This is a genomic window from Segatella sinensis, assembly GCF_040095255.1.
In the GTDB taxonomy this organism is placed as follows: domain Bacteria; phylum Bacteroidota; class Bacteroidia; order Bacteroidales; family Bacteroidaceae; genus Prevotella; species Prevotella sinensis.
The window spans coordinates 1-84,094 of sequence record NZ_JBBNGE010000012.1 but is presented as its reverse complement, the minus strand read 5'-3'; the positions used below and the strand labels follow the sequence as shown (position 1 = coordinate 84,094).

Sequence of the window (84,094 nt, the reverse complement as noted above, 5' to 3'; positions counted from 1 at the left end):
TATTAATGATTAGTGATTAGTTATTAATGATTAGTGATTAGTTATTAATGATTAGTGATTAGTTATTAATGATTAGTGATTAGTTATTAATGATTAGTTAGTCAGCATAGTTAGTTTTTATTTAACGAGAAATCCAAGCCGGAGAATCATCTCTAGCTTGGATTTCTTCTGTTTTATCATCGAATGTTTGTCTTAATCTCAGTCTTAATCTTAATCATCATCCCTGTCATTATCATCATCATCCCAATCTCTATCGTGCTTCCACTTCTTGTCGTGCTTGTGATGCTTGTCGTGCTTGTGATGCTTGCCCGGCTTTCCTGGTCCGTGAGTTTCATGGGTTCCGCCTGGCCATCCTGGTCTTCCGTAGCTGCACTCAGGGCGAGGGCGGCGCTTGTCGTGTCCCCAGTTATGCTTAGGATACTTGGTGTAAATATGGTGAACATACACATGATTCTCCCAGCCGATAGGGCGATAGAAATAGTAGGAGTTCTTGAATCTCTTCCATTGTCTGGCGGTCATCATGCGCTTGAGCTGCTTGTTGCGGTAATGCCAGCCGTAGGCATCAATGTCGCGATAGCTTCGGATGCCATTGAGATAATTGAGATTGATGTTCAGGATGCTGTTGCGCTGGGCGCTGCTCAATCCCAGTTCCACCACCATCTTATCTGTGATAAAACGGGCTTCTGCCTGAATATTTGTCAGTCTCTGAGCATTCATAGATGTAATCATCATCCATACTGCTACCAATGTCATAATCATTCTTTTCATAACGATTTTCTCTTTAAAGGGTTATTACTGCATTTCTTTTTGTTTTCTTGATAGAAGAGGCTACTTGGTGCCGCTATCAACTTTTTGATGGTGCAAAGATAGGGAGAATAGCTGAAAACAACAAGGGGAAAACCATAATCTGATGTATGATTTTCCCTAAAAGCATCGGGGAGATTCCTGTAATAAGATTGTAGTATCTTTTATCTGCTAATTCAAATCCTTGTAACCTCATTGACACATAATATCCCTACCTTTGCACCCGAAATTTAACAGATACAACCCTGGAAGGGGAAAGGTATCATCAATATTTAATAATGTATTATAGTCAGATAAAGAAAAATGGAAAAGAAAGTATCGGGTAAGCATAGCAGCATGAATGGCTTTGCTATGATGAAAGGTAGAGTAGCTACTGTAGTTTTGGCTTCGGCTTTATTGTTGGGTGGAGGCTTGACGGCACAGGCTCAAAACGCAGCATTAACCACCTGCTCTCTGAGTGCAGCAACCGCCATTCCGCAGAATCCAAACTGGAAGGCGAATGCTGCCGAATGGCAGAAACTGAAGGGCGAAATCACCCTCTACATGACCAATGACATGGGCCGCAACGGCTACTACGACCAGAAGCCTATCGCCGAACTGATGGGCGAGATGGCGGGCACGGTAGATCCTGAATGCGTACTTGCCGTGGGCGACATCCACCATTTCAATGGCGTGGCTTCCACCCAGGATCCTCTGTGGCTTACCAATTACGAATGGGTTTATTCTCATCCCGACCTGATGCTCAACTGGTTCCCGGTTTGTGGAAACCATGAGTATCGTGGTAATACTCAGGTTTTTATGGACTACGGCAAGGTGAGCCGCCGCTGGATGATGCCTGCCAAATATTACACCAAGGTGTTCGATCACAAGGGAACCACCGTGCGCGTCATCTTCCTCGACACCACGCCCCTCATCGATTCTTACCGCAAGAATCCGGAAATCTATCCTGATGCCTGCAAGCAGGATGCAGAGGCTCAGCTCTCCTGGCTCGATGAAACCCTGAAGAATGCCAAGGAAGACTGGGTCATCGTGGTTGGTCATCATCCTATCTACGCCTACACCACGAAGAAGGAGAATGAGCGACTCGACATGCAGAAGCGCCTTCTTCCTATCCTCCATAAATATAATAATGTGGCGATTTATGCCTGCGGTCACATCCACAACTTCCAGCATATCCAGAAGAAGGGCGACAACATCGACTACGTAGTCAATTCCTCTTCATCTCTGGCTCGTCCTGTGAAGCCTATCGATGGCACCGTGTTCTGTAGTCCAGCCGATGGTTTCTCTGTATTTACAGCAGATAAGAAGCAGCTCAGAATGTCAATGATAGATAAGGATGGAAAAATCATCTACACGATTTCAAAGGCAAAAAAGTAAAAAGGTAAAAAAGTAAAAAAAGCTTTAACTCCTTTGCACCCCCGTTCCCAGCTATTCCATCGCTGGTCTCCAAGCTTTTATATTAAAGGTAAAAGGAGCTTTTTTGCGAAAAGAAACGAATGAAGATTTCAATAGCGATATAGATGAAAAGATTTTTACTGAGTGCGGCGCTTCTTGCCGCTGCGACTACCGCCATCCAGGCACACACGCTGGATGGTATAGTCAAGGATAACAAAACGGGCGAGCCCCTCATCGGAACCGTAATCCGGGTAAAGGAGCTGCCCAACGTGAGTACTACCACCGGACTTGATGGTACTTTCACCCTGCATGAATTGCCTGATAAAGGCAAGGTGACCATCATCGTTTCCTACATGTCGTACAAGACCAGGGAGATGGTGGTGGATGTGGCTAAAGACTTCTCCAAAGATGGAAAAGAGGGAAAGGATGGACAGTTGACCATCGCCATGGAAGAAGACCTGAAGCAGTTGGGCGAAGTGGTGGTTACCGGTCATCGTGAATACCGTAGCGACCGCAGCGCCATAGAATCCGTGAAGAATGCCGGCAACGTGCTCAACGTGATGAGCCAGCAGAGCATCCAGCTTTCGCCTGACGTCAACGTGGCGAGCGTTCTGCAGCGAGTATCGGGTGTAACCATGGAGCGTGATGCATCGGGCGAGGCTTCCTACGCCATCCTCCGAGGCATGGACAAGCGCTATAACTACACCCTGGTGAACGGCGTGAAGATTCCTAGTCCGGACGATAAAAACCGTTACATCCCATTGAATATCTTCCCTTCAGATCTGATGGACCGCCTCGTGGTTTCCAAGTCTCTTACTGCTGATATGGAAGGCGATGCAGCCGGCGGCGTGGTGGACATGGTGATGAAGGATGCCCCATCCCGTTTCCAGATTCAGGCGAATGCAGCCATCGGAGCAAGTGATTATTTCTGGAAGGATGGCAGAGATTATCTTACCAGCAACCGCTCTGATTATACAAAGAAATCTCCTTACGAGGCTTTCGGAAAAGACTATAAGGCACAGATGAGCGATTTCAAGAACGGTCCTGTTCTGTTGAAGAGCCATTCCATGCCATCTCCTAATTTTATAGGAGGCTTGAGCATCGGCAACCGCTTCTGGAACGACCGCCTGGGCGTGATGCTTGCCGGAAGCGTGCAGAATGTTTTCCGTGGCACCGAGCGCACCTACAATTCCGTAAAGATGGCATCGGGCGAGCAGGCCATGTACATTTCCAATTTGCAGCATCGCTACTACAGCATCCACGACCTTACTGCGGGAGCTCATGCCAAGATAGATTTAACCCTGCCTGGCCACAAGCTGGAATGGTACAACATGTATGTGTACACCAATTCCAAGGGCATCAGATACAATAACAGCGTCAATACCGAATACATCGGAGCCGACAGCTACACGCAGGACGATGAAGTGCGCTCTCTTTCAACCACCCAGAGCATCTTCGCCACCAACCTGAAGGGTACGCATCATCTTGCCAAGGATTTTACCATAGACTGGTCGGGCGTATTCTCCCAGGCTAAGGAGGAAGATCCGGACAGAACTTACGTCACCCTGACGAATACCGTGAGCAGAAAAGCCGAGAATGGCGGCGATGCCGTTTCAGGTTCCATCTGGGAAGGCGACAAGAACATCACCAAGACCCTGCCTAAGAGTGCCGAACGCCGATTCCAGCACAACAAGGATACCGACTGGGCGGGTTACATCAACCTCTCTTACGATACCCATTTCGCCAACTCTGTGGAGGCTCTCTGGAAGGCGGGCGCACAGTATCGCAGAAAGGAGCGCAGCAACAGATATTATTCTTACATATTCAATCCTGCCGACATCTCGCAGCGATTGGATGGCAACGGAATAGATCAGTTTGCTCACATCGATTGGGTTTGCAAGACTCCTTATTCTCAGGCTTCGCAACTCAACTACGATTCCAAGGAGCACATCGGCGGAGCCTATGCCATGGTAACCCTGAAGAGCGAGGTGGGCGAACTGAATGCCGGTTTCCGTGCCGAGCACACCAACCAGATTTACACCATGCTCCAGCACTTCCGCAACATGGGACAGGTGGGCGAGCAGAGCTACTGGGATTATCTGCCATCGGCATCCATCAAGTGGACGCCAACCAAGAAGATGAACGTGCGTCTCTCTTACTATCGCTCCATCAACCGTCCGGGCTTCTACGAGATAGTGCCTTATCAGATTCAGGGCGAGGAGTATCAGGAAAAGGGTAATCCAAACCTGAAGCGTGCCCGCATCGACAACATCGACCTGCGCTGGGAGTGGTTCCCAAGCAAGACCGAACAGATTCTTGCCGGCGTATTCTATAAGTATCTGAAAGACCCTATAGAGCAGGTGTTCGTAACATCGGATGGCAAGATTGGCGCCGGAACCGATGCCTATTACATGCCTGACAACCTGGGTAATGCCAAGAACATGGGCTTCGAAATCGACGTGATCAAGTACATCCGCCACTTCGGAGTAAAGGCGAATTATACTTACACTCATTCTGAAATCACCACCTCGAAGCGTGAGTACCAGGAGGGTAGTGCCGAGTATAAGACGGGCGTAACCCAGACCCGTCCGCTGGTTAACCAGGCTCCTCATACCGCCAACATCTCCTTATTATATAAGGATACGGAGCATGGCTGGAATGCGCAGCTTGCCTCTTCCTTCACGGGCACCAGGCTCGCCCTGGTTTCTCCCTTCAAGGATGCCGACCAGTGGGACAAGGCGATGTTCGGTCTCGACCTGAGTGCCGAGAAGCAATTCAAGAACGGCATCTCCATCTTCTTCAAGGCAAACAATCTGCTCGATGCCAAGCGCGAGAGATACTTGAAGACCGTGAACAAGAGCAACCTGGAGTATGAGGGCCAGAAGAGCGATAAGACCATCGTAGGCACTTATCAGTATGGCAGAACCTTCCTGCTGGGAGTAAGATACAAATTATAAAAGGTAAAAAGAAAAAAAGGTAAAAAATGAAAAAGATAAATACTTTAGCTTGCATGCTTATGATGGCAGCAGCTGCAATGTTCTCCACATCTTGCGAGAACGATAATATCAATCCATACGATTACGTGAATAATGGCGGTAATGGAAGTGATGGTAATGAGAACCAGGGTTCTAAGGATGTCATCACAACGAAGGTGGCAGAATATCCCGTAGGTTCTGTGGTTTGGACCAAGGATACCACCCTGAGCGAGAGTGTAGAGATTCCTGTAGGAGCATCGCTCTATATTGAGCCGGGCGTAACCGTCACCTGCAAATCTGAGGTTCAGGTGCCGGTAGAAATCGTGGTATTGGGCAATCTCTATTGTATGGGAACCGCCGAAAAACCAATAGTCTTTACTTCTGATACCAGGAAGCCTGCTGATTGGGGCGGCATCATCTGCGGATATAATTCTGAGGAGGTAGTGCTCAATCACGTGGATGTGGCCTATGCCGGTGGTACTCCTACCGAGAGTTCAGCTTCTTTCCAGAACAAGCTTTTCAAGACCACCATCGATGGCGGTGTGCCAGCCTTCCACTTCTGTAATGTAAACGGCAAGTTTGTGATGACCAACAGTTTCTTCCATGACAACTACAACGACCAGACTTACTTTACCGGTGGTAACGGCGTGATTATCAACAATATCTTTGCCGATAGCGGAAATGCAGCCGATGGTGGCGAGGCCATCAACGTAAAGGCAGGTTGCAAGCTCGATGTAGCCAACAACATCATCTACAACGCCTGCACCAACGCCTTCAAACTTTCGAATGCCGGCAATAGCGAGGTAATCCCTCTCTCTGAGATGACCGTCTATAACAACACCATCATCAACTGCGGCTGGCGCCGTTCCAAAAACAAGAAGGGTGGTTCTGTCTGGGTAGAGAAGGCAGCGAAGCCAGTCTTCGTGAACAACCTCATCTACGATTCCCGTTTCGGACTGAAGCAGCCAAAGAAGGATGGTGCTGATATGGAGCACAGTCGTCTTACCCCAAACTACTACTTTGCATCTACAGAGACAGGCGTAGCGCAGATGGCGAAGGATGCAGAGCTCGGCATCTGGTTTGATACCGATATCAAGAGTAGCGTGGCAGGTCAGCTCAACCCACTCTTCAAGAGTTTCAAGCAGAGCGAGAAGATGAATATCAATTGCGAAATTGATGATGTAGCCCAGGGTGCTCCATTGGCATTCGACAAGAGCTGGAATTTCGAGTATCAGGCAGGCAGTCCTGCCCTCTCAGGAGGTGTAACCGATTTTGCCCGCCTCTTCCCACAAGGTCTGCCATTCTTCGGCATGAAGCAGGTGAATTTCCTGGATAAGAATAACGACCAGAACTATTACTTTGCCGCCCCATTGCCAAGCGCAAGATTCGGAGCATGGTTGTAATATCAGTCTGTTTTTATATCAGATATCCATACTTCTTGAGCGCTTCCTCTACCTTGCTTTTATAGATCGTCTCCACCAAGAGGATGAAGCCCTCAGCCTTCAGCGTGTACTTGCGGATGGTAGGGTCGGTGAGGATGATGTGCTGCAACTCCTTGTCGTCGGTTGGAATCTGCAGCAGGGAATACTTCTTCTTTGGTGCCTTCATCGGCTTGCATCGCTTCTTGATGTCATTGAAGAACTTTGCCCAGTTGTCGGGCAAGTCCTGGGAAGAGATGTATTCCTTGAAGAAGTCAATCTTGCTGTTGATGTCCTGTAGCTTCTCACAACCATTCAGAAAACTCTCGTAGCTCACCTTGTACATTTTCTTGGAGATGGCTGTCGCCATGTTGCCTAGGAGCGACTCGTACGGATTGTTGTCCACCAGCGACTTGATGATGAGGCGTTCTGTGTCCAGTTCGAAGTAATGGATATCTGCCTCCTTGGTGCGCACATATTTCCTCTTGATGCCCAGGGCATAGAGCCCCAGGTTGGTGAGTCGTACATAAGCCAAGGTGTCATAATAAGAGGTGGCTCCCTCGTCGGGCTTTTCCTTGTAGGCTATCTCCACGAAACCGAATGCAGCCATCATGAAGAGTGCCGCCTTGAGGTAAGGGTAGGTCAACTCTTGGATGGTGTCATCGCAAAAGAGTTCTTTGCCATCATATTCATTACAGAAATTGGCCTTGAGGAGGTCTGAGTAGTAAAGCAGCAAAAATTGACTCTCTGTGTTTTTGGGACTCACTCGGCAATGGAACAAAAGTTTGTCTATCGGCAACCAGCCTTCTTTGTGGAATTCCTTCAATACCGACTGAAGAACGTTTATCTGATACCCACAACTGCAATAGTCGAACATATTTTTTCTGAATCCTGTGATGTGTGGCAAAAGGACAGGCATCAGGTACTCTTGCATTTCATCCAGGTTCTTGAAGAGATCCTTCAATAGGTCTTGTTTCTCCGTCAAGTCGTTGTTGTACAAGTCCATGCAATAGATGGTGTAGAAATTGAGCACAAACGAAGCGCAGATGTTGGAGAAATATTTGTTGCCATCCGTGAAAAATTCAGGGAGATTGAGAAGCTTGGATTTCTTCTTCAGTTCGCTGGCTGGCAGCTTGTTTCGTCCCAGGTTCAGCTGTCCGCTGTCGAAGAGTGAAGACATGATAGGTACGACGGTGAAAATCGTATTCTCACCGCTATAGGTCTTGTATGCTTCCGCATCAGGCAACTCCTCGCATTTCTCGATATTCATCAACTCTGGGAAGAGAATAGGCAATGTCTTTACATAATAAGACTTGTCTGCCAATTCAAGGTAATAATTAGAGCGCCCGTATGTGTTCTTGTTAGGAATTGGCGCTTTTGCCTCTTTGGTGCCATACCAGTTGCCAAGTTTCTGGTTGATCTTAGGAGCGTCCCAGAAATGCCTGCTCTCTGTGATGCTAGGTTCGCCGAGAATCTTGGTTGCGTCAGTATGTAGGATGTAATGGTTGGCGGCAGTCTGCTTGAAGAGTTTTTTTACAGGTTCCGACCATTCGTCGTAATATAGGGAGAAGTTGTTGGTATGCTTCATGATAGCAAGAAACGCTGCATAATCCTTCTTCAGTTTCTTCTTGTTGGATAACATAAGCGTGATAGGGGCTGGCTCGTATTTCTTGCCGTCCTTGTCCAGTGCCACCAATTTGTACTTCTTAAAGGTTTCACGCACGCCGTAAGCTGCTTCCTGTAGTTTACTAAAACCATATCCGTGCATGAGGGTACTTATTATTTGTTCATTCTCCGTCCCTTCCGGAACGTATATGGTTTTCTCTGGTCGCTTGTCGTTTATGTCCCAGAGTGTTGTTTCTGTTGCCATGTCTTGTTTCTATTATGAAATGATGTTTTTATCCCAGAATGAAGTTGATGTCATCTTCCGACAGATGCTTGGAAGATGAACTGTCGGCACCTATCAAGCCCTCGAAGAGCTCGGCCTTCTGTTGTTGCAGGAGTTGTATCTTCTCCTCGATGGTTTGCTGGGTGATGAGCGAGTAGCTGAGTACCTTTGCCTTCTGTCCGAAACGGTGCAGACGGTTGATGGCTTGTTCCTCGGCAGCCTTGTTCCACCATGGCTCGAAGATGAACACGGTGTCGGCGGCTGTCAGGTTCAAACCCACGCCACCCGTCTTCAGCGTCATCAGCATCACTCGGCATTGTGGGTCGTTCTGGAATCGCTCCACGATGCTCTTGCGGTCTCTCGTTGAACCTGTCATGCAGGCATAGTCCACACCGTTTTGGTCCAGTCGCTCGCTGAGTTCTTCGATACCTGCTATGAAATTGAAGAATACCATCACCTTGTGTCCGTTGGCCACGGCTTCGAGGAGGGTGTCGGTCAGCAGGTCGAGCTTAGGCGACTTGATGTGTCCGTCGCTGAGGCTCTCTGGGATGGAGGCGATGCGGCGAAGTTCGTTGAGTGCCTGGAACATTACAAACTGCGACTTCTGAATGCCCTCGGCGGCTATCGTCTGGCGCACCTGGTTGTAGTAGTACTGTCTTCTTCGCTCGTAGAAGTCGTGCTGCTCTGGACTCATCTCCACGAAGAGGGTCTGCTCGATGCGGTCGGGCAGGTCTTTGAGTACGTCCTTTTTCAGTCGGCGAAGCATGAACGGGAATATCTTCTTGCGGAGGCTCAATAGGGTGTCCTTGTCGTTGTCGCGCTGGATAGGACCCGTGTAACGGCTGTTGAAATCGTCCAAACTGCCAAACATCGTTGGGTTGAGGAAACGGAAGAGCGAGTATAGCTCCGTCAGATTGTTCTCCACCGGCGTACCACTCAATGCCAGTCTGTGTTCGGCATGGAGTACGAGGGTGGCTTGGGTGGTCTGCGTGGTAGTGTTCTTGATGTTTTGGCTCTCATCGAGAATCACATAGTGGAACTTCTGCTTGGAGTAGGTCTCGATGTCGTTGCGCACGATGGCGTAGGTGGTCAGTATCACCTGGTGCTTCATCGCCTCCTTGATGTCTCGGTCGCCTGCATAATAGGTATAGACAGAGAGTTGTGGGGCGAACTTCTTCAACTCGTTCTGCCAGTTGAAGAGCAGGCTGCGAGGCATTACGATGAGCGTAGGTTTCTTCACCTTCGGATAGATGAGGGTGAGGACACCGATGGTCTGCACGGTCTTGCCGAGACCCATGTCGTCGGCGAGACAGCCTCCCAGGTTGTTGTCGTAGAGATATTTTATCCATTTGATTCCCTCTGCCTGGTATGGGCGCAACTGGGCGTTCAGTTTTGGTGCCTTCAGGGTTTCCTCGGCAAGGTGGTTGAAGCCCTCGTACACTTCACGGTGATGCTTGAACGCCTCACCCTCCAAAGGCTCGTTGATGAGGTCTTCTATCTCAGGCAGGTCGAAGAACGACACCTTGACCTTTCCATCCTTGTCCTTTTTCTTGAAGATACGTTCCAGACGTCGCATGTATCCGTCCTCGATGATGGCACGGTTGCCGTCCGACAGCTGGATGTATTTCTTCTTGTTGTATTGCGAGAGGATTTGCTGGAGCGAGAACTGTTCGCCTTCGAGCGTGATGCTGGCGTCGCCCTCCAGGAAGTCGATGCCTGATGAGAGGCTGATGTTCAGCTTAGGCGTCATTGGCTTCACCTTGTACTCACGCAGTTTCTCGGCACCGATGAGCTGGTAGGTTCTCAGCAGGGATGGGAGCGATTGGAGCAGGAACGGACCTGCCGTTTCCTCGGGGATGATGAAGAGATGGTCCTCCACATACACGTCCTTCTGTGCCGCCTTGCTAGGGGCGTATTGTATGATTTCCTTTCTGAGGTTGTTGGTGATTTCGTCTATTGGCAGATGGGCGAGTCGCTTTACCACAATCTTTTGGTCGAGCGAGAGTGATGCAACCATGCTCAGGTCGAACTGCTGCACGAAATCGAGCGGCAATCCCTTGTATGATTCTACGAGTCGAAGGAACAGGGTCTTGTCGGCATCTATCTTCTCAAACGAAAGAGAAGGGGTAGGTACGATGTCGGTGTCGGAGAATTCCACGGTGTAATACTCGTAAGTCACCTGCACGCTTTCGATGAAGGAGAAGAATACGGAGAGGTATTCTTCCAGCATATCTTCGGTGAAACGGGTGGTAAAATAGCTGAGTTGCTGATAGTTGTCGCCGATAGGGGCGATGGTATAAATGACATTGTCTGACAAGACGAAACTGTCTGACAGAAGACTGAAATACAACTTGTTGGCTTCGTATTTCTTGGCTCCGTCATATTCTTCAGCATCCGAAGAATCCTTGGCGGCAATGATAAAATGCGGTTCGATGTTGCGGCCGAATTTCTTTAACACCAGTTGGAGCACAGAGGTGTCTGGGTGAACGGATATGGCGTGACCCTTCTCATCGATGAGGTTCTTGCAACGGATGAGCTGGTAGAGCAAGTGAGGGTTCTGGCTGAGGCTCACGTCGGTAGCCTCGCTCTCGTCCCAGGAGATTTGGAAAGCCATCTCCTCCTTGATGCTGTCGATGCTGCGCAGGAGTTGAGCCGTATCGCCCGAATAGTAATGATAGTCAGCCTCCACCGGCTTCAGTTTTTTATCTACCGGGATGATGAAAGTATCGTTTTCCCCAGTTCTTATCATGAAGAAAATCTCCTTGCCCGTCATCGTCTTGCCGCTTTTGGCAATGGTGATGGGTTGGAGCTTCTTGAATTGTGTCAGAAAATCGCTCATCTTATTTTTCTGTTTTGATTAAATTATTGTGTCAAAATCTTTATTTGCCTACAAAAATACAATAAATATTCGGAATATGCAAGCTTTTATTTGTGAGAAGTAAAATATTTGCTCGAAAAAGTGAAAAATATGAGGGAAAGTTTTGTTATGATAGGATAAAGTTTTCCTAATATCGAGAAAAATTGAGGGGATTGCAAATCCCCCAGCTTTAAAATAAAGTGTTAATCTTATGCTAGCCATGGATATTCTGCAATTAGTTCTTTTTCAAATTCTTCTGCATCAATATATTGTCCATTCTCATACTCTTCCTCAATAGCTTCAATCCTAGCCACGGCTTCTTCTTCATTGGCCGGATGCCAGCCCACTGGAATCTTATTCCAGTCAATATCTTCTTCTGCACATTCATCCTCGGGAAGTGCCATGGCGGCATTTCCGTGATAGGCTGGTGCAGACTCTGCTACGAAAGCTGCATCTTTCTGCTCTTCTGGCAATGTATATCTTTTCTCTTTCATAAGCTTGCGTATTTAATCTGCTGCAAATATACGTTTTTTATCTTAATGACGCAAGAAAAAATGGAAAAACTTCAAATTTTAACAAAAATATAACGCATAATTTGTTGGGTATTCATAAAAAAATGGTAATTTTGCAACCAGCAATTGAATACAAAATCAATATTAAAAATAAAGAACTATGATTAGATTAAATGTGTTTTTTGAGAAGAAGGAGGAGGTAAAGGTTGAGGAAATCAACGCTTTGTGTAAGGAACTGGTAGAGAAGTCCTTGAAGGACCATGGCAATATTGCCTATGACTATTTCACCAGTGGAACTCGTAATGGGGTGATGATGATCTGCGAGACATGGGAGAACGAGGAAGTTCTGAAAGCTCACATGGCTTCTGAACATTTCACTACATTGGTTCCAAAGATTGAAGCTCTTACCAAGAACGGCTTGAAACTGGAGCAGTTCACTTTCTAAATCTTTTCAGACATCAGCCAGTGATGATACATTTTCTTCTTCATCACCGGCTGATGTTCTTTGTTCGTGAAAAGGGAAGTCGCCGGCTGACTTCTCTTTTCATCAACTGAATGATTTCTTATTTAACTTCTGTGAGCTTACCCGTCTGGGAATCGATGATGTAACCATGCAGATTGACATCTTTTGGTACAAGAGGGTGAGTACGGATGGTATTAATCGTATTTCTTACAGAATCCTCGGTGTCGTGGAAGCCCTCCAGCCAATGGTCTAGGTTGATGCCGCAAAGTCCGATGGTGTCGATGACATCCTGATGGATGCCGCGCTTGAGCATCAATTCCTTCATCTGCTGTCCGTTCATGTGGCAGGCACCGCAGTTGGAGTGGGCGATGACCATGATTTCCTCTACACCCAGTTCGTAAATGGCAACCAGGAGGCTGCGCATGGCGGAGTCGAATGGACTGATAACCAGTCCACCTGCATTCTTGATGAGCTTGGCATCTCCATTCTTCAATCCCAAGGCTGCTGGCAGAAGCTCTGTCAGGCGGGTATCCATACAGGAAAGGATGGCAAGCTTCTTGTCTGGGTATTTGCTCGTAAGATACTTCTCGTAGCCCTTATTGGCTACAAATTCCTCGTTGTACTTGATAATTTCCTCTATAATCATAGTAGTGCAAATGAAATGTGAAACGAATTTTTCCTATTTCTCAGGGGTAGGCTTGAGATAAGTCATGAATTTCTCCGGCTGATAGTTGAGAATCAGTTCTTCCGGGAACTCTGCTTTCTCTACCAGTGGCATGATGTTGCTGTAGTCGGCAATCATGGTAGAGAAGTGGGCATCACTTCCGAAGATAACTGGTGTCTCGTATTTCTTGGCAAGTTCCAGCAGTTCCAGGTTATTGGGAGCTGCCACCGTCTTGTGGCGGATGGGAGCCATGGAGTGATTGTTGATTTCGAGCAAGGTATGCGTCTCCTTGGAAACCTTCATCAGAGCCTCGAAGTCCAGTTCTGCCGTTCCATCTCCAGGATGGGAGATAATCTGCACGAATGGATTGCGCATGGCATTGATGACACCCTGCGTGTTCTCTTCCTTGGTTCCTCCCTGCCAGCAAAGGCTATGAATGCCAGCGATTCGAATATCAAGCATGCGCCAGTAATCCTCATCGAGGTCAATATCGCCTTGGGTATTGAGGATGTTGAGTTCTGCTCCCAGCATCAGCTTGATTCCATAGAGCTGACGGGGAACGCAATGCAGGTTTCTAAAATAGATGGGATCACAGGTGCCCGGGATATGTGGTCCGTGCTCTGTGATTCCCAGTATTTCCAACCCCTTTTCTTTTGCAGCCATGGTCATTTCCTGCAAACTGCTGTAGGCATGACCGGATGCTATTGTATGTGTATGAACGTCTAATAATGTTTTCATACTGCAAAGGTACGGATAAAGTTTGAAAAAGCAAAGATTCTTCGGGCTTTTTCTCTTTTTCGGGTTGTTTTGGGTAGCTGGATAGCAAAAACGGCTGCCAGTTTATAAGAAACTGACAGCCGTAATGATAATAGGTTTTATTTCGCAAATCCTTTCTTTTTCTTCATCCTCTTCCCCACGAAGTTCCAGGAAGGCATCTTCTTCAGGGTACTTCTCACGGGCTGTACATCCCAGAGCAGGAAGATGATCAGCACGGCAATGCCGATGAGACAGGTGATGCCATAGAGATTCCGGATGCTGAGCATCAGAAGATTGGTGGCATCGTAGGGCAAGCCGCGCGACATGTTGTCTGCCATCTGATAACGGAGCCCGAAACTGTATAGGCCTGAGCACATCGCCGACATCGGACCGTTGCGGATGATGCCTGCCATCGTCAATCCCATGAAGAAATGCTGGAACGGCATCAGTTCTTCCAGATACACGGTGAGCATGCAGAAGAAGATGGCGTTGCCGAAGCTTCTGAGAAAACAGGGCAGATAGAGTGCCTCGATGTTGAGACCCGGATTGATGAGGAAATACATCATCACAGGATAACATACCATCGTTGCTACACCTATCGTGAGCAGACGGGTGTATTTCTGACAGAGCACCTTGCACCAGAAAAGGCAAAAAAGGCAACCGGCAAGGGCACCCACCCATTCCACGAAGTTGAGCACATTGGTTGTGATGGCACCGAAATGCAGCACGCCACCCGTAAAGGCGGTTTGCAGCACTTTAGGCGTACTGCCCATGAACTCTACGAAGGCGAAGAGGATGAGCAGTGGGACGAGTCGCTTATACTTCCACGCCGCCGGCTCGATGTAAGGGTGACGGATGTGGAGCATTCGCTGGATGCAGAAATATCCGGTAAATATAAAGAGCAGTACATCCATCTGCATGATCTTCGAATCGAGCCAGTTGTAGTGCTCGCCATAGGTGAAGAAGAAGATGAACTCCAGCATCCATGCCGACCACAGGATGCAGCCCAGATAGTCGATACTGATGAAGGGCAGGGGTTTCATGAAGCGGAAGTCGTGGGTGGTGACATACACGATGAATGCCACCAGAAGCAGGGCTCCCGTCATCGCCCAGTTGATGATGCGCCAATCCTGATAGATGTAAATCAGGTGTTCGGTGACCCAGGGCGAGAGGAACATGTTTCCCAGCACGATGCAGTAGAGCAGGGGGAAGAAGATGGTGAAATCGCGCTTGGAGGTCATCCACAACTGGATGGTGCTCATACATTCGAAGGTTCCGCAGAGCTTGAAGAAGCCTGCGATGTAAGCGAGAATGCACATCAAGGGTACCGAGTCGGTCCACATGATGAGGAAATTGCAGGTTGCCACTACCAGTGCCGCATTCAGCAGGAGCTGGCGGTTGGTAAAGTGGAACTTCATCTTGAAGAGGAAGGGGAATGGCATCGCCACGCCCACCACGTTGAACATGATGATCATGAGCACGTCTTCTCTCATCAAACTGTATTCGCCCATTACCTGGCTCATGGCTCCTCCATAGATTCCGCCCGACATCAGGAAGATGAAGGCGAAGAGGAGATAAATCCATGGCTGTAACCGGCGAGGAATATATCCATTGAACGATGGAACCTGGAAGGGGCCCTGAAGCATTGGAGGTCCTGGCATTTTCTATAATTTATAGTTTATAATTTATAGTTTATAGAACATTCTATTTAATGTGAACCTTGGTTTCTACATTCAGTCCGGCACGGAGCAGGGCTATCTGTTTCGGGTCATTGTCCTTGGTAAGGGCGATGCGAACAGGCACACGCTGCTCTACCTTTACGAAGTTGCCGGTGGCATTATCCACAGGAATCATGGAATAGGCATTGCCGGCTGCGGCAGAAAGGGCTTCTACCTTGCCATGGAATACTACACCCGGGATGGCATCGGCGGTGAAATCTACTGTCTTGCCCACGGTGATGCCGTCCATCTGAGTCTCACGATAGTTGGCTACCACCCAAACATCATTGTCATCCACGATGCGGGCGAGCATCTGACCAGGCTGTACCAGCTGTCCCTCGTGAATATCCTTTCTTCCCATCACGCCATCGCAGGTTGCCACGATTACGGTATAGGAAAGGTTGAGGCGAGCCAGGTTGAGCTGTGCCTCTGCCACGCTCTCTCCGGCACGTGAACCGCCGAGCTGCTGGGTCTGTACATTGCGAACCGATGCGGCACTAGCCTTGCGGCTGCTTGCCTGCTCATAACGCGCCTTGGCTCCCAGATAGCGGGCATAGGCATTGTCGTATTGCTGACGGGTTACCGCATCCTTCTTCATCAGGGCTGCAAAGCGGTCGAAGTCCTGCTTGGCATTCATCATATCCACACGAGCCTCCTCGATGCCGGCAGCCGCTGTCTGCACATTGGTATTGGTGGTGCCCATGCTGGCGGTTACTACCGAAGAACTTGACTTGGAGCCACGCAAGCCGGCTTCTGCCTGAGCCACATGCAGACGGAACTCTGCATCCTCGATGATAACAAGGGTATCGCCCTTCTTTACGTGCTGATAGTCGTTGAAACGAATCTCCTTGATGAATCCCGGTACACGGGTATTGATAGGGGTGATATGGCGGTTTACCTGTGCATCATCTGTGTAAGCCACATCGCTGCCATGATAGAAATGGCTGAAGCACCAGCCGATAGCTCCCAGGAAAAGGAGGATAATCACTACATTATATATTCTCTTGATAATCTTCTTGCTCATAATTTTGCTAGTTTATTTTATAGTTTTTGAAGAGCAAATGAATTGGCTTTCCCTTCGGACGCCGAACGTTGTTTCTTCACTCTTCGTTCTTCACTTTCTAAATCTCTCCTGCCACGTACTTCATGCGATAGTAGGCATAGACGATGTTGATGCGGGCATCCACCTCGCTGAGCTCGGCATTGAGCTTGAGATTGGAGGCATCCACCATGTCTGTAACCAGAGCGAGCTGGCTGAGATAGCGGGCATTCATCACGTCGTAGTTCTGTTGTGCCAGTTCCACGCTCTTTCGCTGCGTTTCCAGTTCTACATAGGTTTGCTGATACTGCAAGTAGGCAGCCTGCACATTATTGTTGAGCTGCTCTGCCTGAACGGCATGTGCCTCTTTAGCCTGTCGGGTCTCTACGGCTGCCTGCTTGATGCGTTTGTTGCTCTTGAAGAGAGAGCTGAGGCTGTATTTCACGCCTACGCCCACATACCAGACGTTGAGGTTCTTTTCAACAGGTGGCAATTCGAAGAGGATAGGTCCGTCGAAGTTGTCAGCGGCAACGAAAGCTACCTTTGGCAGAAGATCGCTCTTGGCTATCTTCTCTTTCTGTTCAGCGATGCGGATGGCGTTGTTGCTCTGCTCCAGGAGTGGAGAATTCAGGGTGCCTGCCGTCTGCCAGTAAGCCTCACCCTCCTTGCCGTAGGTCTTGTCGGCGATAGTAGCATCGGGGATAATCTGAATCTCCTGGCTTGTCTGGTTCATCTGGCTTCCTTCTTTCTTCAGGTATCCCAGGTTCATTCCTAGGATATTGCAAAGCTGATGGTTCAGGATGCTCCGGTTGTTTCGGAGCGCCGTCAGACCGAGTTTGAGACTTTCCATCTGGAGTTCGTATCGGGTGATGTCATTCTTCAGCGCCATTCCGTGCGTCTGTTTCTCCTTGATGTCATCGATGAGCTGGCGGGTCAACTCGATGTTCTTTTCATACACCTTGATGCGGTTGTCTATCTTATAGAGGTCGAGATATTGCCCCAGGGCGATGAAGCGGATCTGCTGTCGGGTGAGTTTCACGCCTACTTCTGCCTGCTGCTTTCCGAGTTCGGCGAGTTTGATACCTGCGTTGATGGCTCCACCGGCGTAAACCACCTGCTGTGCCTGGAAGGCGAAGTTGTTGCCGAAATGTGGGGATTTCAGTCCATGAACGTTGCTGAAGTTACGGTCGGTAATCAGCGCATTGCCGATGTAGCTGAATGAGAGGGAAGCATCGAGGTCGGGCAGTTTCTTGCTTTTGGCCGCTTCGATGCCGAGATGGGCTGCTTCTACTCCAGATAATGAAGTGCGGAGGCTTTTGCTGTTATCCTCAACCTTCTGGAAGAGCTGGCTGATGGTCATGTTTTCTTTCTTGCTGACGGGCAAGGAAGCAGCCGCTCCTACGGTGGTTTGTGATTGAGCCGAAGCCCAATGGGTTCCTCCTGCAAGCAGAAGGCTTACAAATAAGATGTTCTTAATCATTGATCATTACTTTTTGAATTTCGGGTGCAAAGGTACGGAGTTTTGAGCGAACAATCGCTTTAAATATTTCGCAGCGGATGGACGATTTGGGAATAATAGTTCTTTTATATCACATATTTTGTGTAATTTTGCAACAGAAATAGGAATAAAGAGATATAATAACTCTATATATAATAAGGTGTAGATGGAATTATCAGAATTAAGCAGTCAGCAGGAAGCAAGTCTTTTCCTCTCTGGTTTGGAGGAATGGCAGGAGGGTCCGCAAGTTTTGACTTACGGAGCAATATTGATTTGCCGAAAAGGAAAGGCGAGGCTGAATGTGAATTATAAGGATTGGGAACTTTATGAGGGGGCGGTGATTACGCTGTTCCCGAATGATGTAGTAGAATTGAAGGTTGACGGGGATTGCAAATCCCCTGAAACTGAAAACGGAGATTGCAAATCCCCTCAAACTGCGAACAATTTCCAAGCCGAAATCCTGAAATATAATCCTTCCTTGCTTCGTGAAGCAAGCTTGCAGCTGGAGCAGACGGTGTATTCTTCCTTGCGGAAAGACCGCTGCCGGCAGGATACCCCCGTAGTAACAAACATCATCAATGGGATGTTCTCCTTATTGAAGGTATATTTCGACCAGTCGGAGTGTACCTGCATCTCGCAGTTGGTATTGTGCCAGTTGAAGGCATTCTTCATCGGTTTTCATGAGTATCTTCAGCGCAATCCGCAATACCGGCCAGATGAAGTAAAATCGTATCGCGTAAGGGAACTGTTCAATCGGTTTATGATGCTGCTGGAGAGGGATTACAAGATATCAAGGGATGTGAACTATTATGCTGCCCAGATGAATATCTCTTCGAAATATCTGACCAACATCGTGAACCAGGTGACGGGGCATACCCCCAAGACCATCATCGGTCAATACGTGATTCTGCAGCTCAAGCTGCATCTTAAGCGAAGCACGCAAAGCATCAAGGAGATGGCCTGGGAGTTTCATTTCGCCGACGTCAGTTTCTTCTGCCGATATTTCAAGAAGCATACAGGTCTGACACCACAGCAGATAAGGTCGTAATCACAAACTGCAGTTTTGCTCTGATTTCAGCTTCTTCAATCTTGCCGATGTGTTCTGGGGAGAGAGCCTTGAGTTCTTCGAGGCATCCCATCTGCATCATGGAGGCGATAGGGAGGAGCTTATGTGCCGTCTTTCCTATGCGGTCGGTAGATAAGGATTCCTCTTCTACTGCCTCTTTCAGATTCTCAAGGTGTGCGGCAAGTTCCTGCTTCACGGTATCGAGAATCTCTTTTGCCGCTTCTTCGTCGCCTCCGGCAAAAGCGAGGAGCGAATCAAGCTGAGGCTTGGATTGGGACTCTATTCCTAGGATATCGGATAGCTTCTCTATGCTGAATGGCTTGAACAGGCAATCGTCGAAGCCGGCTTTCAGAAGCTGTTCCAGGATGCTTGTATCGTGAGCTGTCATCGCTACCACCATCATATTGGTATGGTTGATGTGGGCAATCATATCCATGCCGTTCATCTCCGGCATTTCGATATCCATCAGCATCAGGGCAGGCTGTTCGTTATGTAGTGTGGTGAGGGCATCCATCACATGGTTGCAGGCGAATACCTGCCAGGTGTCGCCTATGATGCGGCGCAACATCTCCTGGAGAAGCTGGAGCTGCAGCTTGTCATCATCCAGAATCAGAATCTTGTGGTTGGCAAATTCCGGCTTCTTCTTTATATCAGTAACCTGATGGCTGCCAGAATTCTGTCCTTCTTTATCTTGAGCAGAATCGAGAGAAGAATCATGCTTGACTTCTGATGGAGCCATTTCCTGAGACTCCTCCATTGGTGCTGGCTCGATAGGGATGGTGACGATGAAGGTAGAACCTTTGCCCAGAGTAGAGTGGAGGATGATTTCTCCACCAAGCAGCGAAACCAGTTCCTGGGTGATGGACAATCCCAAACCGGTACCCTCGATGCCCTGGGCGCTCTTCAATCTCGTAAACGCCTGGAACACCTTCTGTTTCTCCTCATCGGTCATTCCCTTTCCCGTATCTTTTACGCTCAGGGTAAGCGTAGGCTTGCCCAGAATTTCTGAAACCTGTGCCTGGATGGTAACGTTGCCCCGGTCGGTATATTTGATGGCGTTGCTTACCAGATTATCCAATATCTGACGAATGCGGAAGGCATCAGCACGGAAGAATTTCTTCTTCATTGGAGAGTCCGAAGTTCCCATTCCCTTTATTTTGCATTCGAACGAAATCGCCAGTCCTTTCTCTTCTGCTCTCAATTTCATTCCCTCTACCGATTCTGCTACCAGTTGTGCCGGTGAGAAAGAGGTAGGCTGAACCTTCATCAGTCCGTTCTCCAACTGATGATAATCGAGCAGCGAGGCAACGAGATGTGAAAGATGAGCGGCAGAGTTCTTGATGTTCTGGAGGCATTCGATGCCCTGAGGATTGCTGACGTAATCTTTCATCAGATCGATGAAGCCCGAGATAGAGGCAGCTGGCGCCTTGATATCGTGGGTGATGGTGAGGAGCAGGCGCTCGCGCTGGTTCATGATACGCTGGATTTCCTCATTGGCAGCCTCCAGGTTTTCCCTGTAGATACGCTCCTTTCTGGCATCGCGCCAGATAAACCAGATCATGATGACGATGGCAAAGAAGGCTACGATGGCGAGCAGTTCCATCTGCCACAACAGATGCTTTCTTGCTTCCATCGCCTTCTCGATGGCTTCCTGCATGTTGTCTTTTTCACGCTGGTGTACATCGCTCAGATGTTTGGCGGAGCGCAGGGCGAGTTTGGCACTCACCATCTTCAGCTCTTCCATCTCCCTATTGATGCTCTGCTTGTGGTCTTGCGTTTCTACTTTCTCCTTCTTGTCTATCTGTTCTAGGATGTTTGCCACGTTTTCCGCCACGTTTACTGGGGTGGTAACTGAATCGATGACAGCCCGGTTGCTGTCCTGTTTTACGCTCAAGGTTTCGGCGTGCTCCTTCTTGAAGGCATCGGCGAGTCGGCGGAAGAATCCCCTTCGGGTCTTCAATACCTCTACCGTAGTCTTCTTCGCCTCGTGGGTTTGAGGTGCCTTGGAGTGAACCAGTATGGAATCCTTTCCCGTATTCAGATTCTTCACCTTATTCTGCAGATAGTTTTGGGTAGGTCTTCCTGCCATGACATCAGACAGTTGTTTCAGGTTTCTCTGCTCCTCTTTGAGCAGGGAAGAGATGGTACTATCGGCGACACCCCTTTTCTGGATATACTCGCGCGAAGCTTCATTGATGGCATTGATGCTCTTGGTGTTGCTATACACCAGACTGATTGCCAGAATCATGATAATGGCAATGGCGCTATATCCGAGGGCTACCTTGAGAGGAATATTGTTCTTGTGCATGAGAAATCGTTTAAAATGATGAGCAGACTGATATCTTGCTCAATAGATATTTGTTTGCAAAGTTAATGCAAAAAAATGATATTAGAAAACAAAAGGGCTAAAAACAAGTCAGGAGACCAATGAATTCTATCATTAGTCTCCTGCCTGATTGAAAGCGACGCGTAATTACTAGTGTTATTCTATCTTTTCCTCAGTTAATTACTATTTTTTAAAGGTGATATTACTCTGCTACAGTAGAATCTGTTGCTGTAGAGTCTGCTGGAGTCTCTGCTGGAGTTTCAGCTGGTGTCTCTGCAGGAGTCTCTTTCTCTACTGTTGTGTCTGCTGGAGCAGCTGGTTCTGCTGGGGCTACTGTGTCAACTGGAGCTACTGATGAAACACTTGCCATCTTGTTGCTGGCGAATACGTTGCTAACTGATACCATTACCATGGCAGCGATAGCTGCGAAAACTAACTTTTTCATAATCTTTTGTTTTTTATTGTGAATATTATATTTATTACTTTCTTTGTGAACAGCCTTGCTTGCGTTACCGCTCATTGGCGTGTTCACTTTCTAATATCACAATCTGCGTGCCAAAAAACAAAAGAGTTATCTAATAGTTTGATTATCAGTAGTAAATGCTTTTTTGTGCCAGAATTCTATATTGTGGAAACTGTGGAATTAGTGTGGAATTATTCCCCAAAAAAATGGGGAATGGTCATCAGATTCCCCATTTTCCCATATCATCAAAAGCCGTACTTCTTTCTATCAGATACCATATTTCTTCATCTTATTGTAGAGTGTCTTTCTATCTACGGCGAGCAATTGTGCAGCCTTGCTCTTGTTGCCGCCTGCTGCTTTCAGCGCAGCTTCTATTCTCTGCAGTTCCGTTTCCTCATCGTGCAGGGCGGTAGGAGCTTGTGGCTGGATATGCGCCATACTCTGTTCCAGTTCTGTTACTCCGATGTATCTTTCGGTGGCGAGCAGAGTAGCTCGTTTCATCACATTATTCAATTCTCGCAGGTTGCCCGGCCAGTTGTAGGCGGCAATTCGCTCCTTGGCTTTGCCGTCGAGTCCTTCCACATTTCTGTTCAGCTCCTTGTTGGCGTGCTTGATAAAGAGGTCGGCAAAGAGGAAGAGGTCGGCACCACGGTCTTTTAGCTCCGGCATGTAGATGGTAAACTCATTGATGCGGTGGTAGAGGTCTTCACGGAAGTTGCCTTCTGCCACGCGTTGAGCCAGATTCTCATTGGTAGCGCATACCAGTCGGATATCGATATCTATTTCCTTGTTGCTTCCCACCGGACGGATTTTTCTTTCCTGGAGGGCACGGAGCAGCTGCACCTGTACTTCATAGTTCAGGTTTCCCATCTCATCGAGGAAGAGAGTTCCTCCGTTGGCAATCTCGAAAGCACCCTTCTTGTCCTGGTCTGCTCCCGTAAACGAACCCTTCACATGACCGAAGAATTCTGATGCCGCCACTTCTTTAGGGATGGCACCGCAGTCGAGTGCGAAGAAAGGTTTGTTGGCTCTTGTGCTGAGTTCATGGATTCTTCTAGCCACATATTCCTTACCTGTACCGCTGGCACCCAGGATGAGTACCGACATAGGGGTAGGGGCCACCAGCGAAACGAAACTGTAGAGCTTGCGTGAAGCCTCGCTTTCACCTTCCAGGTATTTGGGTACATCCCCATTGGCAGATGATGCCTGGTTTCCTGCCTGCTTGCCAGGTGCTGCGTCTGTAGGAGTAGAATTTGTGTCTGTGGAACGCTGACTATCTGCTGAGGTTGCATTCGAATCCTGTTTTTTCGGAGTCTTGATTGCTTCCTTGATCTTATCCAGAAGGATTTCCGGATGGAAAGGTTTTGCCACATAATCGGTAGCGCCTGATTTCATAGCGAGCACCACATTCTGAATTTCTGCATAGCTGGTCATCACGATGAAAGGCACCTGCACGCCATGCTTTCTCATCCATTGCAGCAGGAAGATGCCGTCGTGATCGGGAAGGCGGAGATCTGATAATACCAGATCGAATCCTCTTTCTGCCTCCTCGCAAACCTGTATGGCGACCTTGACCGAAGTAGCTTTCTCCACCTCGAATCCCTTCTTTCTGAGCCATGTCTGAATCATGGTTCCAAATGCGATGTCGTCTTCAACTATTAGAATCTTTTCCATGTCTTTGCGATCTTACTGTCTTGTTGTATCTTTCTTACTTGTATCTTTGTCTTCTAAAAAGATAGTGTTGTTTCAGAGTGCAAAGTTAGCACTAATATTTGGAATCAGCAAGGAAAAAGGGCTTAATTGTTTTAATGAATCGAAAAAATTAGGAAGTAATCACATAAAAATGGAAACTAGTTGAGCTTTTTAACACTTCATCTATCTCTGAATTCAGGAAAAATATGTATTTTTGCATATTAAAACGAATCTATATAATATTTACGTACTAACAATAGTAGTTATGAAGAAACAAATACTTACATTGGCCATGCTGTCCGCTCTGGTGCTCTCAGCTCACGCCCAACAGCCAGCCAATCAGCTGTTGCCTTATCAGAACCCTAACCTTTCTGCCGAGGCAAGAGCCAATGACTTGCTTTCACGCCTGACCCTGGAGGAGAAGACGAAGCTGATGATGGATGCTTCGCCTGCCATCTCCCGACTGGGTATCCCTCAGTTTCAATGGTGGAACGAGGCTCTGCATGGTGTGGCACGCAACGGATATGCCACGGTTTTCCCTATCACCATGCACATGGCTTCTTCCTGGGATGATGCCTTGCTCTATCAGGTCTTTACTGCCGTAAGCGATGAGGCGAGAGCCAAGGCGCAGGTGGCGAAGAAGTCGGGTAATGTAAAGAGATATCAGAGTCTGAGCTTCTGGACTCCGAATGTCAATATCTTCCGTGATCCTAGATGGGGACGCGGACAGGAGACTTATGGAGAAGATCCTTATCTCACCACACGTATGGGACTTGCCGTGGTGAATGGTCTACAGGGACAGTCGTTTGACGGCAAACCGCTGGCGGCTCCTGGCGTTCCGGCTTCTGATCAGTCTAAGGCTCCCCAGTATGTCAAGACGCTGGCTTGTGCCAAGCATTTCGCCGTGCATAGCGGTCCGGAGTGGAATCGCCACGTCTTCAATCTGGAGAATCTGCCAGCCCGGGATTTGTGGGAGACTTATCTCCCTGCCTTCAAGTCGCTGGTACAGGATGGACATGTGGCTGAGGTGATGTGTGCCTATCAGCGTATAGATGGTGCTCCTTGCTGCTCCAATGCCAAGTTTGAGCGCCAGATTCTCAGAGAAGAATGGGGATTCAAGGGATTGATTACTTCCGATTGTGGAGCAGTCAACGATTTCTATATGCCGGGCTATCACGGTACGGCAAAGACTGCTACCGAAGCAACCGCCCAGGCTGTGAATGCCGGTACCGACCTGGAATGCGGCAGTGCCTATCGTACTATTCCGAAAGCTGTGAAGGCGGGAATGATCAATGAAGATAAGGTAAACCAGAGCCTGAAGCGCCTGCTGGTGGCTCGTTTCAAGCTCGGCGATTTCGATAAGGACGAAACGGTGGCATGGACTCAGATTCCAGAGAACGTCATCGCCTGCAAGGCTCATAAGGATCTGGCTGAGAAGATAGCTGAAGAAGGCATCGTACTTCTTCAGAACAGAAACCAGCTGCTGCCTTTGAACCGCAATCAGAAGATTGTGGTGATGGGACCTAATGCCAATGATTCCATCATGCTGCGAGGCAACTATTCGGGTTATCCTACCAGTTCTACTACTATCCTCCAGGGCATCCGCAACTATATGAAGGGGGCTGAGGTGAAGTATGTTCCGGCTTGTACCTTGACAAGAAACGAGGTGCAGGAAAGCCGTTTCAACCTCTTCCGTGAGGGAATGAAGGCCACCTACTGGAACAATCAGGAACAGAAGGGTGAGCCGGTGGCTACGGATGTGATGAAGACTGCCATCAATCTGAGCAATGGTGGTAACACCGTGTTTGCGCCGGGTGTGAATCTTACTCATTTCTCAGCCCGCTATGAGGGAGTGTTGACTCCTGACAGGGATGAGGATCTTACCATCAATATGGGTATTGATGACGGTTGCCGCCTGATAGTGGATGGCGATACCATCGTGAATATGCGGGAGTGCTGGGGCCGCGTGGCGCCTATCATCAAACCGCTCTCTCTGAAAGTAGGCAAGCCGGTTAAGATTCAGATAGATTATACCCAGAGGGAAGATGTGGCTGTGATGCAGTTTGATATCCTGAAGACTTCGAAGCCTACCAGCGAGCAGATCCTGGCAGAGGTGGGCGATGCGGATGCCGTGGTATTCGTAGGCGGTATCTCTCCAAATCTGGAGGGAGAACAGCTTGAGATTGAGGAACCGGGATTCAAGGGCGGCGACAGAACCGACCTGGAGTTGCCGAAGGCTCAGCGCCAGGTCATTGCCATGCTGCATCAGGCAGGCAAGCGTGTCGTCTTTGTCAACTGTTCTGGATGTGCCATCGCCATGGTTCCTGAGACGGAAAATGCCGAGGCAATCCTTCAGGCATGGTATCCTGGTGAACGGGGTGGTGAAGCTGTAGCCAAGGTTCTCTTTGGAGAGGTGAATCCATCGGGCAAGCTTCCGGTTACCTTCTATAAGAGTGTGAACGATCTTCCTGATTTCCTCGATTATACGATGAAGAATCGTACCTATCGTTATTTCAAGGGTGAGCCTTTGTTCCCATTCGGTTACGGTTTGAGTTATACCTCTTTCGAGTATGGCAAACCTACCCTGATGCAGGTGAAGAGCAGGAAGCGTGACGGCAAGGCTGCTGATTACAAACTGATGTTCTCCTTGCAGAATACGGGCAAGCGAGAGGGTACCGAAGTAGCGCAGGTTTATATCAAGCGCATGGATGACGTGGATGGACCTATCAAGAGTCTCAAGGCATTCAAGCGTGTGTCTTTGAAGGCTGGCGAGCGCCAGATGGTAAGCATCGATCTTCCTCGCAAGAGTTTCGAGGGTTGGGATGCCCAGACCAACACCATCCGCGTGGTTCCTGGCACTTATCAGGTATTTGTTGGCGGCTCCAGCGCTGATGCAGCCAAGACTAAGATTGAAGTGAAGGTCAAGTAAGTCTCTTTTCATAGAGCTTATCTTGGAATACTCAAAAAAGGCGATAGGTGCACTAACTCTTGAATCAATAAGATTTAGTACACCTATCGCCTTTTTTCTCGAATCAACCAAGAAAAAATCAATTTTTCTTTTGTATATTAAATGACTTTTTGCATTAATTTGTTAACAAAACTAAGTCATAGTTTTCTTTCCTGCAACTCATAGATTTCTTCCCTGCAACTCATAGATTTCTTCCCTGCAACTCATAGATTTTGGCATCATAGCCCATTGTTTTTAAGCAAAAATGGGCTAAAAAAATAACACGGACAAATTCAATTTGTCCGTGTTTTAAAAATGAAGCTTAATTCATCCCTACCACATTCGTAGTAATGCTTCTGTCCTCTTTTCATATTTTACCTCGCCTTGGCAAGATATTGCTCTAGTACAGGGCAATAATATGCCAAGGCGAGGCAAGAAACGATGCGTCCTCTCGTATTGGTGGAATTGGCGTATCAGGCTTTCTTCTGATGCGTCGTATAGAATCCTAATCTCTTTTTTACTCTTCACCTTTCACCTTTTCGCCTGAAACCCCGATAAACACTGGGGTTTCGGGAGGTGAAGAGTGCTTACTCACTCTTCACCACTCTTCACCCGCCGGAAATCTTCTGATGGATGCTGTAGAAACGGAAAAAATAAATAAGGTGAAGAGGGGGTGAAGAGTCTGCCTGACTTTTCACCCTACTAAAGCTTCTGTATATCAGAAGATTATAATGGATTGGTGAAGGGTGAAGAGTGTCTTGCAATTTTTGTGCTGAATTTCTCTATTGTACCTAGGAAATGGAGGGGGTGGAGTTTTATGGAAGCAATGGGAGAATATCAGCAGTAAGGGCAATGATGTCTTCGGCTTTCACGAAGTCAGTATTGTGTTTTCTGATGATTTCTTCTATTTCTTTCTGATTGTTTGGAAACAGTTTGAGCAAAGACTTCTTGTTGCTGAAATGACTCAGCTTGTCATTCTTCAGCAGAAAATATTTGTTGTTGTTTCTGGTTTTGTAAACATCCTGTTGGGTATCTGGTTTATTGGCAGAATACTCTTGTCCTTCCATCAGGGAGAGATTGACAGACTGCGAACGGGCTTGCGATACTGTTCCATAGGCTCCTTTATAACCCACATTCACTTTGTCAAGATTCCAGTCAATCAGAAGCTTTCCCTGAGGATAACTGATTACCTGATAGAATTTGTTCTTGATTCTGCAAAAGAGATCTTGGGCAATCTTTATGCTATCTACCGACTGGACATTCATCAGAATCATGTTCTCTCCGTTTTGCTGATACATCACGCAGTGCTTGCCTGCATCATAATTCAGCGGAACTCTTACTTCCTGATTCCCGTTCATATAGATTGTTCCCTTCTGATACTCTGGATAAAGCAGTACCGTCTTGTTTTGCGCATAACTTGCAAGACTCAAGAAAGAAAGGAACAATAAGAAAAATCTTGTTTTCATTTGAATTAAGAATTTGAATAAAACAAAGTATGGGAACACTGATGTGTTCCCATACCCTATGTATTTAAATATTATTTTGCACTTCCTGCGCCCCATGCTGGAGCACCCTGGTCTTGCCACAGACGTTCTGTTGCAAGAACCTCATTGTAGAGACCTGAAGTAGTGATGGTCAAGCCCTGTGCCTTGTAAGCCTCAGTCTTGATACCCTTCATGATATCAGTCTCGCTGATATTACCAGTAGGGAAGCGACGAGGAATCTTGTTGGCAGGAACCTCAGAATAGCTCTTGCGTGGCAGAATTGTTGAGTTATAACTTGGATAACCAGAACGACGTGCTGTTACGAAAACCTCATTTGGATAGAGAGTGAAGTTCAGCATCTCCTGAATGTAGATCTTCTCCAATTTTTCTGCAGCTGTACCTGTGAAGGCATATTTGTCGCTTTGCATCATATTGTTAATCTCACCATCCTGCAAGTCGATAGGCTTCTCGTTCTCCTTGTCGTAACCGAAGCAGCCTGTAACGGTGCTGTAGTAAGCTACCTGGTTGTCCTTTGCCAATGTATTGTAGGTGTTGCAAGAGAGAGCAAGAGCATTGTCATAATACTTCTTAGCCTTTGCCTCGTCATTGTTGAGCATAGCAAACTCAGCCAAGTACAAGTTGGTCTCTGCTGCACTCATATACAAACCATACCAAGGACGATCCTTTGTGGTGAATGTATAGGTATCATCTGGCAATGTTGCAGCCTCAACCTGAGATGCTGAAGAATAACTACGACCAATGATCATCATATTGTTAAGAGTTGAGTACACTGTATAGCCCTGTGGATTCTTGCCTTCCTTGTTGTGGAGGTACAACTCCTTGTCTGCGTTAGCATACTGTGAAGGGAAATACCATTTGTATTTACCTGTCGCATCGAGCTGTGCGTTCCAGTCCTCGGTCAAACCATAGTAGCGTACCCATGGCTCACCCATACCCTTCCACTTGACAAACTTCTTTTTGCCGTCTGCACCAGTGGTGAATTCTACGTTCTTTTCAATAAAGTCAGGAATCTCCAAACCTGCATCATAGTAGCCCTGGATAATCTTGGAGTTCCATTGGTTCTTGGTGTAGAAGAAACGTACACGTGGGTCCTTGTTGTCAACCATGAAGTTGATGACCGACTGAGAACCGACGCAACCTGTGAATCCATTGTTCCAGTGATAGATGCGGTCGTTGATATAGCCGTCATCACCAGTCAACTTGTTGACACCCTTATTGAAAAGGATATCATCACTATTGGTGTTCATGTAGCCACAAGAAGCACTTTCTACAGCAGCAGCAATCTGCTTAGCCTTGGTTGGATTCTGTGCCAAAAGGCGAACTGCAATTTTAAGCTTCAGGGAATTGGCAAATTTTGCCCACTTTGCCTTGTCACCACCGCAAACTACGTCTTGCTCAGACTTGATGATTACATCGTCAGAAGTGAAAGCTGAAATGCACTCATCCAATTGTGTAAGCCAGAGATCATACAGGCTTTCTACACTGTCATATCCAGGGGTAAGAGTGCCGCCGTAGGCAGCTTTACATGCCTCTTTGTAAGGAATATCACCATACAGGTCGGTTCCGAAAAGACCCAGATAAATGCTCATGATTTGAGCACCCTTCACGTAGCCAATTTGCTGCTTCTTCTGGTTATCGTCTAAAGACTCGTACTGATTCTCCATAGCGCGGAGAACACGCAGTACGTTTTGATACTGCCAAGACTGGTCACCATCCAATGTTAAGGTCAGAATGCCTTCACCAGCTCCGCTGGCAGACATACCCATTCCTGCCCACTGGTATTTCATAGGAGCATTGTAGAAGTACTCCAGATATGGTTGTGGATCGAATTTATTCACAGCCTCTGCAAACAAATAAGAGATTTCTCCCTTTGTTACGGCAGATGGATTGGTATTTGTTTCAGCGAAATCATCTCGGCAGCTGGTAGCGGTGAAAGTCAGACCAACTGCGAGTGCCGCCATTATTAACTTATTTGATTTCATAATCTTCAATTTTTATAAAATTAGAATGTTGCGCTGATTGTAAATGTATAGCTTGCTGTGTATGGGCTGACAGAACGGATCATGAACTGACCAGACTGTGTACCACGCATAGACTCTGGGTTGAAGTTGTTTGGTAATGAATTCAACAAGTAACCCAAGTTACGACCAGTCAAAACGAAGCTGAGGTTAGAAGCACCAATCTTGTTGGCGATGCTCTGAGGCATACGATAGCTCAGGGAAACCTCACGCAATGCGATGTAATTCAGCTCATGGAACCAGTCATTGTTCTTCCATACGGATGCACGACCCCATGAATTGTTCCAATAGTTCCATGAAGAAGCGTGCTGTGGATCTACAATTCCTCTCTTAACCAAGTCGGCATACAGCTCACCACCTTCAGCAATGGTATATTCACCTGTTGGAGTATTGATGGTTACACCGCCTGGCATGATTGCTTCAGGAATGATACCGTCATCATACTGCTTGCCATCCCAGATTGATTTATAGGTGATACCACCATGCTCGGCATCTGTTCCATTCAGTGAAGACTTTAAGTAACCGTAAGCGGTACCATAGTGAGAACCATAGATGGCAACCATACCACCGAAGCGCATATCAAGAGAAGCACTCAAAGACCAGTTCTTGTACTTCAAGGTTGTATTGACAGAACCCAGGAAGTCTGGCTGGATGCTACCTACCTCTTTCTCTACGCCTGAGCGTGAGTAGTAAACGGAATGGCGTCCGTTGTAAGAAGCTGTCTCCAGGATAGGAAGACCGGTTTTCTCGTCATAGTTAGGAGTTGCGTCTGACATCAGCAGACCGTACTCACCACCCACCTTGGCAACAGAACCAATACGGAAGTTACCGTATGAAGGCATACCTACCAGGCTGATGTAGTTAGCTACGTTCTCGTGCAAAGACACAATCTTAGACTTGTTCTTGGTGTAAGTGAAGTTCAAATCCCACTCCCAATCCTTGGTCTGGATAGGTGTTGTATTCAATGCAAGCTCCACACCCTGGTTCTGGATGTTACCAGCGTTAACTACCTGGTTGCTCAAACCTGAGATGCTAGGAACCGAGATAGACATAATCTGGTTCTTGGTATTCTCACGATAATAAGTAGCATCAATACCAATGCGGTTGTTCAGGAAACGCCAGTCGATACCAAATTCCCATGAGTTCTTACGCTCAGGCTTCAAGTTAGGATCGTAAGAGGTATCAGGTACCTGCAAGCCATAAGTCTTGTCAATACCATAGATGTTGTATGCAGAGTTGATTCTGTAAGCATCTGTGTCATTACCTACCTGAGCCCATGATGCACGGATCTTGGCAAATGAAATCCAAGATGGCAACTTGCCACGGAATGTCTCGTGAATCAACCATGATCCGGAAACTGATGGATAGAAGTAAGAGAAGTTACCATGCTTATCTGTATATACCAGAGATGAAGACCAGTCGTTACGGCCTGTTACATCCAGATATACCTGATCCTTCCAACTCAACGCCAACTGACCTGCAATAGACATGATGGTCTTTTCGCCAGAGATGGTGGCAGAAGCTTCAGGAGTCTCCTTAGAGTTTCCGATGAAATACTGTCCAGGAACAATCAAGCCACCCTTGGTTTTCATGCTGCTCTCCTGCTGGAAGTTGTGGTAGTACTCTCCACGTATGAAACCGCTGATGTTGAAGTCGCTCACAGCCTTGTTCCATGAGAAGTTTGCATTCAGGTTAGTCTGCTCCTTGGTATATTGTCCAAGTACGTACTCACCACCTTCGTTGGCGTAACCAGAACCCAGCTCCTTGCTTTCGCTGCGCTTGTAGTAGTAGTTGTAGTTACCTTCGGCAGAGAACTTCAGCCAATTGGTCAAGTCGGCAGTAACCTTCACGTTAGGGCGTACAGAAGTTTCTTTCTGAGAATATTCATTCTCATAGATGCTCCACCATACACTACGTCCAGGTGCATTACCATATTCATCATTATATGCTGTGCTTGCCAAGCCTCCATGAGAACCCTTATAGCGTGATCTCCAATAGCGGGTATCATACATACGGCTGAATGTACCATCAATGAAGCACTCACCGAAGTTGGTCATGCCACCCTGCTTAGGATTAGAGTTGGCAAAAGTGATGCCTGCCTCAAGTTCTACCTTGTTTGTAATCTTGTGAGATGCCTTAGCCATCAAAGACAAACGGGAGAATGAGTTGTTTGGTGTAGTACCATTGGCATACTTGTAAGACATAGATGTATAGAAAGATGTCTTGTCGTTGGCACCAGATACGGCAATATTGGTATTGGTGTTGAAGGCATCATCGTATGCATCTGTAAAGTTGTTCTTATATGGTGAATAGTTCACGGTAGAATAGTCGTAGAACTCGATAGGCTGACCATCGAATTTAGGACCCCAAGACACACCGCCACCCCATGCTACAGAGCGCTTGCCGTCTGCGTTCAGGTAGAATGAGTCGGTATCCTGCATATTGCCAGAAGACTTATAGTTTGCATATCCTGACATATAACCATCACCACGAACATTCTGGAAGTCTGGACCACCATATACGTGATCGATACCGAATGTCTGAGAGAAGTTAATGCCGAGACCCTTCTTGCCCTTACCACTCTTAGTAGTGATAACGACCGCACCATTCAAACCGCGGGAACCATAAAGAGCTGTAGCGGCAGCACCCTTCAAAACTGATACACTCTCGAAATCGTCTGGGTTCAAGTTCTTCAATTCATTACCCCAGTCAGTATCGTTCTGGCTCCAGTCTGCATCACCATTCTTAACGCCGTTGTCAAGGATAACACCGTCAACAACATAGATAGGCTGGTTGTTGGAGCTCAAGGTAGAAGCACCACGAATCAGGATCTTGGCAGAACCGAAGAGTCCACCATCAGAACCCGAGATATCCACACCGGCAACCTTACCCTGCAAAGCTGATACAGGGTTTACCAAGTTCTTATCAAGATTTTCTCCTTTCAATTCAGTAACTGCATAACCAAGCGCCTTTGTTTCGCGCTTCATACCCAAAGCGGTTACTACGACCTCGTTGAGGCTTTTCGCATCGTCTTTCAAGGTTACATTGAGTGGCTTTCCGTTGAAGACAACTTCCTGGGTCTCATATCCAACGTAAGAGATACGGAGTACCGCACCCTTCTTGACACCCTTGAGTTCAAAGTTACCATCCAGGTCGGTAACAGTACCTGTAGTCGTTCCCTTCACGAGAATAGAAGCACCAATGACAGTTTCGCCAGTAGCATCCTTGACGATACCTGTACATGTCTCGTCTTGCTGTACGTTCTGTACGCTGTTCACGGCAGGAATACCTGCGTAAGCAGCACCAGCAGAACCAACCATCAAGGCGAATGCCAGATTCATTGTTTTGTTAGTTTTTGCCATAATACAAACTTTTAATGTAATGAATAACTATTTATATTTAATTGTTCTTGCTTGAAATGTTTAATTGTACTCACTTACAATCTGATTTTCTTTTATTTATTATCTAGGTTGGTAAGTTCTTTTAAATTTTTTTGGCAAAGTTATATAAAATATATTAAATAGAATACAAAAAACAGAGAAAATATTTCGACTTTAATGGTATTTAACCAAAAAATAAGCTGTGAACGATAACAAACGGCCACAGCTTGTTAATTTTAACCAAAAAGTTTGCCAATGCTGCGCAACTTTGTGCGATATCCATAGATGGCAATCACCACGAAACAGATGAATGGAAGAATGAACGATGCATTGGTAGATGGCATTCCGAATACGGTATGCATATCGATGATGGATGCCTGCAAAGGTGGTAAGACACTACCGCCCAGAATTGCCATGATGAGACCGGCTGCACCAAACTTGGCATCATCGCCAAGACCCCTCAGGGCTATACCATAGATGGTAGGGAACATCAATGACATGCAGGCACTGACTGCTACCAGGCAGTAGAGACCCCAGATGTTGTGAAGGGCAATGACGCCGGCTGTGAAGCAGCCACCTGCTATCGCCAATATCATCAGTAACTGTCCTGCATTGAAGAAGCGAAGAATGAAGGTGCAGATGAAGCGGGAACAGCAGAACAGTACCATCGCAATGATGTTGAACTTCTGCGAGGTTACCTCGGCATCAATCTCTGCCATTCCTTCCTGCATCAGGATGCGGGTACCATACTGGATGATGAAGGTCCAGCACATAATCTGTGCGCCCACATAGAAGAACTGGGTGAATACGCCTTCACGATAGTGAGGCATGCGGAAGATGCGGCGAAGGGTAGGCATGAAGTTGATCTTGTTGTCTTTCTCGCTGTTCTTCGGCATCTTGGTAAACAGGATGACGAAGAAGATGGTGAGGATGACCAGACCGATAATCAGGTATGGATTGATCAGTACCGAAAGGTCGTATTCCTTGATTGCCTCAAATTCGCTAGCTGAGAGATTGGCGCGCCCAGTCGTATCAAGCGGGTTGAGTTTTGCCTGGATAAAGTTCATCGCCACATACATACCGAGCAGCGAACCCATCGGGTTGAACGATTGCGCCAGGTTGAGTCGGCGTGTTGCCGTCTCCTCCGTTCCCATCGACAGAATGTAAGGGTTGCTCGATGTCTCCAGGAAGGAGAGTCCGCAGGTCAGGATGAAGTAGGCGAGGAGAAATGGATAATATTCGCCCATCATTTTTGCCGGATAGAAGAGGAATGCACCGAAGGCATAGAGTCCTAATCCCAGCAGTACGCCTGCCTTGTAGGAGAAGCGGCGGATGAAGATGGCGGCAGGGAAAGCCATGGCGAAGTAACCGCCGTAGAAGGCTACCTGTACCAGTGCACCATCCGTAGATGACATTCGGAAGATTTTGGAGAATGCCTTCACCATCGGATTGGTGATATCATTGGCAAATCCCCACAGTGCAAAGCACGATGTGATTAATATGAAAGGTACGAGGTAGCTCACCCCGTCTTTCATCAGGATTGATTCTTTCTTTTTTTGTTCCATATTTCAGGTTAATATTGTCTGCGTTTATGTTTGTAGGTAAATATTCGGATGGATCAGATGCTTTGTCTTACCACGGCTCTCAGCTCGTCGATATCCTTGATTTCTCCCTTGGCAAGTGCCTGGGTCAGGATGTTGCCCATACCCGTAGCCTCTATAGGACCCGCAATGACTGGAACGCCCAATGCTTCGGAGGTGAGACGGTTGAGTAACTTGTTCTGTGAACCGCCGCCGATGATGTGCATGCACTTGATTGGCTGTGGTAACATCTCGTTGAGGTGAGCAGTAGCCTCGGCATACTTGGCTGCCAGCGACTGGAGTACGCAGCGCACGATTTCTGCCTTGCTCTGAGGAACCTGCAACTGATGGGTGGCGCAGTAGTCGATGATAGCCTGCTGCATGGATGCCGGATTCTGGAACGCAGCGTCGTCCACAGGGATGATGGCATTGATATGAGCTTCTTCTGCCAGAGGAAGGATGATGTCGAACTGCTGTTCCTCGCCATTCTCCTTCCATTCTGCCATCAGTCTCTGCATGATCCAGAGACCTGTGATGTTCTGCAGGAAGGTGATGCGGCCGCCGATGCCACCCTCGTTGGTAAACTCTGCCTTTCGGGCTTCCTCGGTAAGGATTGGCTTTTCTATCTCAACACCCAGAAGCGACCAGGTTCCCGAACTGATGAATGCCATCGGGTATTCATCTTCTGTGGCTGGTACGGCTGCTACCGCACTGGCTGTATCATGAGAACCTACAGCGATGACATCTACTTCTCCGAGTCCGGTTTCCTCTGCGATGTCGCGGCGCAGCTTTCCTCTTACGGTGCCCGGCATCACGATTTTGCCGAAGATGTGGCGTGGAAGCCCCAGCTGGTCGATGGTTTCCCAGTCCCAGTCCTTGGTGGTTGCATTCAGGAGTTCTGATGTGGATGCGATGGTATATTCATTGTTGGCTTCGCCTGTGAGATAGTAGCTGAAGAAATCTGGGGTGAAAAGCAGATGCGCAGCCTTCTCCAACTGTGGACTGTTGGTTTTCTTCAGACTGTATAGCTGGAAGAGGGTATTGATTTCCATCACCTGTGTGCCGTTGATGGCATAATGTGCCGATGGATCAATCTGCTTGAACACTTCTTCCGGCATTCCCTTGGTACGGGCATCGCGATAGCATACCGGGTTGCCCAGAAGGTTGCCGTCCTGGTCGATGAGTCCGAAATCCACTCCCCAGGTATCGATGGCGATGCCATCCACCTTGAGTCCCTTGGCTCCTGCCATCTTCAGTCCCGTCTTCATATCCTCGAAAAGGGCGAGGAAATCCCAATAGACGTGGTTGCCTAATCTTACCTGTCGGTTAGGGAAACGATGGATGAGCTCCATTTCGAGCTTGCCGTTTTCTAGTTTTCCGGCAATTACTCGTCCGCTGCCTCCACCGAAATCTATAGCTAGATAAATCATAGTTATTTATAAATGTTTGGGTAGATAAAAGTTGTTTCGTATAAAAAGCGGTAGGAGAGTGCCCGTAGCGGGCAGCTTTCTCTCCTACCGCTTCTCTCTGATAGAGGATAGAGGTTTATTGTTTCTTACCTAAAACGTAAACCTCGAGATCGTCGATTTCTTCCGGTGTCAGTGTGGTGTATTTGCCGCCACTCTGAACGATGATTCTGCAAGCCATCTCAAAGAACATGGCACGCTCGAACACCTCGTCGAAATTCTTGCCGCAAACTACCTGTCCGTGCTTCAGCAAGAGAGCTGAGTTGTGATCCTTCAAGGCTGCGATGACAGCTGCTGCCAATTCTGGAGAACCAGGACGATAGTAAGGAATCACAGGGATTTCCTTGCCTACGTGGCATGGTACCTCTGCGGTTACATTGAAGTCCTTCGGAGTTTCCTGCATGCAAGCCACTGCTGTTGCAAAAGGAGACTGGAAGTGGAGAACCACGTCGCAGTCAGGACGCTCACGGAGTACACCGAGGTGGAATCCGCTCTCCATAGAAGGTTTAACGCCATTGAGTACTTCGCCCGTTGCTACCAGGCACTGAGATACCTTCTCCTTCTGGAGGCTAGGAACCCATGAACCTGTACCTGAGACAAGAGCCTCGTCGCCGATGCGCCAAGAAAGGTTGCCACTACTGCAGATGGTGAGGGCTGCATCGCCTACGCGGTGAGCCTGCTCCAGGAATTTCTGAATATGCTCTTCTGTAATCATTTTCTTTTTCTTTCTATTTGAATGATATTCGTACTGATGGTGTTACACTTTATTTATATATAGGACCGTAGTTCTTGCAAGCACGGAAGTCTGCACCTTCCTTGTCCATACCGAATGCGTTCCAAGATGCAGGACGGAAGATCTTGTCGTCTTCTACGTTGTGCATGCATACTGGGATGCGGAGGATAGAGCAGAGGGTGATGAGGTCGGCACCGATATGGCCGTAGCTGATAGCACCATGGTTAGCGCCCCAGTTGTTCATCACAGAATATACATCCTTGAATGGAGCCTTGTCGCAGAGACGTGGTGCGAACCAGGTAGTAGGCCATGTTGGGTCTGTACGCTTGTCGAGAACCTTGTGAATCTCAGGATCAATCTCTACAGTCCAACCTTCTGCCAACTGGAGCACAGGACCAAGACCCTTTACGTGGTTCAGACGAACCATGGTTACAGGCATACCGCCCTTGCTGAGGAAGTTGGAAGAGAAACCACCGCCACGGAAGTAGTCACGGTTAGCTGGATACCAGGTAGTTGCCTTCAAGCACTTATCTACATCCTCCTCGGTCATCTCCCAAGGCTGCTTCATGATTGGGTTGCCCTCTGCATCTGTAGCCTGACCAGTACCGTCGAGTGTGGTAGCACCAGAGTTGATCAGGTGGATGATACCGCCAGCTGCCTGACCTGTAAGTTCCTTACCGGTAACACGCTTCACTGCCTCTGGACTCCAATAGGTACGAACGTCGCTGAAGATCTGAGCACGACCTGTCAACAGGTGGTTGAACAGCATAGCTACGCCGTTGCCTGCATCATTCTCTGTAGCGAGAATGATAGCCTCACGGATACCATTCCAGTCGAATGAAGTATTGAGGAGAGCCTCTGGATAGTCGCCGTTAGGATAGAAGTCTGTCCACTGGCGCTGTCCCTGGAAACCACCGGCGATGGCATTGTGCCCCAAAGCTTCCTCCTTGAAACCTAACTCTTCCAGTCTTGGGTTACCGTGCATCAAGTCGCGCATGATGATAGTCATCTTCACGATGAACTCCCAGTCTGCATCCTTCTGTTCGCGGGTCTTTGCCTTTTCATGGTTAGCGATGTCCTCACCCTCATTGCACATACAGTGCTCGCGGGTCCAAGCCATAGCCTTCTCATACTCCACTGGGTCGTAGATACCCTCTGTCATACGGCGGATGATCTCAGTAAGGTCAACACTCTCATTGCGCATACCGAGGTACTCCTGGAAGAAGTTAGGGTCAACGATAGAACCGGCGATGCCCATGCAGGCGCTACCCATAGAGAGATAAGACTTGCCACGCATGGTAGCTACTGCCTGAGCTGCTCTTGTAAAGCGCAGAATCTTCTCTGCTACATCAGCCGGGATAGAGTCATCTTCCAAGTCCTGTACATCATGACCGTAGATGCCGAAAGCTGGCAATCCCTTCTGGGCATGAGCTGCGAGAACAGCAGCCAGATAAACAGCACCTGGACGCTCTGTACCGTTGAATCCCCAAACTGCCTTTGGCCAGTGTGGGTTCATATCCATAGTTTCTGCACCATAGCACCAGCAGGAAGTAACGGTGATGGTAGAGCCAACACCCTCGCGCTCAAACTTCTCTGCGCAAGCTGCACTTTCTGCTACACGGCCGATGGTACTGTCAGCAATCACGCACTCTACAGGAGAGCCGTCGCCATTACGTAAATTCTCTGAAATCAGTTTAGCTACAGACTTAGCCAAATTCATGGTTTTTTCCTCGAGGCTTTCTCGTACACCTCCCTGACGTCCGTCAATGGTAGGACGGATACCGATTTTAGGATAGTTACTCATAATTCTTGTTATTTAAGTTTTTATAGTTACTATATTTTATATACATTATATTATAAGCACAAAGGTAGTGATAAAAACTGAATCTTATCACTACCTTTATGCTTTTTTATATTTGTTTTTCTTTATTTTGAATTAAACTTGAATGCCAGAGGTTCATTCTTGAGTCCGGATGGAAGGGTAACGGTTACCTGATTGCCCTTGACGGTGTACTTGACAGACTTGCCGTTCTGCAGCAGAACGAGCTTACCCTTAGGCTTGTTCTCTGTCCAGGTAATGGTCTTAGGGGTCTTTTCTCCATCTTCCAGTGCATAGATGGCGTAGAGGGTCTTGCCGTTCTTGTCGGCGGTAAACCATACCTTGCCATCATTATAGTGGGCTGTATTGACGGTAGAGTAAATAGCCTGACCGTTCTTGTTGAGCCAGTTTCCTATCTGCAGGAGGTTTTTCACAACTTCCGGTTGCAGGGTTCCGTCTGCCTTCGGACCAACGCCGAGTGCGAGACATCCGCCCTTTGCTACAATTTCTGAGAGAATACCTATCACCTTGTTAGGTGACTTGAACTTAGCATTTGGTGTCCATCCCCAGGCATGGCTCAGGGTGATGCAGCTTTCCCAAGGAATATCGAGCTGCTTGGCTGGGATACCCTGCTCAGGAGTCTGGTAGTTCTCATTCTTTCCACGAATGGTTCTATCTACGCTGATCATACCCGGATTGCGCTTGCGGGCATCTACCAGAATGGTATCAAGCCCAATCTCGTCACCGGTAATCCATCCGCCATCGAGCCACAGGATATCGATGTTGCCATAATCGGTGGTCAACTCGTTAAGCTGGTTCTGTGTAAACTTGCGGTAGTTCTGCCACCAGTCTGGATGCTGCTTCTTCTTGTAGTTGATGCGGCGGTTAGGGGTTGCATAATAAGGATTCCAGAACCATTTGCTGTGCCAGTCTGGTTTGGAGAAATAACAACCGATCATGAATCCCTTGTTGCGGTAGGCGTCGAATACCTCCTTGGCGATGTTGTGGCGTGGATCCTTGCCGAAAGGTCCATGAGCAATGGAGAAGTCGGTATATTTGGTATCAAACATACAGAAGCCGTCGTGGTGCTTGGTGGTGAAGATCATATACTTCATACCTGCCTTTTTCATCACGTCAGCCCATTTGCTAGGGTCGAAGTTCACTGGATTGAGGGAATCTTTCTGGCTCCAGTACCATGCCTTGTCCTCCTCGTAGGTAGGTTTGCGCTCACGTACAATCCAGTCTTCCGAACAGATTGACCAGGATTCTACAACGCCGGGTACGCTATAGAGTCCCCAGTGCATCAATACACCGAACTTCTGGTCCTGCCAGTGCTTGAGTTTGGTTAATACTTGTGGATCTGTTGGCCAGACGTAATCTTCTGTGTTTGACTGTTGGTGAACGAAGCTTTGTGCTTCCTGTGCCTGTATCTGGGTAGTGAATCCTGCAGATAAGGCAAGGCCGAGCATCATTAATTTGAAATGTTTCATATACCTTGATAGTTAAATTGGATTGATGTTTTAATTGTTTATGCCGTTTTGATTTATTTATGTGCTGCAAATTTACAGCTTTTTTGCGAAAGATGCAAGAAAGTTACAAAAAAGTTACTTGAAAGATGAAAAAAAATGCTTTGAATGCTATCCGGACATTGAAAAAAAGATAGAAAACAAAGAATTAAGGATAGAAAGTAAAGCAGGATTTGGCATTACTGAGAAAAAAAAAGATAATAGAAAAAACGGGTAAGTAATTTGCGTTACTTACCCGTTTTTCTATTTTCTTTGGCATTATTGCCTGTTTCTTTTGCTGCATCAATCAAGTTTCCAAAGTCATCGCAGAACTCTGTCATCTGATGATAGAGCAGGTTGCTGCCTTTATCAGATAACACAGTATCTGGCAGAGGTCCGGAGTTGATGGCCACGGTGAAGATGTTGGCTGCTACACCGGCACGAACGCCCAAAGGAGCATTCTCTACCACAATGCCTTCCCAAGGCTGCAGGTTGCCAGCTTTCTGCAATCCCATCAGATAAGGATCTGGATTTGGCTTGCCTCGCTTCACATCATAAGCAGTTACGATATGCTCTTCATCGAGATATTTGCCGAAGTCGTTGAGAAGTCTCAGGATGAGTGGGCGCTGACCGCTGCCCGTTACGACTCCTACCTGCATACCGGCTTCCTTGATCTTCTGCATGATTTCCTTCACACCAGGGAAAATCTCGGCGGTAGGCATGGAGTGGAAGATGTCGGTCTTTACATCATACATCTTCTGTGCTTCATCCAGCGTGATGTCGATACCCTTCTGCTTCTTCACCATCATCTGGATGGTGTCGATGCCTCGGGCTCCCTCGGTGGCATAGGCATCGGCGGCAGTCATGTGGATATCAAACTGCTTCATCGACTCCTGCCATGCTACGGCATGATTGGGCATACTGTTATACAATACGCCATCCATATCAAAAAGAACGGCTTTAGGGTTGAATTCCCCAAAGCCGTGGTCTTTTAAGTATTTTGAAATAATTTCTTTCATCAATTACTTCTCGTTAGCCAGACGTTCCTGGATAGCCTTGCTCTCTGCCTCATAACCTGGCTTGTTGAGCAATGCGAACATATTCTTCTTGTATGCCTCAACACCTGGCTGGTTGAATGGGTTCACCTCTTCCAGGAGACCACTGATACCGCAAGCCTTTTCGAAGAAGTAGATCAACTGACCGAGGTAGTAAGCGTTCAACTCAGGTACGTTAACCAGGATGTTAGGAACACCACCGTCAACGTGAGCCAGACGTGTACCGAGCTCAGCCATCTTGTTCACCTCGTCAACACGCTTGCCCTCAAGGAAGTTCAAACCGTCGAGGTTCTCATCGTCGTGAGGGAAGAGCAACTTCTCGTTAGGAGTCTCTACGCTGATGACAGTCTCGAAGATAGAGCGCTCGCCCTCCTGAATCCACTGACCCATAGAGTGAAGGTCGGTAGTGAAGTCGCAAGCTGCAGGGAAGATACCCTTCTGGTCCTTACCCTCGCTCTCACCATAGAGCTGCTTCCACCACTCAGCGAAGTAGTGAAGCTTAGGCTGGAAGTTGCAAACAATCTCAATCTTCTTGCCAGCCTGTGTATAAAGAGCCTGACGTGTAGCTGCATAGATAGCAGCAGGGTTCTCTTCGAAAGCAACGTCCTTGCCGCAAGCCTTCTCCATCTCAGCAGCACCAGCTACGAGCTGCTTAACATCGAAACCAGCTACTGCGATAGGCAGCAGACCTACTGGAGTAAGAACAGAGAAACGGCCACCTACATTGTCAGGGATGATGAAGCTCTTGTAACCCTCCTTGTCAGCACAAGTACGTGCAGCACCCTTCTTAGCGTCGGTTACGGCAACGATAACATCCTTAGCCTCTTCCTTGCCGCGCTGATCCTCGCACTGCTTCTTCAGAAGACGGAAAGCGAGAGCTGTCTCAGTTGTGGTACCAGACTTAGAGATATTGATGACACCAAACTTCTTGTCCTTCAGGAAAGAAGTCAACTCGAAGAGATAATCCTCACCGATGTTGTTACCTGCGAAGAGGATAGTTGGGTTCTTCTTATCGTTGACGAGCCATGCGAAAGAGTTGCCGAGACCTTCGATAACGGCGCGTGCACCGAGGTAGCTACCACCGATACCTGCCACAACAACGACCTCACACTTTTTGCGCAATGTGTTGGCAACAGCCTGGATTTCATTGAGAAATTCAGGAGTGATAGAAGATGGCAAATGCAACCATCCCAAGAAATCGTTACCTTCACATGTGCCGTTCTCAAGAGCTTCCTGAGCGGCCTTTACCTTAGGCTCATAAGCCTTTACTGCACCCTCTGCGAGGAATGATGCAGCCTTTGTAATGTTTAAGCTGATACTTTTCATTTTTCCTTTTAAATATCTAAATGAATGTGTTAATGTTTCTCCTTTATCTGAACGAGTCGGTCAAGAGCTTGATTTCGATTTGCGGACTGATACGTTCGTACAATATATTATATACGGCATCGAGAATCGGCATGTTGACGTGCATGTGGCGATTGATTTCCTTCATACACTTCGTGCCGAAAAATCCCTCGGCTATCATCTCCATCTCTATCTGCGCACTTTTCACGCTATAGCCCTTGCCTATCATGGTTCCGAAGGTGCGGTTGCGGGAGAAGTTGCTGTAACCCGTTACGAGCAGGTCGCCCAGATATACCGAATCGTACATACAACGGTCGATAGGGTGGACGGCAGTGAGGAAGCGATGCATCTCCTGTACGGCGTTCGACATGAGTACCGCCTGGAAGTTGTCACCATACTTCAAACCACCACAGATACCTGCTGCAATGGCATACACGTTTTTCAGCACCGATGAGTATTCGATACCGATGACGTCGCTGGAAGTTTTGGTCTTGATATACTCACTCGCCAAACAGTCGTTGGCGAAGGCATGCGCTTTGTCTGTGTCGCTGCAACCCACGGTGAGGTAACTCAATCGCTCCAAGGCAACCTCCTCGGCATGAGAAGGACCGCCGATACATGCCAGGTTCTCGTATGGTACGTCATAAACCTGATGGAAATATTCCGAGCAGACAAGGTTCTCATCAGGCACGATACCCTTGATGGCTGTGATGATGAACTTGTCGCTGATCCGTGTCTTGAGTTTCTTGAGATGGTTCTTCAGGTAAGGTGATGGGGTAACGAATACGAGTGTATCGTAGTTCTGCACTATCTTGTTGATGTCGGAAGAGAAGAATATCTCATCCACATTGAATCGTGCTGACATCAGATAGGCAGGGTTGTGGCCCATACGCTTGAAGTCCTCGATGCGGTCATCGCGACGCATATACCAACCTATGTGATGAGTATGTCCCACCACAATCTTGGCTATTGCTGTAGCCCAGCTACCGCCGCCAATTATCGCTATTTTACCGCAATTATACATGTTAATGTTGAATGTTGAATGTTGAATGTTGAGTTGGCATACGCCTTTCATGCTGGATGTTGTGAGACTTAATGGCTGTCTGGTTGTAATTTCTTAGTGACAGAAGCAAGAAGACTTACCATTTCATTGGCATCCTTATATATAGATAGGTATAGCTTTTCGTCTAAGTATTTAGTTCGATATAAAAGCTCTATCCAATATAATGTCTCTTTACCTTCTTAGAGAGAAATGTAAACCTTTGCTGCAAAGTCTGCTTTGCTGATTGCTGACTGAGCTTCGGAAAGATTGGCTCCGATACTAGTACCAGAACGAAGGAGTTGTTTGCTTAAAACAAACTCCTTCTTCTCGTTACATAACCATTTGTATAGATTAACGATGCGTACAGCAAAATCCATACTCTTGGTCATAAGTAAATCTTTTGCGCTGCTCATAATTCAACATTCAACAATCAACATTCAACATTACTACGATCAATCCAGCCCTGGATGTCGTCAACAGAAGGTTTGTCATAGCCGAGCTTGTACTTCTTGTTGATTTCTCCAATCTTCTGCTGGAGTCCCTGAACCTTCTCTTCACGGATATCAGAGATGAGGTTGAAACCTGCCTTGCGGAGTACGTATGCCCAATCCTCTGGTACGCCAATCTCTTCCCATTCCTTGATGGTGCTCTGTGGCATCTTCTTCTCTGGCTTCATCTGTGGGAAGAACAGTACCTCCTGAATGAAGGTCTTGCCTGTCATCAGCATTACCAAACGGTCGATACCGATACCGATACCTGATGTTGGAGGCATACCGTACTGGAGGGCACGGAGGAAGTCCTGATCGATGATCATTGCCTCGTCATCACCCTTGTCGGCAAGCTTCATCTGGTCGATGAAACGCTCTTCCTGGTCGATTGGGTCGTTGAGCTCAGAGTATGCATTGGCAAGCTCCTTACCGTTTACCATCAACTCGAAACGCTCGGTCAAGCCTGGCTTAGAACGGTGCATCTTGGTCAATGGAGACATCTCTACAGGATAGTCGGTGATGAAGGTTGGCTGGAGGAAGGTTCCCTCGCAGAACTCGCCGAAGAGTTCGTCGATCAACTTACCCTTACCCATAGTCTCATCTACATCCATACCCTTCTCCTTGCAGAATGCGCGGATTTCTTCCTCGGTCTTGCCGTTGCAGTCGAAACCGGTCTTCTCCTTGATGGCATCGAGGATAGGCAGACGGCGATATGGAGCCTTGAAGCTGATGATGTTGCCATCAATCTCACGCTCTGGCTTGCCGTTGACAGCGATACAGATAGTCTCGAGCAACTTCTCTGTGAATGCCATCATCCAGTTGTAGTCCTTATACTGAACATAAAGCTCCATACAGGTGAACTCTGGGTTGTGGTTGCGGTCCATACCCTCATTGCGGAAGTTCTTGCCAATCTCATAGACACCCTCGAAACCACCTACGATGAGGCGCTTCAGATAAAGCTCGGTAGCAATACGCATGTACATATCCTGATCGAGTGCGTTGAAGTGGGTGATGAATGGGCGGGCAGAAGCACCACCGGCAATGCTCTGCAGGGTAGGAGTCTCTACCTCTGTATAGCCAGCGTTGTCGAGTACGCTGCGCAGAGTGCGCAGTACGGTTGCACGCTGCAGGAAGGTATCCTTCACGCCATCGTTTACGATGAGGTCAACATAGCGCTGACGGTAACGCAACTCAGGATCGTCGAACTTGTCGTAAGCTACACCATCCTTGTATTTCACGATTGGGAGTGGCTTCAAGCTCTTGGAGAGCAGGCACAATTCCTTGGCGTGAACAGAAATCTCGCCAGTCTGTGTACGGAAAACGAAACCCTTTACGCCGATGAAGTCACCGATGTCGAGGAGCTTCTTGAATACAGTATTATAAAGGTCCTTGTTCTCGTCTGGACAAATCTCGTCGCGGGCGATATAGACCTGGATTCTTCCCTTTGAGTCCTGCAACTCAGCGAAGCTTGCTTTACCCATTACGCGGCGACCCATCATACGTCCAGCGATAACTACCTGGCGTGGCTCGTCCTCGTCCTTGAACTCAGCCTTGATATCAGTGCTGAATGCATTGGTTGGAAACTCTGCTGCTGGATATGGATCGATGCCCATCTCGCGCAATGTCTGAAGACTCTGTCTGCGAACAATCTCCTGTTCGCTTAACTCTAAAATGTTCATATTATATTCAGATATATCTTTATATTTTCTTATTTTGGTGCAAAAATACAAATAATTTTCCGAACTTGCACCCTATTTTTATGCTTTTTAATATAATAAGGTGATTTATCTATGCAAAAATTGCACGAGCCTATAGTTTGATGAAGATTTTCTTGTGATACATCCAGACTCCCATCACGGCGTGGATGGCTACAAAGAAGAGGGCGTAGGTGAGCGATGCCACATAATCATCGGTGATGAGGCTGTGAATGCCGGCAAAGATATCTGCCTTGATGCCGAAGCTGCTGAAGAGGATGGCGAGCGCCTCGCTCATCACATAGAGAAAGAGTGGGTTCATGCCAAAGGCGAGCAATCCCCTGGTAAGGATGTTGTCTTTCTGCGTTTTTTTCTGGCTGTCGCCTGTCGCAGCTGAATCGGTAGCTGCACCTCTTCCGTCGATAAACTGTACCAGGATACCCAATATCCAGGATGCGAATCCGCAGGTTACGAATACGTAGCTGGGACTCCAGATGCGCTTGTTGATTCCGAAACCTATCAGGGAGAGTCCGAATCCCAGGGCTACCATCACAAGACCTGCCACTTTCAAGACCTTGATCTTGGATTCTACAGTCTGTCCCGCAATGGAGATGTATTTGCAGCAGAGGAATCCTATCATCGTATGGGCGATGGCTGGAATCGTGCTCAGCAGTCCTTCGGGATCTACCGGACTTCTATGATAGAGATGGTCGATGCCGAAGATGCTTCTATCTACCTGTGCCAGGATGTTGATGGAGGCATCGTATGCATAGCCGTTGCCAAATACCAGGATTCCCATATAGATGACAATCAGTCCGATGATGGTATGGATGAAGTAACGGTGGTTCAGGGTGATGGCAAGCATAGCCACTACTCCGTAGCAGAGGGCGATGCGCTGCAGGACAGCCCAGATTCTGAGGTGGGCAAAGTCTAGCCCACCTCCATTGCATATCATGTCAAACCAGTTGATGCCCAGACCGATGAGGAAGAGCAGGATGGTTCGCTTGGCAATCTTTCTGTAGATGGCGGCAGAAGGCTTGAACTCAGTCTTCTTCAGGGATAGAAAGGTGGACATTCCCATCATGAAGAGGAAGAAGGGAAAGACCAGATCGCATGGGGTGAGTCCATTCCACTTGCTATGCTCCAGGAAACTGTAGTTATGCTCCCCGCCATTGTTTACTAATATCATGAGGGCTACGGTGAGTCCCCGCATCACGTCGAGTGATTTTAATCTGTTCATATTTTACTTGATGAATATCATGATTTATCTGATGGATATCATGAATTACTTGATGAAATGAATGACTTCCTTGGCTATGTCTGCAGGATTTCCCTCTGGCTTCGATGAGTATGGGTTCTTCTGCAGGGTCCAAGGCTCCTCCAGCGCATACCAGTCGATTTTCGGAGCACTAGGCAATGCCAGTTGGAAGAGTTCTGCGGATGTCTTGCCAGCATTCTTGCCACTGCCCAAAGCCTCGTAATCGATGTTCGTGCAAGCCGCCATCTGGTCGGCGAGGGCTTTCATATAGGTACTCCAGCGCTTGTAGTAGAAGTCCTTCAGCAATCCTTGCCATTCCTTATGTCCGTAATCTCGCAAACCGCCATCATCAGCACAGACGCGGTTGCCCCACGTGGTAATCTGTACGCGGGCATTCCATTCGTAGAGGTCTTTCTCTGCTGCGGTCTTACCCAGGTTGCGTGCTTCCTCTATCCAGTGTCCCAGACGGAATTCCGGACGGGTGGCGAGCAGCTTGTCCTGCAGCAGAATCATCTTCAGGAAACGGTCGGCATCCTTGTCAAACTCCTTGCGGGAAAATGATTGATAGTCGGCGATGGTCTTCCAGTACTGTTTGCGTCCCTGGTCGGCGAGAGCTTGTCGGCAGATATCTACCAGGTCGTACTCATAGTTGTTGTTGCCACGGTATTTGTCTGCTACACTGGCAAAGAGAATGGCTGCCTGTCGGGTATCTTCGGGGTCGTAATAGTTGCGCATCTTCGACCAGCTGGATACCTGGAAGTTGTTGAGCGAAGGGCGACCGCAGAAGATGCTCTCGTGAGTACCCTGCTGGTTGTTGCCCACCGGACAGTTGTAGATGCTCTGCGCCAGGAGTGCCCATGCCTTCTCGATGGTTGCATCGTGCACACCATAGCGGGCATAGCAGTATTCCTTGAGCCAGTCTTCCTTGGTAGTCTTCTCGGCACGCCAAGGCAGTTCGCTCATCAGCTCAAACATCACCGGGTTGTTTTCCGAACCTTCCATCGTGAAGCCCCAACCCTTGAGCGTTTCACGATTATGATTGCTTTCTCCCTTTTTTCCTGTTGCCAGATAGAAGTTGTTCAGCAGCTGGTCCATTCTTCCATGCAGTCCCACATTGCCTCCGAAGTTCTCGAGCATACAGAAGAGCCACTGATGCTTGCCGTAACCGCCATCCCGCTTCAGAATGCTAGGACCGCCAAACATCGGTCGGCATTCTGAGAAGAGGTCGAGTACCAGAATATCGCCAACCTTTAAGTCTTCTATCATCTGAGGACGAGGGTTCTCGTTCCATCCCTGAACCACCCAGACAGCTTTTGGGTTGGCACGCTTCATCGCACTCATCAGCGCCTGTCCAGCCTTGGCATAATCTACGGCAGCATCATCTCCACTCTCATGGAAAGGATCCATCGAGTAGAAATCAGATTTTCCGTAGAGCTTGGTCAGTTCCTTATAATATAGATCGGCGATTTCTGTAAATCTGCTATCGGTAGGAGAGAGGTTGGCAGGACGCTGGTAACCGTTCCATTTGCCGGCATCCGTCACGTTCAGTCCCAGTCTCTTTTTGGCATCGTGAGGCACCATTCCGCAATAGCCCGGTAAGACTGGTTTCATGCCCATCTCCTTCATTCTGGCAAGAATCTTTTTCTGCAGGGTTTCCTGCTGCTTATACCAGTTCTGCGGCAACGGACCTCCCCAGCCTTCCAGATTGTTCATCTCCCACCAGGCAAGAAAGGCTGGTCCGGCGATGAACTTGCCCACTTCTTCCTCAGAATAACCGAGTTTCAGAAGCATATTGCGCCATACGCATTCCGTGCCCACGGCAGCCAGCGGCATGTTGATGCCATGCAATGCCATCCAGTCGATTTCTTTCTGCCATCGGTTCCAGTCCCAGAAAGCCATCGTATAAGAGAAGGTGCAGTAATTGAAATCGTAGCGAAGCTTGAGGTCGGTTTCATGGCGCTCTTTCTGTTTTACGGCAGGAAGAACGTTTGGCAATTTTGGACTCATATTGTTCCAGGTGATGTGGATGCCGGCATGATGTTTCAGATACCAGTTGATACCCACGGCAATATTGACCCAAGAGTTGCCTCGGATGATGATAGGATTGTTTTTGCCGGCAGGTTTAGGCGCAGTGGTGTTCTTGCCATTTCCTGTCTGGTCTATCTCGAAGAAATCCTTGTCCGATTTTACAAGGATGGTCTTGAACTTGGCAGCAGCTCCCTTGTCGATTCGATTCAGAAGATCGTCTGCCGGATTAGCGTATGCTCCCAGAGCAATGGTGCATAATAGTCCTAGAAGTAATTTTTTCATAAAATTGTTTGTTGTTGTTTCAATATGCTGCAAAGATAGTGGAAAAAGCCGATAATGCCAAGCAAAAAGTGCTTAAAAGATTAAAAAAGACTTATTTATTTTGTTTTGTCTTTAATTTGCATTACTTTTGCAGGAAAATGAGGTGAGGAGCTAAGTGATGATATAGCTTGCATACCTCTAAACGACCAACTTTAAATTTTGATAAAGGATGAACATAGATGAATTAGTAAAGAGAATCAGCAAGACCGATGGACTTTCCAAGACTCTCGGCATGCATTTCATATCTACCCCAGAGCCTGATACGCTTCAGGCTTCCATGAAAGTGGATGAGCGTAACCGCCAACCTTTCGGATTCTTGAGTGGAGGTGCCTCTCTGGCTCTTGCCGAGAATGTTGCTGGTATCGGATCCTTGGCTCTGTGCCCTGGTCAGATAGCTGTGGGTATCAATGTGAGTGGCACTCATGTACAGGCTGTTAGTGAAGGCGATACGGTTACTGCATACGCCAAGCTGGTTCACAAAGGCAGAACCCTGCATACTTGGGAAGTTGCAATCAAAAACGCTGCTGATGAATTGATCTGCACCGTACAGGTAACCAACTATGTGTTTACTCCTAAAAAGAAAGATGCTAAGATGCAGGAATCTAAAAAGACAGAAGAATAAGGTATGACAGCATTTGCATATTATCGTTTGCCTTATCTGCATCATGCTCATTATGCCGTGCAGCATGAGGGTGAGCCGGAAGTGCTCTCCTCGGTGGCGGAACTGAATGGCAAGGAGGGGTTTGTGATAGCTCCTTTCTCGCCGTCCGGCGATTGCCCTGTGCTGCTCATTCATCCGGATGAAAGCAAGCTTTTGCCCATCTCTGACGCAAAAGTGATTTCAACATCTGATTCTACTCAGGCAGAAAACGCTTCTGATCGTGATGCCTATGCCGAAGATTTTGAATGCTTTCATCAGGAATTGGAGAAAGGTACTTTCAGAAAGATTGTGTTGGCAAGAAAGGCAACTGTGCGAACTGCTGATAAGAATTTCGAAAGTCTCTTCATGAAGGCGTGCCGGATGTATCCCCGTCTCTTCGTCTCCCTGGTTTATACCCCGCAGTCGGGAATGTGGCTGATGGCTACTCCTGAGATTCTGCTCAAGGGAGAACAGGGAAATATGAGTACGATGTCGCTGGCGGGTACCCAGAAGGCGGAACCGTCCCGCACTGTTGCCGATTATCCGGTGGAGGGCGTGGAATGGTCGCATAAGAATCAGGAGGAGCAACAGTATGTCACGGATTATATCGAAGATTGCATCAAGGCTTTTGCTGACGATTATCAGCTCAAGGGACCTTATACCACGATGGCGGCAAATCTCTATCATCTTCGTACGGATATCAGTTTCCGTCTGCGGGATGAAGGTAGGTTGGGAGATGTGATAGATGCACTCTATCCTACGCCTGCTGTCTGTGGTATTCCGAAGGAGGAAGCCCGCCGGTTTATCCTGCAGCATGAGCACCAGCCCCGCAAATATTATAGTGGTTTTGTGGGACCTGTCTCTCCGCAAGGTAAGACCCATCTCTTCGTTTCCCTTCGCTGCATGAACATCCTGCCGGATGGAGCCTGTGAACTCTATGCTGGTGGCGGATTGCTCAAGGAGAGCGAGATGGAAAAGGAATGGAAAGAGACTGAAGCTAAGATGCAGACCATCAGACGGGTATTGCTTTAGCTGAGATGGTCAGTTCATCAGACGTGTTTTTCTTTGATTAATTATAAAATCTTAATTATAAGTAAGTTCTCGTGTTTAGTAATATCGATAATGTCAATATCCTGACGGGTGTTCTCGCATCTCATGGTGTGAGAAGAGTTGTGGTTTGTCCTGGAAGTCGTAATGCGCCCATCGTACATAATTTTAATGAGATGGAAGGCATTACCTGCTATCCTGTCACCGATGAACGCAGTGCAGGATTTGTGGCTATGGGCATTGCCTTGGGTAATCCGTCACCATGTCCCGATCCGGTAGCGGTATGCGTTACTTCTGGTTCAGCATTGCTCAATCTCTATCCGGCAGTCTGTGAGGCTTTTTATCAGAAACTGCCTATCATCGTGATTTCGGCTGATAGACCTGAAGCTTGGATCGGACAGCAGGATGGACAGACGCTGCCACAAGCCAATGTCTTTGGGACGATGGTCAACAGGAGTGTGAATCTTCCGATTATATCCAATGAGGAGCAGGCATGGTATTGCGAACGGTTGGTGCACGAAGCGGTTATCGATTGCGTGCATCGCAAGATAGGTCCGGTACATATCAATATTCAGCTTTCCGAACCGCTTTATCAGTTTACGGTAGATAAGCTTCCGAAAACTCATTGGGTGGATTATGTGAAGTCCAATCTCTTTGGCGGCAGTTTCCATTATGGTGATATGCTTGATTTCCTGAATGCCAGGAAACCGATGATTGTGGTAGGACAGGATTACCCATGTAGTCAGCTTTACGGCATCAAGCAGATAGATTCATGGGCAGTCACGCTTATCGAACCGACGGCTCTGGGCACATCAAGTGAAGATCCTGCATGCCGGGAATTCTCTAGCGGCCTCCTGGTTACCAATTTTGATGAAGTGCTGAATAAGATGGGGGATGACGAGGATTATATGCCCGATTTTATTCTCTATGTAGGAGGCACTTTGGTGAGCAAGCGTCTGAAACAGTTTCTTCGTCTTGCCGTAAAGAAGGGGGCGAAGGTATGGCGGGCAAGCACCGATGGTGATTACATCGATACCTTTATGCGTATTGACCGCATCTTCCCATGTGATACTACACAGTTGGCAGATGCCATGACCTCTTATGATCAGGTTTATCGGGATGAAGTGGATGCGTATAAGGAACGTTGGGAGAAAGCATTGTGGGCGGCTAAACGTCATGCTTTCGATTATGAACCGTCCTTCAGCAGTATGGCAGCTGTGAAGGCTTTCCAGGCGGAATATCTGGCTCATTCACTGGATGATACTCGTGAGTGCCGTCTCTTTTATGGCAATAGCATGGCTATTCGTCTGGCTTGCATCTATGCCCGCCAGTATGTGCATTGCAATCGGGGTGTAAATGGTATTGAGGGCTCGTTGTCGACGGCAGCAGGCTTGTCTATCTATCTTTCGGAGTATCATCATCCGGATGCCAAGAGCCAGCAGAAGGTATTCTGCGTATTGGGCGACCTGAGTTTCTTCTACGATCAGAATGCTCTCTGGAATCAGAATCTCAATGGTAGCCTTCGCATCCTGTTGCTGAACAATGGCGGCGGAGCCATCTTTGCCAAGTTCAAGGGATTGAAGGAGAGTGCTGCGCGCGAAAAACTGGTGATGGCTGAGCATTGCACCTCGGCTTATCACATCTGCCAGGCACAGAATGTTGACTATCAGAATGCCGATGACATGAGTTCGTTATACGAGGGCATCGACTGGCTCATCCATACCGAGTCTGACAGACCGATGCTTCTGGAGGTGCTAACGGATATAGAAACTGATAATCAGGTAATAGAAAAATATTATAATAGTTTTCAAATATGAGAGAATGGAAAAAGATAGAAGGTTTTGATTTCAAGGAAATCATCTTCGAGGAGTATAATCACATTGCTAAGATTACAATCAATCGTGAGCGTTATCGCAATGCCTTCACCCCATTGACCACCTGGGAGATGGCCCAGGCTTTCAACTACTGTCGTGACTGTCTGGATATCCGTGTGGTTATCCTGACGGGTGCTGGCGACAAGGCTTTCTGTGCCGGTGGTGATATGCATGTGAAGGGCAGGGGTGGATATGTAGGCAACGACGGCGTGCCTCGTCTCAACGTGCTCGATGTGCAGATGCAGATTCGCCGCTTGCCTAAGCCTGTTATCGCCATGGTGAATGGTTATGCCATCGGTGGCGGTCATGTGCTCCATGTGATGTGCGACCTGACCATCGCATCAGAGAATGCCATCTTCGGACAGACCGGTCCTAAGGTGGGAAGCTTTGATGCTGGTTTCGGTTCTTCTTATCTGGCACGAATGGTAGGTCAGAAGAAGGCTCGTGAAATCTGGTTCCTCTGCAAGCAGTATTCTGCAAAAGAGGCAGAGGAGATGGGAATGGTGAACAAGGTGGTTCCTCTCGATCAGTTGGAGGATACCTGTGTAGAGTGGGCTGAAATCATGATGGAGCGTTCTCCTTTGGCTCTCCGTATGATCAAGGCTGGATTGAATGCCGAGTTGGATGGTCAGGCTGGTATCCAGGAGTTGGCTGGCGATGCCACCATGCTCTATTATACCATGGATGAGGCACAGGAAGGCGGCAAGGCATTCCTGGAGAAGCGCAAGCCTCGCTTCGAGGATTATCCTCAGTTCCCATAATAAAAAACTCGGAAGATACATTTCGATATCTTCCGAGTTTTTTTATTTCGTTTTTTATTCGTGAGTAGCGAATCTCTGTTCTGCGAGCTTCTCATACTTGGTTCCTGGCTTGCCATAGTTGGCGTAAGGCCAGATGCTGATGCCGCCGCGAGGAGTAAAGATACCTGTTACCTCGATATACTTTGGATCCATCAGCTTGATGAGGTCCTTCATGATGATGTTCACGCAGTCCTCGTGGAAATCGCCGTGGTTGCGGAAACTGAAGAGATAGAGCTTCAGGCTCTTGCTCTCTACCATCTTCACGTCTGGAATGTAGCTGATGCGAATCTCTGCAAAGTCTGGCTGACCTGTGATAGGGCAGAGGGAGGTAAACTCAGGGCAGTTGAAACGTACCCAGTAATCATTGCCAGGGTGCTTGTTCACGAAGGTCTCCAATACCTCTGGCGCATAATCCATTCTATATTGGGTCTTGGCACCCAGTGCCTTCAACCCATCTTCTTTTCTATCCATTGTTTTATTCTAATGTTAAATGTTAACTTTGTGGGGCGAACTTCTATTGAAAAGACTTTCTTTTTATCCTAGATAGCCCCTAACTTGAAGATGTTGTAGGAGATGTTGTTGTCATACACATCCTCGCCCTCGTGTTTCTTAATCGCATTGACCACACGGATGGTGATAGGCAGCACGATGATTTCATACACGGTCTTCAGTACCACCTGCCAGAGCATCAGCCAAGGCAATTCTGAGGTTGGGACGATTCCACCCAGGGCAAGAGGGAAGAAGATAAAGCTATCGCAACTCTCGCCAGCTACCGTACTCCAGATGGCACGGGCTGAGAAATGCTTGCCGCCATCTCGGATCTTCATCACGCTCATTACGTAGGCGTTGGCAAAGGAACCTACGATGAATGCCACGAAAGAGGCGGCTGCAATGCGGGGAGCCAGACCGAAGATGGCATGGAAGCCGGCATCGTTGGTCCAGTAGGGAGCGGCTGGTATCCAGTCGCAGATGGCACCCAGAGTTACGAAGAAAAAATTCATGGCGAAGCCGGTCCAGATGAGAAGACGGGCTTTCTGGTAGCCCCATACTTCGCATACCACATCGTTGATGATGTAACTTACCGGGAACACGATCAGACCGCCGGTCAAAGAGATGGGACCAACGGCGATTTGCTTTGTTTCGAGCACGTTTGCCGCAATGAGACAAACGCAGAAGAGGATGCTGAAAAGCATGAACAGCACACTCACTTGAGTTGTTTTCTTTTCCATTTTCTTGTTTTTTACGAGGTTTACCAAGCACTCGGATTATTCTAACTTTTTTAATTCGGGCTGCAAAATTACAACATTTCTCTCTAACTGCCAAATCTTTACCCGTTTTTTTTTTGCATAAAAAAAGCCCCAAGTACTATCACTAGCACTTAGGGCGATATGTATTAACTAAACCTAACTTATCGAACAATTAAACCTAACTAAACAATCTAACCTAAACTAAACAATCTATTCAACCAAAACCTAAACTAAACAATCTGCTTATGAAAAACTAACCAAAAACACTTATCCTATTAAAATCTGGCGTGCAATCTTCTGCTCTTCCTGCTGCATCTTAGGCAACTGGATGGTGAGTACACCGTCAGCTACGCTGGCAGAAATCTTCTCCTTGTTGACATCGTCTGGGAGAATCAGGGTCTGCTCAAACTTAGCGTATGAGAACTCGCGACGCAGATAAACGTGCTCCTCCTGCTCAGGCTGATGCTTGTTCTCCATCTTGATGTGGAGATCGCCATTCTCATTGAGGTTTACCTCAAAGTCGTCCTTACGCATTCCTGGAGCTGCAAGTTCTACTGTATATTTTGTCAAAGACTCCTTGACGTTGATGGCAGGGGCTGTAGTATTAGCCTTCTGCATATTACCTTCGTTGAAGAGTCCGTTAAATACCTCTGGTATCCAAGAATTTCTGTACATCATAATCTTAACCTCCGATTCTATTTTTATTTATTATTATTCGTTATTATTTATGTTGTGTAGCGAATTACTGATCCGCTTACACTCCCTCATCTAGCAATCCCCGTACCAAAGTGCAAACTTCTGCCAAAACGTCGGTGAATGGTGTCAAAATGTCCTAGAATGACAGAATTCTTTATGAATTCGATTAATTTCTGCTAATTATAGTTAATGTTTGTTCGTAAGTTTTTGAGTATGTTTTTTTTTCCCTACTTTTACTAATATTAATTTTAATGCAATTGAGTTATGAAAAGGAATTTGTTATTATGGATTTGTTTGTGTATTGCAAATATAGCTTTTTCACAAACTACACATCTTACTGATTTAGGAGTTTTGGCAACTGTAAGTGTAGATTTAAATGCACCGGATTTGCAACGGTTTGTTTTTTCTGTGCCAGAGCCACCAGAAGGAGCAAGCCCTAATGCTGAAATATATGGTCCTGGTCAACCACGAATAATTAGTTATGGTAGTGGAATATGGCAGATATCTGTAAGTGGAGTATTGCTCGATGATGATTCTAATTATGGTGAAGCTGTACTAGAGTTGTGTGTGGATAAATGGTATGATGAAAAAAATGGAAGATACGTAACTTCTATTTCAAATACTGATACTTCAGGAAGGTATTGGCGTTGCTATTATGAAATACGTTTGTTATGGAATAAACTAATGTAATTGCCTATGCGAGTTGTTTTTATATTGTCTTTATTGGGTTTATGGTGTTCTTTTGGCTTTGCTCAGCTTCCAAAGGATTTTAGAACAGAACAGATTTTTTTGGAATTAGGAAAGACGGAATGGAATCCAGGGGATACACTGGAGGTAAATGGCGTTGTGACTTGTCTGGCTGCTAATCGTTTCTTACCTTATAGTAATTATCTATATATAGAACTCTTGAACAGTCAGGATTCTGTTTTGGTTCGACAGAGGGTGGATTGTAAAAAGGGAGGAAGTTTTAGGGCACGAATTCCTACGGAACGAATTTATTCTGGCTCCTGTTATTTACGCTCTTATACCAATCTGATGAGAAATTTTTCTTCTGAAAGTTTTGCGTATCAACCAGTTTATATCGGAAGCAAGCCTTCATCTCTCAAATCTTTGGATAATGATGAAGTTTCTTGTTATATTTATCCGACGGCAGGAGTTTTGTGCCCTAATAGAATACAGGAGGTTACTGCATCCTTTTTAAACTCTCAAGGTGAACCCTTGGAATCCTTACCGGTAGCTCTGCTTAATGAAGCTGGTGATACAATTAGTTCTGTCAAAACTTCTATTTCTGGATTTACAGTCTTTCATTTTATTCCATTAATGGGTAAAAGATATAGTTTGTCTGTTAACATTTCTGGAAAGGATAAAAGGATCCTGCTGCCTTTTGCTGACGACAAGAAAATGAAAGTGCAATGCTCTGTGAATGGTAATAAGTTATTTTATGAAGTCTTGAATGCAAAAGGTAGGTTGGATAATACTGAACTTTATTTGTTCAGTAGGGAAAATGGTGTTTGTAAGATTGATAAGTTTGGTGAGAGTGGGGTTGTGCTTCTTACGAATAGCCCTAAAATCATAACTCTGTTTCTGACAGATAAGAATCATCAGATTTTATCAGAAACGAGTATTGTCTGTAAGTATCAATATCCGCAATATGTAGATTCGTTGATAAATGAAGCTCAAAGAACCTTTTCCAATGATACGGTTGTATTAGCTGGCAATAGGTATGAGTCCATACGCTTTGTTTCTGATAGCGACAAATGGGTTTCTCATGCAGAAAGTGATTTGTTGTATTTGTCGGATTATAATTCGCCATTGCCTTTTCCCCAAAAAGTATTTCAGAAAAGAACCTCTTCTCGCTTTGCCGATTTGCAGGCATGGATGAATACTGCTAGATTTAAGCGATTTGAACTTTCTGAGGCCCTCTTGAAAGATTCTGCCATATATACTCATCTACCAGAGGAAAATATGCTCATTATTGGAAAGGTTATATCTATAGATGACTTGATGCTAAGAGGAGGAAAGGTTGTTGCCTATAATACAAGGAATGCCTTGGTGTATGACGCACCGGTAGATAAAAAAGGTAGATTTAGAATGGCTGTTGATGACTTTGAGGATGGAGATACCTTTTTTCTGCAGCCTGTAAATGTACGGGAGCAACCAGTCAATGCTGCTATTCATTTTGAAGATATGACTTTTCCTCCAGCTTTTCATCTGATTGAGTCAGGAACGAATCGTATTTTTAGTATTGATGAAAGTGGCGCCAAAAAAGGAAAATTTAAAGACCAATATTTGCCGGAAGTTGTAGTCAAAGCTAAATATCATAGAGAAAAGCCTATGACATCCGCAGAATTTTATGGCGTGAATTACGTGGATCACGATCATATTGAACGACACAATTACCAAACTCTGTTGGATATTTTAAGATCTATGCCAGGAGTAAGGGTATTGTATAACAGTGACGTAAAAGCTGAAAAGAGATTTTCTTTGCAATCTACTAGAGGAAACTCTGCATTGAATGGCTCATCTCTGGTGTTGTTGGTGGATGGAACTCGCCAAGATTACGAAATAGAGTCTGTTCTTGAAATGCCTGCTTTGGAAATAGAATCTGTGAAGCTGCTCAAACCATGGGAAACTCTAGCATACGTGCATGGAGCATTGGAAGGGGCTATTTATGTAAAAACCCGTTTTGGAAATAAAAAAGCTGCAGTCTCTAAAGGTACATATTATAAACCTATGGGATTGTCTATGGTAAAGAGGGGGAATATAAAGCAGATAGGGCAAAGAAAAGACAATTGCCGTATGCTGGTAGATGTTGTTGATGGTGCGGATATCTGGTCTTTTGAATATCCAATGACTTTAAATACAAAGTAATTATAGATTCGACGATAGAGATAATCAAAAAAAGAGGAATCCTCAAAAAACGAGGGTTCCTCTTTTGATAATGAATTGATATATTGTTGTTATACCATAGGTTGCTACCTTATGTCTTTCATCTTTTATTTCTCCATAAACTTCTTGGCAGCTCTGAGCTGGTGTCTCATCACGCTCAGGAACTCCTGGCTCTCCTGCAGTACATTCAGGTAAACCAGCGAAATCTGCATCAGGGAATTATCTGAAAGATGCTGGATGCGGTCGATATGCTTCTTGCGAAGTACGCTGAGCTCATCCTTGCAGGCATCTGCCTCGGCGAGAATCTCGTGGTAGTTCTCGTAGCGGCTGGTCTCAATCTGCTCGCAGCTCATACGCATCAGGTCATTGATTTTCTGGCGTACAGGAGCAAACTCCTTGGTGTATTCTGCAGGGAGTGGATTGAAGTTGTTGTCCACGTGCTCCTTGATTGGGTCAAGCATACGGCGCAGAGAGTAGATGAACTGCTGGTTGCTGTTGGCTCCCAGATGGAACCAGGTGTTGCGCTCGATGGCAATCTCCATAGGTGATTTCTTCAAACCGAGCATCTCCTGGCGACGGTACTTCTTCAGCATATCCTGCTCCTTCTTCAAATCCTTGCTGGCATGACGGAGATACTTAGGATTCTCGTTGGCAAGACCATCCATAATCTGGTTGAACTCGTTGAGTGCAAAGTGGCAGACGAAGCTCTGGGTGCGGGATACCTGGCGACGAAGCAGATCCCATACAATCTCTGGATCGTGTGAGCGCATCATCAACTGGAAGGTGCTGCCCTTGCTCTCTTCCTTTGCCTTCTTGTTATACTGGATGTTGCTGCGGATGAGCAGGAAGATAACCAATGCCATGAAGCAGCTCTGGATTCCTACACCGCCGAAGTGCATGATGAGGCAGACGATGGCACAGGCTGCGAAAGCTACACCGGCTGTGATAAACCATCCACCAATCACACTCAATACACCGGTTACACGGAACACGGCACTCTCACGGCTCCAGGCTCTATCGGCAAGTGAAGAACCCATTGCTACCATAAAGGTTACGTATGTAGTAGAGAGTGGCAACTTCAGATTGGTACCGATGGTGATGAGCATACTTGCCAATACCAGGTTTACGGCAGCACGAACCACGTCGAAGGCTGCGCTCTCTTCCAGCTCTACATCGTTCTTGTCGAATCGGCTGTTGATCCAGTTCATCAGAGCCTTTGGCATAAACTGCTTCAACCATGAATCTGTAGCCTGGCAGTTGCGTACAATCACGCGGGCTGCAGAAGAGCTTCCGAACATCTCGTCACCCTCGTCCTGACGGCTCAAATCCACTGAAGTCTTGATTACGTTCTGAGCCTTCTTGGAAGTTGCCATGGCGATGATCATCACGGCACCGGCAGCGAGAAGATAAACTGGAGTAGTCTTGGCGCTATCCATCAGAGAAGTCATCATAAACTGGTTTGGAGTAGCACCGTTGGCATTTGCCATATAGTCCTGATAAGAAGAAAGACCAGCGAGAGGCACACCGATGAAGTTTACCAGGTCGTTGCCAGCGAAAGCCATTGCCAGGGCGAAAGTACCCATCAACACGGTAAACTTGAAGATGTTGATGCGGCAGAGATGCAGGAACTCCATTACGATGGCAGAACCCACGAAGGTGATGCAGAGCAGCAAGCCTAGGTTCTGGTCGATATAGTCGCGCCATTCTGCTGGCAGGTAAGGACTCTTACCCAATCCCTTCATGAAGATGAAGTAAGAGAGGGCTGTGAAGGCGATACCACCGAAGATGGCGATGCTGTAGCGTGAATGCTTGCGATAGTTAAAGGTGAAGATGATGCGGGAAAGCCACATCACGAAAGCACCAAATATGAAGGCGATGATAACAGATGAGAAGATACCCATGATAACCTCCAAGGCCTTGTTGCTGTTGAGCAGTACGCCATAGTTGAGGCTGTCGTCGCCATACATCTTCAATGTAGCAAGAATGAAGGCTCCTCCCAACAACTCGAACACCAGCGAAACGGTGGTTGATGTTGGCATACCCAGCGTGTTGAACACATCCAGAATGATGATATCCGTCACCATGACGGCTAGGAAGAGCGTCATCACTTCCTCGAAGGTAAAGTGATCTGGACTCATGATACCATGTCGGGCAATATCCATCATTCCCGATGACATGATGGCACCCAGTACCACACCGCAGGAAGCGATGATCAGCACAGTGCGAAACTTAGCCACCTTAGCTCCGATGGCAGATTGCAGGAAGTTGACAGCATCGTTGCTGACTCCCACAAAGAGATCAAACACTGCCAGACAGAGCAGGAAGATCACAATACAAAGATAAATCGTACTCATTATTATATTAATGTTTATTGTTTATTTTTTCCCCTCGTTTTCGGTTGCAAAGGTACGTAAGGGATGTTACAGGTGATTTAAACAGGTGTTACAATCCTGTTAAAAACATTTTTTCTTCGATTTTTTAGAAAGAAAGCATTATCTTTGCACTCGTTTTTATGGCAAAGTAGTATATAATAATGTATAAGAAATCATAGAATGGAAAAACTGAAAGATATCAGGGCGATAGCCTTCGATGCTGACGATACGCTCTGGGCATTGCAGAATTACTTTGAGGATGTAGAGCATGAATATTGCGAGCTTCTTTCTGCTTATGGCAAGGAGAAGGAGATTTCTGCAGCCCTCTTTGAAACGGAGAGCCGGAATATGGCAGACTTGGGATATGGCTGCAAGGCTTTCACCCTTTCGCTGGTAGAAAATGCCATCAGGGTGAGTCATGGCAAGGTGGAGGCGAATGTCATTGCTCAGATTCTGGATCTTGGCAAGAGTCTCCTGCATCTTGATGCCAAACCGCTGGAGGGTGTTGAGGCTACTCTTGCCCGCATCCGTGAAATGAGAACTGGGCAGGAGGATGGTTCTTCCGGTGAAAGAAGATACAGGCTGGCTGTCTTTACCAAGGGAGAACTGATGGACCAGGAGAATAAGTTGTGGCGTTCGGGGCTGCAGCGCTATTTTGATGTGGTAAGTATCGTGAGCGATAAGAAGCCCGAGGCTTATCGCCGTCTTTGCAGGGAGATGGAAGTGAAGCCCGAAGAGCTGCTCATGGTGGGCAACAGTTTTAAGAGCGATATTGCGCCGGCATTGAAAATCGGAGCCTCTGCCGTCCATATCCCTTTCCATACTACCTGGGCGCACGAAAAGATAGAGGAGTTTGAACATCCCAACCTCCGCCGTATCTCCCGCTTTGCGCAGCTGCTGGAAATTCTGTAGCAACATATAGAATGATTGTGAATGTCTTGTAAAAAGCTTAACAATTTATAGTAAGTATGAAAAAGCCCTTAAAGGAAAATATTTCTTTCCTTAAGGAAAAATAAATTTTCCCTTAAGGATAAAAATAAAAATCCTTAAGGGAAAATATCACATCTCTTCAATTCCCATTTTTCGGGCGTTTGAGAAAATAGAGATGAATGTTGAACTATATTTACATGGTTGTTCTTGTTCTTATGCTTCTTCTTCTGTTTCCTCATCTTTCAATGACTCCAGAATCTCTACGAAAGGACTGTGGAAGGTGCTGAAGAGATGGAGTATCTCCTTGCGCTGTTCCTCATCCTCATCCCAAAGGCTGATCTCGCCCTTCTGGTGAGCCTTGATGAGCTTGGCGCAGCGCTTGATCTTGCGCTTGTTGTTGCGAGCCTGCAACTGGTCGCCCTGGATAGGCTTCTGGCTTACATACGAGAAAGCTACAAGCTGGTTCATGAACATGTCGAACATCGGATCATCATGACTCCAGTCGCTGTCCTTCAGCCAGAACCACTGGAAGGCATACTTCTGCTCCATGGCAATGAGGCTCTGTCCCAGGGTATCGATGTCGATGCCCTTTGCCATCTGCTCCTTGATGAAGGCAACGAGACTTTCTGGGGTAATCTCCAGTTCCACCTCGTGGACGATGCTGCTGCCGGCAATGTTGATGCGCCAGCGGTAGTTCTTGTTCTTGATGAGGGCAGAATGGGCATTCATCATCAGCTCGCTCAATTTTCCCTCAGACGGAATCTGATCTACTACGGCAAGGCGCTGGCGCTGGTCGCGAACCACCAGCTGGGCATCCTCATGACGGAGCACGCAGATATAAACCAGTTTGTTGTCGTCTAACTGCAAGGTGAAGCGGTCGTTGTTGTCATCACCTACAAATTCATAGCGATACTCATCTACCTTGTCGTGAGCCACCTCCAGTTCATTGTGTACCTTGTTGCCCTCACTGTCGTAGAGCGAGAAGCCGATATATGGAATCTGAATATTGAGAGAGAAAGGATTTCCCTCTTCCGGAATCAGAGTGAGGCGCAAGCCTTCGTCACCGAAGTCTTCCTTCTTGCAGACGAAGCCATCGTCGGTCTTCTCCGCCTTTTCTACCTTCACGTCGCCATGGCGCCAGTAGATATCAAAAGTGATGGTGTTTTCGTCCTCGCTGGTCACCTGGATAAAATCATCGATGTCCTGTCCCAGATAGATAACCTTGGCAGGTTCATATACCTCGGTATCATCATCTTCCAGAGGTTTTACCCACATTTCTCCTGGCATTGGGTCATCTTCCCATTCGTCTTCTTCTGCGGCAGCAGTAGATTTGAAGACCAGGAAGATCATTCTCTGTTCCTCTCTGCTTCCGTCTTCCTTGCAAAGGAAAACCTTCGATTCCTTTGGGATGAAGAAAGGAGTAGATAGATACGGGTTCTTACATAATGCAGTGTATTCCACCTCTGTCCAGATTGGCAAGGTGTGTTTGTTCGTATTATTTGTCATATCTGTTTTTTTGTATTATCCTATTGATTGAACTAAATTTCAAAAACGGATGCAAAGATACAGAGAAAAGCAGACAATACAAAATTTTACGGCCATTTTTTGTTGTTTTTGCTTTAAAAGTTTGTGTTAAGGGAAAGCTTTTGCCCTTTACCTTTCCGCTACGCGCCGGTGACCGTTGGTTCAGGGCGTATGGTTTGAGCCCGTTGTAACCCAGGGTGATGCCCTGAGCTGGGAGCTTCTGCCTCTTCTGTGCGTATGGCGTACACACTTGTGAGAGTTCAGTTAATAATTAATAATTTCGGTGCCGAAACCATAATAAATTGTGGGAAATGACTGATTTCTCGATTTTTTTGTCTAATTTTGCACCTTGGTATAGAATGCCTTGGTTTGTAATGAGGCTCGGGGCAGGAGATACACATTATTTTATATATAAATTTAGGAAATAAAAAATTTAATAATAAGAATGAAGAAGAAAATTCAGTTCAGTCTCGTTTACCGAGACATGTGGCAGAGTTCTGGTAAGTTCCAGCCACGTAAGGATCAGTTGGCTAAGATTGCCCCAGTTATCATTGAGATGGGTTGCTTTAGCCGTGTAGAGACCAATGGTGGTGCTTTCGAGCAGGTTAACCTCCTCGCTGGTGAGAATCCTAATGATGCAGTTCGTGCATTCTGTAAGCCATTCAACGAGGTGGGCATCAAGACTCACATGCTCGACCGTGGATTGAACGCTCTTCGTATGTATCCTGTGCCAGACGATGTACGTGCCTTGATGTACAAGGTGAAGGCTAAGCAGGGTACCAACATCACCCGTATCTTCGATGGTTTGAACGATGTTCGTAACATCATTCCTTCTATCAAGTGGGCTAAGGAAGGTGGCATGACTCCACAGTGTGCACTCTGTATCACCAACTCTCCAGTACATACACTCGAATATTATATGAACATCGCCGACCAGCTCATCGCTGCCGGTGCTGAGGAAATCTGCTTGAAGGATATGGCTGGTATCGGTCAGCCTGCATTCCTCGGCAAGCTCACCAAGATGATCAAGGACAAGTATCCTGAGATCATCATCCAGTACCACGGTCACTCTGGTCCTGGTCTCTCTATGGCTTCTATCCTCGAGGTCTGCAACAATGGTGCCGACATCATCGATACAGCCATCGAGCCATTGTCATGGGGTAAGGTTCATCCAGACGTTATCTCTGTTATCAGCATGTTGAAGAACGAGGGCTTTGAGGTGCCTGAGATCAATATGAGCGCTTATATGAAGGCTCGTGCCATGACTCAGGAGTTCATCGACGAATGGCTCGGATATTTCATCAATCCAGGTAACAAGATCATGTCTTCATTGTTGCTCGGTTGCGGTCTCCCTGGCGGTATGATGGGTTCTATGATGGCAGACCTCGGCGGTATGCGTCAGACTATCAACAATATCCGCAAGAAGAAGGGTGAGGAAGAGTTGTCTATGGATGACCTCCTGATCAAGCTCTTCGACGAGGTAGAGTATGTATGGCCACGCGTAGGTTACCCTCCATTGGTAACACCATTCAGCCAGTATGTAAAGAATATCTCATTGATGAACCTCCTCACCATGGAGCAGGGCAAGGGCCGTTTCGTAATGATGGATGATTCTATGTGGGGTATGATCCTCGGTAAGAGTGGTAAGATTCCTGGAGAGATTGATCCAGAACTCGTAGAGCTTGCCAAGAAGCAGGGTCGTGAGTTTACAGATGTAGATGCTCACACATTGCTCAGCAACGCACTCGATGACTTCAAGAAGGAGATGGACGAGAACGGTTGGGAGTATGGTCAGGACGATGAGGAGCTCTTCGAACTCGCTATGCACCCAGAGCAGTATCGCAACTTCAAGAGCGGTCAGGCAAAGAAGAACTTCTTGGCTGACCTCCAGAAGGCAAAGGATGCCAAGCTCGGCAGCACCTTGACTCCTGCTCAGCTCGCAGAGTTCAAGCATGCCAAGGCTGATGCTATCGTAGCACCAGTAGCCGGTCAGATTTTCTGGGAGTTCCAGGGCGAGGGCGAGTGCCAGCCAGCTGTTGAGCCATTCATCGGTAAGGAGTACAAGGAAGGTGATGCCTTCTGCTACATCCTCGCTCCATGGGGTGAGTTTGAGACAGTTCCTGCCGCTTTGGGTGGTAAGCTCGTGGAAATCAATGCTAAGCAGGGCAGCAAGATCCGCAAGGGTGATGTCATCGCTTACATTGAGCGCAACGCTGAGTAAACATTGAATTTATGGATTATCAAGCAATTATTGATAAGTATTATCCTGAGGATACAGAGCTTCGCCGTATCCTCATCACACATAGTCAATCTGTAGCGCGAAAAGCGCTACAGATTGTTTCGTCTCATCCCGAACTGCATCTGGATGCCCGGTTTATAGAGGAAGCAGCCATGCTTCACGATATCGGAATCTTTCAGACCGATGCTCCTGGCATTCACTGTTTCGGTTCGCAGCCTTACATCTGTCATGGCCGACTGGGTGCCGAACTGCTGCGCAAGGAAGGATATGAGCGACATGCTCGGGTATGCGAGCGCCACACCGGTGCCGGCATTACGAAAGAGCAGATCGAGAAGCAGCAACTGCCACTGCCTCACCAGGATTTTCTGCCGGAAACCATGGAGGAGAAGGTAATCTGCTATGCTGACAAATTCTTCAGCAAGACTCATCTCGACAACGAAAAGAGTATCGAAAAGGCAGAGAAAAGTCTCGCTAAGTTTGGCGAGGAAGGAGTAAAGCGCTTCCAGGAATGGGAGCGGATGTTTGAAATAGGATAGAAGTTCAGTTGGGTGACTTCTTAACAATAATTTCTGAATGAGAAAACAATCAACTATAGCTGCACTGATGTTTGCTGCCATCTCTTGCATGATGGTGGCAAACCCGGGTATGCCTTCTAAAAAGAAAGACAAGAAGGCTCAGGTGGATTCTACTGCCGTGGCTGTGGGCGACTCCGTCTTTGTCGATTCGCTCGGCAATGAAATCATCAGTACGGAGACCGATACCACCCAGATGGACTCGCTGCAGAAGGCTATATGGAAACATAATAAGGTGGTGGATGACAGTATCCGACTCGACAGTATCAACAGAAAGAAGTCGGGAGGCATCGACGCACCTGTACAGTATCAGGCCGACGACTCGCTGGTATATGATGCCCACCACAAGGTGGCGCATCTCTATGGAAACTCGAACGTGAAGTACGAGAACATGGATCTTACCTCCGACCGCATCTCCATGGATCTGGACAAGAGCAATGTGAGAGCCAGCGGTACCAAGGACTCGATGGCTGAGGGAGGCATCAAGGGAAAACCGGTCTTCAAGATGGGCAATGATACCTATGATACCGATACCATCAAGTTCAACTTCAAGAGCAAGAAGGCCCTTATTAATAATGTATATACCGAGCAGCAGGATGGATTCCTCACCGGTATGAAGTCGAAGCGAGATTCTTCGGGTGTCGTCTATCTGCAGCATGGCAGATATACCACCTGCGATGATCCGCATCCCGACTTCTACATCTCGCTCTCCAGAGCCAAGGTGCGCCCGGGCAAGGATGTCATCTTCGGCCCCGCCTATCTCGTGGTCTGCGATGTGCCGATGCCGCTGGGTATCCCATACGGATTCTTCCCGTTCACCAAGAGCTACAGCAGCGGTTTCATCATGCCTACCTATGGTGATGAGAGCGACCGTGGTTTCTATCTCCGTGATGGTGGATATTATTTCGCCATCAGCGACAAGTGGGATCTGAAACTGCTGGGAGAAATCTACACCAAGGGTTCGTGGGGACTTTCTGCAGCCAGCAACTACCGCAAGCGATACAAGTATTCCGGTTCCTTCTACTTCAGTTACCAGGATACGCAGACGGGTGACAAGGGAATGCCTGACTTCACCAAGCATGAGAGTTTCAAGGTGCAGTGGAGTCACCGACAGGATTCCAAGGCAAATCCGTTCAGTTCGCTTTCGGCAAGCGTCAACTTCGCCACATCGAGCTATGAGCGCAACAACCTCAACTCGCTCTATAATCCTCAGACGATGACGCAGAGTACGAGAACCTCTTCCGTAAGCTGGAGCACCACTTTCTCGAGCATCGGAATGTCGCTCAGTTCTACGGCAAACCTTTCGCAGAATATGCGTGACTCATCCATAGCGATGACCTTGCCCGACCTGAACATCAGTATCTCCCGCTTCTATCCTTTCCGCAGAAAGAAGATGGTGGGTGATGAGAAATGGTACGAGAAGATAGCCATGAGCTATACCGGACATATCTCCAACAGTATCAATACCAAGGAGGATAAGCTGATGCACAGTTCGCTCATCAAGGACTGGCGAAACGGATGGCAGCATCAGATTCCGGTGAGTGCATCCTTCACCCTCTTCAAATATCTCAACGTGAATCCTTCGTTCAACTTCACCGACCGTATGTACACCAACAAGGTGGAGAAATCGTGGGATGCCACTGCGCAGAAAGAGGTTTGTGATACCACCTACGGATTCCACAACGTATATAACTGGAACATGAGCATAGGACTCTCTACCAAGCTTTACGGCTTCTGGATTCCTAACCGCAAGCTGTTCGGCAACAGGATAGACAGGATCCGCCACGTGATTACCCCGACGGTAAGCTTCAGCTATGCACCTGATTTCGGAGCATCGCATTACGGCTACTGGGATACTTATCAGAAGACTGATGCCGACGGCAATGTATCGCTGGTAAGTTATTCGCCATATCAGAATGCCCTCTACGGTGTGCCGGGCAAGGGCAAGAGTGGTAACATTTCCTTCACTCTGGGCAACAACCTGGAGATGAAATGGAGGGATAAGAACGACAGCTTGAAGAAGGTGAGCCTCATTGATGCGTTTGATGTGAGCATGAGCTACAACACCGCTGCCAAGGTGCGCCCTTGGAGTGATATGAACATCAACCTGCGACTGAAGTGGTGGAAGAACTATACCTTCAACATGAACGCCGTGTTTGCCACCTACGCCTACGAGATGGATGAGAACGGCAACGTATATGTCGGCAACCACACCGAGTGGGGCAAGGGTAGGTTCGGACGATTCCAGGGTATGTCGCAGAACTTCTCGTTCACCCTGAATCCTGAGAAACTGAAGAAACTCTTCGGCGGAGGCAGTGATGAGGACGACAAGGACAAGAACAAGCGCAAGGACGATGACGATGAAGGTATGGATACCGACATAGAGAGCAACGTGGACGACAGTATGGAGAAGGGAAAGACGGGAGCCAAGAAGAGTGGTGGCGGAAAAGCCAAGACCGATTCCGACGGCTATATGGCATTCAAGATGCCATGGTCGCTCACCTTCGGATATGGTGTCACCATGCGTGAGGATACCCGAAGAGAGAAGTTCAACGAGAAATCGATGAGATATCCATACAAGTTCACCCAGAACCTGAATATGAGCGGTAACGTTCGTATCAGCGACGGATGGAACATCAGCTTCTCTTCCGGTTATGATTTTGATAATCATAAGCTGAGTATGACCACTGCAAGTCTGGCCCGTGACCTGCACTGCTTCAACATGAGCTGTTCGGTAGTGCTGGCGCCATATACCAGCTATAACTTCACCTTCCGATGCAATGCAGCCACATTGACGGATGCCCTGAAGTATGACAAGCGAAGCGGTTATTCGAATGCTGTACAGTGGTATTAAGCCACCCGGAACGATATGAAATAGCAAGACGAGGATAGCAAGTATTGAAAAAATGCTGGCTATCCTCGTTTTTTATGACCCTATATTTGGATATGTCGATTTTTAATCGTATTTTTGTAGCGATTATCTGAAAATAAGTAATCAGACTAAATATAATATATAATGAACAAGAAAACCGTATCTATTTTAACCTTTATGATGCTGGGGGCACTTTCTGCCACCGCACAGCAGAAGACAGCATTGTCTTACTGGTTCGACACGCCTGTTACCCTGAAGGGACAGCAAGTTTGGTATGGAGGCCATCCTGAGAAATGGACGCACAAAAAGCCAATCTCGGCTGGTGATACCGCCCGCAATCCGGATTCGGATTGGGAGTCAAAGTCATTGCCGATAGGTAACGGAAGCATTGGTGCCAATATCCTGGGATCGGTTGAGGCCGAACGTATCACCCTGAACGAGAAGACGCTCTGGCGTGGCGGTCCGAACACCAAGAAGGGCGCTGCCTACTATTGGGATGTGAACAAGAATTCTGCCCATGTGATGCAGGAAATCAGAGATGCCTTTGCTGCCAACGACTGGGAGAAGGCTTCGCAGCTCACCCGCAAGAACTTCAACAGTCCGGTTCCATACGAGTCTTATGCCGAGGATCCATTCCGTTTCGGTAGCTTTACCACGATGGGCGAGGCGTATATCGAGACCGGACTGAGCACCGTGGGTATGTCGAAATATCGCCGTGCCCTGTCGCTCGATTCAGCTTTGGCTACCGTTTCTTTCGTCAAGGATGAAGTGAGCTATCAGCGTGAATATTTCATCTCTTATCCAGCCAATGTGATGGCTATCCGATATAAGGCTTCCCGTCCTGGTAAGCAGAATCTCGTATTCTCTTATGCGCCTAACCCTGTCTCTACAGGCAAGATGGTGGCTGACGGCAAGAACGGTCTGCTCTGGGATGCACGTCTCGATAACAACGATATGCAGTATGCCATCCGCATCCGTGCCATCAACAAGGGCGGTAGCCTTTCTAACGAAGGAGGAAAGCTGACCGTGAAGGGTGCCGACGAGGTGGTATTCCTCATTTCTGCCGATACCGATTACAAGGCAAACAATAACCCTGACTACAACGATCCTAAGACCTACGTGGGCGTGGATCCGCTGGCTACTACCCACGACTGGGTGAGCAAGGCAGAGGGCAAGGGCTATGCGCAGTTGCTCGATGAGCATTACAAGGATTACAGCCGTCTGTTCAATCGCGTGAGCCTGAATCTGAATGATGTGGATAACGCCAACGATATGCCTATTGATGAGCGCCTGGCTAACTACCGCAAGGGTGCTAAGGATTTCTATCTGGAGCAGCTCTACTATCAGTTTGGCCGCTATCTGCTCATTGCCTCTTCACGTCCTGGCAATATGCCTGCCAACCTGCAGGGTGTATGGCACAACAACGTGGATGGTCCTTGGCGTGTTGACTACCATAACAACATCAATCTCCAGATGAACTACTGGCCAGCCTGCACCACCAACCTGAGCGAGTGCGAGCTTCCGCTCTTCGACTTCATCCAGACACAGGTGAAGCCGGGTGAAAAGACAGCCAAGTCATATTATGGTACCCGTGGCTGGACCACATCTGTATCCAGCAACATCTTCGGTTTCACTTCTCCGCTGGCAAGCGAGGATATGTCTTGGAACTTCTCTCCATTTGCCGGTCCATGGTTGGCTACCCATCTCTGGGATTATTACGAATATACCCGCGATAAGAAGTTCCTGAGCGAGACAGCATACGATATCATCAAGGGAAGTGCTAATTTCGCAACAGATTATCTGTGGCATCGCAAGGATGGCGTCTATACAGCGGCTCCTTCTACCTCTCCGGAGCACGGACCTATAGACGAGGGTGCCACCTTCGCTCATGCCGTGATTCGTGAGATTCTGCTCGATGCCGTAGAGGCGAGCAAGATTCTGGGCAAGGATGCCAAGGATCGCAAGCAGTGGGAAGATGCCCTGAAGCACATTGCTCCTTATCAGATTGGCCGTTATGGTCAGTTGATGGAGTGGTCAAAGGATATAGATGATCCTAAGGATGAGCATCGCCATGTGAACCATCTCTTCGGTCTGCATCCGGGCCGCACCATTTCGCCTATCACCACTCCTGTGCTGGCGAAGGCTTCCAAGGTGGTATTGGAGCATCGTGGCGATGGTGCCACGGGATGGTCTATGGGTTGGAAGCTGAACCAGTGGGCTCGTCTGCACGATGGCAATCATGCCTACAAGCTTTATGGTAATCTTCTGAAGAATGGAACATTGGACAATCTCTGGGATACGCACGCTCCATTCCAGATAGACGGTAACTTTGGCGGTACAGCGGGTATCACCGAGATGCTGATGCAGAGTCACATGGGCTTTATCCATCTCCTGCCAGCCCTGCCAGATGCATGGCAGAAGGGGTCCATCAAGGGTCTCCGTGCCAAGGGCAACTTCACGGTGGATATCTATTGGGACAACGGCCGCCTTACCAAGGCTGTCATTCTCTCCGGCTCCGGCGAACCTTGTCAGGTAAGATATGGAGATAAGGTGAAGAAGATGAAGACCCAGAAGGGCAAGACCTATGAGGTTAGATTTTAATCAATAAAAAAATGTGGTTGATAAAACGGATTTGTTTTCCGTTTTGTCAACCACATTTTTTATGATTATTCGTTGAGATGCTTCAGCCTTCTCTTTGCCTCGGGATGGCTAGGATAGAGGGTGAGCGCCTTTCTGTAATTGGTGACAGCCGCTTCTTTCATTCCCTCCTTCTCGCACTCTTTACCCATAATTACATACTCCGTGGCTAGGCGCTTCAGGAATTTCTCCTGCTTCTTCTTTTCTTCATCCTTCTGCTTGATAACTTCACGCAACCGCTCGTTCTCTACCTGCAACTCATTCACCTTGTTCAGTTTCTTGCGGATGAAGCGCTTGGCTAGCGGATGCTCGATGTCGTAACGGCTGTGGATGGCGAGGAAGAAATTATCCAAGGCGGCTTGCATGTCACCCTTGTCATACGCTTTTACGGCATCGTGATACTGCCTGTCTGCCTTGCTCTGCGTCAACGCCGTGTTGATGGTATTCTGGTTGTTATACTGGCGGGCAAACTGCTTCACCTCGTTGCGCACGAATATCTCGCTGGGACGGATAGGCTCCTGCAGACTGATACCCTCCAGACTGGTGCATCTCGACAAAGCCACGTAAGTCTGACCACCTGCAAAGACGCCACCCGTAAAATCAATCTTCACCTGGTTGAAAGTTAAGCCCTGACTCTTGTGAACGGTAATCGCCCAGGCTAGTCGGATAGGGTATTGCTCGTATCTGCCAATCTCCTCCTCCTCAATCTTCTTTTCCACCTCATTGAAATGATAGCGCATGTTGCTCCAGGCGGCTGGTTCCACCATCACATCCTGTCCATTCTCCGTGCGTACATATATCTTGGCATCATCCTCATCATCGAACCCGATGATGGTGCCCAGGGTACCGTTCACCCATTGGTGCTCGATATCATTCTTGATAAAGATAATCTGTGCTCCGGTCTTCAGGTAAAGTTCGATAGGGGTAGGCAGACTGCTTTCCGGAAACTCGCCCTGGATATTGCCCCGGAAGAGTGTTGGCTCTCCTGGCAGGAGCTTGAGCTGGTTCTCGTTGATGAAATCTACGGTGTCGCGGCGGGTGGAGAGGGTGATGGCAAGCTTGGAATCACTCTCGTCGAGCTGGGCACCCACCCGCTGGTTGAGCAGTTGCAGGTCTTTCATCTGCGCCTGACTGGTTCGGATATGGTCTAGGATGCCGATGAAGACAGGGTCGCTCTGGCGATAAACTTTCTTGAGTTCGATGCTGACGAGCTGGAACTGCTGGAAGATCTTGGCATCGAAGAAGAAGCTGCTGCGATAGAAAGGATTCAGCAGTTTGCGGTCCTCCTCCTTCACCACCGGTTCCAACTGATAGATGTCGCCCACCAGCAGAAGTTGCTTTCCTCCGAACGGCTCCCTCATATTGCGGCAATACACACGCAGCACCTTGTCGATGAAATCGATGATGTCGGCACGCACCATACTGATCTCATCGATGATGATGAGTTCCACTTCACGGATAATCTTTATTTTCTCGGAATTATACTTCAATGTATTCCGGATGTTGCGCACGGAATACATACTGTCGTTGGGCAGCAGGGGGTGGAAGGGCAGTTTGAAGAAACTGTGCAGAGTGCTTCCGCCGGCATTGATGGCTGCGATGCCTGTAGGTGCCAGAACGATGTGTTTCTTCTTGGTATTGGCTGCGATGTACCGCAGAAAAGTAGATTTACCCGTCCCCGCCTTTCCGGTGAGGAAAAGCGAACGACGGGTAAACTGTATGATTTGGAGTGCATTCTGCAGCTCCGCATTGTCGAGATCAATCATATTTTATTTTTAAAGGTCGTCGAAGTTGACAGGCTGTTCTGTTGGCTTTGTCTTCTTCTTCTCTTTCTTTTCTTCTGTAGCTCCTGAAGCAGAAGATTCTCCTTCCGACTTGACTGCAGAAACCTCCTTGGTAATAGGATTGCCGTTTTCGTCGAGGATGATTTCCTCTGTGAATGCGGTGCTATCCACACGGGTGGTATCTACCTTTGGTTTTGGTGCATAGCTTGCGCAGATATACATATCTCGTGTAATGTCGCCATCCTGTGGCTTGTCGAACTTGGCGTGATACTGCTGGAAGGCAGGATCGCCGAATACAGACTGCATGAAGTAACCGCATATTGGCAATGCTGTTCGGGCACCCTGACCCAAGGCTCCGGTGCGGAAGTGGAGACAGCGGTATTCGCCGCCTACCCAGGCACCAACCACCAGTTTAGGACTTACACACATGAACCAGGCATCTGAGTGGTTGTTGGTCGTACCCGTCTTTCCGCCAAATTCAGTGTCACGGTAGTTGCCTACATATCCCCAGAGGCTCTGCGAAGTACCGCCCGGCTCCTTCATACCGCCCTGCAGCAACTGTTGCATCAGGAAGGCACTCTTGTAAGGAATTACCTGCTCCTCTGTAGAAGGACCTTCATATACCACCTTGCCGTCGTGGTCCACAATCTTGGTAACCAATACCGGGTCGTGGTGCTTACCATTGTTTGAAATAGTGCTGTATGCGCAAGCCATCTCAAGCAGGTTGACATCGCTGGAACCCAAGGCAAGGGCTGGTGTGTCATCCAGTGGACTGTTGATACCCATCTTCTGGGCGGTTTCGATGATGCGCTTGATGCCCATCTCCTGTCCCAGGCGTACTGCCACGGAGTTGATACTCTTGGCGAAGGCACTCTTCAATGGGATACTGTCACCCGAGAACGAACCGTTGGCGTTGGATGGTCTCCAAGTGGTCATCTCGTGCTTCTTCTTGTCATATACCTCCATCGAGATATATTCGTCGCGGCGCTTGTCGCAAGGAGTCAATCCCTGATTCATTGCTTCTGTATAGACGAAGAGCTTGAAGGTAGAACCCGGCTGGCGCTCGGCTGTTACCTTGTCATACTTCCAGTGGTCGAAGTCGATGTCGCCCACCCATGCCTTCACGGCTCCCGTCTGTGGCTCCATAGCTACGAAAGCACTGTGCATGAAGGTAGTCATATACTTGATACTATCTTCAGAAGTCATGTTGATAGTGATGCTTCCCTTGTCGTAATCGAATACCTTAACCGGGTGAACCCACTCCTTGTAATAGTAGTTCACTGAGTCTGGATTGTCTGGGAAACGAGCCACCAGGTCCTTGTAGAATGGCTGTCGCTCGGCGATGCCCTGGATGAAGTTTGGAATCACCTGGTGGTTCTCATCCTGCCAAGGTTCCTGTCCCATCCATTTTCCCTTTCCTGCCTGTGTGCGGCGGATGCTCCAGTGGTTGTTGAAGTTCTGCTGTACCTGCTTCATCTGCTTGCGGGCAGCCTCCTCGGCATACTTCTGCATGCGGGTATCTATGGTGGTGTAGATCGTCAGACCACTGGTGTAGAGATCGTAACCTTCCTCCTTGCACCAGTCTTTCAGGTAGTTGGCTACAGCCTCACGGAAGTATTTTGCCTGTCCGTCGTAGTTTTCCTCTACCTTGAAGTCGAGCTTGATAGGCTCAGTCTTCAGCTGGTCGTATTCTGCATGTGACAGATCGCCGTGTGTCACCATATTATATAATACGGTGTTGCGGCGTGCCAGACTGTTCTCCGGATTGGTACGTGGATTGTAATAGGTGGTAGCCTTCAGCATACCCACGAGTACGGCAGCCTGGTCGGTGGTCATCTCCTTTGGCGTAGTATTGAAGTAAGTCTTGGCGGCAGTCTTGATACCGTAAGAGTTACTGCCGAAATCCACGGTGTTGGCATACATGGTGATGATTTCCTTCTTCGAGAAAACCGTCTCCAGCTTCACGGCGATGATCCACTCCTTGCTCTTGATGATGAGCAGGCGTAGTACAGGCACCTTGCCGAGCAATCCCGTAGAATACTGCGAACGGACGCGGAACATATTCTTTGCCAGCTGCTGCGTAATGGTAGAAGCACCACGGCCATTGTGATGCAGGAGAGCATCCTTGGCAGCAGCGAAAACGCCGATAGGGTCGATACCGATATGCTTGTAGAAACGCTCATCCTCGGTATCTACCAGAGCCTTGAAGAAGGCAGGGTTCACCTCGTCGTATTCTACAGGAGTACGATTCTCATTGAAATACTTACCGATAAGCTTGCCATCGGCACTATAAATCAGGGAAGCCTCGGAAGTCTGAGGATTCAGAATACCTGAAAAATAACCAGGTGACTTACCGAAAAGCCATAAGAAGTTAATATCGACAGCACCTAAATAAAGGATAAAGGCGACAATACAACTTGCCAAGGCGATTACCGTCTTGGTGTACCACGCTCTTCCCTGATACAATGTCTTGTACCAAGGCCAAAAGGCGCAAAGCTTTTGCCATATCCAGGCAAAGATAGTCTTGACTTTGTTCATAATCGTTTTTCTGTTTTTGTCGGTGCAAAGGTACAATAATAATTTGAAAAACCATCAATCTTTGTGTTTTTATTTGTTATAAAGTCTCAATCGATGTATATGAAATGTTACAGGAACTTTATCGGATGTTTCATTCCGGCGGAAATCTTCTGTTTTTAACTTTTTTCACTATAAAAAAACTCTTAAAATGCTTGCTGAAACAAAAAATATTAGTACCTTTGCGCTCAGCAAAAATATATAAAAACTTAATATAAAACACAAGAATTATGGTAAGCAACAACATTCCACAAGTAAAGCTCGGTATTATTGCCGTTAGCCGTGACTGTTTTCCAATCGCGCTTTCTACTCAGCGCCGTGAGAACATCGTAAAAGAGTACAAAGGTGAGATTTTCAACTGTCAGACTACAGTTGAGAACGAGAAAGATATGCTCAAGGCTGTGGCTGAAGTGAAGGAGCAGGGTTGCAACGCCTTGGTTGTATTCCTTGGTAACTTCGGTCCTGAGACCCCTGAAACTTTGATTGCAAAGAACTTCGACGGTCCTGTTATGTTCGTAGCAGCTGCTGAAGGTGACGGCGACATGATCAATGGTCGTGGTGATGCATACTGCGGTATGCTCAACTGCTCTTACAACCTCGGTATGCGTCATTTGAAGGGTTACATCCCTGAGTACCCTGTTGGTACAGCAGAGGAAGTAGCTAAGATGATTGCAGACTTCGTACCAGTAGCTCGCGTCATCCTCGGTTTGAAGGGCTTGAAGATTATCACATTCGGTCCACGTCCTCAGGACTTCTTCGCTTGCAACGCTCCAATCAAGGGCTTGTACGAACTGGGTGTAGAGATTGAGGAGAACTCAGAGCTCGACCTCCTCGTAGCTTATAAGGAGCACGCGAACGATCCACGTATCGACGAGGTTTGCGCTGATATGGCCAAGGAGATGGGCGAAGGCTGCTACTATCCTGATCTCAGCCGCAGAATGGCGCAGTTTGAGTTGACATTGCTCGATTGGGCTGAGGCTCACAAGGGTTCTCGCCAGTATGTAGCATTCGCTGACAAGTGCTGGCCTGCATTCCCAAGCCAGTTCGGTTTCGAGCCTTGCTATGTAAACAGCCGTCTCGTTAGCCGCGGTATTCCTGTAGCTTGCGAGGTTGATGTCTATGGTGCATTGTCTGAGTACATCGGTATGTGTGCTTCTGACGATACCGTTACATTGCTCGATATCAACAACTCTGTTCCTCGGTATATCTATGATGAGGACATCAAGGGCAAGTACGATTATAAGTTGACTGATACCTTCATGGGCTTCCACTGCGGTAACACTCCACAGTGCAAGATGTGCTCAAGCCGTAAGATTAAGTATCAGCTCATCCAGAACCGTTTGTTGGAGAATGGTTGTAAACCAGACTTCACCCGTGGTACTTTGGAGGGTGATATCGCAGCTTCTGACATCACATTCTACCGTCTGCAGTGCGATTCAGAGGGCAACCTCCGCAGCTACATCGCAGAGGGTGAGGTTCTCGATGTTCCTACCCGTTCATTCGGTGGTATCGGTATCTTCGCCATCAACGAGATGGGCCGCTTCTATCGTCACGTATTGATTCAGAAGGGTTATCCACACCACGGAGCCGTAGCATTCTCTCATGTAGGCAAGACCTTGTTCGAGGTATTCAAGTATCTTGGCATCAAGGATATCGCTTACAACCAGCCAGCTAGCTTGCCTTACCCAACCGAGAATCCTTGGAAGTAAGATAAAAATTATATGAAATAATGAAGGCGATTGCTTTTCCGCAAAGGGGATAGCAATCGCCTTTTTGTTTCTAAGAACCCCCGCCACTAAAAGAAACGGCAATTTTGAACATTTTGTGATATTTTGTGAATAGTGATAATCGACAGAAAAGCAGTATCTTTGCACCAGACATCAATCATATTGTATATTATAAGAAACATATTAAAAATGAACAAGAAAAAGATATTGTGTTTTTGTCTGGCTCTCGGGGCTTTTTCTGCAATGATGGCGCAGGAAACTCTGTCGCTGAGCCAGTGCCTGCAGATGGCGGTGGAGAATAACCTGTCGCTGCAGAAAAGCAGGAACGAGATTGCAAAGGGAAAGTATTCCATCAGCGAGAACCAGGCGAAGTTGCTGCCGCAGATCAACGCCGTGGCACAGTTGAACGATAACTTCACGCCTCCCGTTTCCGTGACTGACGGTTCTGCCTACGGCAAGCCTTACAATGTTACCAAAACCCTGCAGTATAATGCTTCAGCAGGCTTGCAACTCCAGATGCCGCTTTACAACCAGATGGTGAATACTGCCATCGACATTGCCAAGATAGCAGACCATCTCAACCAGCTCTCTTACGAGAAGGCGCGCGAAGACCTCATCGTGCAGACTGCCAAGATGTATTACATGGCGCAGAATACGGCTGAGCAGATCCGACTGGTGAATGACAACATCAAGCGCCTGGAAGAACTCTATGGCATCACCCAGGCTTTCTACGACAATCAGATGACCCTGGAAGTGGATGTGAAGCGAGTGAAACTCAACATCGAGAATCTCACCGTGCAGCGCGATAACGCCATCGCCATGCTCGATCAGCAATATACCATGCTCAAATATGTGATAGATTATCCTGCAGAAAAGCAAATCAAGGTAACGGAGGTGAATCCGGGAGAGATAGAGACGGTGAATGCCAACGGATTGAACACCAATCTCTACGAACTCCAGCTCCTGGAGAAGAGAAAGGAACTTGCCCAGAAGCAGACCAAGTTAGCCAAGGATGGCTATCTGCCTTCGGTGAGCCTTACCGGTAGCCTGATGTATTCTGCCTTCACCGATAAGATAGAACATTGGATTCATTCGGGCGAATCAAACCACTGGTATGGTTCCAACGGCATCGGCATCCAGCTGAGAGTGCCAGTCTTTGATGGTTTCGAGAAGCGTTCTAAGATAAGACGTGCCAAAGTGGAGGAGGAGAATGCCCGCATTGGATATGAGGATGCACTCAAGGGAATGCAGGCAGACTATATGAACGCCGTGAGCGAGGTGAACAACAGCCAGCGCAACTACAAGAAGCAGTTTGACAACTATACCCTGGCGCAGGATGTATATAATGTGACTGCCGACCAATACAAGGAGGGGGTAGGTTCCATGACCGCCGTTCTCCAGGATGAGATGCGCATGAGCGAGGCAATGAACAATTATCTTACCGCCTATTATAAATATAAGGTGGCAAACCTCTCGCTCCTGAAACTCACAGGACAATTGGAACTGGTAAAATAACAAAGGAATCATAAAGAAACAAATAATCAGAATAAAACAATGGAACAGAACGAAAATAACAAGATAGAAACAGCTCGTGAGGAAAATGCAGAAGCTACTCAGATGTCTCACGAGGATAATGCAGCAACCACTCAGATGTCTCACGAAGAAATGCAGAAGAAATTGAAGAAGCAGCGCATCCGCCAGATCATCGCCAGTCTCATCGGCGTAGCCATCCTCGTCTTCGGACTCTGGAAGATTGTCTGTCTCTTCCTGGATTATAATGCCAACGAAACCAGCAACGATGCCCAGGTAGAGCAGTATATCTCTCCTGTCAACCTCCGCGCATCGGGCTATATTGCCAAGGTTTGTTTCAAGGAGCACGAGGAGGTTCATAAGGGTGATACCCTTCTTATCCTTGACGACCGTGAGTATCGCATCCGCCTGATGGAGGCTGAGGCGGCTCTGAAGGATGCCAAGGCTGGAGCCAACGTCATTGATGCTACCCAGCAGACCACCCAGACTTCGGCTACCGTCTATTCTGCATCCATCGATGAAATTGAGGTGCGCCTTGCCAAACTTGCCAAAGACTGCGAGCGCTATCGTAACCTGGTAGAGAAGAAGGCTGCTACACCAATCCAGTTGGAGCAGCTCGAAGTGGAATATGCGGCTACCAAGAAGAAACTGGAGTCGGTAAAGCGACAGCAGGCTGCTGCCTATAAGGGCGTGAACGAGGTGGTTACCCGCAAGCAGAATGTGACAGCTGCCATCGAACGTGCTGAGGCTGCGGTGGAGATGGCGAAGCTGAACCTCTCTTATTGTGTGGTTGTAGCGCCATGCGATGGTAAGTTGGGTCGCCGCTCTATCGAAGAGGGACAGATGGTGAACGCTGGAACCACCATCACCTATATCCTGCCTAATGCCCAGAAGTGGGTTATCGCCAACTATAAGGAAACTCAGGTAGAGAATCTCTATGTGGGTCAAAAGGTACGCATGACAGTAGATGCCATCAGCAACAAGGAGTTTGAGGGCACCGTTACCGCTATCTCCGGAGCAACCGGTTCCAAGTATTCTCTTGTTCCTACCGATAACTCAGCTGGTAACTTCGTGAAGATTCAGCAGCGTGTGCCTGTAAGAATCGACTTCACTAACCTCAGCAAGGAAGACAATGCCCGCCTGGCAGCCGGTATGATGGTGATTGTGAAGGCTGAGAGAAATAAAAAGTAGCTTGAAGGAAATGAAGTAATATATGGAAGAAGAATATAAGAATTATCCGTTCTATGACTGGGTGCCGAAACCGCTTGGCATCATCTTCATGATCATCCTCTTCGTGCCGATGATTACGATGAGTGGTGTCTATTCCGCCAACAGCGGAGAGATGATGAGCGGACTGGGCATCCAGTCGGAATACATCGCCTTTGCGGGCTTCTGCACGTCGATAGGAATGGCGGCTTTCTCGCCGTTCTTCTACGAACTGGTGTGCATCCGGAGAGAGAAGATGATGTGTATCGTGGGATTCTCCATACTCTTTTTGCTCAGTTTCGTCTGCGCCCAGACCGATTCACTGTTCATCCTCGGACTGTGCAGTCTGCTGATGGGCTTTGTCCGACAGACGCTTCTGATGGCGCATCTCTTTGTACTCATCCGATATGGTTTCGGTATTGAGGCAACGAAGAATATCACGCCGGGTTGCGAGCCTACCACCGAGGAGGCTTGGGATGCGATGGATTCAGAAAAGATGGTTTCCCAGCCGGTTATCTATCTTTTCTTCATGATCATCGGACAGTTGGGCACCTGGCTCACGGCTTGGCTTGCCTATGCCTACGAGTGGCAGTATGTGTATCATTTCATGATGGCATTCATGCTGGCGGGCATTATCATCGTGTTCTTCACCATGCCTTATCATAAGTATCCGATGCCGAAGTTCCCGATTACGATGTCGAAGTTTGGCAATGTCACGGTGTTCAGCATCATGCTCTGTTCGTTTGCCTATGTGATGGTGTTCGGCAAGACGCTGGACTGGTTTGATGATCCTACCATCCGTATTTCTACAGTGGTCTGTCTCATCTTCACCGCCCTATTTATCTATCTGGAGAAGACCCGCCGTTCACCTTATTTTATCATGGAGGTGTTCCAGCTCAGGGTTGTCAATTACGGCATCATGCTGTTCTTCCTTCTGATGGTCTGCAACTCCAGCGCCATGTTTGTGAACGTATTCACCAATGTGGGAATGAAGATAGACAACTGGCAGAATGCCACTCTGGGCAACTGGGTGATGGTGGGATATACCGTGGGTTTGATTTTTGCGATCATCGCCAGAGCTAAGAATGTTCATCTGAAGTGGATGTACTGTCTGGGCTTCCTCTTTATCGGAGGCTACGCCCTCTTTATGTATTTCGAGGTGCAGAACGACGGTATGTATGAACGCATGAAATGGCCTATCATCATCCGTTCTACGGGAATGATGCTGCTCTATTCGCTCATCTCCACGATAGCCAATCAGCGCATGCCTTACCGCTTCATGTCCACCTGGGTCTGCATCATGCTCACCGTCCGTATGGTCATCGCCCCCTGCATCGGTTCGGCGCTCTACACCAATGTGCTTCAGCATCGCCAGCAGTATTACGTCACCCGCTTTGCACAGGATTACGACCGTACCAGCTTGGAGACGGCAAAGACCTATGACCAGACGGTAAGAGGCATGCAGTATCAGGGCAAGACGGAGACCGAGGCGCAGAACATGGCTGCCATGAGTGTGAAGGCAAAGGTACAGGTTCAGGCCACGCTGGTATCCATCAAGGAGATGGCAGGCTGGACCTTCTATGGTTGTCTGATTTGTGCTGGCTTGATGCTCGTGATACCTTGGCGCAAGCGCAACATCAAGGAGCTGACCCGTGAGTATCTGCTGAAGAATGTGAATGTGAAAAACCTGGGAAGAAGATAAAGGCAAGAAAGCCATCAACTCTTCTGGGTATTCGGCAAGAATCCTGCTATGATGCCGAGCAATGGCAGGAAGGCACTCACCTGGAAGATAAACTCAATACTGGTCTTGTCAGCTAACCAGCCGAAGAACGCTGAGCCAAGTCCTCCCAGTCCGAACATCAGGCCGAAGAAAATGCCTGCTATCAATCCCACTTTATCTGGCATCAGGTCAGTGGCATATACCACGATGGAAGAGAATGCCGAGGCGATGATTAAGCCAGAAAGGAAGGTACAGATGATGGTCCATGTGAAGTTCACAAAAGGCATGGCGATGGCAAAGGGTGCTGCTCCCAGAATGGAGAACCAGATGACATACTTTCTGCCAAACTTGTCACCCAGCATTCCTCCTGCCACCGTACCTATGGCAAAGGCGGCAAGGAATACGAAGAGGCACAGCTGCGAGGTCTGTACCGATACGCCGAACTTATCCATCAGAAAGAAGGTGAAGTAACTCGTAATGCATGCCGTATAGAAATACTTGGAGAACACGAGCATGATGAGGATGAACAGAGCCCAATACTTCACCCTTTTAGAGATATGGGTATTAAGAATGGGCTGTTTCTGAGGATGGTTCACCACGTAAGCCAGTCGTGCCTTATACCAGACTCCCAATCTTACCATGATGATGGCGGCAATCAGGGCTGCAAGGGCAAACCAGGAGATGGCATGCTGGCCGAAAGGCAGGATGATGATGGCTGCAAGCAAAGGTCCTATTGCAGATCCTCCATTGCCACCCACCTGGAAGATGGATTGTGCCAGACTCTTCTTGCCTCCCGATGCCATCTGGGCCACTCTCGATGCTGTGGGATGAAACACGGACGAACCCAGGCCGACAACGCTCACTGCCAGGAGAATCAGGAAATAATTCTCGGCGAAAGCCAGCAGGAGCAGGCCCACCAACGTGAAGCACATGCCGATGGAGAGGGCATAGGGACGGGGATGCTTATCGGCATAAAGTCCTGTGAAAGGTTGCAGGATGGAAGATGTCATCTGGAAGACCAGTGTGATGATACCAATCTGTGCAAACGAGAAGTCGAACTTATCCTTCACAATCGGATAGATGGAAGGGATAATCGACTGAATCATATCGTTCAGGAAATGGGAAATGCTACAGATGATGAGCATGGAATACACCGTACCCTCTACCATCGTAGGATTTCCCTTGATTTTACTGCCTATTGACTTGATGTTCATTTCTTTTATTTTTTTATCTTTTTTATTTTCTTATTTGAAAATCAACATTTTATGTTGTTTTTATTCAGTCAGATACGATTGAGTAGTGCCTTATATTGTACATTTCCTGCAAAGGTAATAAATATTTCTAGATTACGCAAGAAAAAGTGCAATATAATGTTCTTTTTTTAAAAATTATAAGTTCATGGTCTTTGATCCGGAAGCGCTGTAACTACTCAGCACCCCTATGGGCATGAGTAATCGTCTTACTGTTGTACTACAGCAAGAATTGCATTGAATTTAG

General features: G+C 47.6%; 55 protein-coding genes and 1 pseudogene. 21 read left to right on the top strand and 35 right to left on the bottom strand.

Annotated features, from left to right (window positions below):
- Positions 1–210 precede the first annotated feature (210 nt).
- Complete coding sequence (locus AAAT87_RS05390; protein ID WP_349225849.1) at positions 211–768, bottom strand: hypothetical protein; 558 nt, start codon at positions 766–768, stop codon at positions 211–213.
- Between the two features lie 339 nt (positions 769–1,107).
- Here AAAT87_RS05390 and AAAT87_RS05385 point away from each other — a divergent pair, with 339 nt between their 5' ends.
- The 3 genes from AAAT87_RS05385 (at position 1,108) to AAAT87_RS05375 (ending at position 6,577) form a co-directional block, all read left to right on the top strand.
- Positions 1,108–2,181, top strand: coding sequence for a metallophosphoesterase (locus tag AAAT87_RS05385; RefSeq protein WP_349225848.1), 1,074 nt, complete (start codon positions 1,108–1,110; stop codon positions 2,179–2,181).
- Positions 2,182–2,324: 143 nt separating this feature from the next.
- The gene (locus AAAT87_RS05380; protein ID WP_349225847.1) at positions 2,325–5,156 is read left to right on the top strand and encodes a TonB-dependent receptor; all 2,832 of its coding nucleotides are present in this window, start codon (positions 2,325–2,327) and stop codon (positions 5,154–5,156) included.
- Positions 5,157–5,182: 26 nt separating this feature from the next.
- Positions 5,183–6,577 carry a right-handed parallel beta-helix repeat-containing protein gene (locus AAAT87_RS05375; RefSeq protein WP_349225846.1) on the top strand — a complete coding sequence of 465 codons (1,395 nt, stop codon included), beginning with the start codon at positions 5,183–5,185 and terminating at the stop codon, positions 6,575–6,577.
- A 13-nt stretch (positions 6,578–6,590) separates the two neighbouring features.
- Here AAAT87_RS05375 and AAAT87_RS05370 read toward each other — a convergent pair whose 3' ends face one another.
- The 3 genes from AAAT87_RS05370 to AAAT87_RS05360 all read right to left on the bottom strand — a co-directional run bounded on the left by AAAT87_RS05370 (position 6,591) and on the right by AAAT87_RS05360 (position 11,831).
- Positions 6,591–8,462: a hypothetical protein gene (locus tag AAAT87_RS05370; RefSeq protein WP_349225845.1), complete on the bottom strand. Its 1,872-nt coding sequence runs from the start codon at positions 8,460–8,462 to the stop codon at positions 6,591–6,593.
- Positions 8,463–8,490: 28 nt separating this feature from the next.
- Positions 8,491–11,319, bottom strand: coding sequence for a DEAD/DEAH box helicase (locus AAAT87_RS05365; RefSeq protein ID WP_349225844.1), 2,829 nt, complete (start codon positions 11,317–11,319; stop codon positions 8,491–8,493).
- Between the two features lie 227 nt (positions 11,320–11,546).
- Positions 11,547–11,831, bottom strand: a complete 285-nt coding sequence (locus AAAT87_RS05360; RefSeq protein ID WP_349225843.1) for a hypothetical protein — start codon at positions 11,829–11,831, stop codon at positions 11,547–11,549.
- 178 nt (positions 11,832–12,009) lie between these two features.
- Here AAAT87_RS05360 and AAAT87_RS05355 point away from each other — a divergent pair, with 178 nt between their 5' ends.
- Entirely contained in the window at positions 12,010–12,294 is a 285-nt protein-coding gene (locus AAAT87_RS05355) for a putative quinol monooxygenase (RefSeq protein WP_203039408.1), read from the top strand.
- A 118-nt stretch (positions 12,295–12,412) separates the two neighbouring features.
- On the opposite strand, the gene AAAT87_RS05350 is transcribed toward AAAT87_RS05355, so the two are convergent.
- The 5 genes from AAAT87_RS05350 to AAAT87_RS05330 all read right to left on the bottom strand — a co-directional run bounded on the left by AAAT87_RS05350 (position 12,413) and on the right by AAAT87_RS05330 (position 17,969).
- Entirely contained in the window at positions 12,413–12,955 is a 543-nt protein-coding gene (locus AAAT87_RS05350; protein WP_349225851.1) for a beta-class carbonic anhydrase, read from the bottom strand.
- Between the two features lie 36 nt (positions 12,956–12,991).
- Positions 12,992–13,714: a phosphatase gene (locus AAAT87_RS05345; protein ID WP_295024703.1), complete on the bottom strand. Its 723-nt coding sequence runs from the start codon at positions 13,712–13,714 to the stop codon at positions 12,992–12,994.
- 137 nt (positions 13,715–13,851) lie between these two features.
- Complete coding sequence (locus AAAT87_RS05340) at positions 13,852–15,393, bottom strand: hypothetical protein (RefSeq protein WP_295024701.1); 1,542 nt, start codon at positions 15,391–15,393, stop codon at positions 13,852–13,854.
- Positions 15,394–15,436: 43 nt separating this feature from the next.
- The gene (locus AAAT87_RS05335; RefSeq protein ID WP_294806263.1) at positions 15,437–16,477 is read right to left on the bottom strand and encodes an HlyD family secretion protein; all 1,041 of its coding nucleotides are present in this window, start codon (positions 16,475–16,477) and stop codon (positions 15,437–15,439) included.
- Between the two features lie 94 nt (positions 16,478–16,571).
- Positions 16,572–17,969: a TolC family protein gene (locus tag AAAT87_RS05330; protein ID WP_295024699.1), complete on the bottom strand. Its 1,398-nt coding sequence runs from the start codon at positions 17,967–17,969 to the stop codon at positions 16,572–16,574.
- 184 nt (positions 17,970–18,153) lie between these two features.
- Here AAAT87_RS05330 and AAAT87_RS05325 point away from each other — a divergent pair, with 184 nt between their 5' ends.
- On the top strand, positions 18,154–19,035 hold the full coding sequence (locus AAAT87_RS05325) for a helix-turn-helix domain-containing protein (protein WP_349225842.1): 882 nt from the start codon (positions 18,154–18,156) through the stop codon (positions 19,033–19,035).
- Here the strand turns inward: AAAT87_RS05325 and AAAT87_RS05320 are convergent.
- From AAAT87_RS05320 to AAAT87_RS05310, 3 genes are all read right to left on the bottom strand, one after another.
- A complete protein-coding gene (locus AAAT87_RS05320; protein ID WP_349225841.1) occupies positions 18,992–21,361 on the bottom strand; it encodes an ATP-binding response regulator in 2,370 nt (789 codons plus the stop codon). The two genes, AAAT87_RS05325 and AAAT87_RS05320, sit on opposite strands and share 44 nt — an antisense overlap.
- A gap of 220 nt (positions 21,362–21,581) precedes the next feature.
- Entirely contained in the window at positions 21,582–21,824 is a 243-nt protein-coding gene (locus AAAT87_RS05315) for a hypothetical protein (RefSeq protein WP_119249284.1), read from the bottom strand.
- Between the two features lie 285 nt (positions 21,825–22,109).
- Positions 22,110–23,516 (bottom strand): sigma-54-dependent transcriptional regulator, encoded by a 1,407-nt coding sequence (locus AAAT87_RS05310; protein ID WP_349225840.1) that lies wholly within the window; start codon positions 23,514–23,516, stop codon positions 22,110–22,112.
- Positions 23,517–23,799: 283 nt separating this feature from the next.
- Here AAAT87_RS05310 and AAAT87_RS05305 point away from each other — a divergent pair, with 283 nt between their 5' ends.
- Positions 23,800–26,463, top strand: coding sequence for a glycoside hydrolase family 3 C-terminal domain-containing protein (locus AAAT87_RS05305; RefSeq protein ID WP_349225839.1), 2,664 nt, complete (start codon positions 23,800–23,802; stop codon positions 26,461–26,463).
- A gap of 833 nt (positions 26,464–27,296) precedes the next feature.
- Here AAAT87_RS05305 and AAAT87_RS05300 read toward each other — a convergent pair.
- The 15 genes and pseudogenes from AAAT87_RS05300 to AAAT87_RS05230 all read right to left on the bottom strand — a co-directional run bounded on the left by AAAT87_RS05300 (position 27,297) and on the right by AAAT87_RS05230 (position 49,678).
- Positions 27,297–27,947, bottom strand: coding sequence for a hypothetical protein (locus AAAT87_RS05300; protein WP_349225838.1), 651 nt, complete (start codon positions 27,945–27,947; stop codon positions 27,297–27,299).
- 71 nt (positions 27,948–28,018) lie between these two features.
- Positions 28,019–29,968, bottom strand: coding sequence for a SusD/RagB family nutrient-binding outer membrane lipoprotein (locus tag AAAT87_RS05295; protein ID WP_349225837.1), 1,950 nt, complete (start codon positions 29,966–29,968; stop codon positions 28,019–28,021).
- A gap of 20 nt (positions 29,969–29,988) precedes the next feature.
- On the bottom strand, positions 29,989–33,366 hold the full coding sequence (locus AAAT87_RS05290; protein WP_349225836.1) for a SusC/RagA family TonB-linked outer membrane protein: 3,378 nt from the start codon (positions 33,364–33,366) through the stop codon (positions 29,989–29,991).
- 254 nt (positions 33,367–33,620) lie between these two features.
- The gene (gene fucP / locus AAAT87_RS05285; protein WP_296972806.1) at positions 33,621–34,949 is read right to left on the bottom strand and encodes an L-fucose:H+ symporter permease; all 1,329 of its coding nucleotides are present in this window, start codon (positions 34,947–34,949) and stop codon (positions 33,621–33,623) included.
- Positions 34,950–35,002: 53 nt separating this feature from the next.
- A complete protein-coding gene (locus AAAT87_RS05280) occupies positions 35,003–36,394 on the bottom strand; it encodes a rhamnulokinase (protein WP_349225835.1) in 1,392 nt (463 codons plus the stop codon).
- 115 nt (positions 36,395–36,509) lie between these two features.
- Positions 36,510–37,145, bottom strand: a complete 636-nt coding sequence (locus AAAT87_RS05275; RefSeq protein ID WP_117661511.1) for a class II aldolase/adducin family protein — start codon at positions 37,143–37,145, stop codon at positions 36,510–36,512.
- A 49-nt stretch (positions 37,146–37,194) separates the two neighbouring features.
- The gene (gene fucI / locus AAAT87_RS05270) at positions 37,195–38,967 is read right to left on the bottom strand and encodes an L-fucose isomerase (RefSeq protein ID WP_349225834.1); all 1,773 of its coding nucleotides are present in this window, start codon (positions 38,965–38,967) and stop codon (positions 37,195–37,197) included.
- Between the two features lie 122 nt (positions 38,968–39,089).
- Complete coding sequence (locus tag AAAT87_RS05265) at positions 39,090–40,472, bottom strand: alpha-L-fucosidase (RefSeq protein WP_349225833.1); 1,383 nt, start codon at positions 40,470–40,472, stop codon at positions 39,090–39,092.
- 263 nt (positions 40,473–40,735) lie between these two features.
- Positions 40,736–41,506: an inorganic diphosphatase gene (locus tag AAAT87_RS05260; RefSeq protein WP_349225832.1), complete on the bottom strand. Its 771-nt coding sequence runs from the start codon at positions 41,504–41,506 to the stop codon at positions 40,736–40,738.
- A gap of 3 nt (positions 41,507–41,509) precedes the next feature.
- Entirely contained in the window at positions 41,510–42,868 is a 1,359-nt protein-coding gene (locus AAAT87_RS05255; protein ID WP_349225831.1) for a glucose-6-phosphate isomerase, read from the bottom strand.
- A 43-nt stretch (positions 42,869–42,911) separates the two neighbouring features.
- On the bottom strand, positions 42,912–43,910 hold the full coding sequence (locus tag AAAT87_RS05250; RefSeq protein WP_089545285.1) for an NAD(P)H-dependent glycerol-3-phosphate dehydrogenase: 999 nt from the start codon (positions 43,908–43,910) through the stop codon (positions 42,912–42,914).
- 68 nt (positions 43,911–43,978) lie between these two features.
- A pseudogene (locus AAAT87_RS05245) lies at positions 43,979–44,305 on the bottom strand (four helix bundle protein).
- 53 nt (positions 44,306–44,358) lie between these two features.
- Positions 44,359–46,095: a lysine--tRNA ligase gene (gene lysS, locus AAAT87_RS05240; RefSeq protein WP_349225830.1), complete on the bottom strand. Its 1,737-nt coding sequence runs from the start codon at positions 46,093–46,095 to the stop codon at positions 44,359–44,361.
- 130 nt (positions 46,096–46,225) lie between these two features.
- Positions 46,226–47,350, bottom strand: a complete 1,125-nt coding sequence (locus tag AAAT87_RS05235) for an acyltransferase family protein (RefSeq protein ID WP_296972811.1) — start codon at positions 47,348–47,350, stop codon at positions 46,226–46,228.
- A gap of 45 nt (positions 47,351–47,395) precedes the next feature.
- The gene (locus tag AAAT87_RS05230) at positions 47,396–49,678 is read right to left on the bottom strand and encodes an alpha-N-acetylglucosaminidase (protein ID WP_298531268.1); all 2,283 of its coding nucleotides are present in this window, start codon (positions 49,676–49,678) and stop codon (positions 47,396–47,398) included.
- Between the two features lie 208 nt (positions 49,679–49,886).
- Between AAAT87_RS05230 and AAAT87_RS05225 the strand changes: the two genes are divergently transcribed.
- The 4 genes from AAAT87_RS05225 to menB all read left to right on the top strand — a co-directional run bounded on the left by AAAT87_RS05225 (position 49,887) and on the right by menB (position 54,039).
- Positions 49,887–50,339 (top strand): PaaI family thioesterase, encoded by a 453-nt coding sequence (locus AAAT87_RS05225; protein WP_295024473.1) that lies wholly within the window; start codon positions 49,887–49,889, stop codon positions 50,337–50,339.
- 3 nt (positions 50,340–50,342) lie between these two features.
- Complete coding sequence (locus AAAT87_RS05220; RefSeq protein WP_295024475.1) at positions 50,343–51,389, top strand: isochorismate synthase; 1,047 nt, start codon at positions 50,343–50,345, stop codon at positions 51,387–51,389.
- A gap of 71 nt (positions 51,390–51,460) precedes the next feature.
- A complete protein-coding gene (gene menD, locus AAAT87_RS05215; RefSeq protein ID WP_349225829.1) occupies positions 51,461–53,221 on the top strand; it encodes a 2-succinyl-5-enolpyruvyl-6-hydroxy-3-cyclohexene-1-carboxylic-acid synthase in 1,761 nt (586 codons plus the stop codon).
- Positions 53,218–54,039, top strand: a complete 822-nt coding sequence (gene menB, locus AAAT87_RS05210; protein ID WP_089545278.1) for a 1,4-dihydroxy-2-naphthoyl-CoA synthase — start codon at positions 53,218–53,220, stop codon at positions 54,037–54,039. Before menD ends, menB begins: the two co-directional genes overlap by 4 nt.
- A 54-nt stretch (positions 54,040–54,093) precedes the next feature.
- On the opposite strand, the gene queF is transcribed toward menB, so the two are convergent.
- The 3 genes from queF to AAAT87_RS05195 form a co-directional block, all read right to left on the bottom strand.
- The gene (gene queF / locus AAAT87_RS05205) at positions 54,094–54,549 is read right to left on the bottom strand and encodes a preQ(1) synthase (RefSeq protein WP_117661520.1); all 456 of its coding nucleotides are present in this window, start codon (positions 54,547–54,549) and stop codon (positions 54,094–54,096) included.
- Positions 54,550–54,617: 68 nt separating this feature from the next.
- Positions 54,618–55,307, bottom strand: a complete 690-nt coding sequence (locus AAAT87_RS05200) for a queuosine precursor transporter (RefSeq protein WP_349225828.1) — start codon at positions 55,305–55,307, stop codon at positions 54,618–54,620.
- Positions 55,308–55,592: 285 nt separating this feature from the next.
- Positions 55,593–56,000, bottom strand: a complete 408-nt coding sequence (locus AAAT87_RS05195; RefSeq protein WP_295024482.1) for an Hsp20/alpha crystallin family protein — start codon at positions 55,998–56,000, stop codon at positions 55,593–55,595.
- Between the two features lie 285 nt (positions 56,001–56,285).
- On the opposite strand from AAAT87_RS05195, the gene AAAT87_RS05190 reads away from it, so the two are divergent.
- Positions 56,286–56,711 carry a hypothetical protein gene (locus AAAT87_RS05190; RefSeq protein WP_349225827.1) on the top strand — a complete coding sequence of 142 codons (426 nt, stop codon included), beginning with the start codon at positions 56,286–56,288 and terminating at the stop codon, positions 56,709–56,711.
- 6 nt (positions 56,712–56,717) lie between these two features.
- Complete coding sequence (locus AAAT87_RS05185; RefSeq protein WP_349225826.1) at positions 56,718–58,892, top strand: TonB-dependent receptor plug domain-containing protein; 2,175 nt, start codon at positions 56,718–56,720, stop codon at positions 58,890–58,892.
- 125 nt (positions 58,893–59,017) lie between these two features.
- On the opposite strand, the gene AAAT87_RS05180 is transcribed toward AAAT87_RS05185, so the two are convergent.
- Positions 59,018–61,264 (bottom strand): inorganic phosphate transporter, encoded by a 2,247-nt coding sequence (locus AAAT87_RS05180; RefSeq protein ID WP_349225825.1) that lies wholly within the window; start codon positions 61,262–61,264, stop codon positions 59,018–59,020.
- A gap of 198 nt (positions 61,265–61,462) precedes the next feature.
- Between AAAT87_RS05180 and AAAT87_RS05175 the strand changes: the two genes are divergently transcribed.
- The gene (locus AAAT87_RS05175) at positions 61,463–62,194 is read left to right on the top strand and encodes an HAD family hydrolase (protein WP_296972817.1); all 732 of its coding nucleotides are present in this window, start codon (positions 61,463–61,465) and stop codon (positions 62,192–62,194) included.
- 231 nt (positions 62,195–62,425) lie between these two features.
- Here the strand turns inward: AAAT87_RS05175 and AAAT87_RS05170 are convergent, their stop codons facing one another.
- A complete protein-coding gene (locus AAAT87_RS05170; RefSeq protein ID WP_349225824.1) occupies positions 62,426–63,718 on the bottom strand; it encodes a hypothetical protein in 1,293 nt (430 codons plus the stop codon).
- 463 nt (positions 63,719–64,181) lie between these two features.
- On the opposite strand from AAAT87_RS05170, the gene AAAT87_RS05165 reads away from it, so the two are divergent.
- The 4 genes from AAAT87_RS05165 to AAAT87_RS05150 all read left to right on the top strand — a co-directional run bounded on the left by AAAT87_RS05165 (position 64,182) and on the right by AAAT87_RS05150 (position 72,020).
- A complete protein-coding gene (locus AAAT87_RS05165) occupies positions 64,182–65,957 on the top strand; it encodes an oxaloacetate decarboxylase (RefSeq protein ID WP_119250185.1) in 1,776 nt (591 codons plus the stop codon).
- An 11-nt stretch (positions 65,958–65,968) separates the two neighbouring features.
- Entirely contained in the window at positions 65,969–66,511 is a 543-nt protein-coding gene (locus AAAT87_RS05160) for an HDIG domain-containing metalloprotein (RefSeq protein ID WP_349225823.1), read from the top strand.
- A gap of 37 nt (positions 66,512–66,548) precedes the next feature.
- Positions 66,549–69,401: a putative LPS assembly protein LptD gene (locus AAAT87_RS05155; protein WP_349225822.1), complete on the top strand. Its 2,853-nt coding sequence runs from the start codon at positions 66,549–66,551 to the stop codon at positions 69,399–69,401.
- 195 nt (positions 69,402–69,596) lie between these two features.
- Positions 69,597–72,020, top strand: coding sequence for a glycosyl hydrolase family 95 catalytic domain-containing protein (locus tag AAAT87_RS05150; RefSeq protein WP_295024114.1), 2,424 nt, complete (start codon positions 69,597–69,599; stop codon positions 72,018–72,020).
- 65 nt (positions 72,021–72,085) lie between these two features.
- Here the strand turns inward: AAAT87_RS05150 and AAAT87_RS05145 are convergent, their stop codons facing one another.
- Positions 72,086–73,822 carry an AAA family ATPase gene (locus AAAT87_RS05145; RefSeq protein WP_349225821.1) on the bottom strand — a complete coding sequence of 579 codons (1,737 nt, stop codon included), beginning with the start codon at positions 73,820–73,822 and terminating at the stop codon, positions 72,086–72,088.
- Between the two features lie 9 nt (positions 73,823–73,831).
- Positions 73,832–76,378: a transglycosylase domain-containing protein gene (locus AAAT87_RS05140; protein WP_349225820.1), complete on the bottom strand. Its 2,547-nt coding sequence runs from the start codon at positions 76,376–76,378 to the stop codon at positions 73,832–73,834.
- A gap of 266 nt (positions 76,379–76,644) precedes the next feature.
- On the opposite strand from AAAT87_RS05140, the gene AAAT87_RS05135 reads away from it, so the two are divergent.
- The 4 genes from AAAT87_RS05135 to AAAT87_RS05120 all read left to right on the top strand — a co-directional run bounded on the left by AAAT87_RS05135 (position 76,645) and on the right by AAAT87_RS05120 (position 82,579).
- On the top strand, positions 76,645–78,123 hold the full coding sequence (locus tag AAAT87_RS05135) for an L-fucose/L-arabinose isomerase family protein (RefSeq protein WP_349225819.1): 1,479 nt from the start codon (positions 76,645–76,647) through the stop codon (positions 78,121–78,123).
- A gap of 207 nt (positions 78,124–78,330) precedes the next feature.
- Complete coding sequence (locus AAAT87_RS05130; protein ID WP_296972822.1) at positions 78,331–79,656, top strand: TolC family protein; 1,326 nt, start codon at positions 78,331–78,333, stop codon at positions 79,654–79,656.
- Positions 79,657–79,791: 135 nt separating this feature from the next.
- Positions 79,792–80,862, top strand: a complete 1,071-nt coding sequence (locus AAAT87_RS05125) for an HlyD family secretion protein (RefSeq protein ID WP_428848560.1) — start codon at positions 79,792–79,794, stop codon at positions 80,860–80,862.
- 22 nt (positions 80,863–80,884) lie between these two features.
- On the top strand, positions 80,885–82,579 hold the full coding sequence (locus tag AAAT87_RS05120; protein WP_349225818.1) for an MFS transporter: 1,695 nt from the start codon (positions 80,885–80,887) through the stop codon (positions 82,577–82,579).
- A gap of 14 nt (positions 82,580–82,593) precedes the next feature.
- Here the strand turns inward: AAAT87_RS05120 and AAAT87_RS05115 are convergent, their stop codons facing one another.
- Positions 82,594–83,811, bottom strand: coding sequence for an MFS transporter (locus tag AAAT87_RS05115; RefSeq protein ID WP_349225817.1), 1,218 nt, complete (start codon positions 83,809–83,811; stop codon positions 82,594–82,596).
- Positions 83,812–84,094 lie beyond the last annotated feature (283 nt).

Coding starts and splice junctions, on each gene's coding strand:
- AAAT87_RS05390 (WP_349225849.1), bottom strand. CDS start 768: ATGAAAAGAATGATTATGACATTGGTAGCAGTATGGATGATGATTACA.
- AAAT87_RS05385 (WP_349225848.1), top strand. CDS start 1,108: ATGGAAAAGAAAGTATCGGGTAAGCATAGCAGCATGAATGGCTTTGCT.
- AAAT87_RS05380 (WP_349225847.1), top strand. CDS start 2,325: ATGAAAAGATTTTTACTGAGTGCGGCGCTTCTTGCCGCTGCGACTACC.
- AAAT87_RS05375 (WP_349225846.1), top strand. CDS start 5,183: ATGAAAAAGATAAATACTTTAGCTTGCATGCTTATGATGGCAGCAGCT.
- AAAT87_RS05370 (WP_349225845.1), bottom strand. CDS start 8,462: ATGGCAACAGAAACAACACTCTGGGACATAAACGACAAGCGACCAGAG.
- AAAT87_RS05365 (WP_349225844.1), bottom strand. CDS start 11,319: ATGAGCGATTTTCTGACACAATTCAAGAAGCTCCAACCCATCACCATT.
- AAAT87_RS05360 (WP_349225843.1), bottom strand. CDS start 11,831: ATGAAAGAGAAAAGATATACATTGCCAGAAGAGCAGAAAGATGCAGCT.
- AAAT87_RS05355 (WP_203039408.1), top strand. CDS start 12,010: ATGATTAGATTAAATGTGTTTTTTGAGAAGAAGGAGGAGGTAAAGGTT.
- AAAT87_RS05345 (WP_295024703.1), bottom strand. CDS start 13,714: ATGAAAACATTATTAGACGTTCATACACATACAATAGCATCCGGTCAT.
- AAAT87_RS05340 (WP_295024701.1), bottom strand. CDS start 15,393: ATGCCAGGACCTCCAATGCTTCAGGGCCCCTTCCAGGTTCCATCGTTC.
- AAAT87_RS05330 (WP_295024699.1), bottom strand. CDS start 17,969: ATGATTAAGAACATCTTATTTGTAAGCCTTCTGCTTGCAGGAGGAACC.
- AAAT87_RS05325 (WP_349225842.1), top strand. CDS start 18,154: ATGGAATTATCAGAATTAAGCAGTCAGCAGGAAGCAAGTCTTTTCCTC.
- AAAT87_RS05320 (WP_349225841.1), bottom strand. CDS start 21,361: ATGCACAAGAACAATATTCCTCTCAAGGTAGCCCTCGGATATAGCGCC.
- AAAT87_RS05315 (WP_119249284.1), bottom strand. CDS start 21,824: ATGAAAAAGTTAGTTTTCGCAGCTATCGCTGCCATGGTAATGGTATCA.
- AAAT87_RS05310 (WP_349225840.1), bottom strand. CDS start 23,516: ATGGAAAAGATTCTAATAGTTGAAGACGACATCGCATTTGGAACCATG.
- AAAT87_RS05305 (WP_349225839.1), top strand. CDS start 23,800: ATGAAGAAACAAATACTTACATTGGCCATGCTGTCCGCTCTGGTGCTC.
- AAAT87_RS05300 (WP_349225838.1), bottom strand. CDS start 27,947: ATGAAAACAAGATTTTTCTTATTGTTCCTTTCTTTCTTGAGTCTTGCA.
- AAAT87_RS05295 (WP_349225837.1), bottom strand. CDS start 29,968: ATGAAATCAAATAAGTTAATAATGGCGGCACTCGCAGTTGGTCTGACT.
- AAAT87_RS05290 (WP_349225836.1), bottom strand. CDS start 33,366: ATGGCAAAAACTAACAAAACAATGAATCTGGCATTCGCCTTGATGGTT.
- fucP (WP_296972806.1), bottom strand. CDS start 34,949: ATGGAACAAAAAAAGAAAGAATCAATCCTGATGAAAGACGGGGTGAGC.
- AAAT87_RS05280 (WP_349225835.1), bottom strand. CDS start 36,394: ATGATTTATCTAGCTATAGATTTCGGTGGAGGCAGCGGACGAGTAATT.
- AAAT87_RS05275 (WP_117661511.1), bottom strand. CDS start 37,145: ATGATTACAGAAGAGCATATTCAGAAATTCCTGGAGCAGGCTCACCGC.
- fucI (WP_349225834.1), bottom strand. CDS start 38,967: ATGAGTAACTATCCTAAAATCGGTATCCGTCCTACCATTGACGGACGT.
- AAAT87_RS05265 (WP_349225833.1), bottom strand. CDS start 40,472: ATGAAACATTTCAAATTAATGATGCTCGGCCTTGCCTTATCTGCAGGA.
- AAAT87_RS05260 (WP_349225832.1), bottom strand. CDS start 41,506: ATGAAAGAAATTATTTCAAAATACTTAAAAGACCACGGCTTTGGGGAA.
- AAAT87_RS05255 (WP_349225831.1), bottom strand. CDS start 42,868: ATGAAAAGTATCAGCTTAAACATTACAAAGGCTGCATCATTCCTCGCA.
- AAAT87_RS05250 (WP_089545285.1), bottom strand. CDS start 43,910: ATGTATAATTGCGGTAAAATAGCGATAATTGGCGGCGGTAGCTGGGCT.
- lysS (WP_349225830.1), bottom strand. CDS start 46,095: ATGAACATTTTAGAGTTAAGCGAACAGGAGATTGTTCGCAGACAGAGT.
- AAAT87_RS05235 (WP_296972811.1), bottom strand. CDS start 47,350: ATGAACAGATTAAAATCACTCGACGTGATGCGGGGACTCACCGTAGCC.
- AAAT87_RS05230 (WP_298531268.1), bottom strand. CDS start 49,678: ATGAAAAAATTACTTCTAGGACTATTATGCACCATTGCTCTGGGAGCA.
- AAAT87_RS05225 (WP_295024473.1), top strand. CDS start 49,887: ATGAACATAGATGAATTAGTAAAGAGAATCAGCAAGACCGATGGACTT.
- AAAT87_RS05220 (WP_295024475.1), top strand. CDS start 50,343: ATGACAGCATTTGCATATTATCGTTTGCCTTATCTGCATCATGCTCAT.
- menB (WP_089545278.1), top strand. CDS start 53,218: ATGAGAGAATGGAAAAAGATAGAAGGTTTTGATTTCAAGGAAATCATC.
- queF (WP_117661520.1), bottom strand. CDS start 54,549: ATGGATAGAAAAGAAGATGGGTTGAAGGCACTGGGTGCCAAGACCCAA.
- AAAT87_RS05200 (WP_349225828.1), bottom strand. CDS start 55,307: ATGGAAAAGAAAACAACTCAAGTGAGTGTGCTGTTCATGCTTTTCAGC.
- AAAT87_RS05195 (WP_295024482.1), bottom strand. CDS start 56,000: ATGTACAGAAATTCTTGGATACCAGAGGTATTTAACGGACTCTTCAAC.
- AAAT87_RS05190 (WP_349225827.1), top strand. CDS start 56,286: ATGAAAAGGAATTTGTTATTATGGATTTGTTTGTGTATTGCAAATATA.
- AAAT87_RS05185 (WP_349225826.1), top strand. CDS start 56,718: ATGCGAGTTGTTTTTATATTGTCTTTATTGGGTTTATGGTGTTCTTTT.
- AAAT87_RS05180 (WP_349225825.1), bottom strand. CDS start 61,264: ATGAGTACGATTTATCTTTGTATTGTGATCTTCCTGCTCTGTCTGGCA.
- AAAT87_RS05175 (WP_296972817.1), top strand. CDS start 61,463: ATGGAAAAACTGAAAGATATCAGGGCGATAGCCTTCGATGCTGACGAT.
- AAAT87_RS05170 (WP_349225824.1), bottom strand. CDS start 63,718: ATGACAAATAATACGAACAAACACACCTTGCCAATCTGGACAGAGGTG.
- AAAT87_RS05165 (WP_119250185.1), top strand. CDS start 64,182: ATGAAGAAGAAAATTCAGTTCAGTCTCGTTTACCGAGACATGTGGCAG.
- AAAT87_RS05160 (WP_349225823.1), top strand. CDS start 65,969: ATGGATTATCAAGCAATTATTGATAAGTATTATCCTGAGGATACAGAG.
- AAAT87_RS05155 (WP_349225822.1), top strand. CDS start 66,549: ATGAGAAAACAATCAACTATAGCTGCACTGATGTTTGCTGCCATCTCT.
- AAAT87_RS05150 (WP_295024114.1), top strand. CDS start 69,597: ATGATGCTGGGGGCACTTTCTGCCACCGCACAGCAGAAGACAGCATTG.
- AAAT87_RS05145 (WP_349225821.1), bottom strand. CDS start 73,822: ATGATTGATCTCGACAATGCGGAGCTGCAGAATGCACTCCAAATCATA.
- AAAT87_RS05140 (WP_349225820.1), bottom strand. CDS start 76,378: ATGAACAAAGTCAAGACTATCTTTGCCTGGATATGGCAAAAGCTTTGC.
- AAAT87_RS05135 (WP_349225819.1), top strand. CDS start 76,645: ATGGTAAGCAACAACATTCCACAAGTAAAGCTCGGTATTATTGCCGTT.
- AAAT87_RS05130 (WP_296972822.1), top strand. CDS start 78,331: ATGAACAAGAAAAAGATATTGTGTTTTTGTCTGGCTCTCGGGGCTTTT.
- AAAT87_RS05125 (WP_428848560.1), top strand. CDS start 79,792: ATGTCTCACGAAGAAATGCAGAAGAAATTGAAGAAGCAGCGCATCCGC.
- AAAT87_RS05120 (WP_349225818.1), top strand. CDS start 80,885: ATGGAAGAAGAATATAAGAATTATCCGTTCTATGACTGGGTGCCGAAA.
- AAAT87_RS05115 (WP_349225817.1), bottom strand. CDS start 83,811: ATGAACATCAAGTCAATAGGCAGTAAAATCAAGGGAAATCCTACGATG.